Here is a 115343-nt window from a genome sequence, read left to right as displayed (position 1 = left end):
ATCATCTGCAGAGGCTCGGAATGCAGTAGCGCCTACCTTTGACGAAGGAGGACAAGCAGTTGATCTGGGATATAATATTACTGGATATCAACAATCTGGAGCTGGATCGAGCTATTTAAGCTGGCAAGAGGGCAATTGGAACCTAACCGTTCAAGCAATTAATATAAACGGGGAAGATCCGCTACCTTTAGCTCAAAAAGTGGTGGAATACTTAGAAACTGCCTTTTTACCAGTCCCTAAAGATGCTGGTCAGATTACTTTATCAGTAACCGGTGGCGGTTATGAAAGTAATGTGGTGGCCTGGCAAGTTGATACAACTGTCTATAAAACGATGCATACAGACGCATTGAGCAGCCTGCAAATGGCTGTTTCTATGAAAGATTAAGAAAGATGAGGAACTGAAGTGACAAATTATTATAAAGTAGGCAAAATTGTAAATACTCACGGGATTCAAGGGGAGGTGCGTGTAATTTCTCAAACTGATTTCCCCGATGAACGCTATCAAGTTGGAGCGACGTTGTATTTATTTCAAGAGGGCAAGTCACCAGTGAAGCTAACGGTAGCTAGTCATCGTAAGCACAAAAATTTTGATTTGCTAACCTTTGAAGGCTATTACAATATCAATATGGTTGAGCCTTTCCGTGATGGAACCTTGAAAGTATCTGAGTACCAAATGGGTGAGCTGGATGAAGACGAGTATTACTATCATGAAATCATTGGTCTGACTGTGATTGATGAAAATGATCATGTGTTAGGAGAAGTCACAGAAATTCTTGCTACAGGTGCCAATGATGTGTGGGTAGTTAAGCGCAAAGGGAAAAAGGATGCCTTGATTCCTTACATTGAATCCGTGGTCAAAGAAATTAATCTAGAAGAAGACAAAGTATATGTGGAAATTCCGGAAGGGCTGTTAGATGATGCGAATTGATATATTAACACTTTTTCCTCGCATGTTTGAAGGTCCTCTGGGTGAATCGATTATTGGAAAAGCTGTAGAGAAGGATTTGCTGGAAATCAATGTCCATAATTTCCGGGATTATTCAGCGAATAAGCATCAGCAAGTCGACGACTATCCTTATGGTGGTGGAGCAGGTATGCTTTTAAAGGTTCAACCGATTTACGATAATTTGAAAGCCATTGAGGAAGCAACTGGAAATCAAACGAAACGGGTAATTCTATTGGATCCGGCCGGCAAGCCTTTTAACCAAAAAATGGCGGAAGAATTTGCTAACGAAGAACAGTTGGTCTTTATTTGCGGTCACTATGAAGGGTACGATGAGCGAATTCGTTCGATGGTAACCGATGAGGTCTCGTTGGGAGATTATGTTCTAACCGGTGGGGAACTAGGAGCTATGGTAATGATTGATGCGACGGTTCGTTTACTGCCGGAAGTTTTAGGTAACCAGTCTTCGGCAAAAACGGATTCTCATTCAACTGGTTTATTGGAGCATCCACAATATACACGACCAGCAGAGTTTAACGGAATGAAAGTACCGGAAGTTTTGATGAATGGCAATCATCGTTTAATCGAGGAGTGGCAGCTGAAAGAATCCTTGCGGCGTACTTACACGAGACGGCCTGATATGCTGGGAACATTGGAAATGACCGATGAAATGAAGAAGCTGCTAGCTGAGATCAAGTTAGAAGAATAAAAAGGAGATCAAATGACGATAGCTGTAATTAGTCATTTGATCTTTTTTTCTACAAAAAATTACCGCAGAAATTTACCGGTTTATATTACAGCTTCTATCATGGCAGTTCCTGACAAATTAGTTAGCTGGTCCTCTCCGCTAATCACTTCGCCTAAATCATAAAGACTACCAGAGGGGGAAAAGGCGCCATAAAAAATGACTACATCACCCCAAGGTTCATAGTAAGCTAAGCATCCAATCTTATTTTCAGCTCTAGGTGTGTTGGCAGTACTCAGTTTTTCGGGTGGATAGAAGATTTTCTCGTTGTTGCTGAAATTTTCTAATTCTACCGTAAGGGGTAATTGCTGATACAATTCTGTTGCGGCGGTGCTATTATTTAGTTCAAAAATAATTTCGCTTTTTGCTGTTTGAAGTCGGATTTTCCGAAGCGTTTGCGATGGTTGCATAGTGTTGCCCTCCTGTTCTTCTAAAGATCTAGTTTGTTCCTTTTCAGCGAGAGTTGTAGAATTACTGCAGCTAGTAAAAAGAAAAAGTAGCATAAGCAAGAATAAGTATTTTAGGCCAGGCTTCATGACGGCCTCCTTTTCTGATTGGATTATTATCTGTTATCAACTTTATCAGTTAATGTTAAGGTGAAGTCAAGCCTATTTTTTTCTGTTTGAGTTAAAAGGATTGAGTGGAGCACAAGCTAAAATGAAAATAAATTAGGATGACAAGAAAATTGTCTTTACAGATAGATTTTATTTGTGCTACAATGACTTGGTGAGTGTAAAGCTCTCAACTATTACGATGTTCCGCTGGGGCAAGGCCTTAAGAATGTTTGGGAATAAGGAGAATGATAAAAATGAATCCATTGATTCAAGAACTAACACAAGATCAATTACGTCAGGATATTCCTGCATTTCGTCCTGGGGACACTGTACGTGTTCACGCGAAAGTTGTCGAAGGTACTCGCGAACGTATCCAGTTATTCGAAGGCGTAGTAATCAAACGTCGTGGAGCTGGAATCAGCGAAACTTACACAGTACGTAAAATCTCTAACGGTGTCGGTGTGGAACGTACTTTCCCATTACACACACCACGTGTTGCTAAAATCGAAGTAGTTCGTTACGGTAAAGTACGTCGTGCAAAATTGTACTACCTACGTGCATTACACGGAAAAGCAGCTCGTATCAAAGAAATCCGTCGTTAATCCTTTATTATCGAATGGTATCAAAGCCCTTGTTTTCAAGGGCTTTTTCTTTTGTGTTGATTTAATCATCGCTAGCTTCTTCTGGCTGTTTATCAAGCTTCGCATCATCTATAATAAAGACGTTTTTTAAAATACGCAGCACAGGCCGAATGGTTAAAAAGATTGCACCTACCAAATAAAAAATGGTACCATATCGATCCGGGATTGGTGTTAAAGAAGCAATACTGCCAATAATATAGAAGACTCCGGTTAAAAAATCGACAATCAAGGAAATCAGAGTATAGCGATTTTGAAAGTAAAGACGGAAACGATTTCCTCTAATTTCAATGTCCTCTTCCATAGCTTCTTCGACCTTGTGGGACTTACGATTTATTTTAGGCAAACTAAAATCATCCTTTCGTGTGAATCCTATAAGTTTGGTAATCTCATAGACTATCAAATTGAAACTTTTTAAACCAACAATGTGCAAATAAACTTAAGTTTTTGCCAAAATGGTAAGTCGTTGGGATACAGGTAATGGAACGATTCCTGCTATACTAAAATTAAGAAGCAGCAGGAAAGGAAGACCAATAAATGAAAAAAGCGATATTGATTGTAAACCCCAGCTCTGGTAACGAAGAGGCGCAAGAATACGAGAAATTAGCCAAGGAAAAATTAGCCAACATCTTTGACGAAGTAGAAGTGCTTCATACAGAAGAGGGCGGAGATGCTACAACGTTTGCACGCCAAGCAGTTGAAGAAAAGGTAGACAGCGTGTTTGCCATGGGGGGAGACGGTACAGTAAATGAAGTAATCAGTGGATTAGCAGAACAGGAATATCGGCCGAAGTTTGGCTTCTTTCCATTAGGCACGGTCAATGATTTAGCTCGATCTTTAAACATTTCGATGGACCCCGTAGAAGCAATTGCTGAATTGGATTTAGATCGTCGAATGTCTTTGGATATCGGCAAGGTCAATGACGATTATTTCATGAATATTGTTGCTGTAGGTGGTATCCCCGAAGCCATCAGTGATGTGGATGTTGAAGAAAAAACTAAGTTTGGCAAATTGGCTTATTTTACCTCGGGCTTTAAGCAAGTGATAAAGGACGAAAGCTATCATTTTGATCTGGATATCGAAGGAGAGAAGCGAACAGTTGAAAGTAGTGCAGTTGTGGTTGTCTTAACTCAAACCATTGGCGGGTATAGCCATATTGTGCCGGATGCTAAGCCTGATGATGGCAAGATGTATTTGCTGTATTTAAAGAATCAGAATATTGCAGATATGCTTAAAAGCGTACCTGATATTTTAAAGGGCATTGATCATTCGACAGATTATATCGGTTATGAATCATTTACTGAAGGAAGTTTAGAAGTACAGGAAGATGTAGATCTACATCCAAGTGTGGATGGAGATGAGGGACCGGGCTTACCTTTACAATTCAACATTTTGCCTCAACATTTAGAAGTCTACAATGGACCAGAAGATAAATAAGAATAAAAAGTTAAACGCTCTTACATCCCCAAGCTGGGCAATGTAAGAGCTTTTTATTAAGGGATGATATTACCAATTCCATTACTAATAAAACAACCTTTAGACAGTATGATCAGGGAGTATTTTCAGTATCATCCAAGACAAACTCATTTTGACAGAACTCCCAGAAATCACGAACTAATGCAGTATGCAGATGGTTTCGTTTGATTGCCAAGTAGAGATTGCGATCAGGCAATCGGTCTAAAATTTTGATCTTTTTAACTGGATACGAAGAGATAGATGGAATATTCGGCATTAGAGCCAATCCAAAGCCGTTTCCAACAAAACCCAGAACGCTGTGATCTTCATCTAATTCTAAGGCGATTCGCGGATGGATGGCTAAGTCTGCCATAATTTCATCCAAGTATGGACGCAAACCGCTTTGTTTCCGATAATAAACAACTGGATAGCGAATGATTTTTTCTAAATAGATGGCATCCTCCTCAGCTAACGGATGATTCTCGGGCACAACGACAACCATCTCTTCACGAGCCAGAACAGAAAATTGAATTTCAGGCACATTTTTTACCTTCGAACAAATACCTACATCAATCTTATCCTCTTTTAAAAGTTCAACAATCCGATTAGAATTTCCCTGGTGGAAATCAAAGTGGACGTTGCGATGTTCCTTTTTACTAATAAATTGTTGGGTAATTTTTGGAGCAATCACCGATCCCACTGTATAAATAAATCCGAAACGAATTTCGCCGGAAACTGGATTAGCCATATCACTTAAAATTTTCTGCCCCTTGTAAATTTCTTTTAAGGAGGGAGAAATATAACTGTAGAATAATCGTCCATACCTAGTTAAACTAATGTTCCTACCGCTCTTTTTAAATAATGGAACACCTAATTCTTGTTCTAGGGTTGACATGGCGTGACTGACATTTGGTTGGGAAGTTTGGAGCTGTTTGGCTGCTTTAGTCATATGTTCCGTTTCAGCCAGCGCGAGAAAAAATTCAAGTTGACGCAGATTCATTGCTTTCACCTCATCTATAAAATTATTTTATCAATAAGATCAAAAGAATGCATCTTTTTTTTGCATAAATCAGAAAAATCATTCCAACAACTCAATGATTGATAACCCTAAAGTTATGGATAATAGTAAAGAGGGTTATTGAATGTACCTTAGAAAATACCGTAAAATAAGGGACATATAGATTAGAACATTGAATTTACGTGTAAAAAAATAAATGATTACCTAAATTGACTGAATAAGAAGATCCAGATTTTATTCAAATAAAAAATATAGGAGGAAGACAATGGAATACTGCCAGATTAAAGGGTTGGATGCAAAGGTTGCTCGAATTGCTTTAGGAACAGGTTGGTTTGGCCCGGAAAATGAAAAGGTTATCTTTGAATTGTTGGATGCTTATGTAGCCAGCGGAGGAAATGTGATTGACACTGGACGTTTCTATAACGGCGGCAAAGCTGAAATTGTCATTACTAAATGGCTGAAGGAACGAAGCAATCGAGATGATTTGCTGCTTGTAAACAAAGCTTGCCATCATTATGTGGATGAAAACAATGTACAGTATCCAGATAAAAGCCGGGTTGGGGCGGATTACATCACTGAAGATTTAGAATACAGTTTGAAAAATATGGGTGTGGATCATTTTGATATGTACATTATGCACCGAGATAACGAAGAGGTACCGGTTGAGGAATTAATGGATCGTTTCGAACAGCATCGTTTGGAAGGGAAGATTACGACATATGGAGTAAGCAACTGGTCGGTTGAACGGATCAAAGCAGCTAACGATTACTGTATCCAAAAGGACTATCTTGGTATCAGTATTAACAGTCCATCCTTCACCTTAGCGAATGTGAAAAAACCGCGCTGGTATCGAGCGGTTTATGTAGATGCAGATTATGTGAAGAAGAACAATGAAATGGGCATCACTGTGATGAGCTGGGGGGCACAGGGAGCGGGATTCTTCGTGCCGCTGTGGAAAGACATGAATGCAGAGGCACCGGATGACATAAAAGGTGCGTTCTTTACCGAAGAAAACTTTAAGAAGTTGGCCCGAGTAGAAGAAGTAGCAAAAAAACGTGGAGTGGAACCAATTAACGTAGCCTTAGCCTATGTACTGAATGACCGCTTTGATGTGTTTGCTTCTATTGGACCACGAAATAAAACCGAATTGCTTTCAAGTTTGAAAGCACAAGATGTCCACTTAAAGCCAGAAGAGATTGCTTATCTAGAATTAAAATCAGAAAACCTGTAAATCAAAAATGTTGTGGCCGAAGCGTTCACTCCGAGAAACAAGCCTGCTAATCCAAAAAATTACTGAGAGACACAACGAACATAGGAATTGATGTCGAACAATACCTACCTAAAGCTTTTCATATTTTTGTGATTATTCGACTTATTTCCGAAAGAGCAGCTTCAGTCACAAACTCACTATAATCCTAAAAAGAAATTAGAGGGAATAAGTAGTCAGTGCTACTTGTTCCCTCTAATTTTAGTATGTTTAAAATAGTTTCAGCTGTTGTTCTCTCTGCTCGAACTTTTTTAGATAGCCAAAAATATCATCGGTTCGCCACATAATTTGGTGCTTTTGACAAAAGGTAATGAACTGCTTCATGAGTTGACTGTTGTTAGGGCTGTTGCAGACATATTGATTCCCGAAGGCTTGCTGGTATTTTTCTTTCATGCCGGGAAGATGTCGATCCAGCTTTTGATAAAAATATTCGCGATTTCCCTCGCGCAAAGTCATGCCAAAACCGAAGCACATAATTCCTTTTACTCCTGCTTTTAAACAATAGTCCAGTATGCCGGCCAAGTTTTCCTCACTGTCGTTGATGAAAGGCAAAATGGGGGATAGCCAAACGATTGTCGGTATCTGCTCTTGCTGGAAGATTTTTAGTGTTTGGTATCGTTCATAAGTAGTCGAAACATAAGGTTCCAAAATTTTACATAATTCTTCATCATAGGTGGTTAAGGTCATTTGTATGACAGCCTTTGTTTTTTGGTTAATCTGTTTTAAAAGATCCAAGTCTCTCAATATACGATTGGACTTTGTTTGAATAGAAACACCAAACCCGTATTTTTCAATTAAGGCTAGTGAATGACGTGTGATGTTTAAACGTTCTTCTAATTGAATATAGGGATCAGTCATGGCACCAGTAGTAATCATACAAGGCTTCCGTTTTCGCAGCAGCTGCCCCTCTAAAATTTCTAGTGCATTGTCTTTTACCTCAATATCTTCGAAAGGATGATTGATCTGGTAGCACTCACTGCGACTGTCACAATAGATGCAGCCATGTGTACAGCCGCGAAACAGGTTCATATTATTATTAGGTGAAAGAATCGTTTTATAGCTGGCGTAGTGCATACAAATCCTCCTCTTTAGGGAACGTTTGTTCTATTTGATTATCCCACAAAATCCTTCTGACAACAAGGAAAAATACCAGTATAATGAAAAAGATGGAGGGAGGCTGCTATGCTAAAGATTGGAGAATTTTCTCAATTGGGTCATGTGTCTATTCGGATGCTGCGGCATTACGATGACATTGGATTATTGCGACCTAAAAAAATTGATCAGGAATCCGGATATCGATATTATTCCGTCAGACAGCTTGAACAATTGCACACGATTCTATTATTAAAGGAATTAAAATTTTCTTTACAGGAAATTAAAGAGCTGTTGTCAGCTGATTCGAATAGTTTAAAAAAGCAGCTGTTAAATAAAGAGCAAAGAATTATAGAAGAAATTGCCCGCGATCAGTTGCGAATTGAAGCCATTCAACGGAAAGTTCAACAAATAGATAATCCAGTTTCCTACGATATCAGATTATGTGCCATTCCTAGTTTTCCGGCAATTTGTTTGCGAAAGGTCATTCCAAGCTTCTATCATGAGGGCATGCTTTGGCAGCAATTCTATGATGAGATGGCTAAGCAAAATCTTACCGTAGCTTTACAGGATATTGGAAATGCGACGATTTTTTATGATCAGGAATATAAAGAGCAAAATGTTGATATTGAATTAGTTTGGCGAACTAAGAAGCTTGAAACGGTCTCAGCACCGTTAGTAAGCCTCATGATGCCGGAAGTACCTTTAGCTGCTAGTATCATTGTACAGGGAAGTTACCATCAATTACCAACCGTTTACCAGGAGTTTGCTTGTTGGCTCGATCAGCATCCTGAATATCAAATGGTTAAGCTAACTCGCCAGGTTTGTCATATTGGTCCAGATGAAACAGACAATTCTGAGGACTATATTACTGAAATACAAATTCCGCTAATTGCTCTTGACTCTCACATTATGTGAGGGATTATCCTCGTATTACAGGAGGGATGTCAACATGAAATTACAAGCAATTGGCAGGGTAGCACAGCAGGATGGAAAGACAGTACTAGTAGTGGATGAAGGAATGCGGGCTGGTTTAACAGGACTTGGCGAGTTTAGCCACGTAATGGTCCTTTATTGGTTTGATCAGTTAGATATTCCAGAGTTAAGAGAAGAGCGGGTAATGTCAAAACCGTATGTTCATGGTCCAGAAACGTTAGGAATCTTTGCTACAAGAGGGCCTGTTAGACCCAATCCGATCGCGGTCTCAGTTGCGGGGATTACCGCATTTGATCAGGAGAATGGCATCGTGGAATTGGATTTTTTAGATGCAGAGGATGGCAGTCCACTACTAGATATTAAGCCTTACACACCAAGCTCTGAGATTATCAAGAATTATCGCAGCCCTGAGTGGTGTGCTCATTGGCCGCAAAGCTATGAAGAATCCGGTGAATTTGATTGGTCACAGGAATTTAATTTTGAAGAATAGCAATGTAGAAGCTCGAGTGGAGAACGTTTGCCACTCGAGTTTTTTATGTCCAAGGTATTTTTCGATGTGTTATGCGACTTCAAAAAAATGGCTTTATCTGCATCTAATAATGAAATTATTATGATACACATATTCGTAGTGTTTCTTGTTTGATAAGTTTATCTTTTGGTGCTATATTACTATTTGTTGGTAATACAGAATAATAGAAGGTGTATAACAGTGAGTAAAAAAGGCTCAGAAGTTATTGTAGAAAGTTTAATCAATCATCAAGTACCATTTGTTTTTGGAATTCCTGGGGCTAAAATAGATGGTGTATTTGATGCCTTAGAAGATAAAGGACCAGAACTAATTATTGCACGACATGAACAAAATGCGGCGTTTATGGCTCAAGCAATCGGTCGCTTAACTGGCGAACCAGGTGTGGTAATCGCCACCAGTGGTCCAGGTGCAAGCAACCTTGCCACTGGATTGGTAACTGCTACTGCCGAAAGTGATCCTGTGTTAGCAATAGCTGGCCAAGTGAAACGATCTGATTTGTCTAAACTAACCCATCAAAGTATGAAAAATGCGGCTTTGTTTAGTCCTATTACTAAATATAGTACGGAGATTCAAGATCCTGAAACTATTTCGGAAAATATCGCAAATGCGTATCGAATTGCTAAAACTGCTAAAAAGGGTGCAAGCTTTTTGTCAATACCACAAGACGTGACGGATAGTCAGGTAACTGGCGAAGTCATTAAACCGTTATCTGTTCCGAAATTAGGTGGAGCTGCTCGTGAGGATATTCAAGCCTTAGCAAATAAGATTCAACAAGCTAAATTGCCAGTACTTTTGGTTGGGATGAGAGCTTCAGCTGAAGAACCCACTGCAGCGATTCGGGAGTTAATTGAGGTTACTGGCTTGCCGGTTGTAGAAACTTTTCAAGCTGCGGGGATTATTTCACGGAAGTTGGAAAAGCATTTCTTTGGTCGAGTGGGCTTGTTCCGGAATCAACCAGGGGATATGCTGTTGAAACGTAGTGACTTAGTTATTGCTGTGGGTTATGATCCGATTGAATACGAAGCACGCAATTGGAATGCAGAAAAGGATGCTCGGATTACCGTGTTGGATGAAGTTGCAGCAGAAATTGATCCTTATTTACAGCCTGAAGTGGAACTGATTGGCGATATTGCCATGAATATTCGCTCTTTGAAAGAAATGATTGCTGGATATCAGCTTCCAGAAGATGCAGTGAAGTATTTAGAAACGTTACAGGAAAAATTACAAGAATCCAATGATCGGGTAACTGTTGAAGCTAGCGGCCGTATTCATCCGCTAGATGTCATTCATACACTGCAGAAAAAAGTGACTGATGAGATGACAGTAACGGTGGATGTAGGCAGCCATTATATTTGGATGGCCCGCCATTTCAGAAGCTATGAGCCTCGACATTTATTGTTTAGTAATGGCATGCAAACATTAGGGGTCGCACTACCATGGGCAATTGCCTCAGCTTTGGTTCGACCAAATACGCAAATCATTTCCGTTTCAGGGGATGGTGGATTCCTATTCTCAGGACAAGAACTGGAAACTGCAGTTCGGTTGAAACAAAAAATTATTCATTTAATTTGGAATGATGGGACCTATAACATGGTTGGTTTCCAAGAAGAAATGAAATACAATCGTTCAGCAGGTGTGAACTTCGGTCCAGTTGATTTTGTAAAATATGCTGAAGCTTTCGGAGCAAAAGGGCTCCGAGCAACCACTCAAAAAGAATTAGAGGCTGCATTAGCTGAAGGCATGCAAACAGATGGTCCAGTGATTATCGATATTCCAATTGACTATCGTGACAATAAAGAACTAGGTAAGACGGTATTGCCTGATCAATTTTATTAAGAGGTGGAGACAATGAGCTACTTATATCAGCATGGTACTTTAGGCGCCCTCATGAGCGATCTAATGGACGGGACAGAAAAGATTGGGGAATTAGGCAAGTATGGCGATTTTGGAATAGGCACCTTGTCAGGATCAAATGGAGAAGTTATTATTTTGGATCATGTAATGTACCATGTCAATGAAGCTGGAGAAGTTTCCATCTTAACTGGAAAAGAGAGAACACCGTATGCAGCTGTTACGGAATTTAAAGCTGCACAAAAAACAGTTATCGAAAAACCTGCGAATGCAGAAGAAATAACTAATCAGCTATTGTCTAAAATTAGTCCCAATCTTTTTGCAGCCGTGAAAATTTCAGGAACCTTCTCTGCTATGCATGTACGAGTTTCACCAAAACAAGAAAAACCTTATCCCAAATTTGTTGAAGCTGCCCGCAATCAACCAGAGTTTTCTGAAGAAAAGGTTAACGGAACAATTGTTGGCTTTTATACACCAGAGTTGTTCCAAGGAGCAGCAAAAGCTGGTTTCCATTTACATTTCATTAGTAAGGACCGAACCTTTGGTGGCCATGTAATGGACTATACTTTGGGACATGGAACCGTTAAATGGATGGAACTTGAAGAATTCCGTCAACATTTTCCAATTCACGACAAAGAGTTTTTGGAGCACAAAATTGATAGTGAAGAAATTATGAAGGATATCGCTGAAGCAGAATAAAGAAAAAAGCCATCCGTGATTGGATGGCTTTTGGATTATATACCTAGTAATGGAGCTGGATTAACAAATCCAGACCAAACTGCTGTTGATACACCGAAGTGCAAGTGAACGCCAGTTGAGTTACCAGTAGTTCCCATGCCGCCAAGTACTTGGCCTTGGCTTACTTGCTGACCAACACTACAATTTGGAGCAGAGATCATGTGCATGTAGTAAGAATAGTAACCATCAGAATGCTGAATGATTACATAGTTTCCAGCTGACCAGTGGAAGCCAGCTTCAACAACTGTTCCAGCTTTTGCTGCATGAATGGAAGTACCAGCCGCACCAGCAAAGTCAATGCCGTCATGTTGTGTTCCAGATAAACCAGTAGGATCAACCCGTGGACCAAACGGACTAGTGACAACTAAACCGATGGAAAGTGGGGAAGCCCAGCCGCTGCTGTTAGTAGCAGGGCTACTTGTTCCAGTGCTTGGAGCTGAAGGAACTTGAACCGCTTCGGGATTTGTAACTGTTTGAGCTTGTTGAGCCTGTTGTTTTGCTTGCTCTTCTTGTTGTTTTGCTTCTAGAGCTGCGATTTCAGCTTGTGCTTTTTGTTGAGCACTTTCAGCTGCTGCTTGTTCAGCTGCCGCTTCTTCTAAAGCTTTTTGAGCTTGCTCAGCAGCGATTTTCGCTTGTTTTTCAGCTTCAGCTTGAGCTTTTTCACGGGCTTCAGCTTCTTTTTTCTTTTGTTCTTCCAATGCTTTTAACGCTTCTTGACGTTTCTTTTCAGCATCTTCTTTTTGTTGCTGGAATTTATCCTTTTGAGCAGTTTCAGTCGCAATGCTCGCTTGAATTTCATTTACTTTTACTTGTTGATCTAGTTTAGCTTTTACTAATTGCTCTTGTTTCGCTTTTAGCTCTTCAGTTTTATTAGTGATAACTGCTAAACGTTGCTCTGCTTCTTGTTGCAGCTTTTCAAGCTCAGCTTTATCGCGAGTTTGTTGCTGCATAGCTTCTTTATTAGCAGACAGGATAGTGGAGACAGCCATTGTTTTTTCAACAGCTTCACTAATAGATTTAGCTTCCATTACAGTATTCACTAAAGTTACAGCACTGTTGTTGGTTTGAACGTTTCTTGCTTGTTCTTTTAATTGCAATTCACGTTTTTGAATTTTCGTTTGAAGATCTTGAATCTTCGCAGTTAATTCACTTAGTTTTTGTTCTTCCTGTGTTTTTTGCTTCAACACATCATTAACTTCTTTTTCAACGGCAGCAACTTCTTGCTCCAAGGCTGCTTTTTGTGATTCAGCAGATTGAGCTGTTTGCTGCAAGCCTTCGATTTTTTTATCTTGATCGGCGATTTTTTGGTCAAATTCATCAGCACTCGCACTCAATGGTACACCCAGAGTGACAGCACATAAAGCTAGTGCAGTATATTTTTTTAACTTGATCATTTCGGTCCTCACTTATGTGTATAGATTCTAATTTTTATCAACGTTTTGATTATATAAGAAAATGTGAAGAAAAAGTTGAGAAAGGCTAAACTTTTATGTAACCGTATAGTTTGTAAAGGAATTGAAATATAGATTTCTATAAAAAGCTCAAAAAGGCTATTGACTTTGCTGTTTTTTGATGATAGTCACATTAGAAATTGGTGGTATCTGACTGATTGTTAAAAATAGCATTATAGCTATTCTTGCGGTAAAATTTATTCAAGTATAAAGGAGGAATGCATTTATGAGTTGGAATAGTCAAGAGGAAAAAGAAGCTGCCTACCAATTAATGTTGGAGCAGCAAAAAGCATTGCTGGAGGGTGAAACGGATTTAATTGCTAATTTAGCCAATTCATCGGCATTATTGAACCTGACTTTAAAGGATACCGTGTTCGCAGGGTATTACCTTTTTAAAGAAGGAGAGCTGATTTTAGGTCCATTTCAAGGAGGCGTTTCTTGTGTACATATTCCGTTAGGCAAGGGAGTATGCGGCGAAGCAGCTGAAAAAAATCAGACGTTGATTGTTGAAGATGTTACGAAGCATCCGAATTATATCGCCTGTGACTCGAAAGCTAAATCAGAAATTGTTGTACCAATGAAAAAAGGAGATCAGCTGATTGGCGTACTGGATTTAGATAGTTCGGAAATTGGTATGTATGATCAGATTGACCAATTCTATTTGGAACAATATGTTGCATTATTGCTGCAAAACGTTGATTAATGTTCAGGTATAATTGCTTATTCAAGAAAAAAGAGGATTAATGTAGTCTTTTAATCCGATTAATGGTACTATTAATGTGTAGTAAATACGTCCATTGAGGTGATTAAATGAATAAAGAAGCGATTATTGTTGGAGAAAATTATGAGTGCCGTAAGGAAGATTTTGCTCGGCCGATTATAGGTGAGGTTTTACAAAAGACCGATGAAGGCTGTATCGTGAATGTGGAGCGATTCTATGGATTAGATGCGGATAAGATTGACGAAGTCGACGGCAAAGTCTTGATTAAATACAACGAAGTAGCAGGAATTGTTTCCTCTAAGTGCTTTTTCAGTTAAATAAATAATGTAAAACGAGTATTTCTGCTCTGGATTATCAAGCAGAAACACTCGTTTTTTTTAGATCGACAATTCTTTTAAGAGATCTAATGCAGGTTTTTCTTTGATTATTTGATTTTCCCGCTCTTTTGGTTTAGCTTCATCTGGGGTAGTTTTGTAACGATAGTCAGTAACCGTTCCTTTTTCATCGTAATAAACCCAAATACTTTCATTGCCAATTTCCTCTAAGTCGCCTCTTAAATCTAATAGCAAATCACTAATTGAATCATAATAGTTCATGTTTTCCCCTCCTAGTCTATTGTAAAAAAAATTGATGGATTCGGCAAGTTGCTTCAAAAAGAAAAGGCGGGTATGATCGATAAAGGAGGCTTTTATGACGAAATCAGCAAATAGTTTTTTTATTGATGCACCGGGCGCTTATCAGCTGCTTAATCAGGGATACAACATACTGGAGGTTGGCAATCAACCTAAAAAGGAACAGGTTGATCATTTACCTAGGGCTCAATTTTTAAATACCAATGAAATTGAATCGGAAGAAAATAGCTGGAATATATTTTCACCCGAGACTTGCAAACAAGCGTTTATGGCGAAAGGAATTAGCAAGGATAGTAAACTATTAATTTATTCAGTTAGTTTAAGTGCAGCTTGTCGAGCAGCTTTTGTTGCTTATTGGTTAGGGATTTCAGAAATAAAAATCTTAGAGGATGGGCTAACTTCGTGGCGGGCTTTAGACTATCCCTTAGAGAAAACTTGGTCATCTGCCGAAAAAGTGAGTTCCTTTGGTAGACATGTTCCTGGAAGGTCAGCAATATTGATTTCAACATCTGAGGATTTGCTGTCAGCTAAACAAAATAATCCTGAACTTGTTTTAGCCAGCGTACGAAGTTTGGAAGAATATCAAGGAACAACCAGCAATTATATGTATATTCCACAGGCTGGAGAGCCTTTTGGAGCAGTTTGGGCCAAGGCTAGCTGCGGAAAGGATGACGTGGCGGACTTATTGACATTGGAACAAAAAATCAAGCCTTTAGCTGAAATTGAACAAGCCTGGAAAACTAACGGAATTACTGATGGAAAAGAAGTGGTTTTTTATTGTGGAACTGGTTGGCGAGCCTCAGTGGCCTTTTTTATTGCCAAAGAGCTTGGCTGGCAGAAAGTTCGTTTATTTGATGGCGGCTGGTATGATTGGAGCCAAAAGCATGCAGCAAATCCCGAAAAGTTCCCACTGAAAAAGACTCTTTAGGCACACCACACGTTGCCTAAAGAGTCTTTTGGTTTAATTCATTAGTTTAATTAAATCTTGGGCAAAATCACTAGTTGAAACCTCTGGAATATCCAGTGCTTGAGCAAAATCTTTCGTAACAATTTTTTGTTCGATTGCGGCTTCAATGGCGCCAGTAATTTTCTGACTAGCCTCATACCAGCCTAAATGATCCAACAGCATGGTTGCCGACAATAATAGTGAGCAAGGGTTAGCATAGCCTTTGCCAGCAATATCTGGGGCCGTACCATGAGTGGCTTCAAAGATTGCATGACCAGATTGGTAATTGATGTTTGCTCCTGGTGAAATCCCGATTCCACCAACTTGGGCAGCCAGGGCATCTGAGATGTAATCTCCATTTAAATTCGTTGTAGCAATTACTTGGAATTTCTCTGGATATAACAGAATTTGCTGCAATAAATTATCAGCAATCACATCGTCAACAATTACTTTTTTCGCTTCTTTGGCTGCAGCCATTGCCTGATCAGCGGCTTGTGCACCATCTTCAGCCGCAATTTTCTTATATTGATTCATAGTAAAGGCTTGTGGATAATCTTTTTCCAGCAGATCATATCCCCAGGCTTTAAATCCGCCTTCAGTAAATTTCATTATGTTACCTTTGTGTACCAAAGTCAGCCTGGTTAATTGATGCTGCAATGCATAATCCATCGCAGAACGAACGAGGCGTTCACTGCCTTCTTTTGAAATCGGCTTAATACCTAATGCACTGGTTTCAGGAAAGCGGATTTTGTTGACAGACAAAGTATCTCTTAGAAAATCCAATAACTTTTTCGCTTCGTCGGAGTCAGCCGCAAATTCAATACCTGCATAAACATCTTCAGTATTTTCGCGAAAGATAGTCATGTCGGTCTTTTCAGGTTCTTTCAAAGGAGAAGGAACACCTTTAAAGTAGCGAACAGGGCGGACACAAGCGTATAAATCCAGCGTTTGTCTCAATGCTACGTTTAGCGAGCGAATACCGCCGCCAATAGGAGTCGTTAATGGACCCTTAATAGCTAATTTGTGCTCTTGGATCGCCGCAACCGTTGCATCAGGCAGCCACTCACCAGTCTGGTTGAACGCTTTCTCACCGGCTAATACTTCTAGCCATTGAATTTTTTTGTCGTTGCCATAGCAAAGTTTTAAAGAAGCATCAACAACAGTTTGCGTTGCTGCCCAAATTTCTGGTCCAATGCCGTCACCTTCAATGTAAGGTACAATTGGGGTATTTGTCATTTAGTTTGTCTCCTCGCTCATTTTTTTGCGGATAACCAATGGCAAAATGCCTTGGTTTTTCCAATAATCTACATCTGCCTGTGAATCAAAGCGTAATTTCGCCTGGAAGGTAATTGGCGAATCCTTTTCAGCAGTTACCGTTACTAATTGGTTGATAACTGGTTCCTCTGGCATATCAATGGTAAAGGTTTCTGTGCCATCTAAACCTAATGTTTCCGCCGTTTCACCATCAAGATATTCTAGAGGTACAATGCCCATCATTACTAGATTGCTGCGGTGGATTCTTTCATAACTTTCAGCGATAACAGCTTTAACGCCAAGTAGAGAGGTTCCTTTGGCTGCCCAGTCACGAGATGATCCCATACCGTAGTCTTTTCCAGTTAAAATAACTGTGCTGATACCATTTTTTTGGTAACTCATAGCTGCATCATAAATACTCATTTCTTCACCAGTTAAGGCTGAACGAGTGTATCCGCCAGTCACATCTGGTGTTAATTGGTTTTGAATCCGAATGTTGCCAAAGGTTCCCCGCATCATAACTTCGTGATTTCCACGGCGTGAGCCAAAGGAATTATAGTCTTTGTAAGCTAAGCCACGTTCTTTCAAGTATTGCCCAGCTGGAGAATTAAGGGAAATATTTCCAGCAGGAGAGATGTGGTCAGTCGTAACTGAATCACCAAATTTTGCTAAAACCTTTAGTCCAGTCAGTGATGGAGGGGTATCTAAGGTTTTGCCTAGTGTATCAAAGAATGGCGGATTTGCAATGTACGTCGAAGCTTCATCCCATTCGTAAGTTGCCCCTTCAGAAGTTTTAATTTGATTCCAACGTTCGTTGGATTGATAAACGTCTTCGTAAGCAGACTGATAATCTTCAGGATCTAAGTGAGCATCAATGTAGGCGTCAATCTCTTCTTTGCTTGGCCATAGGTCTTCCAAGTAAACTGGACCAGCTTCCGTTTCAGCAATTGGTTCAGAGGTCAAATCTTTGGTTACTGTACCTGCTAAAGCGTATGCTATCACCAATGGCGGTGAAGCCAGATAATTCGCTTTAATCAGCGGATGAATTCGACCTTCGAAGTTACGGTTTCCAGAAAGAACAGCTGAGACAACTAAATCATTTTCTTTCAAGGTTTGTTCCACTTCATCAGAAAGTGGACCCGAGTTTCCTATACAGGTAGTACAGCCGTATCCGACAATATCAAAGCCTAATTCAGCTAGTGGTTCCAATAATTGTCCCTTTTCTAGATAAGCGGTTACGATTTTTGAGCCAGGCGCTAAGGAAGTTTTGATTGTTTCAGGTACTTTTAAGCCTTTTTCGACAGCTTTTTTAGCTAATAAGCCGGCTGCAACCATTACATTAGGGTTACTGGTGTTTGTACAACTGGTAATAGCAGCCAAAGCTAAATCACCGGTTTGTATTTCAGTGTCTTTATTAGCTACTGGAACTTTTTTGTTGATCTCTTCTTCAGGTAAACCGAAGCCTTGAGGACCGCTTGGGTTGGTCAATGAAGCACTAAAGTTATCTGCAACTTGATCTAATGGAATCCGGTCTTGTGGTCGTTTTGGTCCTGCTAATGAAGAGTTGATTTCACTTAAGTCCAGCTGAATCACTCGTGTATAATTAGGTGTCTCTTGTCCATCATAAAATAGGTGATTCTCTTTAGCATAAACTTCTACTAGTTTAATTTGTTCTGGTGTACGTCCAGTCATTCGCAAATAATTCAAGGTTTCTTGATCAATAGGGCAGTAGCCGCAAGTCGCACCATATTCTGGCGCCATATTAGCAATTGTTGCCCGGTCAGATAGACTTAGTTTTTGATAGCCTTCACCGAAGTATTCAACAAATTTACCAACAACTTTTTCGTTCCGTAACAGCTGTGTTAAATGTAAAGCCAAATCAGTCGCAGTAGCTGTTGGTGATAAAGTACCTGTTAATTCAACTCCGATAACTTCTGGTGTTGGGAAGAAAGATGCTTCGCCTAAGATGGCTGCTTCGGCTTCAATACCGCCGACACCCCAGCCTAAAACACCCAGTCCGTTAATCATGGTTGTATGCGAATCGGTTCCTTCTAATGAATCAGGGAATAACCAGTTTTGTTCATCTTTTGTTTGTTTTAAGATGACGTCTGACAGAAATTCCAAATTGACTTGATGAATAATTCCAGTTTCAGGAGGAACAACATCAAAGTTATCAAAGGCCTGTTGTGCCCATTTCAAAAACTGGTAGCGTTCATGGTTTCGTTCGAATTCTTTCTCCGTGTTGTAAGCAAGGCTGTCTTGCGTTCCGGCACAGTCTACCTGTACGGAATGATCGACAACTAAAGTTACCGGAATCTCAGGATTGATATACTCAGCTTTTCCGCCCAGTTTCACCACAGCGTCACGCATAGCGGCCAAGTCAACAACTGCTGGAACACCAGTGAAATCCTGGAGTATAACTCGTGACGGTCGGAAAGGAATAACCCCCTCAGGATTTTGTGCATCATACTCAATCAGTTCTTCCAGTGCCTCTTGTTCCTTGTGCCGAGCTAAACTCTCCAGCAAAACGCGAATGCTGAAGGGGTAACTTGCCAGCTCCTTATTATAGGAGGAAGCGACCGATAAAAGATCAAGATAGGTGTATTGTTCGTTGTTAATGGTTAGTTGCTTTGTCCAATTCATATTGATAATCCTTCCCTTCTGTTATTGATACATGTCTGTTGGTATATTATACGAAGAAAGAAAAAGAAAGTAAATGTCTTTATTAAAACTATTTCATTTTAAAATAATGGTGTTATAATGTTTCTTGAATGCAAAACACAGAAAACGGGAAGTTAGGAGGACATCAACATGTTAGATTTAGAATTAATGGCGGAGGTATGCCGCCAAAAGGATTATTTAGATGCTTCCTTATTCACGAAACATAATGTGAAAAAGGGATTGCGTGACTTAGATGGCAAGGGAGTATTGGCTGGTTTGACCAATATATCCACGATACATCCACAAAAAATGGTCGGTGATGAAGTAATTTCTAATCGTGGAGAACTACGCTATCGCGGAATTGACGTGAATGACTTGGTGAAGGGTTTTGTTTCTGAAGCACGTTTAGGGTTTGAGGAAGTTAGTTACTTGTTATTATTTGGCGAACTGCCAACTAAGAAACAATTAGATGACTTTACTGAGACAATCGCTAAAAGACGAACACTCCCAACAAACTTTGTTCGGGATGTTATTATGAAAGCTCCGTCTCACAATATTATGAATATGATGTCCCGCAGTATTCTTACATTGGGATGTTATGACAAAAAAACCGATGATATCAGTATCGAAAATGTTTTGGACCAAAGCTTGTCCTTGATCAGTATATTCCCGATGATTGCAGTGTACTCGTATCATGCATACAATCACTATGCAAAAGGGGAAAGTATGTACATTCACCGCCCAGATGCTTCGTTGAGTACAGCTGAAGCTATTTTAACAATGCTTCGTCCAGATAAGAAGTATACCTTCCAAGAAGCGCAGACTTTAGATATGGCGCTTGTTCTACATATGGAACACGGTGGCGGTAACAATTCAACCTTTACGACACGAGTGGTCACCTCAAGTGGAACGGATACATATTCAACCATTGCAGCTGCTTTAGGTTCATTAAAAGGGCCTAAACATGGTGGGGCGAATATTAAAGTAACGCAAATGATGGATGATTTGAAGAATAACCTTAAAGATCCAGAGGATGATGAGGAAATTGCAGCTTACTTAGAAAAGATTTTAAGTAAGGAAGTATTCGACAAACAGGGATTGATTTATGGTATGGGACATGCAATTTATGCCGAATCTGATCCTCGAGCAGAGGTATTCAAGCGTTACGTTGAGAAGCTAGCAAGTGAAAAAGGAGCTTGTGCCGAGGCAGATTTCAATCTTTATCGCAGGGTAGAGCGTATTGCTCCAGAGGTTATCTCTAAACGACGTAAGGTTTATAAAGGTGTTAGTGCTAATATCGATTTCTTCAGTGGATTTGTGTACCACATGTTAGATTTACCACAAGAACTCTATACACCGATGTTTGCGATTGCCAGAATTGTCGGGTGGTCTGCTCACCGAATCGAGGAGCTGGTAAATGCCCAAAAAATTATTCGTCCAGCTTATATGGAAGTTTCATCAGAATTAGATTATACGCCAATTAGCGATCGATAAAGGGTTATGATAGGTTAAAATAATAAAAAAGAGCGGTCCGTTCGTTTTTGAACAGATCGCTCTTTTGTTTACTTTACTAATTATTCAGCGCTTAATGCTGCCATAGTAATGTAGTTGTAAGGTTGATTGAAGTGAGGCAGGAAGAAAATATCTAGTAATTTCATCTTATCAATCGTTACGCCTTCTTCAATTGCCAATGAGAACATATGGATACCCATAGCAATTTCAGCAGTAGTAGAGGCTAATTGCGCACCAACTACACGACGAGAGTCCTCTTCATAAACAATTCGAATCTTAACGTCGTCATTTTCTTTCATGAAACCAGGTTTTTGAGAATCTTGGAAATCAGTATATTTCACCTTCATGCCATTTTTCTCAGCAGCTTCCACTGAGACCCCAGTTGAAACCATGTTGTAGCCAAAGATTGAAATACCGTTTGAACCTTGAACACCAGTAGATTCTAAAGGAGTGCCACCGATATTGTGAGCTGCTACAATTCCAGAACGAACAGCATTCGTTGCTAAAGCAATATACGTTGTTTTCTTTAATGCATTAGAGTAAATAGTTGCACAATCACCCACAGCGTAAACAGAATCATCGCTAGTTTTTTGATGAAGATCAACTAAATAAGCGCCATTGGCAAATAATTCCAAATGGTCTTTACCAAGTTCGTTGTTTGGCAGGAATCCGATAGCGTTGATTACTAAGTCAACTGGGTATTCACCTTTGTCAGTGACAATCGCTTCAACCTTATCTGTACCTTTATATTCACGAGCAAGCTCATTAAAGTGTAATTCAATCCCGTGATCAGCCAATACTTTATCCATATCATCAGTAAACCATTTATCGTAGTAGTTTGGCAGGGAACGTCCAGCAGCATCGAATAATAGTACGTTTTTACCGCGACGTTTTGCAGCTTCAGCAATTTCTACACCAATGTAGCCAGCGCCAATTACGGCAACTGTTTCAATCTCATCTTTAGAAAGAATTTCGTCTACAGCTTGTCCATCTTGGAATCGTTTCAGGAAGTGAATATTGTTCAAGTCACGACCTGGTACGTTTGGTGAAATTGGAACAGAACCAGTAGCAAGAATTAGTTTGTCGTAAGATTCAACATAGCTTTCGCCATCTTTTTTTACAGCGTGAACTTCTTTTTTAGCAAAATCAATGTGGTCAACGGTTGTTTCCATGGAAATCTTAGCACCTTTTGCTTCGAAATCCTCTTTCTTAGTGTAGAATAACCCTTCGTAAGAATCGATTTGACGCCCTACCCAAAGTGCGGTTCCACAACCTAGGTAGCTTAAGTTAGTGTTGCGATCGATCATTACAACTTCTTGATCTTTGTAGGTATCCAACAATGTGTTTGCTGCAGCGATTCCTGCATGGTTAGCTCCAATAATTACTGTTTTAGACATCAAAAAACCTCTCCTTCAAATAATAGATAAAATTTTTGCTCGTTTCTTCACAATAGTAGTGATAAGAAACAAATGCAGCTGTTTAAAACTGCGTAATACCTTTTTTCTGAGCACGATGAACTCTTATCAACCTTCCTTCTTTCAAATCAGTGGATAAATGTGACCGTTCTCAAGAAGATTATACCAGAAAACTCAGTCCTAATTAAGAATAATTATCAAAAAATCTGATTTTTTTTGATTTCTTCGAAAAAGGGTGGAGAAAACCTGCTTTGTGATCGCTTTTCAAGCCTTATTTTTTCTATTGAGAGCAAATAGGTAATACCGGAAATTTCTGTATAGGTTGAGAAAGAATCGGTTTCTAATGAGAATAGAAAGCTATAAATTCATTTTTATTAGAAAAAACAAACACTTTTACAGCTGAAATTTGAACCTTATTTGATAAAAACATTAGTACGTGATTAAGCGCACGTAAATAAGCGCAACAATAGTTAATTTATTGTTGCGATTATCACTAAACAGATTCACGAATAATCAGTTCAGTTTTCAATTCAGGTTTTTCAACAGAAGACAGCACTCTTTTTTCTATCTTAGCGATTAAAAGCTTAGTTGTGTATTCCCCCATTTTTTTAATAGGCTGGCGAATGGTAGTGATTTCTGGTGAAGTCAACAGTGCCATTGGTTGATCGTCAAATCCTAAAACTGCTAAATCTTCAGGAACCTTAACTTGATATTTTCGAGCCTCGCTAATAATTCCAGCTGCAACTTCATCTCCGTTAGAGAAAACAGCAGTTATTTTGGCTTTTGGGTGTTCCACCAGCCATCTCAGAAATTTTTTTCCGCCTTCAATGCCTAAAATATCATCGAAGAACCAGCTTTCATCAAATGTTACGTTGTTGTCTCGCAATGCTTGCAGATATCCTTTGAAGCGATGATCATGTGGGTTCATCACATTACCAGTACAAAAAGCAATTTTACTGTGACCTTGTTTAATTAAATAATCCGTTCCTTTGTAGCTTGCTTCTGCTTCATCAATGTGAATAACGGGTAATTTTTCGTCGCCGATGTAACGATTGCACAGGACAATTTTCCCTTCTTCAATTAAAGCAGTTACCTCTTTAGTAGCAGTTTCTAGATTAGTCATAATTATGCCATCTAACTGCTTTTTTTGGACCATTTCGATATAGAACTTTTCCATGGCAGGATTGCCTCGAGTTTGCATGACCACTAAATGATAGCCTAACTCTAAAGCAGTTGTTTCGATCGCATCGACCAGATAAGCAAAAAAAGGATTCGTGATGTAGGAGATAATCACACCAATCATTTTAGAACCTTTTCCTCTTAACTGTTGAGCAACGTTATTTGGATAGTAGTTTAACTCTTCCATAGCCTTGTAAATTTTCTTTTTAGTTTTTTCTGACACATAGGGATGATCGTTGAGAGCCCGGGAAACAGTAGTAACTGAAACTCTGGCTTTTTTAGCTACATCTTCGATACTTGCCATCTAATGTACTCCTTATTTTTTATGGATTCTTAACCTCATTATAGACTAAAATGCTTATATAGCAACAAAAAAATATTATGAAAACGATTGACATATGAAAACGATTGACATATACTCGATTTATAAAGAAAACGCCTTCTGATATTTAGTGTTAAAAGTTGAGGTATCGTTTTCATGTTTTATCAAAATCAAAGGAGAATAGCCATGAAGAAAAAAGTAGGTTTAAGTATTGTTACAGTTTTTGCTGCGTTACTGTTGGCAGGTTGCGGTGGAGGAAATGACAGCTCTAGCAGCCAAACAGATTCTGGCGATGTGAACTTGAAGGTTTGGGTTGATCCTGGTACGGGTGACTTTTATAAGGATGTTGTAAAAGAATATAGAGAAAGTAACGGGATTGATTATCCCATTGAAGTAGTAGAATCTGATACTGGAAAAGCTCAGGAGTTTGTCAAAAAAGATCCAGATGCAGCTGCAGATGTTTTCAGCATGCCTCACGATCAGCTTGGACAGTTAGTAGAAGCTGGAGTTGTCTATGAGAATACGAAATACGCAGAAGAGGTAAAAGAAAACAATACCGAACAAGCTGTCAATGGTGCCACTTACCAAGATAAATTATATGGCTATCCTTACGGTGTAGAGAGCATGATGCTTTATTACGATAAATCTAAATTAACCGAAGAAGATGTTAAAACCTATGAAGGAATTGTCGCTAAAGAAAAAATTGGATTAAATTTTGAAGAGGCGGGTGCGGATTACTTCGCAGTTCCATTTTTTGTATCAAACGGTTCGAAATTGTACGGTGAAGACGGAGAAGATGCTTCGGGAACCACTTTCAATGATGCGAAAGGTGTAAACACCTTAAAATGGATTGCTGCTCAAGGCAAAAATCCGAATGTTGTTCAAGCTAATGCGGACTTGATGAGTCAACTGGAAAACGGCTCAATTGCTGCTTTAGTGAGTGGGCCATGGGGACGTGAAAATATCGAAGAAATTTTAGGGGATAACATGGGAATTGCACCTTATCCAACAAATGATTTCGGAGATGGAACGGTCCAGATGAAGGCTTTCTTGGGAGTGAAACTTTATAGTGTGAATGCGAATACGAAGCATCCACTAGAAGCAATGGAGTTGGCAAGTTATCTATCCAGTAAAGCTGCACAGGAGCAAGCCTTCGAAAAAATGAATACAATTCCTTCCAATAAAGAATTGCAGCAGTCTGAAAAAGTTGCCAATGATCCTTTAGCAAGTACGGTTGTAAAAATGGCTCAACCAGGATTTACTGAATTGATGCCTAAAATTCCTGAAATGGTCAGCTTTTGGCCAGGTGCTTTATCAGTTATAAGTGACAGCTACAAAGGTAAAATTCCCGAGGATCAAATGGAAAAGAAATTGACACAATTAGTCGATGACACATCAGCAACTAAAGATTAAGCACTTCGCAGGATGCTTTTGTGGGTATCCTGCGATCATTAAAACGAGGTGGAAAAATGGAAGAAAATAAAGGAGTGCAGCAAACCTCTTATAAGCAAATTCTTTCTAATGGCAATCTGGGAGAGAAGGCTGCCTTTGTGGTTATGGGGGCTGGAAATCTTGCTAATAAACAAATTATTAAAGGATTGCTGTTTTTAATTAGTGAGATCGGCTTTCTGGTCTGGTTTTTTATGAGGGGGATTAATAATCTTCGCGGCTTGGTTACTTTGGGGACAAATCAGCAAGGCTGGGTATTTGATGAAACGCTTGGTATCAATGTACAAGTGACTGGTGACAATTCAATGCTGCTGTTGATTTATGGAATTGCTACTATTATTGCACTTATCATTTTTATCCTACTGTATAAAACCAATTTGAAAAGTACGAAACAGCTTTACTACTTAAGAAGTCATGATTTAGCAATTCCTACATTTATGCAGGATGTTCGTTCGTTGCTGGATGAACGTTTCCATCTTACATTAATGTCTATCCCAATGGTAGGCGTAATTGTTTTTACCGTATTGCCATTGATGTATATGATTTCGTTAGCTTTCACCAGCTATGATCACAATCATTTGCCGCCCAAAAGCTTATTTGACTGGGTTGGCTTAGCAAATTTTGGTAATGTCCTAAGTGGTCGTATTTCTGGGACGTTCTTCCCACTTCTGGGATGGACATTAATTTGGGCCTTGTGCGCCACAGCAACTAGTTTCTTTTTTGGAGTGCTGTTGGCTTTGCTGATAAATTCAAAAGGAATTAAAGGGAAAAAAGTTTTTCGAACCCTGTTTGTGCTAACAATGGCAGTGCCACAGTTTATTTCGCTATTGATCATGCAGAATATGCTGCATGCTTCAGGTCCGATTAACGCTTTTTTACAAGAGCTTCAGTTGATTAATGCTCCGATTCCTTTTCTAACTAACGGATTAATGGCAAAAATCTCAGTCATTGTAGTAAATATGTGGATTGGTATTCCGGTATCCATGCTTGTAACTACTGGTATCATCATGAATTTGCCAGAGGATCAAATTGAGGCAGCTCGCATGGATGGGGCAAATAAACTTCAGGTTTTTCGTTATATAACCTTTCCGCAAATTTTATTTGTTATGGCACCAAGTCTAATTCAACAGTTTATCGGCAACATTAATAATTTCAATGTGATTTATCTGCTGACAGGTGGCGGTCCATTAAACAGTGATTTCTATAATGCTGGAGAAACTGATTTATTGGTTACTTGGTTATACAAGCTGACAGTTGAGGTGGCGGACTACAACATTGCTTCTGTTATCGGAATTATCACGTTTGTGCTTAGTGCAGTCTTTTCACTATTTGCGTATACTCGGTCAGGATCATACAAAAAAGAAGGGGCGTTATAAATGGAAAAAAATCGCAAAAGCTCAAAGATAGTGATTTATGCAGCGCTGATTTTTTTGGCAGCGATCTGGGTCTTCCCGATTCTCTGGATCTTTTTGACCTCGTTTCGAGCAGAGGGTGGTCAATTTGTTTCGTATATTATTCCAAAGCAATTCCAGAAACAAATAAATCAGTAGTTTTATTCCAGTGTCTTACGAAAGATGCTGGTTTTTTGTTATCTTAATTTTTTTTTGGAGAATATTAAGCTTTTAGTATCAGGTAAAAAAGCGCAAAATTCGGGAACTTTTGGTTAGGAATAAAGGAAGAAATCCTGGGATAGTTTCACTATACTATAGATAAATAAAGAGTATGGAGGGACTTATGAAGCTAAAAATTGGAATTATTGGGTGTGGCGGAATTGCTAAAGGGAAGCATCTTCCGGCTTTAGAGCAGATTAAGGAAGTCGAGTTAGTAGCTTTCTGCGATGTTATTTTGGAACGTGCAGTTAATGCACAGGTAATCTTTGGAACCGAGGATGCTAAGGTATTTACTAATTACAAGGAAATGCTGGCAGAAATGTCATTGGATGTAGTACATGTATGCACCCCTAACTCTTCTCATGCAGAATTAACGATTGCCGCTTTAGAGGCAGATTGTCATGTAATGTGCGAGAAACCCATGGCAAAAACCTCGGCTGAGGCGAAGCAGATGATCGAAGCAGCCGAAAGAACCGGCAAAAAATTGACTATTGGCTACCAAAACCGTTTCCGGACAGATTCACGATATTTGCAAGAGGTTTGTCAAGAAGGCGCATTAGGAGATATCTATTTTGGTAAAGCGCATGCGATTCGTCGTCGAGCAGTTCCTACATGGGGTGTTTTCCTTGATGAAGAAGCGCAGGGCGGTGGGCCGCTAATTGATATTGGTACACATGCCTTGGATTTGACTTTGTGGATGATGAATAATTATCAGCCAAAATATGTAGTCGGTAAAGCGTACCATAAGCTAGCTGATACGGAGAATGCGGCTAATGCCTGGGGATCATGGAACCCAGAAAAGTTCAAGGTGGAGGATTCAGCTTTTGGTTTTATTGTGATGGAGAATGGAGCCAGTATCTTCTTAGAATCTAGCTGGGCTTTAAACAGCTTAGATGTAAAGGAAGCTAAGACGACACTTTGTGGAACTAAAGGTGGAGCAGATATGAATGCCGGATTGACCTTAAATGGTGAAGATCACAGTTTATTGTTTGAAAAGAAAATCGAATTAGAAACAGGCGGCGTGGATTTTTACGATGGTGAAGGAGACGACCCGGCGTTGACAGAGGCTCAGTCTTGGATTACTGCAATTTTAGAAGATCAAGAGCCGGTAGTGAAGCCGAAGCAGGCGCTAGTCGTAACAGAAATATTAGAGGCCATTTACGAATCATCAACCACTGGTCAGCCAGTCTTTTTATAGGAGGAACAAGCGATGAAATTAGGTGTATTTACCCCACTATTTAACAATTTAAGCTTTGAGGAAATGATTGATGCGGTAGCAAAACAAGGTTTACAGACTGTTGAGATTGGAACAGGCGGATCGCCAGGAAATGCTCATTTGGATATTGACAAGCTGTTAAACAGCAAGGAAGCGCGTCAGGAATATTTGGCAAAATTAGCTGATAAAGGATTGAGTATTTCTGCTTTGAGCTGTCACCATAATCCGATATCACCGGTTAAAGAAACTGCTCAGGAGGCCGATGAACTGTTACAGAAAACGATTAAGCTAGCAAGCTTAATGAATGTTTCTGTAGTCAATGGTTTCTCAGGTGTTTCCGGCGGCAATCCATCTGACACGCAGGTAAACTGGCCGGTATTGCCGTGGCCGACTGCTTATGATGACAATTATAATTATCAATGGGAACAAAAGCTAATTCCTTACTGGCAAGAAATCAATACGATTGCTGAAGCTGCAGGTGTAAAAATAGGGATCGAATTGCATGGTGGTTTCTTATGTCATACGCCTTATACGATGTTGAAGCTGCGGGAAGCAACGGGAAAAGCAATCGGTTGTAATTTAGATCCAAGTCACTTGTGGTGGCAGGGGATTGATCCAGTAGCCGCGGTCAAAATTCTGGGTAAAGAAGGCGCCATCCATCATTTCCATGCCAAAGATACCTACTTGGATCAAGACAATATCAATATGTACGGTTTAACAGATATGCAGCCATATAACAATGTACAAACTAGAGCATGGACTTTCCGGACCGTTGGCTGTGGCCACGACTTGAAGGTTTGGTCAGATATTATTTCGGCATTGCGTTTGTATGGCTACGATTATGTATTAAGTATCGAGCATGAAGACCCAATTATGTCGATCGACGAAGGTCTAACGCGAGCAGTTACAAACTTAAAAAGCATTATAATCAAGGATCAGCCGGCCGATATGTGGTGGGCATAAGGAGGAAATAAATGAAACCAATCAATTTTGCGGTTATCGGGTATGGCGGTATGGGCAGCTATCATGTGCATACTATCATGCCAAAAGATCAAGAACGCGTTCAAGTGATCGGAACCTATGATGTGTCTGAGGAACGCCAAGCTGTTTCCGCAGAAAATGGACATATACTTTATCCTAGTTATGAAGCGGTATTATTAGATAGGCAAGTTGAAGCGGTACTAATTGCCACTCCTAACGATGTGCACAAAGAATTAGCAATTCAGGCTTTACAAGCTGGGAAACATGTGGTTTGTGAAAAACCGGTGACGTTGACAACAGAAGAATTTGATGAAATACTGGCGGTTGCTCAAGAGACCGATTGCATCTTTATGGTGCATCAAAATCGTCGCTGGGACCCGGATTTTCTCATTATTCGTGAACTGTACAAAAATCGGAAAATGGGTGACATCTTTCAAATTGAATCGCGGGTACAGGGGGCCAATGGAATTCCTGGTGATTGGCGTCACTTGAAGGCTCATGGCGGTGGAATGGTGTTGGACTGGGGGGTTCATCTTTTTGACCAATTATTATTTTTAGTAGATCATCCAATCCAAAAAGTATCCGCTGATTTGAGCTATATTTTAGGTGATGAAGTGGATGATGGCTTTAGCTGTGTCCTTACTTTTGAAAATGGGTTACGGGCTGTAGTGGAGGTAGGCACTACTAACTACACGAAATTACCGCGTTGGTATGTGAAAGGAACTGAAGGCACGGCCAAAATTGAGGATTGGGATTTGTCTGGCGAAATGGTCGTTGCTTCAAAAAATGAGAACTTGTCCGCACCGCAGCCGATCCAAGCTGGTGTCGGGTTAACGAAGACCATGGCACCACCTTCTGAGGATTCAACTGTTAAGCTACCGTTTACAAAGCCTAAAGCTGAATATGTGTCCTTCTATCGTAATTTTTATGAAGTAGTTCGTCATCAAGCAGAGCCGATTGTGAAAAATCATGAGGTACACAGGGTGATGGAGCTGATTGATTGTATTTTGCTGGCGGAGACCAAGGCGGCAAAAGAATTACAGGTAGTCTAATGCAACAGAAACAGGGAGATAAGCCAACTGGTTTATCTCCCTGTAATGATTATTCTGGTATTTCGCTGTAGGTAGAAGATAATACAAAATCGCCGTTTCCTTTTTGATTTTGTAAAGCATCTAAGGCATCAAGATCGTTGAAATGCCACCATTCCGAAGCCAATGGCGTTAATCCGCCGATAGTGATTAGGTAGTGCTGGAGTAAGGCAACATTGCCGCTGTTATTAGGATTTACAACGGCACTTTGCCATGCGGTACGATCATTGGAGGCCACTGGCTGAGTGTAAATCGCTGATTGCGCACTCAATTCGTGCATAGCTGTGTGCATCGGATACTCAGTGGAGGTTTCTACCTCCGTGATTAAATACTTGCCAACTTTTTTCTGCTTGGACGTGTCAATTTTGGCAACCGTTACATCAATTGCATAGCCTACTTGGTGGTTAGAAACTTTAGTAGAAATGAACCAATCAATTTGCCAGGGCTGTGAAGCGATGCCTGCCATGACTTCTGGTGTCGCTTGAGCCAGTTGCATCAGCTGATTGGCAACATTTAATTGTACCGGTAATGGGCGGAAACCTTCATAAATGACTAAGGTGTTGCCCTCCGACAAGGCCGCTGTTTGAGCTTGCATAATTTTTCCAGCCATATTGTATAAGACGGGTACAATGTATTCTTCCTTACCCAACCGGTCATTTAAATCTCGGCTTTCATACAACATCTGTCCAGTAACATTAGGGATAGTGTGTCCAGAGGAAGTGAATAATGACTTAGTATTATTCGTGATATTGTATTGGATCGAAGGAATCAAATCCGGCAAATTCACCATACAATAATTACTATCCAGCCACCCCGTTTGGCCCTCAACTTTTACCTGCAGCCAGCCGTTATCTTCCTTTAAAATGGTAAAACCAGTTCCTGGCTCTAAACGTCTCAGCTCAGTGCCTTGAATAGTATTGGCTTCTCTCAACGGCAGGGTGATAGAGACATAACCAGTTGCCCCCTGCAGTGGCAATTCGTATTGTCCCTGGTAAACTTCACCCGTAAGCTCTGGAGTTTCCTCGGTTGAAGCAGAGGAGGAAGCAGTCTCCTGACTAATCGAAGATGACTCTTTAGAGGGAACAGCTGTTTCAGTTGTTGGACTACTACCGGATTCAGAAGTTTCGTTGTTTTGCTGACAACCGGCCATTGTCAATAATAGAACGCCAGTAGTAACTAGTAATGCAATTGATTTCATGTTGCCTCCTATCTGATCATTATTTTTAGCAGCTCAAGCAGGAGTAAATGTCCTGGGTAAAATAAGTAAAAGCCCCATTTCATCCATTTGCCGCCGCGTCCTTTTCTTCCATGATACAAGGCCAACACCGGAATAGCCAGCACGATTCCGATTTGATATAAATCAGCTGTTCCGTAATCCCGCAACAGTGGATATAAATGAAAGACGAGTCCTATCAGCAGAAAACTAAGCATTTGTTTTTTGAAGCGGCCGCGAAATAGTCCAAAACCAAGAATCCAAAGTACAGAAACGAAATTCCAATCTGCCCAAATAGCTAGCAAGCAGCATAATCCTACAAAAGCAATCTTTATCCCGAGATTAGCAGGGGAGTGTTTGACGAAAATTAAGGCCATTAATCCAAGCGCTAGTCCCCATAGGACGCTAGTGGCGCCAAACAGCGGTAGATTAAAATAAATGACATAGGGAAAATGTGCCAGCAAAGCAAAAAGGACTAAGCGTTGTAAATATTTTTTTCGATTCGAGGTAAAAAACTCACCTTCAGCCACGAAGTAACACATAATCGGCGCACATAAACGACCGAAAAGCCGCAGAACGAACCAAATTGGTTGGTCGCTAGGAATAAAGACACTGGCGAAATGATCTAAAAACATTGCAGCGATTGCCAAATACTTAAGAAAGTTGGCGGATAAATCAAATTTATGGGATACAGCATGTTCCATCGGTCAATACTCCTTCATTAGTTATTGGCACCTCTGAATCTTGAGCATTTGGCCACTCAAAAAATAGTATTTGTCATAGTAGCGGCCAAATGTTTTGAAAACAATAGAACAATTACCGTATTTTGCTTAAACAATGATTAAAGGAAATGATATAGAATGCGCCAAAAAAAAGAAAGAATCCTGCTTTAAAGCACTGATTCTTTCTTTTTTTCTAATGTTTTGATGTTATTTAGTAAGATTTCTTCGTTCATAAGCCAGTTGAAACTCCTGCAAGGTTTTAACCCGCTGCAGCAAGTAATTTGCAGCCATACCAATAAAAATGCCAGATAAAACACCTAAAAACGAGAGGACTGGCAGGTAGAGCATGACTGACCAGGATTGTGCAATCATAGCCGCAACAATCAGCTGTCCAATATTGTGCAAAAAGCCGCCGGCAGCGCTAATCCCAATAATGCTGACTCGTTGAGGCCCTAGCTTTTTCACTCCTAGCATTCCGGCGTAGCTGAGCATGGCTCCGCTGGCACTGTAAAGAAACGTTGAAACGGTTCCCCCCAGCAAGGTGGTCAGCAGCAGCCGCAGCCAAACCAAGAAAAAGCTGTCTCGGTTGCGCATGGTGAATAAGGAGATGACTGTGATCAGATTGGCTAATCCCAGCTTAGCTCCCGGTGCAAAAGCAAAGGGATACGGAAGCATATTTTCCAGCAGCCCTAAAACAACTCCTTGGGCTACCAGTAATGAAATAAAGAGCGTTTTTTTAGTTTTTGCCATGCTGAGCTCCTTTCTGCTAGACAATTTCAATCACTAGTTTATGGGGCAGGCAGACAATTGTGTCTCCCTTTTTTTCAATCCATCCGCGGCGGACACAGACTTGATCGCGGCAGCTGGCCTCCCTTACCCGGATTTTCTGGTCGGTTATTTCAATGATATTGTAATCACCATCTGTGTCCTCGTATCGATAGGTAAACGTCTTTTGATCCACAACCAGATTAAAGCGGCGAATCTCTTCACCATCAATGCGCAGAACAGCTTCCAGACTGTTGGCTGCGGTTTGTTTTTGATAAATAGAAAAAAACAATAAAGGAAGCAAAGAACCGACTAGCAGCAGTCCGATGATAATGCCATCCCAGGGCCGCCATAAACTTTTATCAAAAAAATGGTTTCGCTTGATGGCTGTCGCCTCCTTTTCTAAGTAAAAAGCTGCTTTTTCTTCTCAGAGTAAGTTATACTTTTACTGTATCATAAGTAAAACGAGAATAGAAAACAAAAGGTGAAGGAAATGAAAAGAAGGAGCAGTTTGCTCAGCCTATTGCTATGCATGTTTTTTTTAGCTGGCTGCAGTCGACAGGACGGTTTACGGGAAGAGCCTTATTCAAAGGAAAGTTTTTCGCTAGGCACGTATATTCGGATTCGGGTTTATGATGAAGGCAAAGAGGGCGCACTGAAGCCAGCCTTTCGACGGATTAATCAATTAGAAAAGAAGCTGACTACTGACTCAGAAGAGCATACCTCAGAAATAGAACACATCAATGAGCTGGCTGGAATTCATCCGGTCAAGGTCTCCTCAGAGGTCTATCAACTGATTAAAAAGGCTGCTGATTATAGTGAAGAATCGGTGGGAGGTTTCAATTATACGATTGGTGCTATTACCCAATTGTGGCGTATTGGCCGTGAAGATGCCCGCAAGCCAGAGCAGTCAGAAATTGATGCTGCTGTAAAGAAAGTCGATTATCGCAAGGTCATCTTTTCAGATGAAGCACGGACTATCTTTTTTAAGGAAGCCGGTATGCAAATTGATTTAGGAGCAATTGCCAAAGGGTATATTACTGATGAGGTGGTGAAAACCTTAAAGCAAGAAGGCGTGACCTCGGCTATCCTGGATTTAGGTGGCAATATTTATGTGCTGGGGAAGAATCCTAATCAGGAGGATGGACTTTGGTCAGTGGGGGTTCAGGACCCTAATTTGGCACGGGGCGTAACAATTGGAACCCTTCGTACCACTGATCAAACTATTGTGACATCAGGGATTTATGAACGCAAGCTGGAGGTAGACGATCAAGTATATCACCATATTTTTGATTCCACTACCGGCTATCCCTACGATAATGACCTAGCCAGTGTATCGATTATCACCAACCAATCGATTGATGGAGATGCTCTGTCAACCTTAGTTTATAGCAAAGGTATCAAGGCGGGACTGAACTATGTCGAAAAAGAAACCGATGAGAATACGGATGCCATTTTTGTTAGCAAGGACAATCAGGTTTATGTAACAAAGGGGCTGGAAGGAAACTTTCAGCTGGCAAAGGATGTTGATTATACAATGGGGGATCGACAAAAACTGGAATAGAGGAGGAAGTGTCGCAAGGCACCTCTTCCTCTATTTTGGTTGGTTTTCTAAGGATGAAAAGCTCCTGTCGAAAAAGCTTTTTCTATTAACTTTACTTTAAGGCTAAGTGGAAAGATGATAAGACAAGTAAATAAATTGATCTTGCTGTTCAGCGGATGCAGAAATATGTAGGAAAACAATCAATAAAATAACGTTGACAGTATGAAAAAAGGGGTAGCCAGATGAACTTTCTTTCAGTGCCGAAACAGCGATGACTAGTCAAGTAATCGAAAATAAGAAACGAACAGCTATAAACCATTTAGTAATTACTGTTGGTAAGCAAATTTTTCGTGTAATGTTAGTTAATATGGAAACTGCGAAAGCATTCAAAACAGTCCTTACCTTAATATTTAATAGGAATGATTTGATTGACTTAGCACAGGCTTTGGAGCAGTGTAACGGGAAATCTCGGTTGAGTTAACAGAATAATAACGAAGAGTTTAAGTAGGGAAAATGCTGATACTAATCATTTAAAAATTTCAAGGATAGTCTAAAGTAAATGGAATAGACTATACTTTTGAAATATTGAAAACAAATTGGAAACACTTGGAAAAATAACGATGTATAATTAGTATGGTGATCCTACAGGTAAAGGCGAAAATACTAGGTATAAGATTAAATGAGAGAAATAGCCTTGTACTTAACAATTTTTGGTATTTTCGTCTTTCAAGGAGTTAAACTCTATCGGAACTTGAAAAAAATATCCTTCTCCAAAAAACTAATCTGGCGCTCTTTTTCACAGGTGGCTTCTTTTTTTGAAAATAACCTATTGACAGCCTTTTCATGTTTCGATACTCTATAGGCGTCGATACATGAAAATCAGAATCCAAAAGATCCAGATGTCATTTTTGACTTTTGCAAGATTCTGATGAATGAAACCGTAATTATAAAGCTAAGTGAAAGAGAGAAAAGAGATATGTTAAGTTTAGTAGCAACTTTTGAAAATAGTGATGGCAGTCGTCAGAACTGGACCTTTAAAAATCCTGATCCCAATAAACCAGCAGCAGAAATCCGGGCTGCTTTAGAAGCGATGGCAAATTTGTATTTATTTGAAAAAGACGGTGTTCGTCTGTTCACTAAAGTTATCAGCGAGAAATTCGTTGAAACCATTGAACGTCCACTGTTTGATTTTAGCAAAGGCAAAGCTGGACTTAAAGCAACGCAAACGAAGCAGTTTGTTTCGTCAAGAACGGCCACCAAATCCCTTGAATCTGCGGAATCTTCAATAGGGGAAGCTGCTCAAAGGGTGATAGCTCCGGTTAAGTCCGCAATGAAAACCATCAAAGAAACAGTTACTACAGCTAAACCAGCAGTAGAGACTGTCCAAACCAATAAAGCAACAATCAAATCGCCGCAATCTGTGATTGATCCGGTTCAAGTACCTAAAAAGTCCTTTGAAGCGATGATTGATCAAGTACAATCCTCTTCTTCGGCAATGACCCCAGCTGATCAAAAGCTAAAAACTGTGGTGAATCCAGTTGTCACAGCTAAATCTGCCATAAAAGTACCAAAGACTGTTGGCAAATCAGCTGTCCAGCAAGCGCCTAACATACTTTTAAATCCGGCAGTCCAAGCGATGCAATTAAGTGAAGTCTTAGCCGCCGCAAAACCTAAAAATAGCCAATCACAAATCACTTTAAAACAGCATACATCTATGAATCGACCCGTGATCACACCACCAAAAAGCGCGCATGACCAAGGGTTGATGGAAATCTTGCTGCCAGAAGAAGCGGTAGCAGCGATGAGCGATCAGGAGCTGAGGGCTTTTGTCACCGCGCAACTGCCAAAGGGAACGGTCTTGACGAATTTAAACATCGAAGATTTGCGTGCGTCTTCTAAGGAAAGCAGTTCTCAACTGGAATGTCTGAAAAGCCAGCAGGGAAATACCGGATCACGCAAGAAAAAACGGAGCAAAAAGAATCGGTAGTTTGCTGCGTCCAAAAAGGGTGCTTTCTTTAAGCTGATGAAGAACAGAACAAAGGCGATGCTCTGAAGCTTAACAGGTTTGCAAAAGTTTCCCTAAACCTAGCAATTCCTGCAGTTAATCGGCTGGAGAAGCTCAGCTAACATGGATCATTTGCTCATGTAAACCACTTTCTCGACATGTTACGGCTTAGAAATATGCTGGGATAGCGATTGATCGATGAAAAATTCTTTTTAGGCGTGTAAGTTGCTGTGTGGGCAATTTTTACTAGCTGAAATCCGTATCCATAGTTTCAACACTTTACAACCGTCTTGCTAAAAAGGCAGAGGGTTGTTTTTGGCGCGCATTAAATAGAAATACCAAGAGCTTTCTGCTAAATGAGTTGTTTGTCTGAAAATGATAAACAGCTTTTTTATTTTCCCTTGACTTAAAGTTAAGGTTAAGGTCTATACTTGATCTGAAATCACGGAGAACAAGGAGGCTTTCTATGGCAACTTTTGATCAGGCAATTGATCGCTTTGATACCCATTCGTATAAGTGGGATATTGCAAAAGATGAACTGCCGATGTGGGTGGCAGACATGGATTTTCAAACAGCACCGGCAATAATTGCTGCGATTAATCAGCGAGCAGCCCATGGTGTATTTGGTTACAACACGGTACCGCCGACGTTTAACCGAGCGATTGCCAATTGGTGGAAGCGGCGGCACGGTGTTACGCTTCAAGAAGACTGGATTATGTATTGTACAGGTGTAGTTCCAGCGATTTCTTCTATTGTACGTAAGTTGACCAAGGTCGGTGATCAGGTACTGATTTTTTCACCAGTGTACAATATTTTTTATCATTCAATTGTGAATAATCACCGTATAGTTTTATCCAGTGATCTCCAATATGAAGCTGGTCGGTATGTTATTGATTTTGCTGACTTGGAGAATAAGCTGGCCCACGAGAATACATCGTTACTGATTTTCTGCAACCCTCATAATCCGATTGGGAAAATTTGGGCACCAGCCGTTTTAGAAAAGGTGGGGCAATTGTGCTTGAAGCATGGAGTGGTGGTTATTAGTGATGAAATCCATTGTGATTTGACCTTTCCAGGAAAACAGTATCATCCCTTTTATGCGGCTTCCACTGAGGTAACAGAAAATGTGATTATGTGCTGTGCTCCCACCAAGGCGTTTAATATCGCGGGGCTGCAGACAGCGGCAATTGTCGTGAAAAATGAAAAATTACGCAAGCTGGTTAATCGAGGAATCAATACAGATGAAGTAGCGGAACCGAACAGCTTTGCGATTCAGGCTGCAATCGCGGCGTTCAATGAAGGGGAGACTTGGCTGACTGAGCTGAATCACTATCTTTATGAAAACCGTCAGTTAGTCGAAGCTTTTGTTACTGAACAGTTGCCAGAAATTAAAGTGATTTCCAGCGAAGCCACGTATCTGGCATGGTTAGATTGTTCACAGTTGACCGAGAATACCGAGGAATTATGTCAGTTTATTCGGGAAAAAACCGGATTATATGTAACGACTGGGGCCGTTTTTGGATCGAATAGTCAGGCCTTTATCCGATTAAATTATGCTACAACTAAAGGAAAAGTGGAGGATGGTCTGAACCGCCTTTTTCAGGGAGTGCAGGGATTTAAAAGTCAGTGAAGCTTTTGAGAAAGTCGTTAGAAGTTAAAATACATGCTATAGTATAAGTAGAAAGAGCTTGAGGTGAAGCAGATGAACATATCAGAAGCTGCAAAATTAATGGGTGTTACAGCGGTCACGTTACGTTACTATGAACGAGTGGGGCTGATTCCTCCGGTCACTAGAAAAAACGGTGGGGTCAGAGATTTTCAGCAGGAAGATTTAAACTGGATTGAATTTATCAAGTGCATGCGCAGCTCAGGACTCTCGGTAGAATCATTAATTGAATATACAACGTTGTATCAGCAGGGGGATGCTACCTTGGAAGAACGCAAACGCCTGCTGCAGGAAGAGCGAAATCAGCTGGTAGCTAAGTACGAAGAAATTGGTGCGACGATTCAACGCCTAAATGGTAAAATTGAAGATTATGAAAATGGTAAGTTCCAGGAAGCAGAAAAACGACTGCCCGATTGGACGACAAAAGAAGCGATGAGCTAAATCAATAAGTAACGAAGATTAGTTTAACAATCATTAAACAGCCGAATGACTAGACCTCTATTGATTAAGAGAGAGGCTCAGTCATTCGGCTTTATTTTGCTACTTGTTATTTAATCGCCTCTAGTACCTTTGCTGCAATTACTTCTGGACTCAACTGATAACGATCCACTAATTCCTCCATCGCTACATTATCTGTAAACTCCTTTAAGGCGCCAAAATTTAAAACCTTCATGGAAGAATCACCATAATAAGCGGCTACTTTTTCTCCAAAACCACCGGTTAAACTGCCATCTTCTAAAGTGATAACAATTGAATGATTTGCTTTTAGCTGCGCCAAACAATCCTGGTCCAGCTCTGTAATCGTCAGCGGATTGATCAAAGTAGGGGAGACTCCCAGGAGCTTTTCTAGTTGTTGGCGTACCGACTCGCCTAAGGAAATGAAATTCCCTAAGGCCAGAATGGCAGCTGCCTGTCCTTGATGACGGACTTCATAGTGAGGCTGCGAATAATCCTGATAGGCTGCTGGTCGAGAAACGACTGGCCCAGCCGGTAAGCGAATAGCTACGGGTCCTTCTGTTTGAAGCAAAGCCCAATCGAGCATCGACAACACTTCTTCTTTACTGCTTGGTGCCAAGTATTTAAGATTAGGTATGCTGTTAATCATGGGAATATCAAAAATACCTTGATGAGTAATGTCACTTTCTGTTAGGTGTCCGTTTCCTACAATAATTACTGCTGGCAGCTGGTTAATCGCTAAGTCATGGGACAGCTGATCGTAAGCCCGCGGCAGGAAATAACTAGAATGGAACAATACGGGTCGAATACCATTTTTCGCTAATCCAGCTGCAAAACTAATTGAATGCCCTTCTGCAATCCCCACATCAAAATAATGCGTTGGCTGTTGTGCTTTAAGAGGTGCCAGATCAAACATCCCTGGAATTGCTGCATTAATTGCGACTAAATCCTTAGTTCCGCTGGCTATTTTTTTCAATAGTTCTTCAACGATTAGTCCACTATAGGTTGGCTGACTGTTAGGAGACAGACTTTCGCCGGTTGTTAAATCGAAGGGAGGACGCCAGTGGAACAGGCCTTTCTCTTCAACAGCTGGTGAATAACCATGTCCTTTTTCTGTATGAACGTGCAGTACAATCGGGTGGTCAATATCTTTAACGGCTTCAAAGGCTTTGATCATCGCAGCTACATTATTACCTTGTTCTACATATTGGTAATCAAAGCCCATACTTTTAAATAAATTATTGGGAGATTTGCCATTGGTTTTCCGCAGCTCAGTTAAATTACAGTACAGTCCGCCGAAATTCTCATCAATCGACATTTCATTATCATTTAACACAACAATGAGGTTAGAGTTCAATTCTGCTCCGTTGTTGAGTCCTTCAAAGGCTAAACCGCCGCTGAGAGAACCATCTCCGATTAAAGCAACCACATTCCCTTTTTCTTGTTTCAAGTCACGCGCCTTGGCTAATCCAACTGCTAAGCTGATGGATGTTGAAGTGTGGCCGATTTTAAAGAAATCATGAGCACTTTCATCCTGCGACGTATACCCAGAGATGTCATCAAACGCATCTTCCTCTAAATAAGCGTTTTTACGCCCAGTGAGAATTTTATGAGGATAGGATTGGTGGGAGACATCCCAAATTATTTTATCTACCGGTGATTGAAAAACGTAATGAAAGGCGATAGTCAGTTCAGTAATGCCGAGGTTGGGACCAACATGGCCACCAACTTTACTGACTCGATTCAAGACGGCTGCGCGAAGCTCGTCAGCTAAAGCTACAAGCTCCTGTGGGTTTAAGTTTTTCAATTCTTGGGGACCATTAATTCGTGACAAAATGTTCATTCGGTTGTTTGCGCTCCTTTATTTTGCATCTATCGGATTGGTGCAGCCAATGCTGGTACTTTTGTACAGGCATCGGTCAGACAAATTCGAGTTTTTTCCGGATCGATTTCACTGGCTTCCATAATTAATTCGCCGATATTTTTGGCTTGGATATGACCGGAAATCGGATTTTTTACACTGTCAATAGTAGTGGAAACCTTAACATCGATTGTCGAATACTCCAATGCTAAATCAGTATTGACGATTTTTCCATGTTCAATCACTAGATTTTTCACGTAGCATAGGCCTTGTTCACTCTCAATATAGCAGTTAATAAAACGCAGGTTAGTGGAATTCCAGCCTAAATATTCGCCAATGATCACGGAATCATAAACAGTCACATCCTGACAATTCCAAAAGGCATCCTTTGAAATTAATTTGGAATGATGGATTTCAAGGTTGGATGCTCCGTCAAAGGCATAGTTTCCACTGAGAGAAAAATCGTGAGCAGTGATGTTTTTGCTGTTCATAGCAAAGTAATTTCCTTCCGCTTGTACCTTGTTTAAGGTAATGTTTTCGCAGTTCCAGAAGGTTTCTTCCGCTTTAGGCAGATGGACATTGGTTAAACGGATGTCCTTACCCCGACGAAAGGTTTTTGGTGCTTGGATTATGCTGTCTTTAATTGCAATATTGTTGGTGTACCAGATTCCTGAGCGAGCCGTTTCTAAAAGGGTGGTGTCTGTAACGTCAACATTTTCACAATACCATAAAGGGTATTTCCAGCGGAAAATGCTGTCGCTAATATCAAGATTACGACTTTCTTTTAACGGTGATTCACCATTTTCAAAGACAGAATTTTTAATGGTCAGGCCATTACTTCCAAATAATGCCCGTTCTCCAGTTAGATGTTGTTGATCAATAGTAGTTTTCATAATTCTCCTCATTTTCTTTTTCTAATTATTGGGATTTTTTCAGCTTCTGCACTAATGCGTATGCAACTGTCGCCACTCTTGATGGATAGAGCCGGGTTGCAATAATACAGCTTGTTGGAATTATTCTTTCTGGGCAAAGTGCTTCAGCTCCAAAATAGACCGAACCATGCCCTTCAGTAGCAAGTGAAATGCTAATCCTCAACAGTGAAATTTTCAGCGATTAGCGGCAAAATACCGATAATTCCCATCTCGGTATTCATAATCCCGAGTACACCAATCGTCAAAATTGAAATTAATAAGCTGCTATTTTTCTTCAAACAGATCGCTCCTTTAAAAGCTGTATCCAAAGCATAGACCTTCACCCTGAGGTCAAGTCAAGACTTAGAAGTAAAAAAGTTTAACGGCTATTTTCAGATACTGTAAAAAGAGTAGCATTTATCGAAGTTACTGTTTTTTAATAAAAAGCTAAAAAAATGCGGAGAGAAGTGAGGAACTAGTGAATACACGTTTCGGAGGGGTGATTTTTGAGCAAACAAAAAAGCAAAACCCAAAAGGATTTTGCTTTTAAAGTGATGGAGACGGCGGGAGTCGATTAAATCGCTCTATATCAATAATATATGAGAATTGAATGCCATCTTGAATGCCATGTGATCAAAAATCTACGAATTTATTGAAGTCCTCAGCAAGTTTTTCTTTTGCTAATTTTGAAACATGAGCGTATATATTCATAGTAGTTTGAATATCCTCATGGCCTAATCTATATTGAACCTCTTTTAATGAAGCTCCCATTTCTAAGAGCAAACTAGCTTGTGTGTGTCTGAAGCCATGAACACTGATACGTGGAAATGAAGTCTCCTTTTTCTTATCCATTTCATCTTGAACACTTAATAACCATTTTCGTGAGGTGTCTAAACTCATAATGTCGTGGGGATTATTCGCCTCAGAATGTCCAAAAATAAGCCAGTCATCAGAGGGAGGATTAATTACTTCTTTCCACTCTATTAGTTTATCTAAGGTTCCTTGATCGATTGAAATGATCCTTCTTGAACCCGCATTCTTTGTATCATCGATTTCAAGTCCAGCCTCAGTACGAGTTACCGCTTTATTGATATTAACTGTCTTTGCTTCAAAGTCAACATCCTTCCATTCTAGCGCTCCTATTTCTTGTTTACGCATACCGGTCATTGCTAGAAGTCGAAAGAAAGCTTGCGCTTTTAAGTTAGGTTGCTTGTATAGAACTTTAAGAAATTCCTTCAACTGATTTTTATCGTAAAATGCTTCTTCGTCTTTAGCTTTTCGTCTATTCTTAGGTTTCCGAATTGACTCAACAGGATTAGTTTCAATCATTCCGAAACGAATAGCATATTTGAAGACTAGTCCAGTGTAGTTCATCATTTTTGATGAGGTAGAATACTTTTTTGACCATTTATCCATTAATTCTTGAAGACGAATAGGGGTGATTTCAGTAATGAAAATATCTCCAAGTTCCTTCAGTACATGGTTCTTGAATATTCTTTTAGTCTTTAAGAGTGTGGAACCTCGTACCGTCTTTTCATATTCAGTTATCCATAAATCATATACATCATGATAAGTTTTTGGTTTATCTTTTTTGTGAAGGTTCTGTTCATATTCAGTTTGTAAGCGTGCCAATGCCAGCTTAGCTTCTCGTTCTGTTTTAAAATTCCTTCGTGTTGTTTTATCTGGTTTTCCGGTCTCAGGATTAATACCTAGATAAGCCTGAAACTTCCATCTTTTCTGACCGTTTTTTAGTTTGTATTGCTCAAATTTAGCCATGATTGAATCAACCTGCCTTCTTTGATACAATAGGCAATGTAATAAGCCTACTGGTTTATGCACAGCACGATCAGACTCTTCCCGGGGTAGGATCGTGTTTATTTATCTTATTTTACTTAATCATTTTTATATCATGGTAAAGTTGCATATCACTATCTATTTTACTTACCGCCTCTTCATACGAAAGCATATGATAATATGAAGAATCTCCTAATGAGTTGGCGAAATCATTTAACCCTGAGGATATAATTTCATCACTCCATTCAACCTCACCATTGGCTTTCCATGTGTTTACCTGATCCCTTTTTCTAGCAATAGCATTTTGTTTTGCCGTTGCAAAATAAGTATCTATATTCTGGATTTTTTGTTCAGACTCGTTGATTGAAGGTTGTTCTGGAGTTTGTTGTTCAACATAGTTTTCCGCTTGCTTCGATGGTTCTGGTGCCGACGGAGAACCGTTTTGATTTCTAGGTGGTGCACTTTCTACTTGTGGTGCGATATCTGATTCACTAGGAACCTCATTTTTCTGAGATACATTATTTCTAGATTGAGTATCTACCTCTAAGGATTCGATGGTATCGGAAGTAGAATATTTTTTACTTTTTGACGCCTTCGTTTCACTTCTTTTCGATTTCTTAGTTTTACTCTCAGTATGGAGTGATTTTTGACTATCTGTGGAATCGGCAATACGTTTGCTTTTCCCAGAAGTACAACCACTAAGCGCTAATAGTACTGTAAAACATAGCAACAAGGTAAAAATTCTTTTCATTTAGATTCCTCTTTTCTAATATGTTAAATTGCGTTCTCATAATCAAAGATTATTTGTTTTTCTTTATTAACATGACTTCCAGTCAAATAGAATCTGAAGCCATTTCTTGAACCTTGATAACGTAATTCTTTAGTAGAGGTTAGAGCGGCTCTTTGAGACATACCACACGAATATATCCCGAAATCAATTAAGCGATTGTGTAAAGCTGAATGACTAATTGAACATTCATCAGAAATAAGGGCAAACGATTTATTAGTATTCAAGTAGTCCAAAATCTTGATGTCAGGCACCATTATTGCTCCAGCACCAGAATCAGCAAGTTTTTCCATTATTATTTCTTCTTCAGAGTAGAATTCTTTCCTGTTTTCAACATTAAAGAAAGTTTGACTAGGCTCAGTTTGGTTCATATCAAAAAGACAGTGAATCAACTCATGACAAGCACTAAAGTTCAAACGTCGTTTATAAACCCGTTTGTTCAAGAAAATAGCAGTGCTGTATCTACTTCTAGCAGTTAAGCCTAGAAAAAAATTCTCATCGATTAAAGGTATATCGAAATCCACCTTGATATTATTCATGACGGTATAACTATCAAAAAAATCACTAAAGATATATTTAGCGGGTTGAATTTCATTTTTTAATAAAAATTGGTTCAGTATTAAATTCGTCAGGGACAATCGAGTGGCTTTAAGGTCATCCATATTATTCTTCTCCGGCTATTTTGGCTTATTTTGTTCGTCTAATTCTCTCATGGTTTTACTAATATAATCGAAAACATCCATAGCTTGTTTTTCGTATAAGTCTTTCTTGTCTTCAGGAACCCCTTGTGAACCACGTCTAAATCTCAAGAGTAGCTGCTGTTCTTCTTGGGTCAGACTTTCACCACTAGGGTTCTCAGTATCAGTTCTTCCAAGTAGATAGTCGGTAGAAACGTTGAAAAAGTCAGCAACGTCTTTAAGTTTATCTATACCAGGAGTACGCTTGTTCCATTGATAAATAGTATTCCTTCCAAAGCCTAAAGCTTCTTCCAATTGATAGACATTCATGTCATGTTGCTTGCAGAGTTTTTTTATGCGATCTAAAATGTTCATTTCAAACCCTTTCTGCTCATCGAATAGTTATTTATAACTTAAGTTAGAAAAACTGTTTGACATTTGGTGTATAAGTTAGTAAACTATTTTCGAGGGCTAGTTATTGAGCTTAAAACAAAACTAAAGAGAACCTAATAAAATATGATAGTTTCAGCGTCGGCAAACATTGAAATTCAATTTATTGGTTTCTAAAGTCTTATTTAGCTATGCTTAGATTTTATGACATCAGTTAGAAAAAGTCAATATATAGCTATAAAAAAAGCTCAATAATTAGTCTGGTTTTGAATAAGAAGGAGGTTTGACACCCTAGATCAGTCTGTAATAAAAAAAAGATGCTTTTCAGTTACGAACTTCATCTTGAAGAGTTGTTTTGGAAGTGCGTCAAATGAAAGGGAGTGGTGTAATTGTTAATTACGGAATTTAGAGAAATGGTTTTGATTCAAATGGATCGTCAAGGAAAAAACTGGAAATATTTAGCAAGTCTTATAGAAAAATCTGATACGTATACCAAGCAAGTTGTTTCTAAAGTTCAAAATGGACCGAAAGCGGAAGAATATAGAAAAATAATTGCTGAAAATCTTGGAATCGTATATGAAAGTGAGGGTCTTTCAAGTGGAAGAATCAATTAGAAGATCAGAGTTGGATTCTTTTTTAATTAATTATGTACCAAGGCGCTTATTAACTCAAAAAGAAGCTGTTCAATATACAGGTACTTCTCCTGGAACAATAAATGAATGGGTCAAACAAGGGATGAAAGTAACTATATTCCATGAGAACAGCAGACCCAAATATGACATTCGAGACCTTGATAAATGGATTGATCTCCACAAGGTGTAATAGGAGGAAGCAGAATGGACCAACTTATAAAAGTCACTACCAACGAAAACGATGAACAGCTAATAAATGGTCGAGAGCTGTATGAATTTTTAGAAGTTAAAGATAATTACACTGATTGGTTCAAACGGATGATCAAGTATGGATTTGAAGAAAATATTGATTTCATGAGTTTCTCGGAAAAATCCGATAAACCTTTTGGCGGCCGACCACAGATCAATCATTACATGAAGTTAAATATGGCAAAAGAAGTATCTATGATTCAGCGTACTCCAAAAGGGAAACAAGCAAGGAAGTATTTTATCCAAGTGGAAGAATCGTGGAATAACCCTGACATGGTAGTTAAACGAGCTATGGAGATTCAACAGAAGAAAATAGAGGTATTGCTGTTAGAAAATGAATCAATGAAACCTAAAGCATTGTTTGCCGATTCTGTAAGTGCAAGCCGCACAAGTATTCTCGTTGGAGAATTAGCAAAGTTGATCAAACAGAATGGAGTGGACGTGGGCGCTAATCGGCTTTTCGTCTGGTTGAGGGATAACGGCTATCTTATTAAACGAAAAGGAACAGATTGGAACATGCCTACACAGCTTTCTATGGAAATGGGTCTCTTTGAAATAAAAGAAACTGTGGTGTCGCATTCTGATGGTCACACATCTATTAGTAAAACACCTAAGGTCACAGGTAAAGGACAAATTTATTTCGTTAACAAATTTTTAAATGATCAAGAAGCACGACTGGAGGAATTAATTTGAGGTACACAACAAGATGTTTTCTATTGATAGTAAGCTTAATCATTCTAATAGGTGGCTTATCAATTCAAGACTTCCAAGTTTTAGTAAGGATTGGGGTGCCGATTTGGTTAGGGTGGGTCATCGGCGAGTTGTTGTTAATTGAACAGCGGCAGGGGTGGCAGTATCGAGTGAGAAAATATAAAGATGATGGAGAAACGAATCATGCTCAAAAAACAATGCTTAACCATAAACGTTGAAAGAAAATTTATGAAGTCATCAATATCAAAAGTAAAAAATATTCTTTGGGATCGATTCGAAACGAATGCAGAAATTGAAGATGATTCCTTCTCTAGTGATGAAGACAGAGAGCTATCCTTTTTCTTCATAGCGACCGATGAACAGTATAAAAAGTTAGTATCGATCATAGAATCAAACTTCAGTTTGATTTTTGATATAAAAAAAGTCTGACCACCGCCAAGTAATCAGACTAACATTAATACCTTTTCAAAGTATACCACGAAAGGAGGAAGGAGAAACAGATGGAAAACATTGATTTGAATTTATCTACGCTAAACGGAGGCGCTTTACAAGAAAAATTTGAATATGAGATGAAAAACGTCATGGAAAACATCTTAGACAAAAACACTGATCCTACCAAGAAGAGATCAGTAACATTGAAAATAGACATGATACCTGACAAGGAAAGAGAGTTAATGGTACTTAGTTGCTCCAGTCAATCAAAAATCGTTCCACGTGAAGAAACTACTACGAAAGTTCTATTTGGAAGGAACGACCATACAGGCTATTTGGAAGCTGCAGAATTAAAGTCAGGTGCCAAGGGACAAATGTTTATTGATCCTGATGATATGACTATCAAAACAGACACTGGACAATCAGTTGAAGAATTAGAGAAGTCCGATAAAACAGAAATTGTTGACTTCAAACAAAGAAAAAGTAATTAGGAGGAAATAATATGTCAGAAAACATTAAAGACGCAATTCAGTATGGAGTCAAGTTAAGCGAAGGTCAGAGGGTTATCTATAAAGAAGATGACCAAACCTTTTATGACCGCAACAAAGCCGATCTTAAAGAACTATTTCCCATACGCTATGCATCTACCTTAGTAGTTACCTCGCTAACAGGTTTGATTCAATATCTAGTATCTAAGTTCGATCAGGAAATAATTGACGAGCCTGATGAATTACTGGTGCATGTAGAAAGTCCGACTAAGGTAAAAGTATACGGACGACTAAATGGTGATCGAAAACGGGAAAGTTTGATTGAAACTTGCGCGGAATTAAATGAGTTTCCTTATGGCCGCTTTTTGGACCAAGAGAGATTCAAAATTAACATGATGTCTTTGTTTGATAGAACTCCTGATGCGGAAGCAATCATGGAATTCGCTAGTGCAATTAGATTAGAGGACAGTTCTGATTTAAGAGATAACGGAGTCTCGCAAGTAGCTACTGTTCGCACAGGAGCAGCAAGTGTTGGAGACGGGAAAGTCCCTAGTCCGGCAGACTTAAGACCTTATCGAACATTCCTAGAAGTGGAACAGCCAATCAGCCAGTTTATCTTCCGTATTAATGAAGATGGCGAATGTGCCTTGTTCGAATCAGACGGAGGCTTGTGGAGATACCATGCTAAAGATTCTATCAAAGAATATCTGGAAGCTGGCTTGAAGGCTCTTATTGATGAAAACAAGCTAACAGTGATTGCTTAAAACTTAATAAAGCAGTGTGTGTTCATGCTGCTTTTTCTTTTGTACATTTTTAGAAAAAAAGAAGCCCATCAAGAAAATGATGAACTCCAAAAGTGATAATTAATCCGATAACTAATTATACCACTTTTGGAGCTAATTTACAAAGTAAACGTTGGTTTATCAACGTTTTGTCGTCCTTGTAAATAGTCCTAACTTAACCCGTATAAAGATTATTAAGAAGAGTGGTAGTTATATGAGTAAAACTTTTGTCAGGGAGAAGCGAGTAGAAGCTGGACCTTATAAGCATGTGTCAATATATATGAGAACTATTAATCAGGAATTGAGGAGTAAGGAGAAAAGAAAGGCCAGAAAGCAACAACTTCCCCGGCCAGCCCAGGTCACATGGAATAATAAAAAAAGTCGAAAGTATGCAGGTTGGCTGATCTATGAGAATTTTGGTAAAGGTGATTATTACCTAACGTTCACCTATTCAAATGAGTACTTGCCAGCAACACCTGCAGATGCAATGAAACATCAAAGGAATACTCTGGATAAATTAAGCAGGCTGTACAAGAAGCATGGTTATGAATTGAAATATATATGGTTCACCTCGTATCAATTTAGTGATGAAACGGGATATATAAAAAGGATTCATCACCATGCCATTATCAGTTCAGGGCCTAGTCGTGATGATGTAGAATCTTGCTGGTCAGTTGGTAGAAAAAGAATTCCACTAGGACGTACTCAAGCAAGGTTAGTTCAGCCCAACTCTAATGGATTGCAAGAGTTAACTAACTATTTGACCAATCAAGAACAATGGGAAAACCGTCAGTGGAAGAAATCTAAGAAAAGATGGTCAGCAAGTAGGAATCTAAAGAAACCAACCCAATCCATTAACGATCATAAATGGTCTATTAGAAAACTAGAAAGAGTTGCTTTATCTAACGATGATGGTGAGGAAGAGCTGTTAGCAAAGTTTCCCCAACACCGTTTGTTATCGCAACCACGTATCAAACATATTAAGGAATCCGGTTGGTATATAGAATTTGAGTTGATGCAATACGAATCGGGATGATGAAGGAGAAATTATGGCATATTCGAGAAATTTTAGAAACAGAATGAGTAATGATCAAGGACAATTATTTGAACGCCTAATTGATCAAGCGTGTTGGTATTACCGAAATAAAGGATTAGCAATGATAGAAAAAACACCAGAACCTTTCCGTGTAAAGAGGATAAATAAAGATAATACTTTCACTGGCTGGTTTACTGGGAATGCTCAACCAGATTACAAAGGAACCGTTCATGGAGGGCGTGCGTTAGTCTTTGAAGCAAAGTTCACATCAAAAGACCGAATTAAGAAATCAGTAGTTACTGGCAATCAAGCCGCCTGCCTAGATATTTATGAGGAGATGGGAGCATTAGTGGGAGTTTGCTGCATGATAGGAAAGACCGCAGCATTTATTCCTTGGGGTGATTGGAAACAGATGAAAGAGCTTTTCGGCCGTCAGTATTTACTAGAATCTGAACTAGTAGAAGAGTATCAAGTTCCAACGCCTGGTTATATTGATTTTCTTCATTTCATAAAACAAGAGGAGCGAAATGTATGAGTAATCCTGTATTAGATTACGCAACTAAGAAGAAAGCTTTTGAACTTCTGTGCGATAGAAAAGGATGGTCCTTCTGCCACTTTACTCATAATAATAAAAATCGAGCACAATGCTTGGGAAGTTGTATTGACGAAGGTGGGGAACAAATTAATGTATTAGTCACTGATCAGGGCCACATTGTGAGGTTGCTTGGAGACAAAAAGTATGAGGAAATTGTCTAAATTTCTTGCTTTATAAATTTTGAGGGTCATCAAGGAAGAAAGTATGGACTGGAGGTAATTGTATGAAAATTGTACTGAATAAATGTTATGGCGGTTTTGGGCTATCTCATGCAGCTATGATGAAGATTTTTGAGTTAAAAGGAATCACTGTTTTTCCTTATGTTTGTAAAATTAACTATGATTCTGATGGTGAGACTATTTATACCTATTCACGAATGAAGGGTGATTTTGAGCCAATTGGATTGATGGAACATGTTAGTTATTTTCAAATAGATCCGGAGGTAGATAGTTACACTGTTACTTCTGAACAATATTATTCAAGTGATGATAAGTATGATGAGAAGGACTTGGACTATAGTTATGACGATAAAAAGAGAACTGAGCCCGAGTTAGTTAAAGCAGTAGAAACGCTTGGAGCTTTGGCGAGTGGAAAATACTCGAACCTAAAAGTAGTGGAAATACCTGATAACTTCGAATATAGAATTGATGATTATGATGGGATTGAAAAAGTATACTTTGGCTTACAAATGGGGTCAGCGTAGTTCCAGTAATGACCGAAAGAAAGGAGTAAACCAATGAAACATGTTTGGGCCTATGATACAACGCCTAATGATGATTTAGCTTATCCAGATTTGTATAGCTCGGAAAAAAAGGCAATGAGCCAATTCAATTCTGATTATGAAGCAGCAAGAGCAAGAGGCCTTGAAGTGACTGTAACCTATGAGAACGGTGCATCTGCTTCTTGGGAAGATAATGGGTGTCAATACTCTATAAGAGTCGAAAAACTACCAGTTAGTTAAACAAGGAAAGTAGGGAAAGAAGGCAGGTGAGATTAACTGTTAGCAAGACCAATTGAACTAAAAGAAGCCAATGCTTTTGTAGAGTCACTACACAGACATCATCCACCTGTGTATAGAGATAAATTTAGATTAGCAGCAGTCAAAGATGGCAAGACCATTGGAGTAGTCCAAGCTGCGCGTCCAAAAGCGAGAGGCATCGATGATGGTGAAACGATTGAGGTTGTGCGCTGCTGCACCGATGGGACCTATAATGCCTGCAGTTTTCTTTATAGCAGAATTGCCCGCATTGCTAAGGAGATGGGCTACAAAAGAGCAATCACTTATATATTGGATGAAGAGACCGGAGCTAGTTTAAAGGCTGCTGGGTGGCAGTATGATGCAGAGGTAAAGGGTAGAAGTTGGAATTGTCCCAGTCGACCTCGACAAGATAAGCACCCGACAACTGATAAACAGAGGTGGGTCCGTTGGCTTTAGATGATTAACTGTCAAAGGAGATAAGCATGAAAAATAAAAAAGTAAAAATTGAGATAATTAAGGACGTTTACTGGGAAGATTGGGGAACCATGCGCAAAGTCTTTAAAAAAGGCTGGATTGGCTGGGTGGACGCTCATTATGAAGGCGATAATTTGGAATCAGTAAGTGGTGAAAGCCCAATTTTTAAAGGCGTTTCTGATGTGATTTGGGATGATTGTTACAAGGTTCTAGGCAACTAACCACCAGTTTAACAGAATGGAGAGGTAAAGATGAAAATCAAAGGATATAAGTTGTATTACGAAGGAATAGTTCCTGGAACGCCAGATGTGACATATCCAATCTATGTTGCTGAAAAACCTGATATTGATGAATTAGTTAAGTACACAGAAGATATGTATGATAGCGATCTGTACGAAACAACTGAAGACATCGATGCTGCTTACGTTTTCGCAGAAGAGGAAATGGAAGAGTATTCAAAGTATGCTCCACTTGACCAGTACCAATACAAAGAAATATTTGAAAGCGAGGAAGCCGAATAAATGGATTACTCAGATTGGATAGATATGAAAGTTACTGGTAATCATTGGGCATTGAAAGGCAAAAAAACAGTTAAAGCTATTTATATAACCGAATTTAATGTTTCTGAGGTGGAAGAGCTTACTCAAGCATTTACTAGATTTGATGTGAGTGGAACAACTCTTCTAACTGGCTTTATGTCATTTCAAAACTTTCCTGTATGGATGATCAACATCAATCCGAGAAGCAAACAAAAGAAGTTCATTTTTGAACATAGCATTCAGAATTATTTAGAAGTAGTTGTTTAACTCAGCATTTGAAGGAAAGGAATGATTGAATGAATAAACAGGGATTACTTAACTGGATTGAATCCAATAGAAAAATGATAAGAAAACTTGATTTTACGGATGTCAGCGATGATGATCGAGCGGATTATCTTCAGACTCTAATGTATAAGTTTTTTGGAGAAGTTGAAAAAATGGTTGGTGATTTGACTGAACCAGGGAAAGTAAAAGTACCGCCTTACATGAAGGAATTCTTGGATTTCTGTAATAAAGAAGAACAAAGTGGCGTGGATGCCTATCATGGATTGTTCCATATTTGTTCATCTTGGCCTAAAGAACAAATTCTAGAATGGTCCTTTGAGAATCCATACCGATTCATTAACGCTTTTCAGTATGGCTATGATGTTGAATCTAAGTACCGAGTGAAAGTAGGCAATGGCTATTTTATTGAATTTCATGGTAGAGGTTGTTTGATATCGCCTCATGAAAAAGATGGAATTATGAAATTTGATGCAAAGAGTGAAGCTGATCGGATAGCAAGTATCACAGGCGGCACAGTCGAACCAGTGGAGGTGGCGGAATGAAACTTTTTATCGTTGTACTAATTTTCATAGTGAGTTTCATTGTTTACACAGCCATTGTTGGCGGCAAGATCGATGATATAAGGAATGAAAGGGAATGAGGCGGAATGAGTGAGGTAAAAGTAGAAATATTGAATGAAGCATCAGCCAAAGAACTTCAGTCAATTATTTCTGAGTATCTGAACAAGGGCTTCAGTATACAAGACAGCCAAGTCCAGTGGTATCAAGGACGGATCGAGGGTGTTTATGTATTTGTAAAATATACTGCTGAAGAGCGACCGAAGGGAAAGCAAGATTGGATATATTGCTAGTCCACTAACCGACGCTTGAAAGGAGAAAAAAGTATGAATCTATTAATAATGCTAATAAATACAATTGTTTTAATAAATTTAGTAAAGACTGAGCGAACCATCAAGAAAAATAAAAAGCGTTCAACCATTACGTTGAACGCTGAGGAGTAAGATATCACTTCAAGAAATCTGAAAGAGCATCACTAGGATTATCTAAATCTCCAGAGGATACAGGAGAATTAAGATTCGGGTAAATATTTTCGTTGTTCAACTCAATAAGTTTCCTTAAGGCATATAAATCTGGAGAATTATCATCAATTCTTTCTTCAAGGTTTTCGTTACCAGATTTGAAGAACAAAAGTGCGATTTCTTCGGCAATTCCATCGGGCATAACCATGGCGCGAAAAGAAGCAAGAAAGAAAATGCCTTGTGAAGCATTTAGGACATAAGACAGTGTTGGCATGAAATGCTGAGAATTTTCAAAAAAGGTATGTTTAAACTCATATTCGTTGTTTAAATAGGGTTGCCACGTGTAGTCTTTTGAAGCAGTTTCGTTTATCAATTTTTCAATAATCATTTTCTTATTCATGATGTCATATCCTTTCAATGTATGCTATCAAGTTTGAGATACCACGTTTTATAGAGTACCAATCATCTTTTTCTAAAGATTCGTACAAGCTCTTGAACACTTTTTTCTTTTTTCTTTTTAAAAATGGGTATGTTTCTTCAAGTTCGATAAGAAAACTTTTAAGTGCATGTTTGTTAATGAGTTCGACATTGTTTTTATCAATATAAATCGAGTATCCTTGCAAGTCTCCAATTATCTTAGGCTTGCGGAAAGTAAGAGTTTGTTCATCTCTAGCATTCTCGACATTGTTCTTAATCCTAATTGAGAAAAACAAGGTAACGCCAGAAATAATGAAGGATACCAAGCCGGTTACAGCGTTAATTTTGTCAAGAATATCAAATATAGGTTCCCAATCCATCGTTTAATCACTCCTCAAAGTGATTATAGCAGATTATTGAAAGATATTTAAAAAAATCAAGGCAAAGAAATTATTGGTATTACACTAACAAACTACGTGTGTTCGTAATGGTTCATTGAAATCCCTAAGAGGACACTAATTAAAATATTCCGAACAGTAGCTTGTAGTAAATAAAGGTTTGGAGGAAAACAAATGAATACAATGATTGAAGCACACAATGCCGTTCATGGCTTTGAAATTATAGATGGAAAGATTCAACCACCTAAATACGATTTACCTGATTTCATTAATGAGAGAGTCGAGTATTTTGGTAAGTATTCAGAAGAAGGCATGTCATTTTACGGCTGCTTAAGTGCCATTCTAGCTTATGACGAGGAAGAGTGTAAAAAACAATTTCAGTTAGGAGCTAGTGGCGATTGGATGCCGATTTCAGCCGAAGTAAGGGAATGGTTTGATCATATGGGTACTCCTGGCGAAATGTTGATTACAGTCAAATTGTTGTACGGTTTAAGGCCTACCGAATGAATGGAGATGAAGCAATGAGAACCGAAATTGAAATACAAAAAGAAAATGTCACCCTAGGAGGTACAGCTATGAGTAAAAAAGAAGGGTTTGTAGCTGATAATGTGCGTTTCGTCAGTAAGCACATTGGCGGCGAAGATGTCTTGTATTTTGAAGCAAAGAAAGAAGTGGTCTGCATTCAGACAGTTAGAGAACCGGAAAATACTCAACACGACATAGTGATGACGAAAGACGAGTGGGAAGTTCTGAAGCGGCTTATTGATATTCAATTAGTCCACTAACGTCGGCTTGTAAGTAGCAATATACTTTTATTGGAGGTAGTAGTTTGGAGATTAACGTGCATGAATTGTCAGATAAACAACTTGATCAGTTGGCATATAAAATAAGAGTAGGCATAAGAAAAGACCGTGAAGCAGAAAAAAAGAAATTTAAGGAACGAGCATTGCATAATACTCGTTTATTACTTAAGCAATATCACAAGCTTAAGGTTCATAGTAAAGTTGTAGAAGAACAAGTAGAAATTAACCAGGGAAGTTTCTGGGAACACAAATGGCTTAACTTAGATATGTTGATGCAAAATAAAGCCAAGACAGTAAAATTAATGAAGCATGTAGATTTAGCTTTAGAAGTTTATAAACAGAGTTGCCAAGTAAGTAACAAAGTAGAGGAACAGAGAAGATGGAGAGTAATTAATAAAAGATATATTGAGTATCCTTTGTTGAGTGAAGAAAAACTCGCTGAACAGATGCACATGGATCGCTCCACAGTAAATAGAACATGCAGAGATGCGGTAGAAGACTTATCAATAATACTATTCGGCATTGACATGATAAATGAATGGTAGCCATGCACAAAACTTGCACACAACACCTACAAACTAAGATATATACTAGTACTATGATAACTGTAGCTAGTCAGCCAACACAACACAAAAAAGCTACTCGGCGCGCGAGAGAAAATGCTAATCATTAACAAAAACGACTGTGCTAGCTATTTTTATAAAGGGGACATCTTTATTATAGATTACTCACATAAACTATAAAAAAAGAATTGTTTCACTGAAACAACCCTCAATCTTATCAAGGCAGCAAAATTCAATTAAGGAGTTGAGACACTCCTTTTATCTAATTTCGACATGTTGCCTTGTCGTGGACCTTTAGCTCAGTAGGTTAGAGCTGGTGGCTCATAACCGCTTGGTCGCAGGTTCGAGTCCTGCAAGGTCCATAGATTCATTAATTAAGGAGGCTATAAATGGAGAATAGAACTAAAGCGTTAGAAGAATTGGTAAATGAAACTATTCGCTCAATAGCTGAAAAAAATTTATCGAATGAAGATTCTGCTGCAGTGTTAACTGTTGTTATGCAGAATTTAATAGCTCAGAAACATAACCAAACTAAGTTGTTGGAACTGGGAATTAATATAGAGAATTTATCCATTGATGCCGTTTGTGAAATTCAAAAGATTTGGACGAAAGAATACTATAAGAAATTGAAAGGAAAAAAATGAATAACGAAACTTTAAATTGGTTGATGAAGCTTATCCGTGAGGATAAGCTTATTTATTTTTATAAAGGTGCTAAGTGGAGAAGGTTGCGGATTCAGGCTCTTGAGCGAGATAACTACGAATGTCAGCGATGCAAACAGTTAGGTAAGTATTCACCTGCAAAGAATGTCCATCATAAGATTGAAGTCAAACATAGGCCTGACTTAGCTTTAGACTTGAATAATACCGAGTCTGTTTGTATTAGATGTCATAACAAAGAACACGACAGATACCAAGGGAAGAATAGATTCAAGCGAAAACCATTTCAAAACTTTAATCCTGAAGAGAGGTGGTAAAGAGTGATTATAGTAGACGGTAGTGATAGCTATGAGACTGAACAGATGATAGATATTGCTGAGACACCTAAAGACCAACGCGATAGTATTCAAAGAGATTTGATCAATTATTTTTCGCGTCTAGCTTATCTAAGATATGTAAACATCAGAACGCTAACCAGTATAAATAAATGTGAGAAGATGACACCAGATGAAGTCAGAGAAAGATTGAATATTGACAGAATAAAGAAGTACTACTCTTATTCTGCTGATGAAATTCATTTCTATATCGATTTCGCAAAAAAATATATTAGAATCGTTTCTTGATAGACCCCCCGGTCGAAAACTTTCAATGATTTCGGAGGGGTACGGTAAACGAGGGGGTGGTGGTCGGAAAATATATTTTCTTCACGCGCATGTGAGAGGGGGGGTATCATGCCAAAAATGAGCCGTGATTCCCGTAAACAAAAGCTAAAGACGGCATTGCTAGAAAAATTGAAACGTGAAAAAAAGACCGATATCTATTGGCATGACTTAGTTTTAGACTATTTAGCTTTTTGGGAAATCAAAGAAAAATTGAAAACTGAAATCGAACGTAAGGGCGCTATGATCACAATAAAAAATGGGAGCCAGGTCTTTAGAAAAAGAAGCGATGCAGTAGTTGAACTTCCTAAAATCCACAAGCGTATGACTGATATATTGGACATTTTAGCAGTAGACGAAGAAGAAGTACCTGACGACGAGGAGGATGATGTTTAATGCCGTGTACGCATCCTTATGTTGAATATTATTTTGATCTCATTGATTCTGGCAGGTTGATCGTTTGTAAAGAGCAGCACTTACTGAAGAAGTTTTTACAAGAAAAAGTATTGTGTCGCGATGATATATACATGGATAAAGAAATGGTAGACAATTCAGTTAAAATTCCAGAACGATATTTTCCCTATAAGCTCTTTCCTTGGGAAAAATTCCTAAACTGTTTTATTTTCGGTTTGCGTTGGAAAGACACAAATGATTTGGTGTTTAACCGTTACTTTATTTTTATGGGACGTGGTGGGGGGAAAAACGGTTTTCTATCATGGAATTCTTTTTTCATGATGACAAAGCAGCACGGTATTGAGCATTACAACATAGAAATTGTTGCCACAAGCGAAGATCAGGCTAAGCAATCGTTCACTGATGTAAAAGACGTTTTAGAATCAGACAAAAATAAAAAGAAACTAAAAAATGCTTTCTATCGCTCTGAAAAACTTATTAAGAGCAATAGCACGAAAAGTAAAATGAGGTACAACACTTCAAATGCTCGGACAAAGGATGGAAAGCGCCCTGGGTGTGTCATTTTCGATGAAGAACACGAATATGATAACTACAAATCAATTAAAGTGTTCACTTCAGCCGGAGGGAAAATTCAGGATTATCGGGAGTTTCATACAAGTACGGATGGAAATGTTCGTGGAGGTCCCTTAGATGATTTGAAAGAACAGTCTAGGATGATACTTAATGGTGAGATACCATTAGAAGATGTCACCTTGTTTCCATTTGTTTGCAAAATAGATTCTCCGGAGGAAGCTGATGAGCCAACAAATTGGCAAAAAGCAAACCCCTCGTTACCATACAATCATACCCTTATGAGAAAAATGAAGCAGGAATACCAACAGGGGAAAGTGAGCGCACCAATTCGAGTTGAGTTCATGACAAAAAGAATGAATTCTCCTGTAGAAGATACTAGATTTGAAGTTGCAAGTTATGAAGACCGCCTGGCAACTAAACAGGATATTCCCGAAGAATTTAACAGTGCTGAGGTAATAGGTGGTGTGGATTTTGCAGACGTTCGAGACTTTTGTTCTGTAGGATGTTTAGGTAAAAATAATGGAAAAACAGTCTGGCTACAGCATACATTTATTCATTATTCGGCTTTGGAATTACAAGATATCAATCCAGACATAATTAATCTAGCGATGGAAAAGGGGAATGCTGAGATCGTCTATGGAAAATCGATTGATCCAGACAAGGTAGTCAAGTGGTTCTTAGAGCAAGCCCAACATTATTATATTAAAAAGATTGCAATGGACACCTATAGAGCAACCATACTGAAACCCAAACTAGAAGAAGCTGGGTTTGAGGTAGAAGTTGTTCGAACTGGGAATTTCACCCATAGCAAGCTATCGCCGCTGGTAGATGATTTGTTTATCAACCAGAATATAGTTTTCGGAGATGATCCATTGATGCGGTGGTATGTCGGCAATGTCTATGTTGAGTTTCTTTCCAATGGCAACAAAGAATATAGAAAAATAGATAAAGAAAAGCGGAAAACAGATGGGTTTTTCGCTTTTTTACATGCGCTTAATTTTTACGACGAGATTGAAGATTCTGGAGAATTTGATTTAGGGGACTTTAACTTCAATCCTATCGTTGTCTAAAAAGACTATAAGGGAGGTGAGAAATTGGGATTTTTTGACTGGATTGGTTCTATTGGAAAAAAGAAGTTCGATGTTCACGATATGGTAATTGTAGAAAAACTTACCGCAGAAATTCTTTACAAAAAATTAGCTATAGAATCGTGTATTGATATTATTGCAAATTCAATTTTACGAGCGGAATTCTTTACGTATGAAAAGGGTAAAAAGAAACGCTCCAAATTGTATTACTTGTTAAATGTTCAACCCAATAAGAATCAAAATCAAAAAGAATTCTTAAAAGGAATTATCCGGCGTTTAATTTATCAGAACGAATGTCTGGTAGTGCAATGGAAGGATCAGTTCTGGATAGCTGATACTTTTGTGAGAGAAGAACGAATGCTTATTGATACCTACTATACAGGGGTAACAGTTGGAGATTTTGTTTTCAATAAGAACTTTGCTGAGCAAGATGTTTTCTATTTCAAATACAACGAAAAGAACATTCGAAAAATCATTGATGGAGTTTACGAGAGTTACGGCAAACTGTTAACAGCTTCTATGAATATCTACAAAAGGTCAAACGCTAAGAGATACGTCTTAGAGGGAGATTTCGTACGAAGTCAATCAAACGAGAGCCAAAAAAGAGTTGATGAAATGATGAACAATCAAATCAAACCGTGGCTGGAGGCGGATAATGCAGGCGCTCTATACAATCTCCAAAAAAATTATGAATTAAAAGGTGATCCAAACACAAATAGCAAATCTGCTGCAGGTTCTTCTTCAGAAGACATACGGAAAATGGTTGATAGCATTTTTTATTTGGTGGGGAGTACATTTCATGTGCCAACAGGTTTGATTAAAGGAGAAACAGTGGAGCTTTCAGGTCAGACGGATTCGATGCTAATGTTTATGTCATTTCCGCTTCTGGAAATTATAGAGGCTGAGATGAATAGAAAATTATATACGGAAACTGAGTATCTTGAACGGACGTATATGAAGGTCGACAAAAATAAAATCAGATCGTTATCTATCAAGGACCTTGCACCAGCTTTAGATAAATTCTTTCAAATTGGTGCTTTTAGTATAGACGATGTGATGGAATTTATCGGAATGGAACCTTTTGAGGAAGAGTGGTCTCAACGAAGATATGTTACGAAGAATTATGCTGATGCGAAAAGTGAATTCTTGAAGGGAGGTGAAGCGAATGGAGAAAGTACGAATTCAACCTAGGGTAGAAATCGCAAACACTAATAATGATGCAACAAAAATGTATCTTTATGGTTCAATCGGGAACGGGTGGTTCTCAGACATTACTTCAAAGGGAGTAAAACACATGCTTTCACAGGTGAAAACTAAAAAGATTGAATTACACCTTCACTCGAATGGTGGTGATGTATTCGAGAGCGTGGCAATCTATAATTTACTAAATAATCATGATGCAGAAATCGAGATTTATATTGATGGGATTGCTGCTAGTGGTGCCTCATTAATAGCAATGGCTGGCAATAAGGTAATTATGCCGCGAAATACAATGATGATGATCCATAAAGCTTGGACTGTTGCAATGGGTAATTCAGACGAACTACGCAAGACAGCAGATGATATGGATAAAATCAACAACAGTGTAACAGAAACCTATCTGCAAAGGTTTAATCAATCGCGAGAAAAATTAGAAGGACTTCTTAGCAATGAAGAATATCTAACTGCGCAGGAATGTGTCGATTATGGATTAGCCGATGAGTTAGCTGATTCTGTAGAAACAAATGAACCAGAAGAACTAGACGAGATCGTTGAAAATCGTATTGAATACAACAACCAAAAGTTAAACAAATTTGTTGCTGCTATAAAGGCAGTGAACTTCAATAATTAGGAGGAAATTAAATGAAAAATCCAGACACAACAAAAACAAACGCTGAGTTGGAGCAAACCTTACTAGACGCCTTTAATTCGGATGATGAAAAAGTATTAGCTCAAGCAATGTCTGCTTTTGCTGATGGAATTCAGCAAAATATCATCAATGAGGCAACAACCAAAGCAAGAAACGAGTTTGGTGATCAAGAAGTCATGGTGAAGCGTGGGTTTAATCCATTAAACACTCAAGAAAAGAAATACTACAATGCAGTTATTGCAAATCAAGGTTTTGCAGGAGTAGAAGAACTGGTTCCAAAAACAGTTTTTGAGCGTGTCTTTGAGGACCTGGTTCAAACTCACCCACTATTAGCGCAAATTGAATTCGTCAACACGACTGCTACAACTGAATGGGTTTATTCTAAAGGGGTGAATCCAGCATGGTGGGGCAAACTTTGCGATGAAATTAAAGAATTACTAGATAATGGCTTTGAAACAGTCACCACAAATCTTTACAAACTGTCTGCTTACTTACCAGTATGCAAAGCTATGCTTGATTTGGGACCAGAGTGGTTAGATAAATATGTACGTACCGTTCTAGCAGAATCAATGTATATTGCATTGGAGCAGGCTATTGTAGCTGGAACAGGTAAAGATCAACCAATCGGCATTATCAAAGATTTGGAAACTGTATCTGGTGGCATTCATGCCGACAAAGTAGCTGTAGAGTTAGAAGACTTGAGTCCCGAAACATTTGGGACAAAGATCATGTCTCCACTGACGACTGTAGTTTACAAAAAGGATTCAAGTGGTGAACCAATTGCTACAGGGGAACGGGTAGTAAATCCTGAGGAAGTATTGATGATTGTCAGCCCTAAAGACTATTGGGGGAAAATTTATCCAGCTACCACATTTCTTAATGGGAATGGGGCTTATGTTCGAGATGTATTGCCGGTACCAGTGAAGGTAGTACAGTCTGTTGCAATGCCTAAAGGAAAAATGGCCGTTGGATTAGGAAAAGATTATTTCATGGGAGTGGGGTCTGCACAAAAGATTGAAGTGTCGGATGAGTATCGTTTCGTAGAAGACGAACGAACTTACTTAGCTAAACAATATGCAAATGGTCGACCAAAGAACAATGAATCGTTCTTATACTTCGATATTTCTAAAGTTCCAGCTGCTTTGGTTTTCCAAGTGAATCAAGTAGCTTCAGCAGGATCAAGCCCTAGTGCCGGGTAAATGGATAAGATAAAAAAACAAGAGTTTCTCGCAAGAGTCAAGAGGAATTTGACGATTACTTGGGATGAAGAAGATACCAACAACTCGTTAAGTGATTACATTGATAGTTCATATACTTACTTAAATGGATTAGCAGGGTACAAATTATCTTTCGAAGCGAGTAGCCAAGAAGCAGAGTTGTTGTGTGAGCGTGTACGCTATAGCTATAACAATGCTCTTGATGATTTTGAAGAGAACTTTAGCAAGCAACTTTCAGCGTTTATCTTAAATAGTGCTTTACAAACTTCAATTCAAAAAGAAGGTGAAGTTGATGGACAGGATTAGAGAAACCTTTAATGATGGCGTGATGTATTACGGACGCAACAAAGATATTTTAAGCGATAAAAAGAAAATAATCGGAAAAGAGTTTGCTAAAGAAGGCAAGCTCTTTTTTCGTGAGTTGAGCATACGTGATCAAGATTATCGTGTCGCTGATGGTATAGGAAAAGTAGTAGATATGAAGATTAAAACAGTGTATCCACCTTCGTTTAAAAAAGTAGCCAAGCATAATTTGGTCGGGAAAATTGACGGAAGCATTTATGAAGTGTTCAAAGTGGATCATGATTCGAACTATTTATATTTTTATCTGACAAAAGTGGGTGAATGTAGTGGGGAATAAAGAACGTCTGAAAAAGATGAACGATTATCTGATTGATAATATCGAAACTCTGACTAGTTTAGAAGTCTTTGAGGATTCTATAGGAGAAAGCACCTTAAAGAGAATAGAAGATGAAACAGATGGGAAAAACTACTTTATCTATGAAACAGGCGGTTTTTCCAGGAGTCCTAATAAAAACGAACTTAGACAAGTAGTTTTGTTGCGGTTTTATTCTGAAAGAAGAGATGATCTTGACGAAATCTCTTTAGATATCATTGATGAGTTAGAGGGGAGCCTTTACGAGTTTCAGTATTCTAACAAGAATTCCATCCAATTGGGTAAAGAAGATAAATACGTAGATGAGATAGAATTTTTTTTCTTAAGGAAGTTGATGCGTAATGGGTGCTGAATTTAATGCTGCTACCAGCTGGAGTGTTGACTTTGTAGAGCTTGATAAATTGATCAAAAACATGCAGCAAATTCCAGACGAATCGGAAACAGTAATAAACAATACATTGAAAAATACCAGCGGGAAGCGAACCGTAAAAACAATAATTCAAGGGATGCCTTTATCTGGTGTCATAAACAGGATCACTACGAAGAGACATGCAGCACAAAGCCAATCGTTGAATATTACACATGAAAACTTAGGGTTCATAATCAGACCTAAAAAGAACTTCGAGTATTTAAAGTATCCGGATCTAGGTATCGGAACGTCAATCAAAAAATCACCACAAGAGTTTATGAGAAAAGGTATGGAACAAGAAGTTCCTGAGATAACTGATGATCTAAATCAAGAATTACTTAAGATGATTAATAAAAAGCTAGGAGGAAAATAGATGCCAACAAAAATTGAAACATTCTATCCTGTAGATATTAATAACGTGGCAGCAAAATTCAAAAATGGCGCGCAAGCTATTGCTTTTGGATGTACAGGTGTTTTATCAGGTGAAACAGAAATGAGAGTTATTGCTGCCAAATGTGGAGGAGTGACGTTAGAGGAAGTAAGCAAGCCAGTTAGGATGACAGTCACTATTACTGCGTATGTAAAAATGGAAGTCTATCGCCGCTTTTTTGGTCTGTCTAATGATGGTCTGAAGCCAGGAGTATATTCATATGGCTTAGGAAGTAAGGGAGAAGAATTCACACTAACCGCTGATGTTATTGATGAATTCAAAGATTTAACCAAGGTGGTCGCATTTCCTAAGACTATTTCAGCAACCGGCTTAACTTTTACCATTGATAAATCACAAGATGAAGTAGCAATGATGGAATTACAGTGTACCGCGATGCCGGATTCAGCTGCTCAATTTTATTATGAAGGGTTTGCTGATGAAATTGACGATGAAGAGATTTTAAAGGATTGGCGAACAAACTTCAATTATGATTTGGTGAAAAAAGAAGAAACTCCCTGATAGCGCCCAGATGGGCAAAGTGGGGTATATCGTTGCAAATTAAGGAGGATAATCATGGCTGCAAAAAAGAAAAATGAAGTTGAAGAAATCGAAGAAACGAAAAGTGATGTCATCGAAGCAGAACCAGCTCAGTTGAAAGAACAATTGCAACTTATCCCATTATGGGAAAAAGGTGATGCTATTACTGCAGAAAAACTGAATGAAACTGTTACTGCTTTAAACAAACTGATTGAAGAGTACAACTCACGAGTGGAAGCTTAGGCTTGCGCTTTTTTTGTATGGAGGGTAAACAATGAGAACAATTACGTTAAATGATGGAGAAGAAGTAACAGTTAATCCTAAAGTAAATGCTTTATTGCTGAAAAACCTTCGCGACAAAGAAGGATTCAAGACAAAATTGTTAATAAACTCCTTTGTAAAGAAAGAGGATATCGACGAGTTTGTTTTAATTGATAGTGTTTTTATTGCCTATAGACAAGCAAATCCCAAGGGTTTGGCTTATGAGGATTTCTTAGAAAAATACGAATTCGATTTTGAAGAAGCGGCAGAAATATTTTCAGCTGTTATAAGCAAAAAGGGGAAGCAAGAATTTGCAAAAGCTTTTAAGGCGAAAACAAATAAAAAAAAGCGTTAGGATTTTCGGCGCCAGATATCAAGATTGAGGACATAGAGGACTTGTATAGTCTCTATGTCTTTATTTTTGAGATTCCTGAACAAGACTTTTGGGAATTGCCCTTAAGTTCTGTACATGAAATAGCACTTAATAAACTGGCGTACGAGGCTTGGAAAATTTCTGAGGAGGAAAGGAGGAATAAACAGAGTGGGTAAGAATCAAAATGAAACTTCAGTTACTTTTAAGGTCTTCAATAAACAGTTTAAAGATGGACTGAAAGAAAATGAAGAAGCCGGAAAAAAACTGAGGCAGGAGTTTAAGCTTGAGCAAGAACAAATGAAGCTAACTGGTTCTCAAAGCCAAAAATATGCAGGTGAGTTATCCAACTTACAAAAACAATATGACTTGGCTAGTCAGAAGACGGAAGCAACAAGAAAAGCCTTGGATGAAGCTAAAGGCTTGTACGGTGAGAATTCTCAAGCTGTTGCAACTATGGAGAAAAGTCTTCGCTCGGCTCAAATTAGCGAGCAACAAATTGCGAATAAGATAGAAATAACCAGTCAGAAGCTTGAAGCCGCAAAGAAGGCAGAATCTGATAGAGCAAAACAATTGGATAGCCTAAAGTCTGAGCAAGACAAGCTTCAGTCCTCCTCAGAAAAGCTCACTAAAGAATATGAACTACAAAAAGCTGAATTAGGAGAGAATGCTAAAGCAACAGATAAAGCGAAATTGCACAATCAGTACCTAGCTGATCAAATGAAAAATAGCGCACAACAGGTTGAAAATCTAGAACAACAACTTGCTTTAGCGAAGAATCAATTTGGCGAAAATTCTTCAGAAGTGGATAAACTTGAGAAAGAACTGCTAGATGCAAAAATTGCTACTACAGAATTCACTAACGAATACAAGAAGGCCACCGATAGTTTTCAAAATTTTAGTGATAAGGCAAAAAATATAGGAAATGGTCTTCAGGATGTCGGTAAAAAATGGACTATGGGAGTTACGGCCCCGATTGTTGCTGGGGCCGGTTTGTCTGTCAAGGCAGCTAGTGACTTTGAAACTGCGTTTGCTGGCGTTAAAAAAACAGTAGATGAACAAGTGGATTCAAACGGCAAAGTGATTGTTTCCTATGCTGATCTTGAGAAAGGCATACGAAATATGGCTAAGGAAATCCCAGCTAGTGCTGCTGAGATTTCTGCAGTAGCTGAATCAGCAGGGCAATTAGGAATCAAGACTCAAAACGTTCTGTCTTTTACTGAAACAATGATAGCAATGGGTGAAGCGACTAACCTTTCTTCTGAGGATGCAGCAGCTGCCCTAGCTCGTTTAGCTAATATCACACAAATGCCACAAGAGAATTTTGACCGCTTAGGTAGTTCTATTGTCGCTTTGGGGAACAACATGGCCACAACCGAAAGTGATATTGTTGAAATGTCCTTGAGGCTTGCTGGTAGTGCGAAACAGGCAAATATGACAGAGGATCAAATTCTTGCTATGGCAGCCGCAATGTCTTCAGTAGGGATAAACGCTGAAGCTGGGGGCGGTTCAATGTCTCGTGTCATGCAGAAAATCCAGACACAAGTCATGTCTAGCGGTGAAGAACTATCGAAATTTGCTCAGATATCTGGCATGTCTTCTGAAGAATTTCAAAAAGCCTGGCGTGATGATGCTTCTGCTGCATTAGTTGAATTTGTCAAAGGTCTTGGCAGGGCAAAAGAATCCGGTGAAGATGTAACCAGTATCTTGAAAGATATGGGTATATCCTCTACTCAAGAGGTCGATACGATGCTACGGTTGAGTGGGGCAGGAGAACTATTAGGTGAAGCTTTAGAAATTTCCGCTGATGGGTGGAAAGAAAATTCTGCACTATCTGAGGAAGCGTCTAAGCGATATGAAACTTTTGAATCTAAAGTACAAATGCTTAAAAATAAGGTCACTGATTTAGGAATAGAATTAGGTGGTCCTCTTCTGGACGCACTTATGGATATGATTGAAGCATTGGACCCAGTATTCAAAATTTTAACCAAAATAGCTGAATCGTTTAGTAATGCGAGTCCAGCAACACAAAAACTAATCATGTCTTTTGTTGCTATTGTTGCTGCGGTTGGTCCCTTGCTTATATTGTTTGGAAAGCTGGCTTTAGCAATAAGTTCGATAGCGGGTTTGTTTGGAGCAGGAGGAGCACTAGCTGGGGCAGGAGCCTTTATTACCGGTACATTAGTTCCAGCACTTGCCGCGTTTGTTTCTGCTATTGTCGGATGGCCTTTAGTGATTGGGGCAGCTGTAACTGCAACAGCAGTTCTGATTTATAAAAACTGGGATAAGATAAAAGTATTCTTTTCAGACCTTGGTACTTGGTTTGGAGAGTTTTTTTCTACTCTTGGATCGACTATAAGTCAAAAATGGTATGAAATCACGACTGGGATATCAAACACAGTATCAAGATGGAAAGATATTGTCTTTGAAAAGGCAAGCGAAGTTTATAGCAGTATTGTTGAAACGTTGACACCCATTAAAGAATGGTTTGTTGAGACATTCAATACTATTAAAGAAATAGTTGCTGAAAAGTTTAATAGCATGGTTTCTGTAGTATCGGAGATTGGTCAATTCTTACTTGATGCGATTATGGTGCCTATCTCGTTTATTCAAACTTTGCTGCAAGCTGCTTGGTTGTTAATACTTGCTGGTGTACAAATCGCTTGGGCAGCATTTCTACAGTTTATTGTTACTCCAGTAAGTGAGGCCTTCACTTTTGTATCTGGCAAATTCCAAGAGCTAGGAGCTTGGCTATCTTCTAAATGGGATGAAATAACTGTTTTTGCTTCAGTCAAATGGAATCTATTCAAAGAGACTGTGATTGCACCTATAGTACAAACCAAAGATGCAGCAATTCAAAAAGTTTCTGAGATGTGGTCAGGGTTAACATCATGGTTTGACAAAACGAAGACAGCAGCAAGCGAAAAATTCAATGAAATAAAGAACTCAGTGTTTGAGAGCATGAGTTCTGCAAAAGATTCAGCAGTAAATACAGCGAGTGAAATTTGGCAAGGAATCAGTGATAAGTTCAGCAATGCTTACTCTGCTACGAAAGAGAAGTTTAACCAGATTAAAGATGCAATTGTAACACCAATCGAAGGTGCACGAGACAGAATAAAGGAAGCCATAGATAATATTGTTTCGTTTTTTAGAAATATCAAGTTTCCCAGATTTAGTTTGAAGACTTCTAGTAAAACCATTATGGGAAAAGAAATCTCTTTTCCTTCTGGAATAGACGTTAAGTGGAATGCCAAGGGGGGTATTTTCAAGAAACCAACAATAATTGGGTCTTATGATGGTGTCTTGCAAGGTGTAGGTGAAGCAGGTGCAGAAGCTGCCGTTCCTCTGAACAATCAGGTTTTAGGCAAGATAGGAGAATCTATTGTTCAGTCGTTATCGCAGTCCCAAATTACAACCCCTTTGCTAGATGGAATTGTAGAGGCGGCACAAACAAAGATGGTAACAAAAAATGAAACAAAAGCTGATCCAATGATGCTGAAGTTTTTAGAAATGATGAATCAATTTATGGATATGATGGCGAGTAGCAAAGATAATTCGCCGCAAATTATCAATCACATTGGGAAGCTTAATACGAATAGCATTTCGGAATATGATCAATTTAATCGAGACATGCAACGTTCTTTTGAGATTGCAGATTCAGGATTTAGGGGGTGATTAATTGAATAGAATAAGTTCTACAGAAGAATGGATGACTATGGAACCGTCATTATACACATTTGATGAAAACATACCTTCATTCACCTATAGAGGAGAGAATTCGTTCAAGAATCACTCATGTTTCATTGATGCCGAACTGGGAGAGGTTCAAGCAGTAAAAGAGGTCGAATCAATTAAACTAGCTGGTAGAAGTGGAAGACTCCACCGAACATTTGGTGATTATGACTCTTTCGAATATCCAATAGAAATCCAGTTAACAGACTTTGACCACTTGGAAGAGGTCAAAAGATGGCTTACTGGATCGGGCAAACTTATTTTATCAATTGATCAAGATAAGTATCGATATGCAACGGTATTAGACAAGGGACAACCGAGGCCTTACTTTAACGAGATGAATAGCTTTTGGAAGTTCACAGTAACTTTTGAATGCGAGCCTTTTAAACGTACATTGAGAAATGAAATAAGAACAATAAACGAGGGCAGTTATTCGATTTATGATCCGGGAATGGTGCCATCATTTCCATATTTCGAATTACAATCTAAAGGGGGCGACATTCGAATTGAGGTGAATGGCCGTTCTTTTGTGTTAAATGGAACTCAAAAAGGAATGGTTATTTTGGATTGCCAAAAGAAAATAGCAATACAAAACAATCAATTTGTCAGAACCGAAGGGATATTTCCATACTCTGAGAATGTGGATACCTATGTTAACCAAACTGGAGTAAACTTGTGGAAATTTTCAGGCATTGAATCATCTTTAATGGAAGCGAGGTGTTTGTGGTTATGAGCTTAAGAGACGTGAGCATTTACGATGAAAATGAGACAGACTTTTCTCATAACGGAATCATACTCCAAGATTTTGAAGATGAGCCGCTTATAAATAGAGTGTTAAATGGTCGATTCATGTTGAGTGGTGTCTATTCAATTGATGGTGACCACGCAAAGCTAATTAAGTCTAAAGCCATTCTAAAAGCTTACTGCCCAGATGGTACTTGGCAACTATTTCGAATTAATCAGATTCCAACCAAGACCCTAACCACTATATCGTTTGTAGCAAACCATATAGGATTTGATGCGAATCGAAACTTTGTAGAGAATATGTTTGTCTCACAAGGAACTGTTGACGAAATCATGAAAAAAATTCAAAGCTCTTTAGTTTTTAAGCAGCGGTTCACATACAGTGGTGTTATGGAAGGCAAGCACCAATTTACTATTAAACAGAACTATCCAGTAGATGCCTTGATCGGATCGAATAATAATGCTCAAAACTTTGCTAGTGTGTCCGGAGGAGAGCTGGATATGGATAATTTTAATTTAGTAATGAGAGAAAGACTTGGAACTGATAAAGGTTACACCATTGATATGGGATTAAATCTAGATTCAATTGAAGAAACCATAAGTGATGCTATTTGTCCGAATTGTCTGTATCTAATAGGTGCTACAGAAGAAGGTGATTACGATGCCGATAGAGATGAAGTTATAGCTGCTTACATTGAGACAACAGAGTATAAGGTGACTGATGAAAATCGAGTTATCGGAAAATATACGAATTCTCAATGCCAAACGAAACAAGAATTAATTGATTGGGCAAAAAATGATTTATTTGGCAAGCAACAGGTCCATATTCCTAAAGTCAGTCATAAAGTGAGTATAGTTGATTTAGCTTCAACCGAGGAGTATTCCATGTATAAGGATTTGTTTACTCTCCAACTAGGTGATTCGCTGCATGGCAAGCTTCAAAAGCAAGATATCACTATTGAAGAACGAATGATCGAATACAATTATTACCCGAGGTTGGGAATGTATAAGGACCTTATCTTAGGGAATGATCCTGGCATGTATACCAGAACAATTAAAGAAGTAGTCCAGGAGACGAGAGATAAAATCGAGGAAACACATAGTGAACTTCATGATGATCTGCTAAATGCTTCAAAAGTTATTACAGGAAATGATGGCGGACACGTTGTCCATTGGCCAAAGAATAGACCTTCAGATATCTTGATTATGGATAACGAAGATGTAGAAAAGGCCAAGCATGTTCTGAGAATGAATAAGTCGGGAATTGGTTTTTCAAAAAGTGGTTGGAAAGGCCCTTTTACAACAGCATGGACAATTGATAGTACATTTTATGCTGATTTTATACGTGCTGGAATCCTTCGTGCGATAGATATTATCGGTGTCAATATAACTGGATCAACTATTAAGGGGACGGACATCTACGGTTCAACGTTCGAGACAATAAATCCGAATGGAACCAAAATTAAGATAGAAAATGGAACAGTTAGATTTCTTTCCGCCGATGACAAGCAGCTTGCTACCATCAATTTATTAACTAACGGTGGCAATCCAATTCTGCATTTCCAATTTAACAATAATGGAACTGCCGAAACGTTTCATATTAACAAAGATAGTATCATGCTAAAGCATAGTAAGAAAATACAGTTAATCGCACCAGACATTGAACTAGATGGCAATGTGAACGTTACTCAGGATTTGAAAATTAAGAATGAGCAGGTATTCCCAGGACAGGGTGGAGGAGGTAGCGGTTCATGGAATGGCGAATTTCCTCCAGAAGTAACAGATGAAAGAGATAAAAGATATTGGATAATCTGGGCGAGCGCGATTGCTGCAGGGTGTACTCAAGAAGCGGCTGCAGCCTTATGCGGAAATGCACAGGGAGAGTCAGATGCACGACCGACTGCTGATGAAAGTGGAGGGACACCGGGCTTCGGATATGGCCTTTTCCAATGGACTTTAAAAGGTACTGTTGGACGAGATTATATGATTTCACTTATGCAAAAAGCAGGAATTACAGATGATCCAGATACCAGTGTGGCTCAAATGAAATTATTATTCTGGCACGGTCCAAACGGACAATGGATAGCAAGCTCTGCTTATCCATATTCTTGGGCTGAATTTCTTAAAATGACAGATATTGCTACGGCAACTACTGCATTTGAAAAGAACTTTGAACGTCCATTGAATTCACATCCAGAAAGAATTGATTACGCTAATCATTGGTATAACAAGTTTAAAAATTTAAAAATCCCTTCTGGTGGTGGAGATGTCCTGGATACAGCTAAAAGCTTGCTGGACTATTTCAATTATTCAATGCCATTAAGAACACAATTTGGCTCAGTAGAGAATCCAGATCGCAATGGATATGCTGACTGCTCTTCTTTTGTATGGTTAGTTTTAACAAAAGCCGGCTATCGTACGCCACCAGGTGTTGGATGGTATACCGGATCAATGACTAGTGATGCAAGAGGTCCTAAAAATTGGCTCACAGAAATAGCACAAAGTGAAGCAAAAGCCGGTGATGTTCTGATAGTGAATCAAGGAGGTGGTGCCGGTGCAAATGGACACACAGCAATACTTGCTGAAGACTGGCATGGGTATACCACTTCCATTATAGAAATGGGTGGTTCTCAAGTTGGCGGTGTTGGTATTGGTCGAGTGGATCAATCATTCGGCTGGCTATTAAATGGAGGCGATGTCTGTCTGGCTAGAGCATTAAAATAGGTGGTGATTATTTGATTGATAAAAAAGGAATAAATCGTATGAAACAGCTTTTAAATCAAACCGTCGGCAATAGACAGTGTTACGCTTTGGCAGCAGAGTACGCTGGAGTAATGATTGGTCCCGATTTAGGAGCTGGAACAAAGTATGAGATAAAAGTACGCAATGGAAATGTCTTTTCCGCGGCTGACATTGGGACTGCATATAATTGGAACTTGTATTTATGGGAAGTTATTGAGAATCCCCTTTATGATCAGTTAAAGGTTGGGGCTATAATTAACTGGCGGCGAGGAGCCAAAGTAAGTGAATTTTTAAGAGCTCATAAGAACTTCGGTCATACTGGAGTGATTAGCGGGTTAGAAAACGGAAAAATACAAACGTACGAACAAAATGGTGAATCCGGTGAAATAGTCTCGCAATATGAGCGTGAATTCTATGGTTCTGAACACATTGCTTCTATTTGTATTCCTCCAGATTTTGAAAAGGATGTGATGCTATAATGGCAAAATGGAACGTTACTTTGAGCACGACTGAGCCTTTTAACCATATTGGAATTATCCAGGTCCGTCAGGGAAACCGAAATAGTGAAATTATGGAAGCGACAATAGTAGAGAACGGGAAGCCTTATGACCTTACTCAATGCGATGCATATATTGAATCAATTATTGGTGGCTATGCTGTACAACGTTCCTGCGAAATCGTTGATGCTGGGAACGGAAAAATTCGCTATACGTTCGATGAATATACAATGCAAAAATTACACAAGCAGACAGCTAACATAATTATTATCAAAGGAGAAGACTTGGTTGCAACTACACAAGACTTCTCCTATTTTGTTGTCAAAGCCGTTTCAAAGACGGAAGCCGAGATGGGCTCGTATTGGCAGACAATTGAGGATTTAATTGCTGATATGACAGCTTTCATTAATGCTGGAAAAGGTGATTTCAATGATTGGATGGCGGCAAGGAAAGAAGAATTCGAATCTTGGCGAAAAAATCAACAAGATACATTCGAGTCTTGGCGTGATGGTCAAGAATCAGAATACTTAGCGTGGTTTGAATCAATCAAATCTGTACTAGCCGAGATCGATCCAGGTGGCACCCTTTTGCTGGAATTGATGGATGCGCGTGTTGACATTCAAGGTGTTCGGCACAATTCCATTGGCGATCGGCTTTTAGCTGATTTTGAGTATTTGTACCAAAGGCTGCAAGCTAGGCTGTTCACCATTGATTATGGTGAAGTAGAATTTCTGAGTATTTTACAAGACGATAACTTTTCTTCAAATCATGAGGTTGAGAAGGTCGGAACTGTGGATAATTTAAACGAAGAGGGTGCTTTAATTATAGCAACGGTGGATGATGCTAAACAAAACACTTTCACCATAGAAAAGGTAGGTGTGATCGATGGTTAAAATCAAACGGATGATGGAAACGGATGATAACGGTGTCCAATGGCAATTTATGCCGATCACACATGTAAGTGCCATTCTAGGTTTAGATAAACTAATTTCTGGTGAAACAAAGGTTCTTTCTGTCAATGGGAAAATTGGAGCTGTTGTTATCACCAAATCGGATTTGGGTTTAGAAAATGCAATAACTGAGTTGCCTTACGCATCTGAGACTACTGACGGTATTTTAACAGCGGAATTGTATCAAAAACTACTGAATTCAGGAGAGTGTGATTATATTTTGCCAATCGCCACGGTAGACAAGCTTGGGGGCATAAGGATTGGCGAACTGTTGACTATTGACGCTACTGGAAAAGTATCAGCTTTAAAACAGACTGATTTCAATTTCACTCAGGAACTAAAAAGTAAATTAGAGTCGCTTAAGAATTTGACGGCAGGCACCAATATTTCAATAAGTGATGAAGGTGTAATTAGTGCCTTGGTCGAAAGTAGTACGGACTATCAATTGCCAACGGCATCTGCTGAGACAAAAGGCGGAGTGAAGGTTGGCCGTGGATTAACGATAACTGATGAAACATTATCCGCAGACCCTCAGCTTAATTACACCGCAGGCGTTGGGATCTCAATTTCAAACACTGGTGTTATAAGTGCTACAGGAGGCGGCAGCAGTGGTGGAGTAAGTGAGGATTATCTAAATGAAAAATTGGTAGAAATCATTGAAGATGCAAGAGAATATACAGATTCAAAAATTTCGAGTGTATCATTTGAGAAAGTAGGGGAAGTGTAAAATGACAGATATTGTAAAAGTAAAACAGGAAGGTATACAGGTCTTTCCACAAACACATTGGGAAGCATTAGAGGGGAAACCCACACTCTTAAAAGGAGATAAGGGTGATGCAGCGACGATAACCGTCGGTACTGTGACCAGTGGTACAACTGCTGCAGTAACCAATGCGGGAACTTCTAGTGCGGCCAGATTCAATTTTATTTTACCTAAAGGAGATAAAGGTGATCCAGGACAAAATGCTACGACTACAACGCCAGCAACTACAACTGCGAATGGTTTAATGGCCGCAGCTGATAAAGTTAAACTGAATGCGATTGAAAGCGGAGCTCAAAAAAATCCATCTGCCGCAACTCAAACCACTGCAGGATTAATGTCAGCAGCCGATAAAAAGAAACTGGATGGATTATCAAATTCAGGTATTACTTTTGAAAAGGTAGGTGAAGTGTAATGGTAGACGTGTATCAACTTAAAGAAAAAGGCGAACCTAAATATATGAAAACTCATGCCGATGCAATTGACGGTATTACTGGGAAACTAGTTAAGGCTACTGGAAATGAAACAGTCAAAGGTGTTAAGAACTTCGAAGATGGAATACAAGTCAAAGGTAAAACCATCAGTGAAAAATCATTAAGAGCGAAAGTTAGCAAACGAATTAGTACAGAAAACAGCGATATTCAATCCGGATCAATGGATTTTTATCGTGAGGGGACTGGTGTTACATTTTCATGTTCATTTCAGCTAAAGAAAGTATGGTATAAAGACACTCGCTTGATTACAAATATTGGTACTGAATATCAACCAGACATAACTATGCGTGTCCTGGTAGTTAGCACCAAAGGAGAAATGATTTATTTTACCCCTGCTGGAGAAATGACGGCAGGTTCTGATTTTCAGGCAGGTACTTGGATCACTGCGTCATGCCATTGGCCAGCCAAAAATGCTTAGGAGGAATAAGAAATGAAAACAATTTATAAGGTACTTTATCCATTAGGCTTTGAAATCCATGAGGTAGCAAATGACTTCCCAACAGTTTTACCGTTTGTTGAAGTTGAACCATTGACCGGACTAGTCAATGACCAATCACAATTTTTCAACTTTGAAGCTGGAAAGTGGGAAGAAGCAGTAACGCAAGATTATTCTAAAAAACTTGCGTTACTTGAGAATCTAGCAGTTGGTTTAGAGGTAGACAATAAACAACTTAAAGAATCAAATGAAGCATTGACAAGTAAGACTGATTCGATGGCGAAATTAAACGGTAAATTGATGCTGAATGACGTGGCTATCAATAAAGAAATCGAAGAGCTTAAAACTCAAATCGGAGGTGCTGCATAATGTTTACCTACACTGATGTAAAGATGATGTTTGATTGGGGCTGCTTTAATGTGAAGCAGGTGAGAGAATTCGTTCCAGAATGTATTACTGAAACACAGTTTGAAAAGATTACCGGAGAGCCATTTTAGGCTCTCTTTTATTTTGGAAAGGAGTTAATGATTTTGGAAAAATATTTGAATAGTATCTCAATTGTTTTCGGGCTAGTAGGAGGATTTGCGGTTAGTTGGTTGGGGGGCATGGATACAATTTTGCACACGTTGATGGTTGTAGTAGTTGTTGACTATATCACTGGATTAATGAAGGGCTGGAAGCTGCAGCAAATCAGCAGCCGAGTAGGATTTAATGGATTATTGAAAAAAATTCTAATTTTTATTGTTGTAGGTGTTGCAGTAGAACTTGAAAAAATATTAGGGAATGCTATTCCACTACGAGAAGTGGTAATTATGTTCTATTTGGCAAATGAAGGAATTTCTTTTTTGGAAAATGTGTCAGTATTTATTCCATTACCAGAAAAACTACGTACAGTATTTTTACAAATTAGAGATAAGGGGGAGGAAAAATAATGGACATGAAAAAGGCCAAAGAGCTTTATGAAAAATCAAATGATAAAAATGTTGGATTACAACCTCAGCCTGAACATCCTGAGAAAAAGGAGGAAAAGTAGATGGCTTTGAATATTGAAGCTGGGTTATCAGCAGTTCAAAAATACGTGAACAATAGTTCATATAGCATGTATGGTTCTCGCTACTATACGGATGGTACCTGTGACTGTTCGGGATCGGTTTATTATACTTTGCGTCAAGCTGGTGGGTTTAACTATGGATACATTCCTAGCACAGAAACCCTACATGATTACTTATTAAAGCTTGGTTTTGAATTGATTGCAGAAAATAGCGATTTTCCAATGCAGCGTGGAGATGTGATTATTTGGGGGCGAAAAGGATACTCAGCCGGAGCAGGAGGCCATACAGGAACCGCCTTAGATAATCAAAACTGGATTGAATGCACTGGATGGAAAAATACGACCATTATTGCTAATCATGATCAAAGGTGGGTAATGGCTGGCTGCCCGTACTTTTACGCTTACCGTTTAAAAGGCGCTCAGCCTAGTAATACTAAACCAACACAAAACAATACAAAAAAAGGAGAGATTGAGATGAAATGTTTCTACAAATTAACTGATAAAGGTGACACAATTTACTACTTTGACGGGCAAGCAATTCGACCACTAAACCATCCTGATGAAAAACACATTTTGAATGAGATTTACAAAGCTAATAATGGGAAAGAAATGCCTTACTTTGAATGGCAAGAGAAAAAAGGCCCTTGGAATGTTCGCTTAGCTGAAGCTATTAAACGTAAACCTATTTAAGATAAGTTAAGCCCTAGCCTTGATCGGCTGGGGCTTTTTTTGCTGCTCTAATAGATGCATTGTCTTTGTAAAAGTTTATGCCTTCTTCACTAATGATATTTTCGCGTCCAATGTGCATTATGGTATCTGGGTGAAACCAATCTGGATGGAGTTTAAACATCTGGTTTAGGTAGTTTGGCTTTTTACCTAGCTTTATACTTGCATCCTTAAACGTATACAGTTCTTTACGAAGTACAGTAAGATTGTATTTCATTAGGTTTTATTCTCCTTTCTATCTATTGTGAGCACATAAAGTGTATTTACGATAATGGAGAACGTCCCCCAACTACTTGATGCCACATCAGTTATTAAAGCAATAACCGTCACAACGTTGAATAGTAAAAGGAAAATCAAAGGTAATTTCTTTTTCATAATAAGCATGATAAAATGTAGATGAAAGGGGAGGTAACCTCCCCTTAAAGGTTAGTCGTTTTTGTCTTTTTCTAAGAGTTTCTTCAATAGGTGAGCGCCTGTTAAAACTCCTACGACAATTTCGACTGCCTTTTTTAAATCATCTAATTTCATCATTTCCACCTCCCTTGCCTTTCTATATTTATATTATATACTCTAGGATATATAAAGTCAATAGGATTTTGCTGTTACATCAAGCTTTTTACAAAAAAAAGCCCTCACTATTGAGGGCAAGCAATTAAAGACTTCGATTATCATTGCGTAAATAATCTACTTTCGCTTGTTCTATTGGGATGACAAAAAAATCATACATTCTTAATGCAAGCTCTTCATCACAACAAGAGATTTCCAATAGTAATTTCTTTTCATTAAATACTTGCACAATTTTTGGTAAGGGCATGACTACGTTCATTACATATCCTCCTTTCAATAAGAAGATACGCAAAAATCAGATAATTATTTTTCTGTTTTCCATTCTAAAGCCATAAATGTTCTGAGATTCAGCTCCGCTTAAATACATTAGTGCTAATTTTTTATTTTTCATCAAGGTCGTAAGAAATTCTTTCATTGTCAGGTTTGGTTTCTTATTTTCACGATACAAAACTAAGTTGTTAGTAGAATCAATGCGAATCCCTGTAAAAGCGAGTAGCTGGGAATTATGCATATAGAAAATTCCTTCCGGATCGTTATCAGATGCGTTTGTTGATAAGGCGGTGAGCATATCAGCTGATTTCATGCAAAAACCTTCTCTCGATTTTGAATAGTTTCTACATCAATCATAAGCTGGGTTTGTCCGTTAATGCAATATCTTTGCACGATGAACTGATTTCTTTTGTTGTAATAGCCTGCAATCGTAACCTTCATTCCTTCTGAGGCATCAGCAAAAAAGTTGAGTGAGTTTCTAGCAATCAAGCAGTTAACATTATCTAACTTAAAGAAAATCAGCGAAGGGGTCATGTTGACTATTTTGATTTTCGTTACAGTTCCTGTTAATGATTTCATATGTGAACAACTCCTCAATATAGTATTTTTTATCGTGATATCCTAGTGCTTTTGATATGTAAAACTTAAAGCAATTTTCACCGATTGTATAAATCGAATTAGGTCCGAAATTCCACAGTTCTTCCTTTAGCTCTTCAAAAGAAATCAATCCGAATTCATACATTCTGACAAAATTCATGACAAATTACTCCACTTTGAAAACGGAACAATTTGTATATTCCTTATTTCATCGTAATTAATCTTATGTCCGGAGATAAATAGACCCAGTTCATCGCCACCTTCAATGATTCCAATTATGTCATCTGGGAATCTACCCTGCAGGTCCCGCTCCTCTTTTTGAATTGAAACAATTTGCTGCCTGATAATAGCTTGATTTATTATTTCTTTGATTTCATGACTTTCCATTGATGGCTTGGATGGATTAAATTTAGCAGCTATAGTCTTTTCTTTGTTAATTAATTCAGTATGATCGGATAAATAAAAACCAAGCCATTTCAGCAAACCTCTGTCTTGATAATCAGGTTCATTCATAATTCATCATACCTCCATTGCCTCCAGCATGGCCTCCAACCAAGGTGGATCTTTTTATACTTCTAGCACCTTCCACAAGTGAAGAAGCACGCACGATAGAAGTAAAGCCATACTTTTCTCTTATTTTATCAATGATCAAATCTAGGTTTTCTTGTTCAATTTGTTTCTCTTGGTCTGTGAACAAATCAAGCTGCAACGCATCAGTGTATACTAGTTTTGAGTAAGAAACGCCAACATGACGAACTTCCTGGCCTTCGTAGTATTTTCTAAATAAATGTAAGCAATAATGCTGTAGAGTTCGTGTATCATTTGAAGCTGGTATCTTCATCTGGTGTGAGAAGCCATTTCTTGTTTCAGCAATTGATGTTCCTATAGAGAGATGTACGCATTCTGTTTTACAGGATTGCTGCCGAATACGAGAGGCGACTTGTTCAGCCATTTCTTTAACAACTATTTCGATTTCTGTGACATCTGTATAATCCTTTGGTAATACTTGAGAGTTCCCGTAAGATTTCTCTTTGGTTTTTGGAGGGGGTTCTGATATATCTGTTCGATCTATTCCATTTGCGTGGTACCAGAGTTGCAGCCCAATTACTCCCATACTTTCCTTAAGCAAATAAGGATTGTAATGAGCCAAGTCACCAATGGTTCTCAGCCCACGTCTTTTGAACTTTTCTGCAGTCTTTCTACCGATGCCCCAAAAATCCGTAAAATTATCGATACTCCAAACTTTAGTTTGAACATCTTTATACGTCCACTCAGCGATGAAATTATAATTGTGCTTTGATTCAATATCTAAAGCTAATTTAGCTAAAAGCGGATTATCCCCGATGCCGATGGTACAAAATAAACCAGTTTCCCTGAATATGCGTTCTTGAATAAGTGAGGCGAATTCATGTCTTCGATCACTCCTGGATTCAGAGGTAGTAAAAAGACTCAGAGACTTCGTGACTTTTAAAATAGATTCATCAATAGAATAGATTAGCAAATCTTCGTCAGCTACAAATTCTTTGAAAATGTTGTTAATCTTGATATTTTCTTTGATGTACAAATTCATGCGTGGTGGCGCAATAATAAGACTATCGGGATACGGATGGGGCAAATCTCTCGGCCTTGAAACATTCGTTATTCCATATTTCTTTTTTGCAGCCGGACTTGAGGCCAGTATTAACCCATGACCAGTATTATCAGCCCTAGACATCACTACCAATTCAGTTGTTAATGGATCAAGGCCTCTAGCCACACATTCCACAGAAGCGTAAAATGATTTCATGTCAATTAGAAAATAGTCATTTAAGGGCTCCTTTGTATAATCAATCATAATGATCAACCTCCCCAGGTTACCATCATTATACAAACATACGTTCCCTTTTGTAAAGAGTGAACTCCCAATTGGTGGTATAAAGTTTATGACGTGATATTTAACTAGCATTCTGAATGCCAAATTGAATGCCATATGATTCGTATTAGCGAAAAGTAGAGAAAATAAAAAAGGAGTAAAAACCCTATATAACAAGGTTTTTGCTCCTTACGAAAACTACCGAAAACTATTAATGGAGACGGCGGGAGTCGAACCCGCGTCCAAACATATTGACTACTCAAAAATCTACGCTCATAGTCATACTATTTAAAATTCGCGTTGCCTTCTGCCGCATGACAGGCCGCAGACATTGCTAGTCTGATGCTCTCTTTTTTAACTTACAGACGGAAAGTTAAAACGTATCCCACTAATTTTGAGACCCTTACCCGAGCACATGGGCGATACCGGGAGGATCTACGCTAACTGTTTTTAGGCAGCTAAAGCGTAAGAGTTGTTATTGTTTTTAGCAGTTATATTTAACTGTAACGTTTTTACGTAGACGTAACCTACGAAGCGCAATTCGGGCTCAAACTATGCCTGTCGAATCCGTAACGTCCCCTTTATTGAATTTTACTGCAAAAATGAGTATACCATTTTTACAGTAAAAAAGCAAAAAGGGATCCTCAAGTTTAGATCAAATCATAATGCTTTAAAGCTTTGACAATCCCACCATTGGTATTTTTGTCAGTAATATAGTCAGCTCGTTCCATGACTTCTGGTAAGGCATTTCCCATTGCAATTTTATGATCACAAGCGTCTAATAAATCCAAATCATTGATACCATCACCAAACGCAAAGGTCGGAATTTCCTGAAGCTGCAAATAATTCTTAATCGATTGGACCCCCGTTCCTTTTGAAATGCCTTTATTCACCACATCAATACAAAACGGTCCATTCCGGTAAAACGTATATTTTGGAAAAGCTTCCTGATAAATTGAATCGTTACCTTCAGATAAGACCAGAATCATATGCGTAATATATTCATGATAAGCAGTCGGATGAATCGGCGGTAAATCTAAATGGAAATAGTCATAGGATTTTCTCACATAGTCATTTACCCCAGAAATAAACAGCTGATCGGTTGAGTGAAAGGCCAGCTCGTCCTTTAATTCACGTGCAAAATCCAACATAGTTTTACAATCGCTAGGATCAATTTCATTGGCTTCGACAATGGCTCCCTCTACCTTAACCAGCATACCATTCATGGTGACACATGAAGAAATATTAGCCGCCTGCTTAATCTTTTGGATTTCTCGCTCGTTGCGGCCAGTGGCGATAATTGGCAAAATATTGTTTTTCTTTAATTGAGTCACCGCTTCACTAATTTCAGGAGTGATTTGCGACTTGCTATCTAATAATGTTCCATCTAAATCAAAAAATGCAATTCCTTTGTACATGAATACTCCCCTTTAACCCTTTTTCTTTATCTTAGCAATAATTGAAGAAAAAACAAATACTTATTGAATATACTGGTAAGGTAATGGTTGAAAAGACCGATTTAGAGTATACTATTTATGAGAAAGACCGATATTGGAGGAAATGACATGAATATACTAATGATTGAAGATAATGAATCTGTATCAGAAATGATGCAAATGTTCTTTTTAAACGAAGGCTGGGAGGCTACATTCAAATACGACGGGAAAGAAGGACTAGATGCTTTTAAAGAAGCGCCAGAAAAATGGGACATGATTACCTTGGACTTGAATTTGCCTAGTATGGATGGTATGGAGGTTGGTAGGGAAATTAGGAAAATTTCCAGTACGGTCCCAATTATTATGCTAACTGCCAGAGATTCGGAAAGTGACCAGGTTATTGGTTTGGAAATGGGGGCCGACGACTATGTGACTAAGCCGTTTTCACCATTAACACTGATTGCTCGAATCAAAGCCTTGCACCGCCGCAGCGAGTTAGCAAATGAGCAACAAAACGGTGGCGCCGCTGAAGGAACCTTTGATATTCAAACACAGCACTTCAAAATGAACTTGAAAACACGGGAAGCTTATTTGGAAAATCAACCAATTGATGGTTTAACTCCTAAAGAGTTCGATTTGCTGTACACAATGGCCAAAAAACCACGCCAAGTCTTTACTCGTGAGCAATTGTTAGAATTGGTTTGGGATTATCAATATTTTGGTGATGAACGAACGGTTGATGCCCATATCAAAAAGTTGCGCCAAAAAATTGAAAAGGTCGGTCCTCAGGTGATTCAAACCGTTTGGGGTGTCGGCTACAAATTTGATGACTCTGGAGTCGACAAATGAAATACCTCTACCAGCAGCTTTTAGCTTTTGGCGGATTGATTTTGTTAATATTGCTGACTTTAGGCGTTACCTTTACCCAATTTACTAGGCATTCGATGGAAGAGAGCAATTATAATCAGTTGATTGGTTATACCCGATCGATTGAAAAAACAGCTAGAGAGTTATCGGATCAATATCCATATGTAAACGAAGATGAAGCCTTTTTAAGAGCGGTTGGTCTGACTGAAAATATGCTAGAGCCTCAGAATGTCCGATTTGTATTTATAAGCAGTGATCAGATCATTCGATATCCTGGCAATACGAAAGTTGCTGAGCAAAGTCTAATTACAAAAAGTCAATGGAAAGAGTTAAGTCAAGGGCAGGAACAAAAAATAACCCGTGCAACAGACATATACGGTAACAAGAGCTCGACTTCCTATGCCATGGCACCTTTTTTTAAAAGTGAAGTTTTCTATGGCGTGTTAATTGTGACACAGCCAGCAGGCAATGTTAGTGATAGTGTGGCTTCGGTAACCAGCGATTTATTCAAAGGCTTCATTGTGGCTTCCGTGGTCGCTATCTTTGTTAGTTACTTTTTTGCAACTCGCCAAGTGAAACGAATCAATCGGATGCGTTCAGCAACGAAAAAAATTGCGAGTGGTGATTTTGATGTAACGATTCCTAATAAAGGCAAGGATGAGTTTGATGATTTAGCCGATGATTTCAACAGCATGACTGTCTCTTTAAAAGAATCGCAAGAGGAAATTGAACGACAGGAAGAGCGGCGACGACAGTTTATGGCAGATGCAGCACATGAGATGCGAACGCCTTTGACCACAATTAATGGATTACTGGAAGGGCTCCAATACAATGCTATTCCAGAAAATCAGCGGAGCAAAGCAATCAGCTTAATGCAAAACGAGACTGCACGACTCATTCGTTTAGTCAACGAAAATCTGGATTATGAAAAAATTCGAACCAATCAGATTAGCATGATCGTTAAGAAGTTTGATGCTACAAAAGCCCTGCGCGGGTTGCTTACTCAACTGGATGCCAAAGCACAAGCTTCTGGAGATCAACTAATTCTGACTACCAATGAATCCATTGATGTTTATGCAGACTATGATCGCTTTATTCAAATTATGGTGAACATCATTCAAAATGCCATTCAATTTACAACTGACGGTACGATTACAATCGGTGTCCATAAAGAAGAGAAGAAGACGATCGTACAAATATCAGATACTGGAATTGGAATGAGTGAGGATCAGGTAAAAAATATTTGGGACCGTTACTATAAGGTCGATCCTTCTCGCAAAAATACGAAATACGGGGAATCAGGTTTGGGCTTGTCGATTGTCCAAGAGCTGGTTCGGCTGCATAAAGGAACCATTCAAGTTGAAAGTGAGCTTGAAAAAGGCACCACCTTTACGATTAGCTTTCCCGATGAAGAAGTAGAAGAACAAACAGAAACGGAGCGCCCATAAGGGTTGCTCCGTTTTTTTCTTATAAGATTGCTAAAATAATAAAGTTCAAAATAAAGAGCAGGTTCACTACCCATAAAACAGGAGAAACTTCGTTGGCCTTGCCTTTGACAACCTTCACAATTGCGTAGAAGATAAACCCAGCTGCGATCCCGTAAGAAATGCTGTAGCACAATCCCATGAAAATACTTGCGAAGAAGGCTGGCACAGCATCCTCTAAATCTAACCAATTGATATCCGCAAAAGAAGCCATCATCATTACCCCAACCAAAATCAAAGCTGGTGCAGTTGCTTGTGCTGGAACAATTGCAATCAGTGGAGAGAATAAACTGCTTAAGGCAAACAAGGCCGCCACAACTACTGAGGTTAAACCTGTCCGTCCACCAGCACCGATGCCAGCAGCCGATTCCACATAAGTTGTGGTATTAGAAGTACCGAAAATGGCACCAATAGAAGTAGCAATCGCATCGGCAAATAATGCGCGATCCATTTTGGTTTTAAAGCCCTTTGTGTTAGCTGCTTCTAAAGCAATTTCATCTTCTTTAGAGAAAATGCCAGTTCGACGACCTGTTCCAATAAACGTACCGATAGTATCAAAAGTGTCCGACAAACTGAAGGCTAAAATCGTCATTAACACCTGTGGTAATTTTGAAGAATCAGAGAATAAAGATCCCATGCCTTCTGAACCAAAGGCTGCACCAAAGGTTGTACCAAGCTCTTGAATGGAGCTGCCTAATGAGTTGCTTTGGAAATCAATAGCGCCCAATTGTACAACACCCATCGGAATACCAATTAAGGTTGTTGCTACGATACCAATCAAAATAGCGCCCCGGACATTTTTTACTACTAAAATGGTTGTTAATACCAAGCCAATCACCGCTAATAAAATCGGTGCATTGTTAAAGTTAGCCAAAGCAGGGACCACACCGCTATTCATAGCTACGCTTGTTGCTTTTCCATTTTCCACTACACTACTAGTAATTGTTGCCGAATCTGCTGAGAAAGCCAGTAAATTAGCATTTTTAATTCCTACATAAGCCACAAAAATCCCAATTCCGCCGCCAATAGCGTGTTGCATACTCTCAGGAATCGCATGAATAATCAGCTTACGAATTTTGGTTACAGTAATTAGAATATTTATAATCCCACAAAGGAAAACCATAGCTAACGCCTGCTGCCAAGAATAGCCCAAACCAAATACTACTGTATAAGTAAAGAAGGCATTTAGTCCCATCCCAGGTGCTTGTGCATAAGGAACGTTGGCGAACAAACCCATTACTAAAGTACCAATTACCGAAGCAATAATTGTCGCCAAAAAGACCGCTTGAAACGGCATGCCCGCAGCAGACAAGATTGTCGGGTTAACAAATAAAATGTAACTCATGGCAAAGAAGGTAGTAACTCCTGCCATTATTTCAGTTGAAACAGTTGTTCCTTGTTCCTTCAACTTGAAAAACTTTTCCATCAGAATAAACGCTCCTTAAATAAATTAGTAATAATGAATACTTTCCGATTATATGTAATCTGGCTCAGTATTTCAACCAAAAGTAGAATGAAATGAACAAAAAAAATAAGAATGTTCGTGTTTTAGTCACGAACACTCCTAAGTTGGCGTTTTTTGATCAATAATCGGAAGAAAAGACTGACAGGGAGCACTAAGATGGTTAGCAGACCCGCTGCTTTTACTAAAGAACTCATAAACAGCTGAAAAAAGGTTCTGGAAGAAATATCCAATGAAAGAGGCCATCTAACAGAAAAGGCAAAGCCGCTGTCGCCGTTGCTTAAGACAAAATTCGGCAAGTCATTAAATTTATCCAAGCTGTATTGATAAAAGCGCTGTAAAATTTGTTGGTAGCTAGATTCAAAGATTACGAACAAGGCCATTAAAAAGACAAAGGCCAACAATAAAATAAACAATACACGAAGAGTAAATACAAGGGGATTTAACGTCAAATAACTGATCACATTCCCACGCTTGATAAAAAGGAACACAAAACTGAAAAACAAAACAATTAATATTCCAAGACAACTATACATAAACCAGTTCACGTAAAAGGATTGAATTTCCTGCACTTCGCCGGAAGTAAACAACTGGATATCATAGGTTATCAAACTAGAATGCAATTGTGAAATCATTGAATATAGTAAAAGTAATGTTGTTAATGCAAATAAAGCGATGCTGGCAAAAGCAAAAGATAAATAGAAAACAAGTTTGCTTTTTGAAAGACCACTCAAAGCTGTTTGTATGGAACTCATGCATCTCACCTCACACTACTAGTATAAAAAGTGAATTTGAAAGAAGTATGAAGTCTCTAAGAAAATGCGACACTTTTTTTGTTTGCAAAAGACATAATAAGTTCTAGATAAAAAAACCATCTAGTGAAATCACTAGATGGTTTGGAATTACTCTTGTACCGGTGTTGCTGATTCCTCTGTACTATGATACTGCTTGTATGTTTGAGTATTGTACAGATTTTCAGTTGAGGTTCCCAGCTTGCTGTAAACACTGGTTGATTTATCCCCCAGTTTACTTTCAGTTTTCTGAAGCTGCTGCAACCCATTTTTGTAGTCATAATCACTTGGATCGATGGTTTCCATGCCGCTTCCGGTATAGAATCGCAAAAGATCACCATTGTTTATATCATCTGAGGTACTCAATTGATCACTTACTGCTTGCTTCCAACCGTCAGCTTTAGCTTGCAGGTTTTCATCTGGTGCAGTCACCATAAAGCCAGTGTGGTTATCATAAAGACTACCGCCGTAGTAAGTGTAATCAGGTGTTACATAATCACCGCTGCGGAAAGCAACGAGCTGATCATTTTCTGGTGACAACAAATCTTGTCCTAATTGAATATATTTACTTGAATCAATTCCCAGTAAATGCAATAGCGTAGGCAGGGCATCGACTTCACCACCATACGTATGGTTAATACCGCCGTTTTCTTGACCTGGAATATGAATCATGTAAGGAACTCGCTGCATTTGAGCATTGTCAAAATTCGTCCAAGACTCTTTGGTTTTTCCAAGCAATGGTGCCAATTCAGAATTTCGAGAAGTAGAGATACCATAGTGGTCACCATACATTACGATCACTGAGTTTTCGTACAAGCCGCTTGCTTTTAAGTAGTTAAAGAATTCTTCAACCGCTTTGTCTAAATAGTTGGCAGTAGCAAAATAACCGTTAATGGTTTCATCATCAGTGTTAGCCATTGGGAAACCAGCTTCATCATTTTGAAACTCACTATATGGATAGTGGTTTGACACTGCAATAAACTTAGAGTAGAAAGGCTGCTGCAAACGTTCCAGATACTTCACAGATTGCTGGAAGAAAGGTTTGTCATGCAGACCATATTGGAATGAGTTATCTTCATTGACATCATAATAAGAAGAATCAAAGAAGTAGTCATAACCAAAACGTTTGTAAGTTTCAGTACGGTTCCAGAAGTTACCAGAGTTTCCGTGGAAGGCAGCACTAGTATAACCAGCTTCCTGTTTCAAAATATCAGGAGCTGCCTGGAAGGTGTTCTTGCCACCTAGTTGGGTGAACAAGGAACCTTGGTTCAATCCAAACAATGAGTTCTCCAGCAAAGTTTCAGCATCGGAGGTCTTGCCAGCTTTTACCTGATGGAAAAAGTTGTCGAAACTGAAGGTGCTGTTTTGATGGAAGATACTATTAATAAATGGTGTTACTTCATGTTCTTGACCATTTTCGTCAGTCAACTTGTAATCAATTAAGAATTGTTGGAAGCTTTCCAAGTGAATGTAGATAACATTTTTATCCTTGGCAATACCATAAAGCTCATCGTTAGGCGCAGCATAATGATTCTTCACGTAAGATTCTACTTCCGTTAAATCATTAGGACTAGCTTCTGCACGAACCTGATTGGTTTTATACGTTTGAATTCCATCGTAGGCTGTAAAGGCGTTAACCCCTAAGTACTTAATCAAGTAATCCCGTGAGAAAGTCCGAGTTAACAATTCGGGACGATCTGCTTCTGCTAAAAATAGGTTAGCTGAGAAAACCATCACAGACAAGGCTGTCATAGCAAAGGCCATCCGAGCTCGAACCGGACGTTCCTCCCGCTTGATCACTTTTTTCCAAAGTAAAATCGGAAGAACCACTAAGTCTAAGACAAACAGCAGGTCATATGGACGGAACAAACGAATTGCGCTTTCTCCCAAACCGCTGGCAACTTTTCCAGCACCTAATAAGGTATTAACGGTGATGAAGTCAGTAAATTCTCGGTAGTATACTACGTTAGAGAACAACAGAATAGTTGCTAAAGCATAGATGAACAGCATGGTTCGATAGGCTGCTTTAGGTCTTCTTACATATAACGCAATCGACAATAAGAACATTGTCGTAGCAATTGGGTTCAGAAATAAAATGAAGTATTGACGAAGACTTTCAATCCCTAAGTTAAATTCGAATAAGTAAGCAAAGATGCTTTTCGCCCACAGTAGAAATGTTAATAAAGCGTAAAAGCCTAAACGCTTATTTAAAAAAGTGGGTGATTTTAAGTTTTTCAATGAATGACTTCCTTTCTATAGAAGAAGTGTCAGAATGTGAATTATGTTCACTCCTTGTCATTCTACCTGCTCAGAGGGGGTACGTCAATCTTTCCTAAAGCTGAAGAAATGATATTTAAAAAAACTTTATAAGCACAATAAGAGCGATTTCTTTGCTATACTATTAAGTAAGAAAGCAGGGATTAAATGTGCGTGTAGAAATAAAAGATCAAGCAGCGAAGAAAATTCGTCGCGGAATTCCATTAATTCAAAAAGAAGACTTAAAGAAAAACGATAAAGACTTACCAAAAGAATGGGTCGAATTTGTCGATAAACAAGGGAAATATATAGCAACTGGCTACTTAGGCAAACAAAACAAAGGCATTGGTTGGGTGGTTGATTATTCACAAGCAGCAATGGAGCCGGCCTTTTTTGAGCAGCTATTCCAACAAGCGGTTGATCGTCGTCAATTTTTCTTTTCCGATGAAACGACCACTGCTTTCCGCCTGTTTAATGGCGAAGGAGATGGCTTAGGCGGAATAACGGTTGATTATTACGATGGTTATTTAGTTGTTTCCTGGTATAACGAGACAATTTATCATTTTCGCCGAATGCTGACAGACTGTTTGCAGAAGATTCTTCATCCCAAGGGAATGGTGGAAAAGATTCGCTTTTCTAGTGAACGGCCTGAAAGTCATTGGGTATCAGGTGAAAAACCTCACGAGCCATTATTGGTTTTGGAAAATGGAGTTAAATATGCTACCTATTTAGATGAAGGCTATATGACGGGGATTTTCTTGGACCAAAAAGAGGTTAGAGGACGCTTGGTCGAGGGAGAGGCTATAGGCAAAAGGGTTTTGAACATGTTTAGTTATACTGGCGCATTTTCAGTAGCTGCAGCTTACGGTGGTGCTGTAGAAACAACTAGTGTTGATTTAGCGCAACGCAGCTTTCCGAAAACTAAAGAACAATTTGAAGTTAATGGACTCTCACTGGATCAAAACAGAATTGTTGTGATGGATACCTTTGAGTATTTCCGTTATGCTGCCAGAAAAGAATTGCAGTACGATCTGATTGTTTTAGATCCGCCCAGCTTTGCCAGAAATAAAAAGAAAACTTTTTCCGTTTTAAAGGATTACGGACGACTAATTGAAGGCAGTTTAGATATTTTAGCTTCAAAAGGCACAATTATTGCTTCTACAAATGCTTCAAATTATGCCATTGAAAAATTTCAATTGGCCATTGAACAAGTGTTTAAGGAACGAAAAGTCAGTTATCATTTAAAGGAAAGCTATCGCTTGCCGGCGGATTTTCCAGTAATTGAACAATTGGCTGAAAGCAATTATTTAAAAGTCTTATTATATGAAATTCAAAAACGGTGATGGAGACGATGACGATGATGGATGTACAAGTGAGAAATGTCCGCTTTGATGCGGGAAAACCGAAAATATGTGTCCCGTTAATTGGCACTACCTTTGATGAGATTATTGAGCAGGCTAGTCAGGCCAAAAAGCATGCTGATGTGATTGAGTGGCGGGCTGATTATTACAAGGATATTTTAGATGATGAAGAATTATTGATCACTTTACTGGCTTTACGAGATGAGCTGCGGGAAATTCCGTTAATTTTTAATCTCCGTACCAAACCAGAAGGCGGTCAAGTTGAGTTGACTTTGCGGGAATATCGTCGTATTAACGAGTTTGCAGTTTCTTCTAGGGCGATTGATATTGCTGATATTGAATTAAGCCACGTAGATAAGTTAGGTTCGACTTTCATAAAATGGATGCAGGCATTGGATACTAAAGTAATTTTAAGTGATCACAATTATCAAGGAACGCCAGAAAACGCTGTGCTGCTTTTCCGCCTAAACATGATGGAGCATTGGGGCGCAGATATAGCAAAAATTGTGGTTGTCCCTGATAATGAGGGGGATGTTATTCGCTTAATGGAAATGACTATGAAGGCGCAAACCTTTGTTACACTTCCGACGATTACCGTATCGATTGGTAAACTGGGCAAGCTTTCCCGAGTTGCTGGGTATTTAGACGGCTCTTGCATGACTTATGGCTGTCTGCCGGGGCATTCTTCTGCTGAGGGTCAGATTGAAGTAGAAAAGCTGGCTGCTATCTTGGCAGAATTCAGCTGAAGTTAAGGAACGTTTTGACGATAAGTGCAAGACGTTCTTTTTTGAATTGTCTAACCTGCAGTTCTTTGATATGCTTTTAAGGAGGTGGGAGAAATGGCAAAGAAAAAAATCACGAAGACCAATGCAATCCGCTTAGTGGAACAAAGAAAGTTTGACTACATTGAACACGAATATCAATGGAGTGAAGATGATTTAGGTGCTGGGCATGTGGCGGAACAGGTAGGCATGGAGCCAGCACGCATTTTTAAAACGCTGGTGGCGGTGGGAAATAAAACAGGTCCAGTTGTGGCGGTGATTCCCAGCAATCATGAGCTGGATTTGAAAAAGATTGCCAAGGTAAGCGGCAATAAAAAGGTTGAGATGCTGCATTTGCGAGATTTAGAAGAGACAACCGGCTATATTCGTGGTGGTTGCTCACCGGTAGGAATGAAAAAGCTGTTTCCAACCTTTTTAGATGAATCAGCTGATAAGTTTGAAAAGATCGCGGTTTCTGCTGGTCGTCGCGGATTGCAGATGGAGCTGGCCCCTTCAGCCATTTTAACATTGACCAAAGGGCAGCTTGTTCCGCTGGTAAAAGATTAGGCAAAAGCCTGATAAGCTGCATGGGTTCCGGCAACATAGCCAGTACAAAAGGCGCTAGTAATATTGAACCCGCCAGTGTATCCATTAATATCCAGTAATTCACCGGCAAAAAACAGGCCGGTGATTTTTTTGCTTTCCATTGTTTTTGGAGAAATTTCCTTCAACTCAATTCCACCTCCTGTAACAAAGGACTTCTCCAAGCCAAAGGTTCCTTTAGCAGTTAATCTCCAGTTCTTGCATAAATCCGCTAAAGCTTCTATTTTTGTTTTTACTAATTGGTTAGCTGGCAATTCACTAATACCCAACTCTTTTAAGAAGTAGTTCAACAGCCGCTCTGGCAAAATTCCGTTAAGCGCATTTTTGACTTGCTTTGTTGAATGCAGCAGCTGATTCTCCAACTGCTGAATCAATTCTTCTTTACTAGCGTTTGGTAAGCAATCTAGCATTAAGGTAACTTTTTTCTGATGCTTTAGCAGTTGATTAATAAAACTAGAACAACGCAACGCCGCTGGTCCAGATACGCCGAAATGGGTAAACAATAAATCCATTTCATGAGCAGTAACTACTTTTCCTTCTTCATTTAAAACACTCAAACGAACATCCCGTAAGGAAAGACCTTGTAATTCTTTGTCTTGAATGAAATCCTCATCTAGCAAAACCGGCGATTCTGTAGGGTATAAAGGAGTTACATGATGCCCAACTTGTTTAGCTAAGCGATACCCATCCCCAGTCGCTCCAGTTGAAGGGTAAGTTAATCCGCCAGTGGCTAAAACAACGCTTTTGGCTGAGTAGTCGCCTTCAGAAGTTCGAACACCAGTGACTTTTTTCTGGTCGTGAATGATTTTATCAACGGTTGTCTGGTATGCAATCGTCACATTCAGCTGCTCCAACTCATTTCTAAGACCATCCACGATTGTTTTCGATTTATTAGTCGTGGGAAAAATTCGTCCATGATCTTCTTCCTTTAGAGCAATACCTCGTTCAGCAAAAAAACGCATAATATCTTCATTATTAAATTGCGAAAAGGTGCTATAAAGAAAACGCCCATTGCCAGGTATATGTTGAATTAAATCCTCGACAGGTCGGTTATTGGTCACATTGCAGCGTCCTCCCCCAGTCATAAGTAATTTTTTTCCCAAACGTTTATTTTTATCAAATAGTATGACTCTTGAGCCGTTGGATGCTGCTGCTATAGCTGCCATCATGCCTGCATTTCCTCCGCCTACCACGATCACATCTGCTTGTTTTTCCATTTTTTTCACCTCGTTGCAAAGTTTATCATGAATTTTCCAACACTTCTATGAGAAAATGATGTAAAATATGAGTATTAAATGTGAGGAGGAGTTTTATGGAAGCAAAGCAATACGTCGAACAGATCCAACAGTACTTAGAGGAAAAAGACCCCAATCAACCCGAATTTCTACAGGCTGTAGAAGAATTTTTACCCACCATCGTCCCATTTTTAGAAGAGCATCCCGAATACATTAAACACAACATCTTAGGAATCATCACAGAACCAGAGCGAATGATTCAATTTCGTGTCCCTTGGCAGGATGATCAAGGAAACTGGCGTGTTAACCGTGGTTACCGCGTACAATTCAATTCTGCTATTGGACCATATAAAGGCGGCTTACGTTTCCACCCAAGCGTAAATTTAAGTATCTTGAAGTTTTTAGGCTTCGAGCAAATTTTCAAAAATAGCTTAACTGGTTTGCCTATCGGCGGCGGTAAAGGCGGTTCGGACTTTGATCCAAAAGAAAAATCAGATGCTGAAATTATGCGCTTTTGTCAAAGCTTCATGACTGAATTATCTAAGCATATCGGACCTAATTTGGACGTTCCTGCTGGCGACATTGGTGTAGGTGGTCGTGAAATTGGCTACTTGTTTGGCCAATACAAACGGTTACGTGAATATGACGCAGGTGTGTTAACCGGGAAACCACTAGGGTTTAACGGCAGCTTGGGACGTACTGAGGCAACTGGATACGGCGCTGTTTACTTTGTTAAGCATTTGCTGGAAGACAGAAACGATTCCTTTGAAGATAAAACAGTGTTAGTTTCCGGCAGCGGAAATGTTGCGATTTATGCAATTGAAAAGGTTCATGAGCTTGGAGGCAAAGCAATTACTTGTTCAGACTCAAATGGTTACGTTTATGACAAAGATGGCATTGATTTAGATCTGTTAAAAGACATCAAGGAAGTTCGTCGTGCGCGCTTAACTGAATATGTGAAAGAACGCAGCAATGCTGAATACTATGAAGGTTCTGTCTGGGACTTTGAGCAAGCAGCAGACATTGCTTTACCATGTGCAACACAAAATGAAATCGATGAAGCTAAAGCTGAACGCTTAGCTGCCAATGGAGTTAAAGTGGTTGCTGAGGGTGCTAACATGCCAAGTACTATGGGGGCTGTGAAGGTTTACCATGGAAAAGGTGTTCTTTACGGACCGGGTAAAGCAGCTAATGCTGGCGGTGTAGCGGTCTCTGCTTTAGAAATGAGCCAAAACTCACAACGCTTAGCGTGGACAAAAGAAGAAGTAGATCAAAAATTAGACGAAATCATGAAAAACATCTACGAAACTTGTCGTGATACAGCTGAAAAATACGCTGAAAAAGATAATTACGCTGCAGGTGCAAATATTGCCGGCTTTGCCAAAGTAGCAGATGCAATGATTGCTCAAGGTTTGGTCTAGTCCTAAAATATTTAAAGGTTCAGACTTGAAAAAAAACCAAAAGAAACGTAAAGTATTACCTGTACGAAGTGATTTTCAAGGAGGAAAAAAAGCATGTCACACATTCGTTTCGATTATTCGAAAGTCGCTCCATTTGTCAATGAACACGAAATGGAGTACATCAAAGGTCAAGTTGCCTTGGCCCACAAAGAATTACGTGAAGGAACTGGTGCTGGTAACGACTACCTAGGTTGGATCGATTTGCCAGTTAACTACGATAAAGATGAATTTGCTCGCATCAAAAAAGCAGCAGAAAAAATTCAATCTGATTCTGAAGTATTAGTAGTTATTGGTATTGGCGGATCATACTTAGGAGCTCGTGCCGCGATTGAATTCTTGCATCAAACATTTTTCAATGTATTGGACAAAGAAGATCGCAAAGCACCGCAAGTATTTTTCGCAGGAAACTCAATCAGCTCAACCTACATTGCTGATTTAATTGAAGTGATTGGTGACCGTGATTTCTCAGTCAATGTCATTTCTAAATCTGGTACTACAACCGAGCCAGCAATTGCTTTCCGTGTCTTTAAAGAATTGTTAGTGAAGAAATACGGTGAAGAAGAAGCAAACAAACGTATCTATGCTACAACTGATAAAGCGCGTGGGGCTGTAAAAACCGAAGCAGACGCAGCTGGTTGGGAAACATTTGTTATTCCTGATGATGTTGGCGGACGTTTCTCTGTTTTAACAGCTGTTGGATTATTACCAATCGCTGCTAGCGGAGCAGACATTGATGCCTTAATGCAAGGTGCAGCAGATGCTCGTGATGCTTACTCAAGTGACAACTTGGATGAAAATGAAGCTTACCAATATGCAGCAATGCGTAATTTGCTATATCGTAAAGGCAAAGTAACTGAAATTTTAGTAAACTACGAACCAGGTATGCAATACTTCAATGAATGGTGGAAACAATTATACGGCGAATCTGAAGGAAAAGACTTGAAAGGCATTTATCCTTCAAGTGCTAACTTCTCAACTGACTTGCACTCATTTGGTCAGTACATTCAAGAAGGCCGCCGCAATATTTTCGAAACCATCGTGAAGGTTGAAAAACCTCGCAAATCAGTTTCAATCCCTAGTCAAGAATCTGATCTTGATGGATTAGGCTACTTAGAAGGAAAAGACGTTGATTTCGTTAACACGAAAGCATACGAAGGAACGCTTCTAGCACATACAGATGGCGGAGTTCCAAACCTAGTATTAAACATCCCAACAATGGATGAATATACTTTAGGCTATGCAATGTACTTTTTTGAAATCGCTGTGGGGATTTCTGGCTACTTATTGGGTGTTAACCCATTTGATCAACCAGGTGTAGAAGCCTACAAAAAGAATATGTTTGCGCTACTTGGCAAACCGGGCTTTGAAGATTTAGCTAAAGAATTGAACGAACGTCTGTAATTAACATTAAGTAAAGTACATTGAGTTATCTGGTTTTTACCAGATGACTCAATGTACTTTTTTTATAATGAGAAATTATCTGATAATAAATAGAATGATATAAATGGAAGTTATTGATTAAATATTTCATACATAAATGGCAACCAAGATATCGATGAAATATAGCGTTTAGACGAAATATAACGAGTGTAATCGAATTTTTAGTTTGTTATATATCAAGTGTTCTTTATCTATCATCGATATTTTTAGAAAAAAACCACTTAAAAACCGTTTTCATTAGAAAGTTCTTATGTTATTATAAAAACATGAGAAAGAAGGAGGATGGAAATGGAAAATATTGAGATTGGTGGTACTTATTTATGCAAAGCTATTGGCTTGGAAAAAGAAGTAGTAGGAGTAGTAGAACAGCTATATACCAATACTGCTTTAATTAATGTACTTACTTATGATCCAATTGATCGTACAAAAGTGATTGAATTGCAAAATAGACTATTAGTAAAGTATGAGGACATTTCTAATCAAATGGAGCTGGAGTATCCAGCGTAAAAGAACAAATAGATGTACTTGTGCTTGATACTTAAAGGAGAAAGGAAGCGTCATTTTGCTTCCTTTTTTCTTTTGGATAGAAAAACACTTTTTTGAAACTGTAAAAACTATTTGATAACAGGTTAATCTTGTTGGGTGGTTTGTTAATATTTATTATTTTCCGAGGCAATAAAAAAGACTCACCAATCTAGTGAGTCAACAATCCTGTAAGCCAGCTTCCACCGTGAAGCAAGGCCAAACTATATAAGAAAATAGATGCTGGTTTAGCGAGTAAAATAATCGCTGTATATTTTTTCAAAGACATATTCGTTACACTAGCCATGAGACACAGAGCGTCATCAGGTGCTACTGGTAAAAAGATCGCCAAAGCAAATAGTTTTTCAAAGCGCTGATCATTTTCCAGCCAATGACTATACTTTTGGTAAACCTTATCACTTACTAAATGACTGATTAAGGGTCTGCCGTAATGTCTACCTAACAGGAAAAGTACAATTGAACCAGCACAGATCCCAATATAATTATATACAAAGCCCCAAAACGGACCGAAAATCAATACACCTGCAGCTAAGCTAATTCCACCTGGCAAGATTGGAATAATTACTTGAATCATCTGAATTAAGATGAAAAGGAGCGGTCCGACGACTACCGATTGACCAACTAAGCTTTGCAAGGAATCCATATCCTTGAAAATACCCAAGTGGTAAAAATAGATAGCTAAACCAACAGAAAAGGCCAATCCTGCAAAAGAAATTGCATTAAGCAATCTTCGTGACTGTGCAATACTCATTTTCTCATCTCCTTGATTTGTAATCATCTTACATGGAGTATATGATAGATTTCCGCTTTCTGCATAGGTCTTGCGTCGGATTTTTGACAAAAAGATAGAAACTTTAAAATATTTTACACTTTTTTTATTATAGGCTATCCTAATTGATAAGAACGACTATCGTAATGGAAATGAGGAATTCTTTGTGAGCAAGGAAAAGAGTCTGATTCATGAAACAGATGGAGTAAGCCTTGAAGAAATAAATGGTACAGTAAAGATTCCTAAAGGAGCAAGCTTCTGGAAAAAAATGGCTTTATACAGTGGTCCAGGAGCATTGGTTGCGGTTGGTTATATGGATCCGGGAAACTGGATTACCTCAATTGCTGGGGGAGCAGAATACAAATATAGTTTGTTAACAGTTGTTTTGCTGTCCAGTTTAATTGCGATGCTCTTGCAAAGTATGGCGGCTAAGCTAGGAATTGTAACCGGAAAAGATTTAGCCCAGATGACTCGTTCAAAAACTAGTAAAGGGTTGGGCTTTTTATTGTGGGTAGTCAACGAAATGGCAATTATGGCTACCGACATTGCTGAAGTAATCGGAGGAGCAGTGGCCTTGCAGCTTTTGTTTGGATTGCCTTTGCTGGTTGGTGTTTTGATCACTACTTTTGATGTGTTGCTGTTGCTTTTGCTAACGAAATTAGGCTTTCGTAAAATCGAGGCGATAGTTGCAGTACTGATCACGGTAATCTTTTGTGTTTTTGGTTACGAGGTTGCTTTGGCTGATCCTCACTGGGGAGAGGTTATTCGCGGTTTTGTTCCCACGGTGGAGATTGCTACTGATCGTTCGATGCTTTTATTAGCATTAGGGATTGTCGGAGCAACAGTCATGCCCCACAATTTGTACCTACATTCATCAATTGCCCAATCTAGAGATTTTGATCGCGGCAATGAGAAAGAAATAGCTGAAGCAGTTCGCTTCACTACTTGGGATTCTAATATTCAATTAAGTGTCGCATTTATTGTTAACTGTCTGCTGCTGATTTTAGGCGGAGCCTTATTTTACGGATCCAATAGCGATTTAGGCAAATTTGTTGATCTTTATGATGCATTACAAAACCCGTCGATTGTCGGAAATATTGCAAGTCCGATACTGAGTACACTTTTTGCGGTTGCTTTACTGGCCTCAGGACAAAATTCGACGATTACTGGAACACTTTCTGGACAGATAGTTATGGAAGGATTTATTCGCTTAAAAATGCCTTTGTGGATGCGCCGTGTAATCACTCGTCTATTAGCAATTGTACCAGTGATTATTTGTGTCATCTTATATGGCGGAAATGAAAATGCCGTCGAGGATTTGCTGCTATACACGCAGGTATTTCTTAGTATAGCATTGCCGATTTCCATTATTCCATTAACTCTATTTACCAGTGATAAACAATTGATGGGAAAATTTGTCAATCCGCGCTGGGAAAAGTATTTAGCTTGGTTGATTACAATTATATTGACTATTTTAAATATATTTTTGATCTATAGTACATTAACAGGTGCCAATTAAGGAGGTAACTAAATGGACTTCCAAAAAATTTTAGTTGCTGTCGATGATTCTCCATCGTCGGTTGCTGCTTTCAATTACGCAGTTGAGTTTGCTCAGTTAGTGAATGCTCAATTAGCAGTGGCAACAATTTTTGAAATTGATCAGCTAAATGTCTATGAATACTTGAGTCCAGACGTATTAAGAAAGCAAAAGGACAAAACTATCAATCTTGCCGAAGAATATGTTAGGAAAGCGAAAGAAAAAGGCTTGCCAGCACCAGAAGCCTTCGTTTATGAAGGAGGACCTGCAGAGGTGATTATTAAGCAGATTCTTCCCGCTTATCAACCTGATCTATTAATTTGCGGCTCGTCTGTCAGAAAAAAGCATAAAAATTTATTGGGTGAACAAGCGGACTACATGGTTCGTAATGCGATCTGCTCAGTGTTCATCGTAAAAAATGATCCATCAGTAAAACCCTAAAAGCTGAAAACTGCCATTTTTCAGCTTTTAGGGTTTTTATACTACTATTGTTTTCTTTCACGTTTTAATGTAGCTTTTGTCCGTTTTAAAAAGCGTTCAATTACATTTGTAAACATAAAACCTAATGCAATAGCTCCAGAGGTAATTAATACGATTGCGATATACTGCATTGAGGCATCAAAATTTTGATCCATCATTTCTCTTACCGCTAGATAGGCTGGTCCTCCTGGAACAAGAGGGACCAGACTTGGTACGTTAAAAACAATTACCGGCATCAATTTTCTACGAGAAAAAAAGATACTCATCAAACCAATTACCAAGGCTGCTAAGAAATTAGAAAAACCAATATTCTGATCAAGGTATGTTTGACAAATCCAAAAGGTCATCCAGCCCATAGCACCAGTCAATCCGCAAGAAAGAAATGCTTTGCGAGGAATATTAGTTATGATTCCAAAGGTAATTGTACTTAACATGCTAAAGACAAAGTTAATTATAAAGACCAAATCATGTTCCTCCCTAAAAGAAATTAAACGCAACAATTATCCCACCGCCGATTGCTCCAGCAACAAACAGAGCCTCTGTAGCGCGAGCGACTCCGCTAATAAGATGACCAGCCATAATATCCCGAAAAGAATTAGTAATAGCTAATCCGGGGACAAGGGGCATAATGGAACCGATAATGATATTATTGATTTCTTTTGCTAGGGATAAACGAACCGATATGATTGCTAAGCCGCCAATCAATAAAGCCGCCAAAAAATCGTTAAGAAACTTCATCTCAAGTTTTTTTCCGAAAAAGGTGTGAACTGAAAAGCCCAGCATACCAATAATAAAAGTAGCAATAAAATCTTGCCAATCACCCCGCAGGATGATCATTAAGGTGCTGCTCACGACACCAGAAGCTAAAATTTTCCAAGTATAAGGGAAGTCTGGTGTAACATGATCGATCTCATTTAAATGATTGTAAAAGTCTGGAAGTGGCAATTGACCTTCTGCAAAAAGGCGAGAGGCACGGTTTACGGCCGCAACCTTTTCTAAATTGATGGATTGCTGTGTAATTTGAATAACCTGACTATTTTCTTCCGAGGGCGAACCGACAATTAAACCTGTGGCTGTCACATAAGTTTGGATATCCTCTAAACCAGCATTCACTGCGATACGCTTCATCGTATCTTCAACCCGATAGACCTCAGAACCAGACTCCATCATTATTTTCCCAGCTTTCAAGCAAGTATTTAGAACTAGCTGTGCATAACTTTGTTGAGTCAAATAATCACCACCTTTTTGTATTAACTCTCTTATCTTAGAAAAAAGAAATCAAATAGGCAAGAAAAAGCTAGGGTTTCCTGCTATAATATGAGATAAAGTAACAGATTAACAAAAAAATCATTTCTTTAAAAAAAATTCTCTTGCATTTTTTTTCTTTTAAGTATAACGTATTTTTGTGTTAGAAGAACAAGTGTTATCAAAACATGGAATACTAAAACGATTTCAGATGTTAGTATATGGAATTGCGGTATAAAGACACAATTTTTTCAAGAATTTCTACTTTAATTTAGATAACGTAACATATTAGGGTTGCAAAACGGCTCACTTTTTGATTAAAATGAATTAACAAGAAAAATAATAACATCTTGGGAGGAAAAAAGTATGAGAAGAAAAGTGTACACGAAGGATCAAATTCTAAAGGCTGCTTATGAAGTTGTGGAAAATGAGGGATTTTCCGGTTTCACTGCTCGGAACATTGCCAAAAAGATGGGAATCAGTACACAACCAATTTATTTAGAATTCAAAAATATGCAAGATTTGAAGGATACATTGTTGGATGAAATTTGTAATCACTTGTATTATGATATTTTCCCGGAAGTACGCACTGGAGATACAATTATCGATTTAGGGTTAAATTACGTCTATTTCGCTAAAGAAAGAAGCAACCTTTACAATGCCTTATATGTGCAAGAATATGGCGGCGGGAAAAAAATGCACGATTTCTCTTACAAGTACTTCTATGAATTAATCAAAAAACATCCAAAGTATGAGAACTTAGGAGATGATCATATCAATGCATTGCACGTAGGTACATGGATTACAGTAACTGGGATTGCTACCCTGATGTCTTCAGGAATCATCGCGCCTACTGAAGAGGATATTGTACATTTGATTAATCGTGCAATCGATAGCATCTTAAGCACTGATGATACAGCAGTCTTAGATAAATTATAAAAAAACTTGACTTTTAAATGGAAAAAGGTAAGATAAATTTTGTGGAAGGTTGGCAGAGTGGTAATGCACCGGACTCGAAATCCGGCGAGCCGCAGTAATGTGGTGCACGGGTTCAAATCCCGTACCTTCCTTATATCTTATCTTCTGAAGAGCTGGAAACACGTATACAGACCAAGTCTTAATACGCGTTTTTAGCTGTTTTTTTGCTATAAATGATTAAAAAACAGTTTTCGAAAGAAATAGTTGCATAAAAATGTCATGACACTTATAATAATTGACGAGCACTGTAGCTCCTGTTGACTAAAAAGGATGAATGTAAACAAGTACTTGGGGAAGTGTCTTGTTGTTGATGCATTAATTCTTGATAAAACAAATTGGTGAAGGAAGGACGCACAATTTCTGTTAGGGAGATTGTACGTCCTTCTTTTCTAAATACGAAAAAACTGATGGGATTTCCCATCAGCTTATAAGTCCAAATATTTTTCTAAATAAGCAGCTAGTCCATCTTCAGAATTTGGTTTTGAAGTAATATCATTAGCGACTTCTTTCACCTGGTCCGTTCCGTTTGCCATTGCGACACCCCAACCAGCATACGCCAACATATCAACGTCGTTGTGTTCGTCACCAAAAGCGATAATATCTTCTTTATTCATGTCAAAAACTTTAACAATATGAGCTAATCCATGCGCCTTTTGAATACCTTTGGCAACAATCTCTAAGATCGAATTTGGTCCGCCCCAAGTATTTACTTCAACAGATGATCCATATTGCTGTTTCAGCTCTTCGGCAACGCTTTTTAAGTTTTGTGGCTGGCTGCGTACAATCACTGAAGTAGGATCTTTTGTTAATGAATCAGTGGTCAATAAATTATCAATCGTTGCCTCACTAGCAAACATGTGCTTATCGAAGAAATTTAGATCGTCAATAAAGAACGTATCACGATCTTCGGCAGCGATGAAATCTAGCTTTAAGTTTTTCTTTTCTTGCATAATATCAAAGACGATATTTCGGTTAAAAGAAGTTTCAAGCTCATTTTCCCAATGTTTTTCAGGTAAGTGAACTAAGGCTCCGTTGAAATTAACCATAGGTGTAGTTAACTGCAGCTGGCGATAAAATTCACTGCTCATTCGGTAGGGTCTGCCAGTGGCAATAACCACAGAATGTCCGTCCTCCATTGCGCGTTTCAAAGTGTGTGCTGTTCGCTCAGATATTCTTGATTCTTCGTTTAATGTTGTTCCATCTAAATCGATGGCAATCATCTTTTTCATAATAATCATCCTTGTCTCAATTTGTTTCAGTCTAGCATATCCTATAAAAAACGCAACCAACTAGCAATAAATTTAGTAAATGATAAAATTGTTTATGCATACAAAGCTTGACAATCTTTGTTATAGTAGTAGTTGAATAAAAATGTAAAAAGAGAGCTGAAAAAAATGAAAATCAATTGGCGAAGAAACCTGTTCATTTCGTGGATTGGCTGTTTCTTCACAGGAGCAAGTTTTAGTTTGGTTATGCCTTTTCTACCCGTTTATATTGAGCAAATGGGAACACCTCAATCTCAAGTAGAAATGTTTGCCGGATTAGCAATTTCTGTTACAGCCTTTGCTGCGGCAATCGTCTCACCTATTTGGGGAAATTTAGCTGACCGCAAAGGAAGAAAATTAATGATGGTTCGTGCTGCTGCAGGGATGACCATCACAATGGGGTCTTTAGCGTTTGTTCCAAATGTCTATTGGCTGTTAGGTATGCGATTTATGACAGGTGTTCTTTCTGGATATATTCCCAATGCTACGGCAATGATTGCTTCTCAGGCGCCGCGTGAGAAAAGCGGCTGGGCACTGGGGACTTTATCCACTGGAGCAGTTGCTGGTAATCTAATCGGGCCTTCTATTGGTGGAATGCTTGCCCAGTGGTTCGGCTTAGAAAATGTATTTATTATTACGGGCATCATTTTGCTGATTTGCACAATTTTAACTATCTTTATGGTCAAGGAGAATTTTCAGCCTATCGAAAAACAAGATATGATTAGCATGCGTGGGCTTACTAAGAAAATAGATCATTTATCCATCCTGGTAGGATTGTTTGTAAGTACGCTGATTTTACAGTTGGGGGCCACTAGTATTAGTCCAATTTTAACTTTATATATTCGTCAATTAAGTGGAAACAGCAGTAATGCGTTGCTAATTAGTGGATTCATTATTTCAGCAGCAGGTGTTTCGGCAGTCATGTCTTCTCCTACACTAGGAAAAATTGGGGATAAAATTGGAAATCATAAAATTCTTTTGTTTGGTCTGTTTTTATCCTTTATCTGTTTTATTCCGATGGCATTTGTTAAAACGCCCTTTCAATTAGGTGTTTTGCGGTTTTTCCTAGGTTTTTCAACCGGAGCATTAATGCCTTCCATTAATACTTTAATTGGTAAAATTAGTCCACCAGAAGGGGTTAGCAGGATATATAGCTATAACCAAATGTTCAATAACTTTGGGCAAGTCTTAGGCCCAATGGTGGGGTCTACCGTGGCGCATTCATTAGGTTATTCAGCGGTCTTTTTAGTGACAAGTGCGTGTGTGTTTGGAAATATTTTGTTGAGCTTATTTAATTTTAAAGACCTACTGTTGAATAAAACGAAAATATAATTTGAGGGAAGTTTTTATTCCCATTGCTTCACAGATAGAAAAAACCAGTTACAATAAAGTAACTGGTCTGTTTTCTAATGATTAGTGGATTGACGAGCCGGTTTCATTGCAACAGAAAGCAATACTGTAATAACACCGACAATTAACGAAACGATTGTTGAAAGCTGGAAGTTATAAGTGGCGCTTTGTAAAGCTCCGCCTAGGTAACAAACGGCCTGCCCGATGGCGAAAGCCCAGAAGAAAGTAACGAGATATTTCATTAATAACACCTCTTTTCTTGTCGATTTCTAGCACTAGTTTAGCATTTTTTCAGAAAAAGTAAAGAAAAGTCTTTATGAAAAGATTTTAAATAGGAGGACCTATGAATTTTCCACAATTATATACTAAAACTTCCTATTCGCTGCTGCAAAGTACCTTGACGATTAACGCCTACGTTAAAAAGGCAAAAGAGAAGGGCTATAGAACACTTGCCTTGACTGATGAGCATGTACTTTATGGAGCCGTTGAATTCTATCGAGCTTGCAAACAGCAGCAAATAAAACCGATTATCGGGATGGAACTAGATGTTTTAACGCAAACTGACGAAGCATTCACTTTACTTTTGTATGCGAAAAATTTAGCCGGTTATCAAGAATTAATGCGAATTTCTTCTCTCAGAATGATTGAAGAGAAAGCTTTGCATTTAACTGAATATGAAGTCGACCATCAAAACTTAATGCTAGTCTTACCTCTAAACAAACTATTTTCAGAAGAAAACGTTGCGGAAATGTTGGGGGAAGTAACGGAGCATTTTGTGAATCAAGTCTATTTAGGGTGTTCTCTGACTAGTACAGCTATAGCTGATTCGATAAGTCAATCTTATCAGATGCCTTTACTAGCTTTACATGAAGTAAAGTATCTAGAGCCGGAAGAAGCGTTTGCAATTGATGTTATGCAGAATATCCAATCAGGAACCCAAATAAGCAAGGATGCTCTTATAGAAAAAAAAGGCGGTAACTACTTGTTGTCGGAGGAGCAAATCCGGCAGTATTTTGAAAGGGAGCGGCAAGAGGAAGCCATTCAAAATGCTATCTTTCTGGCTGAAAGCTGTCAAGTAGACCTGCCTTTACATCAGAAGCTGCTACCTCACTATCCATTGCCTGCTGAACAGACTGCAAAAAATTATTTGGAAAAGCTTTGTTGGGAACGGCTTTCATCGCGAGTAAAGGAAGTTTCAAAAGTTTACGAGGATCGTTTAATAAAAGAGCTATCTATTATTCATACGATGGGATTTGATGACTATTTTTTAATTGTCTGGGATGTAATGGATTATGCCCATCGAAATAAAATTGTGACAGGCGCAGGACGAGGGTCTGCTGCAGGTTCCTTAGTAGCCTATGTTCTTTCAATTACTGATGTAGATCCTATTCAATATGATTTACTCTTTGAGCGTTTTTTAAATCCTGAACGAAACAGCATGCCGGACATCGATTTGGACATTCCTGATAATCGGCGAAATGAAATTTTGCACTATGTAAAAGAAAAGTACGGACGTTTTCACGTAGCGCAAATTGCTACTTTTGGAACGATGGCAGCCAAAATGGTTTTACGAGATGTTGGCCGAGTATTCGGTTTATCTCAAAGTGAAGCCAATCGCTGGTCGAAAGCCATCCCAAATCAATTGAAGATCACATTAAAAGAGGCTTACAATCAATCGGAAACCTTAAAACGTTTAGTAAATACCAACCCCAGAAGCCAATTAATGTTTCAAACAGCTCTTAGTCTTGAGGGATTACCTAGACATGTATCCACTCATGCGGCTGGAGTAGTCATTAGCGACCAAGAATTAATCTCGATTGTTCCCTTACAAAATGGTTCAGAAGATATCTTACTAACCCAATTTACTATGAGTGATGTGGAAACCATTGGACTTTTAAAGATGGACTTTTTAGGTTTGCGTAACTTATCAATTATTGATACAGCTCTAAGAAATATCAAGAAGATTTATCAACAAGAGATTAATCTTAAGCAGATTCCGTTGAATGATCCCAAAACATTAGAACTTTTTCAGAGAGGAGAAACTAGCGGTGTTTTCCAATTTGAGTCAGCGGGTATTCGCAATGTTTTGCGCCGATTAGGTCCTACATCTATAGAAGATATTGCTGCCGTTAACGCGTTATATCGACCAGGTCCAATGCAAAATATCGATCATTTTATTGCTCGAAAAAAAGGCAAAGAAACAATCCGATATCCGGAAGAATCCTTGAAGCCTATTTTAGAAAATACTTATGGCATCATCGTCTATCAAGAACAAATCATGCAGGTAGCTGCAAAAATGGCCGGTTTCAGTTTGGGTCAAGCGGATATCCTGCGTAGGGCTGTCAGCAAAAAGAAAAAAGATCTGTTGGATGAAGAAAGACGGCACTTTGTAGCTGGAGCAATCCAACAAGGGTATACGGAAAAAAGTGCCGAAGAAGTATATGACTACATCGAGCGTTTTGCTAATTATGGCTTTAATCGTTCCCATGCCTTTGCTTATTCTTTTGTCGGTTACCAAATGGCTTACTTGAAAGTTCATTATCCAGGTCCCTTTTATACCGCGCTGCTTCAATCAGTTCGTAACGACTCGAAAAAAATGCGAGAATATATTGCAGAAGCAAATCATGCAGGGATCAGACTACTGGCACCAGACATCAATAAAAGTTTGTACAGCTTTACTTTAGTTGAAAAAAATACAATCCGTTTTGGTCTTGACGCAATTAAAGGAATTCGACGGGATTATGTAGCCAATATTATTGCTGAGCGTAAAGAGCGGGGCGCCTATAAGTCGCTAGACAATTTTTTATTGAGAGTAGAAGAACGTTGGCTGAAAGAAGAATACGTTGAGCCATTGATTGTTGTAGGAGCATTTGATGAATTGCATGAAAACCGCCGTCAATTACAGGTAGAGCTGGAAGGCAAAATCCAGAATGTTTTGTACAGCGGAGGCAGCGATATGCTATTAGATGTTATGAGCCTCAAGGAACAGGAGGTTCCAGAATATACTCTGGCAGAAAAGCTTGACTATGAAGAAAAATATTTAGGACTTTACGTTTCTGGACATCCGACTGAAAATTATCCGAAGATCAAACGTCAGAGAAATATTCGCTTAGCTAGCGATATTTTACCAGGTCAAAATGCAACAATGCTGATTTACTTAAAAGAGTTACGAGAAATCAGGACAAAAAAAGGTGAGCAGATGGCCTTTCTTAATGGAAATGACCAAAGTGGAGAAGTTTCCCTAACTGTTTTTCCAATCCTTTATCGCAAAATTCGGAATGAAGTCCAACTAGATCAAGTCTATCTTGTATATGGAAAAATTGAAAAAAGTCGTTATGATCAATCTCTACAAATGCTAGTAGAAGAATTTGAATCAGCAGATGCAGTAGAAAATAATTTGGCAGAAGAAATTCTCTACCTACGTGTGCCCAAAGATCAAGACAGTCACAGGCTTCATAAGGAAATTGCAGCAAAGTTGCAAACAGCTCCCGGTAATATTCCGGTAATCCTTTACTTTGAAAAGGATCAAAGAAAGATTGTGTTAGGAAAGGAATATTGGATAGGACATAATGGGGACTTATTGACTGATTTACGTGACATATTAGGTGATAAAAACGTCGTATTAAGGTGATTTCTTGTAACTTTCAAAACTTTTTTCAGGTATATCGAACTTTCCTAGTAACTTTCCAAGACTTTTAGTGGCTTTGATGGTAGAATGTACCATGAATTAAGAACAATGCTTGATGAATAATTTTTTGAGGTGAGAAAATGAAACGCATTGGAATTTTAACAAGTGGAGGAGACGCTCCAGGAATGAACGCAGCTGTCCGTTCTGTTGTTCGTAAAGGGATCTATGAAGGTCTTGAAGTTTACGGAATCAACTACGGTTTTGCCGGACTAGTTGCAGGTGATATTCGTCGTTTGGATGTTGCTGATGTTGGAGATAAGATTCAACGTGGAGGAACCTTTTTATATTCTGCTCGCTACCCTGAATTTGCGACTGAAGAAGGTCAGCTAAAAGGGATCGAACAATTGAAAAAATTCGGAATTGAAGGACTCGTTGTTATAGGTGGAGATGGCTCGTACCATGGCGCGATGGCTTTGACTAAGCATGGCTTCCCAGCCGTGGGGATTCCAGGAACAATTGATAATGATATTCCAGGAACAGATTTCACTATTGGTTTTGATACGGCTATTAATACAGTGTTGGAATCAATTGATAGAATTCGTGATACAGCGACTTCTCATGTCCGTACGTTTGTTATCGAGGTAATGGGACGTGGCGCTGGCGACATTGCTTTATGGTCTGGTGTTGCTGGTGGAGCAGACGAAATCGTCATCCCAGAACATGAGTTTAATATGGCAGAAATTGCTGAGAAAATTAAAGCTGGGCGCGACCGGGGCAAAAAACATTGCCTGATTGTCCTTGCTGAAGGTGTAATGGGCGGAAATGAATTTGCAGAAAAATTATCTGAATACGGTGATTTCCATACTCGTGTCAGCGTTCTAGGTCACGTAGTTCGTGGAGGCTCTCCAAGTGCTCGCGACCGTGTTTTGGCAAGTAAATTTGGTTCATACGCAGTAGAGTTATTGCAACAAGGAAAAGGCGGATTATGTATTGGTATGTTAGAAAACAAAGTTGTGGCTGCTGACATTATTGATACTTTGGAAAATAATAAACATAAACCTGACCTATCCCTTTATGAATTGAATCAAACAATCTCATTTTAATCCCGTTAACTAGGTAGCCTAAAGCTATTTAATTATAAAAGTAAGACAACAAGAATAGGAGCGTTTATATAATGAAAAAAACAAAAATCGTTAGTACATTAGGCCCAGCAAGTAATACACTTGAAATTATCTCGCAATTGATCGAAGCTGGTGCAAATGTCTTTCGTTTCAACTTTTCTCACGGTGACCACGAAGAACAGTTAAGTCGTATGACACTTGTTCGTGAAGCTGTTAAAAAGACTGGAAAAGACGTCGGTATTCTTTTAGATACAAAAGGTGCAGAAATTCGTACAACTGTTCAAGACACTACAGAAGCAGATTATGGTCGTGCTGGCTATATTCAATTCGAAGTTGGAGATAAAACTCGTATTTCAATGAATCCTGAACACAAAGGAACAAAAGAAAAAATCGCTGTCACTTACCCAGGATTGTTCGATGACGTTCATGTTGGTGGACACATTTTGTTCGATGATGGCTTAATTGACATGGAAATTCTTGAAAAAGATGAAGCAAACCGCGAATTGGTTGTTGTTGTTAAAAACGCTGGTATGTTAGGCTCACGTAAGGGTGTTAACGCTCCTGGTGTTTCAATCAGCCTACCTGGTATCACTGAAAAAGACGCAGAAGATATTCGCTTCGGTCTAGATAATGACATTGATTTTATCGCTGCCAGCTTTGTTCGTAAAGCACAAGACGTTCTAGAAATTCGTGAAATTTTAGAAGAAAAAGACATGATGCATGTTCAAATTTTCTCTAAAATCGAATCTCAAGAGGGAATTGATAATATCGACGAAATCATTAAAGTTTCTGATGGTATTATGGTAGCCCGTGGAGATATGGGTGTTGAAATTCCAGCGGAAGAAGTTCCAATGGTTCAAAAATCAATCATTAAAAAATGTAATGCTGCTGGTAAATCAGTTATTACAGCTACACAAATGCTGGAATCTATGCAAAGTAATCCACGTCCTACACGTGCTGAAGCTTCTGACGTTGCCAATGCAGTGTTTGATGGAACAGATGCTACGATGCTTTCAGGTGAATCAGCAAATGGTGATTACCCAGTAGAAGCTGTTGCAACAATGGCTCGTATTGATCAAGAAGCAGAAAAAGCTCTTGAAGAAATGGGCACTTTCCAAATCAATGAATTTGATAAAACAGATGTAACTGAAACTGTCAGCTTGTCTGTAGCACGTGCTGCACACAATTTAGGCGTTAAAACAATTGTCGCTGCAACAGAATCAGGTTATACAGCTAAAATGATTTCTAAATATCGTCCAGATGCAGATATTTTGGCTGTAACTTTCGACGAACGCACAAAACGTGGTTTGATGTTAAACTGGGGTGTTTATCCAACTGTTGCTGAAAAGCCAACAACAACTGACGAAATGTTTGAATTGGCTACTAAAAAAGCAGTTGATTTAGGTTTTGCAAAAGAAGGCGACCTAATCTTGATTACTGCGGGTGTTCCAGTCGGTGAACGTGGAACAACAAACGTTATGAAAATTCAATTAATCGGCTCTAAACTATTAGAAGCTCAAGGTGTTGGTGAAAAAGCGGTTGTCGCGAACGTAGTCGTTGCTTCTTCTGCTGAGGAAGCTGTAAAAAATGCAAAAGAAGGTATGGTATTAGTTGTACCAACAACCGATAAAGAATATATGCCTGCAATTGAAAAAGCAGCTGCTTTGATTGTTGAAGATGGTGGTTTAACTTCTCATGCTGCAGTTGTCGGTATTGCACAAGATATTCCTGTAATTGTCGGTGCAAAAGATGCAACTTCAATTATTATTGATGGGGAATTGGTTACTGTAGATCCTCGTCGTGGAATTGTTTACCGTGGAGAAACAACTGCGATTTAAAGTTGTCTTTCTAAGGGTGAGCCAATTAAGTTTGGTTCGCCCTTTTCTCTTGTTTTTATAAAATAACTGTTTACAAGCGCTGTAATATCAGTTTTTTTTAAGGTGTCAAGAAAATTTCATTGACAAAGAATTTTTCCACCTGTATAATATCGATTGTTGCTTAGAGGTGATGAATAATGAAATGGTCCATAATAGAATTGCGACGTTACCAAGAAGAACCACTAAATTTTTCAGAAACAATGAATGTTAGCGACTCTTTAAAACAACGTGATTCAGAAATTTTGGCAGTAGCACCTGTAAAGGTTACAGGAATCTTGTCTGTTGGGAAAAAAGAATACATTTTACATTATCGGTTAACGACGACTGTAACTGTTCCGTCTTCCCGTTCGCTTGAGCCAGTAGACTTGCCGCTTGATCTTTCTGTGGATGAAATTTTCATGACAAAAGAGCAATGGTCGGCGCAGGAGGATGACCGTGAGGAAGAAATCATTGTATTAGAAAGTGATACAATTGATTTAACGGATTCTGTCGAAGACAACATACTGCTAGCAATCCCGTTGCAAGTATTATCTGATGAAGAAAAAAATGCTAAGGAATTACCTAAGGGAAATGACTGGCAGGTAGTTTCTGAAGAAGAGTACTTTGCACAAAAGGAGCAAGCAGAAGCAATTGATCCTCGTCTTGCAAAATTATCTGAACTTTTTAGTGAAGAAGATAATGAGTAAGATTGGAATAATATGTATCTAATTAAGATACTTCATTTTACAAGGAGGTGTTACACCAATGGCAGTACCAGCTAGAAGAACTTCAAAAGCGAAAAAAGCAAAACGTCGTACTCATTACAAATTAACCATCAAAGGTTTGAACGAATGTCCAAACTGCGGTGAAATGAAGAAGAGTCATCACGTATGCGCCAACTGCGGCTACTACGATGGAAAAGATGTTATGTCTAAAGAAGCATAATAGCTTTTTTAATGATAGAAAAGCAAAAACCTCAAGACTAACCATGGAGTCTTGAGGTTTTTTATTTATATCGCACAATTCCTTTTTCATTTTTTACACCTTAGGCTATAATGTAAAGGATAGCGGAATAATTAGGAGGTATATTATGTCAAAAGCACAATTTGGTGTCGTCGGAATGGCAGTTATGGGAAAAAATTTAGCCTTAAATATTGAAAGTCGAGGATATACTGTAGCATTGTATAACCGTACAGGCTCAAAAACACAAGTAGTTGTAGATGAACATCCAGATCGCAACTTTGAAGCAACATTTTCTATTGAAGAATTCGTTCAAGCGATTGAGAAACCTCGTCGCATTATGCTTATGGTCAAAGCCGGATCGGCAACTGATGCAACTATTCAAGAATTATTGCCTCATTTAGATAAAGGTGATGTGCTTATCGATGGAGGGAATACATTCTTTAAAGATACTATGCGTAGAAATGAAGAATTAGCTAACTCAGGAATTAACTTTATCGGTACTGGAGTTTCTGGTGGAGAAAAAGGCGCTTTAGAAGGACCTTCTATGATGCCTGGTGGTCAAAAGGAAGCTTATGATCTTGTGGCGCCTATTTTCGAACAAATCGCCGCTAAGGCTGAAGATGGGGAACCATGTGTTACTTACATTGGCGCAAACGGTGCTGGACATTACGTTAAGATGGTTCACAATGGTATTGAGTACGGAGATATGCAGCTGATTGCTGAATCTTATGACTTGATGAAACAATTGCTAGGCTTATCTGTTGATGAAATGGCTGAAGTATTTGCTGAATGGAACAAAGGTGAATTGGACAGCTACCTAATTGAGATTACAGCAGACATTTTAACAAGAAAAGATGATGAAGGTACTGAGAAGCCAGTAGTTGATGTAATCTTAGATGCTGCCGGAAATAAGGGAACAGGGAAATGGACATCACAAAGTGCTTTAGATTTAGGTGTGCCGCTTCCATTAATTACTGAGTCTGTTTTTGCTCGTTTTATTTCTGCTTATAAAGAAGAACGGGTTATTGCAAGTGAAGTACTAGCTGGCCCAGAGGCATATAAATATGATGGTGACAAAAAAGAATTAATTGAAAAAATCCGAGAAGCACTTTATTTCAGTAAACTAATGAGTTATGCGCAAGGGTTTGCACAGCTACGTGCTGCTTCAAAGGAATACGATTGGGAATTGCCATTTGGTGATATTGCTAAAATTTGGCGTGCTGGTTGTATCATCCGCGCTCGCTTCTTGCAAAAGATTACTGATGCCTATGAGAAGGATGCTGATTTAGCTAATTTAATGTTAGACAGCTATTTCCAAGAGATTGCAAGTAAATATCAAGCAGCTGTTCGTGAAGTAGTGGCCATTGCTGTTCAAGCAGGCATTCCGGTGCCAACATTCTCTTCCGCTATTTCCTATTATGATTCTTATCGCGCTGAACGTTTGCCAGCAAACTTAATTCAAGCACAACGTGATTATTTTGGGGCACATACCTACGAACGTACTGACAAAGAAGGTATATATCATTATAGTTGGTATGATGAAGAATAATTAGACTAAAACTAGGGATTTTTAACTGTTTAATGGTCCCTAGTTTTTTTATTAGGAATTTCATGATAAAATGGCAATAGCTTTTAAAGGGCTTATTCCGTTGAAATAGAGGGATTAAGCAAGAACGATTTGGAAAGGAATAATGAGAATGAGTAATATTTTAATCATTGAAGATGAAAAAAACTTAGCTCGTTTTGTAGAATTAGAGCTGAAACATGAAGGCTATGATACAGATGTTCACTATAATGGACGTACCGGACTTGAAGCAGCACTAGAAAACGATTGGGATGCTATTTTATTGGACTTAATGCTTCCTGAATTAAACGGGTTAGAAGTATGCCGACGGGTAAGACAAGTTAAAAACACACCAATAATTATGATGACTGCGAGAGATTCAGTCATTGACCGAGTTTCTGGCTTGGACCATGGTGCGGACGATTATATTGTTAAGCCATTTGCGATTGAAGAATTGTTGGCTCGCTTAAGAGCATTGCTTCGCCGTATCGATATCGAAGGTGACAAAAATGTGGCTAAACAAACTACTATTACCTATCGTGATTTGACGATTGAAAAAGAAAATCGTGTAGTTCGACGCGGAAATGACATTATTGAGTTGACAAAGCGTGAGTACGAACTTTTATTGACCCTTATGGAAAATGTCAATGTTGTTTTGGCACGTGATGTTTTACTGAATAAGGTTTGGGGCTATGAAACCGAAGTGGAAACAAATGTAGTGGACGTTTACATCCGTTATTTGCGCAATAAAATTGATGTTAATGGAGAAGACAGCTACATTCAAACTGTTCGCGGAACAGGATATGTAATGCGATCATGAGAAAGCTTTTCAAAAAGCATGGAGAACTGAAGGGGCCTTCACTTACTATCAAGTGGGCCTTTACAAGTTCTTTCTTTATATTCGTTGTCTTTACGATCTTTGCTGTGATTACGTATAAATCCTCGGTTAATTTGATTGTTGCTAAAGAAAGAAACAATGTTGAGAAGACCATCTCAGATGTGTCGTCACGTTTAGCAAATTCGGATGAAGAATTAACTTTAGTAAATACATACCGTACGTTAACCGAGTCCTCTAATCTTGACAATGCACTTTATGATCGAAATATGACGTTGGAAGGAAACATGCTGCGTATTGACAGCTTCGTAGCTGAACTAGGTCAGCCTCAACTTTCACTAGATATTTATAATCTAGATAAGAAACTAATTTTTAAGACGCAAGAGGTCTATCATCCGCTAGTGCAAACGGAGCATAAAAGTCCGACCATTGTTACTTTGGATGACAAGAATGGTTTTTTATCCATTGAACCAATTTATTCAAAAGAAACACGCGAACGTATCGGTTATGCACAAATTTTTTATGAACTTTCTGATTTCTATGAGATGCGTAGTAAGTTGTTGTTGACGTTGATTGTATTAGAAATTGTTTCTTTAGTATTGAGCAGCTTTTTAGGTTTTTTACTTTCCTCATACTTCTTGAAGCCTGTTAAGATATTGAGAGATACAATGGAAATTATCCGTCAAGATCCGCAAGCAGATGTTCACGTACCAGAGATAACCACAAATGATGAATTGGCAGATCTAGCAATGATTTTTAATGATGTAATTGATCGAATACGTATGTATATTAAGCAACAGGAGCAATTTGTTGAGGATGTTTCCCATGAATTACGGACACCTGTAGCAGTGATTGAAGGTCACCTCAGCCTACTTAATCGATGGGGAAAAGATGATCCTGAAATTCTTGAAGAATCTATTCAAGCGAGTCTTCAAGAAATTGAACGAATGAAGAGTTTAGTTCAAGAAATGTTGGACCTGTCTCGTGCCGAGCAAGTAGATGTTTATTATGGCAATGAAACCTCTAATGCAAAGGAAGTAACTTATCAGGTATTTAACAATTTCAAGTTGCTTTATCCTGAATTTACATTTACTTTAGATGATGATTTAGAGAATGAGCGACAGTTAAAAATCTATCGAAACCATTTAGAACAAATTATGATTATTATTATGGATAACGCCGTTAAATATTCTACAGAGCGAAAAGAAGTTCATATCTCAATTTCTTCGACTTTGAATGAATTTGAAATTGCAATCCAAGATTTCGGTGAGGGAATACCGAATGAAGATATTGACAAAGTATTTAATCGTTTTTATCGTGTGGACAAAGCGCGTGCTCGAACTAAGGGTGGAAATGGTTTAGGTTTATCGATTGCTCATAAACTAATCGAAAGCTATAAGGGGCATATCAGTGTAGAAAGTTCTCTCGGTCAAGGAACAATTTTTAGAATTTTTATACCGATGGTAGAAGAAGAATCAGCCGAACAATAATCGGCTGATTTTTTTTATGCAAAACTATTAGTTAATATGCTTTGTTCTGCTGTTATTTTTGCTTTAAAATCGAACGTTAATTTGATACAAGGACATTTTGTTCGCGTTAGAAAAAAAGTCAGAAAAAATTGCATTTTGTAGTTGCATTAAGCGGCGAAGATTGCTATATTATTATTTGTTCCAACGAGATGAAATCTCCCGAAAAAAATCTTAAAAAGTTATTGACGGATGATTTCACTTATGGTATTTTTATAAAGTCGCTGATAACGAGATGCAACTGATGTGTTTTTTTAAAACAAAAAAACAAAAAAATGTTGACATCCTGGCGGCGAAGTGGTAAGATTTAAGAGTTGCTGATGCAACACGAAACACACGTTTTTATCAAGTAGACCTTTGAAAACTGAACGAATAAAACAAACCAAATGTGTAGGGCGCTTCTATATAATAGAAGCAAACAACATAGCAAGCAATTGCTAGCGAATCAATTTTTAAATTGAGCTGAACAGTCGCAAGACTGTTTCAAACACTTTTTATGAGAGTTTGATCCTGGCTCAGGACGAACGCTGGCGGCGTGCCTAATACATGCAAGTCGAACGCTTTTTCTTTCAT

At 38.7% G+C, this 115343-nt stretch carries 129 protein-coding genes, 2 tRNA genes, 1 rRNA gene, 1 other RNA gene and 1 pseudogene (1 of these 134 running past the window's edge); 94 read left to right on the top strand and 40 right to left on the bottom strand.

Going from position 1 to position 115343, the window contains the following annotated elements; translation table 11 throughout:
• The 3 genes in view from I588_RS24010 to trmD are tightly spaced (at most 18 nt apart) and all read left to right on the top strand, a layout consistent with a single transcriptional unit that may run on beyond the window.
• Nucleotides 1-385, top strand: the end of a protein-coding gene (locus I588_RS24010; RefSeq protein ID WP_010756013.1) for a hypothetical protein. It extends 416 nt beyond the left edge of the window; the window shows 385 of its 801 coding nt (coding positions 417-801); the start codon falls outside the window, past its left edge; it ends in the stop codon at nt 383-385.
• Between the two features lie 18 nt (nt 386-403).
• Nucleotides 404-928: a ribosome maturation factor RimM gene (gene rimM, locus I588_RS24005; RefSeq protein ID WP_010756014.1), complete on the top strand. Its 525-nt coding sequence runs from the start codon at nt 404-406 to the stop codon at nt 926-928.
• Nucleotides 918-1652, top strand: coding sequence for a tRNA (guanosine(37)-N1)-methyltransferase TrmD (gene trmD, locus I588_RS24000; RefSeq protein WP_169409213.1), 735 nt, complete (start codon nt 918-920; stop codon nt 1650-1652). The genes rimM and trmD overlap by 11 nt, the downstream gene beginning before the upstream one ends.
• 80 nt (nt 1653-1732) lie before the next feature.
• On the opposite strand, the gene I588_RS23995 is transcribed toward trmD, so the two are convergent.
• On the bottom strand, nt 1733-2098 hold the full coding sequence (locus I588_RS23995) for a cyclophilin-like fold protein (RefSeq protein WP_211219417.1): 366 nt from the start codon (nt 2096-2098) through the stop codon (nt 1733-1735).
• 398 nt (nt 2099-2496) lie between these two features.
• Here I588_RS23995 and rplS point away from each other — a divergent pair, with 398 nt between their 5' ends.
• The gene (gene rplS, locus I588_RS23990; RefSeq protein WP_010756017.1) at nt 2497-2844 is read left to right on the top strand and encodes a 50S ribosomal protein L19; all 348 of its coding nucleotides are present in this window, start codon (nt 2497-2499) and stop codon (nt 2842-2844) included.
• Nucleotides 2845-2905: 61 nt separating this feature from the next.
• Here rplS and I588_RS23985 read toward each other — a convergent pair whose 3' ends face one another.
• Nucleotides 2906-3226, bottom strand: coding sequence for a YrhK family protein (locus tag I588_RS23985; RefSeq protein ID WP_010756018.1), 321 nt, complete (start codon nt 3224-3226; stop codon nt 2906-2908).
• 191 nt (nt 3227-3417) lie between these two features.
• Between I588_RS23985 and I588_RS23980 the strand changes: the two genes are divergently transcribed.
• Nucleotides 3418-4317: a diacylglycerol/lipid kinase family protein gene (locus tag I588_RS23980; protein ID WP_010756019.1), complete on the top strand. Its 900-nt coding sequence runs from the start codon at nt 3418-3420 to the stop codon at nt 4315-4317.
• 112 nt (nt 4318-4429) lie between these two features.
• Here I588_RS23980 and I588_RS23975 read toward each other — a convergent pair whose 3' ends face one another.
• Complete coding sequence (locus tag I588_RS23975; RefSeq protein WP_010756020.1) at nt 4430-5335, bottom strand: LysR family transcriptional regulator; 906 nt, start codon at nt 5333-5335, stop codon at nt 4430-4432.
• A 283-nt stretch (nt 5336-5618) separates the two neighbouring features.
• Here I588_RS23975 and I588_RS23970 point away from each other — a divergent pair, with 283 nt between their 5' ends.
• Nucleotides 5619-6584, top strand: coding sequence for an aldo/keto reductase (locus I588_RS23970; protein ID WP_010756021.1), 966 nt, complete (start codon nt 5619-5621; stop codon nt 6582-6584).
• A 246-nt stretch (nt 6585-6830) separates the two neighbouring features.
• Here I588_RS23970 and I588_RS23965 read toward each other — a convergent pair whose 3' ends face one another.
• Nucleotides 6831-7694 (bottom strand): SPL family radical SAM protein, encoded by an 864-nt coding sequence (locus I588_RS23965; protein WP_010756022.1) that lies wholly within the window; start codon nt 7692-7694, stop codon nt 6831-6833.
• Between the two features lie 108 nt (nt 7695-7802).
• Here I588_RS23965 and I588_RS23960 point away from each other — a divergent pair, with 108 nt between their 5' ends.
• The 4 genes from I588_RS23960 (at nt 7803) to budA (ending at nt 11727) form a co-directional block, all read left to right on the top strand.
• Nucleotides 7803-8630 carry a MerR family transcriptional regulator gene (locus I588_RS23960; RefSeq protein ID WP_010756023.1) on the top strand — a complete coding sequence of 276 codons (828 nt, stop codon included), beginning with the start codon at nt 7803-7805 and terminating at the stop codon, nt 8628-8630.
• Nucleotides 8631-8664: 34 nt separating this feature from the next.
• The gene (locus I588_RS23955; protein WP_010756024.1) at nt 8665-9138 is read left to right on the top strand and encodes a TrmO family methyltransferase domain-containing protein; all 474 of its coding nucleotides are present in this window, start codon (nt 8665-8667) and stop codon (nt 9136-9138) included.
• A gap of 219 nt (nt 9139-9357) precedes the next feature.
• Nucleotides 9358-11013 carry an acetolactate synthase AlsS gene (gene alsS / locus I588_RS23950; RefSeq protein WP_010756025.1) on the top strand — a complete coding sequence of 552 codons (1656 nt, stop codon included), beginning with the start codon at nt 9358-9360 and terminating at the stop codon, nt 11011-11013.
• 12 nt (nt 11014-11025) lie between these two features.
• Nucleotides 11026-11727 carry an acetolactate decarboxylase gene (gene budA / locus I588_RS23945; RefSeq protein WP_010756026.1) on the top strand — a complete coding sequence of 234 codons (702 nt, stop codon included), beginning with the start codon at nt 11026-11028 and terminating at the stop codon, nt 11725-11727.
• 35 nt (nt 11728-11762) lie between these two features.
• Here the strand turns inward: budA and I588_RS23940 are convergent, their stop codons facing one another.
• The gene (locus I588_RS23940) at nt 11763-13160 is read right to left on the bottom strand and encodes a peptidoglycan DD-metalloendopeptidase family protein (RefSeq protein WP_010756027.1); all 1398 of its coding nucleotides are present in this window, start codon (nt 13158-13160) and stop codon (nt 11763-11765) included.
• A 283-nt stretch (nt 13161-13443) separates the two neighbouring features.
• Between I588_RS23940 and I588_RS23935 the strand changes: the two genes are divergently transcribed.
• Together I588_RS23935 and I588_RS23930 are read left to right on the top strand one after the other, a co-directional pair.
• A complete protein-coding gene (locus I588_RS23935; protein WP_010756028.1) occupies nt 13444-13920 on the top strand; it encodes a GAF domain-containing protein in 477 nt (158 codons plus the stop codon).
• Between the two features lie 107 nt (nt 13921-14027).
• Complete coding sequence (locus I588_RS23930; RefSeq protein WP_010756029.1) at nt 14028-14255, top strand: hypothetical protein; 228 nt, start codon at nt 14028-14030, stop codon at nt 14253-14255.
• A gap of 60 nt (nt 14256-14315) precedes the next feature.
• Here the strand turns inward: I588_RS23930 and I588_RS23925 are convergent, their stop codons facing one another.
• Entirely contained in the window at nt 14316-14534 is a 219-nt protein-coding gene (locus tag I588_RS23925) for a hypothetical protein (RefSeq protein ID WP_010756030.1), read from the bottom strand.
• 94 nt (nt 14535-14628) lie between these two features.
• Between I588_RS23925 and I588_RS23920 the strand changes: the two genes are divergently transcribed.
• Entirely contained in the window at nt 14629-15498 is an 870-nt protein-coding gene (locus tag I588_RS23920; protein ID WP_010756031.1) for a sulfurtransferase, read from the top strand.
• A gap of 33 nt (nt 15499-15531) precedes the next feature.
• Here I588_RS23920 and icd read toward each other — a convergent pair whose 3' ends face one another.
• Nucleotides 15532-16752, bottom strand: coding sequence for an NADP-dependent isocitrate dehydrogenase (icd, locus tag I588_RS23915; RefSeq protein ID WP_010756032.1), 1221 nt, complete (start codon nt 16750-16752; stop codon nt 15532-15534).
• Nucleotides 16753-19413 (bottom strand): aconitate hydratase AcnA, encoded by a 2661-nt coding sequence (acnA, locus tag I588_RS23910; RefSeq protein ID WP_010756033.1) that lies wholly within the window; start codon nt 19411-19413, stop codon nt 16753-16755.
• A gap of 186 nt (nt 19414-19599) precedes the next feature.
• On the opposite strand from acnA, the gene I588_RS23905 reads away from it, so the two are divergent.
• A complete protein-coding gene (locus tag I588_RS23905; RefSeq protein WP_425387101.1) occupies nt 19600-20925 on the top strand; it encodes a citrate/2-methylcitrate synthase in 1326 nt (441 codons plus the stop codon).
• An 80-nt stretch (nt 20926-21005) separates the two neighbouring features.
• Here I588_RS23905 and nox read toward each other — a convergent pair whose 3' ends face one another.
• Both nox and I588_RS23895 read right to left on the bottom strand, forming a co-directional pair.
• Complete coding sequence (gene nox, locus I588_RS23900; RefSeq protein ID WP_010756035.1) at nt 21006-22340, bottom strand: H2O-forming NADH oxidase; 1335 nt, start codon at nt 22338-22340, stop codon at nt 21006-21008.
• Nucleotides 22341-22851: 511 nt separating this feature from the next.
• Nucleotides 22852-23841 (bottom strand): LacI family DNA-binding transcriptional regulator, encoded by a 990-nt coding sequence (locus I588_RS23895; RefSeq protein WP_010756036.1) that lies wholly within the window; start codon nt 23839-23841, stop codon nt 22852-22854.
• Between the two features lie 204 nt (nt 23842-24045).
• On the opposite strand from I588_RS23895, the gene I588_RS23890 reads away from it, so the two are divergent.
• From I588_RS23890 to I588_RS23870, 6 genes are all read left to right on the top strand, one after another.
• Nucleotides 24046-25272, top strand: a complete 1227-nt coding sequence (locus I588_RS23890; RefSeq protein ID WP_010756037.1) for an extracellular solute-binding protein — start codon at nt 24046-24048, stop codon at nt 25270-25272.
• 56 nt (nt 25273-25328) lie between these two features.
• Complete coding sequence (locus I588_RS23885; RefSeq protein ID WP_010756038.1) at nt 25329-26684, top strand: carbohydrate ABC transporter permease; 1356 nt, start codon at nt 25329-25331, stop codon at nt 26682-26684.
• On the top strand, nt 26685-26858 hold the full coding sequence (locus I588_RS27955) for a hypothetical protein (protein WP_010756039.1): 174 nt from the start codon (nt 26685-26687) through the stop codon (nt 26856-26858).
• A gap of 184 nt (nt 26859-27042) precedes the next feature.
• Entirely contained in the window at nt 27043-28116 is a 1074-nt protein-coding gene (locus tag I588_RS23880; protein WP_010756040.1) for a Gfo/Idh/MocA family protein, read from the top strand.
• 12 nt (nt 28117-28128) lie between these two features.
• On the top strand, nt 28129-29097 hold the full coding sequence (locus I588_RS23875) for a sugar phosphate isomerase/epimerase family protein (RefSeq protein ID WP_010756041.1): 969 nt from the start codon (nt 28129-28131) through the stop codon (nt 29095-29097).
• Nucleotides 29098-29108: 11 nt separating this feature from the next.
• Complete coding sequence (locus I588_RS23870; protein WP_010756042.1) at nt 29109-30167, top strand: Gfo/Idh/MocA family protein; 1059 nt, start codon at nt 29109-29111, stop codon at nt 30165-30167.
• Nucleotides 30168-30216: 49 nt separating this feature from the next.
• Here the strand turns inward: I588_RS23870 and I588_RS23865 are convergent, their stop codons facing one another.
• The 4 genes from I588_RS23865 to I588_RS23850 form a co-directional block, all read right to left on the bottom strand.
• Nucleotides 30217-31401, bottom strand: coding sequence for a M15 family metallopeptidase (locus I588_RS23865; RefSeq protein WP_010756043.1), 1185 nt, complete (start codon nt 31399-31401; stop codon nt 30217-30219).
• An 8-nt stretch (nt 31402-31409) separates the two neighbouring features.
• Nucleotides 31410-32120 (bottom strand): TraX family protein, encoded by a 711-nt coding sequence (locus I588_RS23860; RefSeq protein ID WP_010756044.1) that lies wholly within the window; start codon nt 32118-32120, stop codon nt 31410-31412.
• 225 nt (nt 32121-32345) lie between these two features.
• Complete coding sequence (locus I588_RS23855) at nt 32346-32888, bottom strand: Gx transporter family protein (RefSeq protein ID WP_010756045.1); 543 nt, start codon at nt 32886-32888, stop codon at nt 32346-32348.
• A 16-nt stretch (nt 32889-32904) separates the two neighbouring features.
• Complete coding sequence (locus I588_RS23850) at nt 32905-33288, bottom strand: NusG domain II-containing protein (RefSeq protein ID WP_051130051.1); 384 nt, start codon at nt 33286-33288, stop codon at nt 32905-32907.
• A 108-nt stretch (nt 33289-33396) separates the two neighbouring features.
• Here I588_RS23850 and I588_RS23845 point away from each other — a divergent pair, with 108 nt between their 5' ends.
• The 4 genes from I588_RS23845 to I588_RS23830 all read left to right on the top strand — a co-directional run bounded on the left by I588_RS23845 (nt 33397) and on the right by I588_RS23830 (nt 38558).
• A complete protein-coding gene (locus I588_RS23845; RefSeq protein ID WP_034692434.1) occupies nt 33397-34467 on the top strand; it encodes an FAD:protein FMN transferase in 1071 nt (356 codons plus the stop codon).
• A 955-nt stretch (nt 34468-35422) separates the two neighbouring features.
• Complete coding sequence (locus tag I588_RS26625; protein ID WP_010756047.1) at nt 35423-36433, top strand: DUF2922 family protein; 1011 nt, start codon at nt 35423-35425, stop codon at nt 36431-36433.
• A gap of 484 nt (nt 36434-36917) precedes the next feature.
• Entirely contained in the window at nt 36918-38081 is a 1164-nt protein-coding gene (locus I588_RS23835; RefSeq protein WP_010756048.1) for a MalY/PatB family protein, read from the top strand.
• Between the two features lie 72 nt (nt 38082-38153).
• A complete protein-coding gene (locus tag I588_RS23830) occupies nt 38154-38558 on the top strand; it encodes a MerR family transcriptional regulator (protein ID WP_010756049.1) in 405 nt (134 codons plus the stop codon).
• A 106-nt stretch (nt 38559-38664) separates the two neighbouring features.
• Here the strand turns inward: I588_RS23830 and I588_RS23825 are convergent, their stop codons facing one another.
• The 7 genes from I588_RS23825 to I588_RS27085 form a co-directional block, all read right to left on the bottom strand.
• On the bottom strand, nt 38665-40416 hold the full coding sequence (locus I588_RS23825) for a 1-deoxy-D-xylulose-5-phosphate synthase (protein ID WP_010756050.1): 1752 nt from the start codon (nt 40414-40416) through the stop codon (nt 38665-38667).
• 29 nt (nt 40417-40445) lie between these two features.
• Entirely contained in the window at nt 40446-41327 is an 882-nt protein-coding gene (locus tag I588_RS23820) for a DUF3737 family protein (RefSeq protein WP_010756051.1), read from the bottom strand.
• A gap of 191 nt (nt 41328-41518) precedes the next feature.
• On the bottom strand, nt 41519-41644 hold the full coding sequence (locus I588_RS28120) for a hypothetical protein (protein ID WP_281169965.1): 126 nt from the start codon (nt 41642-41644) through the stop codon (nt 41519-41521).
• Nucleotides 41645-41978: 334 nt separating this feature from the next.
• A complete protein-coding gene (locus I588_RS23815; protein ID WP_010756052.1) occupies nt 41979-43121 on the bottom strand; it encodes a tyrosine-type recombinase/integrase in 1143 nt (380 codons plus the stop codon).
• A 112-nt stretch (nt 43122-43233) separates the two neighbouring features.
• Nucleotides 43234-43890, bottom strand: coding sequence for a hypothetical protein (locus I588_RS23810; protein WP_010756053.1), 657 nt, complete (start codon nt 43888-43890; stop codon nt 43234-43236).
• A 23-nt stretch (nt 43891-43913) separates the two neighbouring features.
• Nucleotides 43914-44588 carry an ImmA/IrrE family metallo-endopeptidase gene (locus tag I588_RS23805; RefSeq protein ID WP_010756054.1) on the bottom strand — a complete coding sequence of 225 codons (675 nt, stop codon included), beginning with the start codon at nt 44586-44588 and terminating at the stop codon, nt 43914-43916.
• A 15-nt stretch (nt 44589-44603) separates the two neighbouring features.
• The gene (locus tag I588_RS27085) at nt 44604-44978 is read right to left on the bottom strand and encodes a helix-turn-helix domain-containing protein (RefSeq protein WP_010756055.1); all 375 of its coding nucleotides are present in this window, start codon (nt 44976-44978) and stop codon (nt 44604-44606) included.
• Between the two features lie 404 nt (nt 44979-45382).
• Here I588_RS27085 and I588_RS23795 point away from each other — a divergent pair, with 404 nt between their 5' ends.
• From I588_RS23795 to I588_RS23710, 17 genes are all read left to right on the top strand, one after another.
• Complete coding sequence (locus tag I588_RS23795) at nt 45383-45607, top strand: hypothetical protein (protein WP_010756056.1); 225 nt, start codon at nt 45383-45385, stop codon at nt 45605-45607.
• A complete protein-coding gene (locus I588_RS23790; protein ID WP_010756057.1) occupies nt 45570-45815 on the top strand; it encodes a MerR family transcriptional regulator in 246 nt (81 codons plus the stop codon). Before I588_RS23795 ends, I588_RS23790 begins: the two co-directional genes overlap by 38 nt.
• A gap of 14 nt (nt 45816-45829) precedes the next feature.
• Nucleotides 45830-46567 carry a phage antirepressor KilAC domain-containing protein gene (locus I588_RS23785; RefSeq protein WP_010756058.1) on the top strand — a complete coding sequence of 246 codons (738 nt, stop codon included), beginning with the start codon at nt 45830-45832 and terminating at the stop codon, nt 46565-46567.
• 23 nt (nt 46568-46590) lie between these two features.
• Nucleotides 46591-46803 (top strand): hypothetical protein, encoded by a 213-nt coding sequence (locus I588_RS23780; protein WP_139243983.1) that lies wholly within the window; start codon nt 46591-46593, stop codon nt 46801-46803.
• 282 nt (nt 46804-47085) lie between these two features.
• Nucleotides 47086-47508, top strand: a complete 423-nt coding sequence (locus I588_RS23770) for a hypothetical protein (RefSeq protein WP_010756061.1) — start codon at nt 47086-47088, stop codon at nt 47506-47508.
• 11 nt (nt 47509-47519) lie between these two features.
• Nucleotides 47520-48269 (top strand): hypothetical protein, encoded by a 750-nt coding sequence (locus I588_RS23765; RefSeq protein WP_010756062.1) that lies wholly within the window; start codon nt 47520-47522, stop codon nt 48267-48269.
• A 232-nt stretch (nt 48270-48501) separates the two neighbouring features.
• The gene (locus tag I588_RS23760; RefSeq protein WP_010756063.1) at nt 48502-49323 is read left to right on the top strand and encodes a rolling circle replication-associated protein; all 822 of its coding nucleotides are present in this window, start codon (nt 48502-48504) and stop codon (nt 49321-49323) included.
• A 13-nt stretch (nt 49324-49336) separates the two neighbouring features.
• Nucleotides 49337-49858 (top strand): Holliday junction resolvase RecU, encoded by a 522-nt coding sequence (locus I588_RS23755; RefSeq protein ID WP_010756064.1) that lies wholly within the window; start codon nt 49337-49339, stop codon nt 49856-49858.
• Nucleotides 49855-50079, top strand: coding sequence for a hypothetical protein (locus tag I588_RS23750; RefSeq protein WP_010756065.1), 225 nt, complete (start codon nt 49855-49857; stop codon nt 50077-50079). Before I588_RS23755 ends, I588_RS23750 begins: the two co-directional genes overlap by 4 nt.
• Nucleotides 50080-50141: 62 nt before the next feature.
• Nucleotides 50142-50621 (top strand): hypothetical protein, encoded by a 480-nt coding sequence (locus I588_RS23745; protein ID WP_010756066.1) that lies wholly within the window; start codon nt 50142-50144, stop codon nt 50619-50621.
• A gap of 33 nt (nt 50622-50654) precedes the next feature.
• Nucleotides 50655-50879 carry a hypothetical protein gene (locus I588_RS23740; RefSeq protein ID WP_010756067.1) on the top strand — a complete coding sequence of 75 codons (225 nt, stop codon included), beginning with the start codon at nt 50655-50657 and terminating at the stop codon, nt 50877-50879.
• A 36-nt stretch (nt 50880-50915) separates the two neighbouring features.
• A complete protein-coding gene (locus I588_RS23735; protein ID WP_034692438.1) occupies nt 50916-51353 on the top strand; it encodes an XF1762 family protein in 438 nt (145 codons plus the stop codon).
• A 26-nt stretch (nt 51354-51379) separates the two neighbouring features.
• Complete coding sequence (locus I588_RS23730) at nt 51380-51592, top strand: hypothetical protein (RefSeq protein ID WP_010756068.1); 213 nt, start codon at nt 51380-51382, stop codon at nt 51590-51592.
• A 30-nt stretch (nt 51593-51622) separates the two neighbouring features.
• On the top strand, nt 51623-51892 hold the full coding sequence (locus tag I588_RS23725) for a hypothetical protein (RefSeq protein WP_010756069.1): 270 nt from the start codon (nt 51623-51625) through the stop codon (nt 51890-51892).
• Nucleotides 51893-52177 (top strand): hypothetical protein, encoded by a 285-nt coding sequence (locus I588_RS23720; RefSeq protein ID WP_010756070.1) that lies wholly within the window; start codon nt 51893-51895, stop codon nt 52175-52177. It abuts the gene before it with no gap.
• Nucleotides 52178-52206: 29 nt separating this feature from the next.
• A complete protein-coding gene (locus I588_RS26615; RefSeq protein WP_010756071.1) occupies nt 52207-52737 on the top strand; it encodes a hypothetical protein in 531 nt (176 codons plus the stop codon).
• Nucleotides 52738-52841: 104 nt separating this feature from the next.
• Nucleotides 52842-53045 carry a hypothetical protein gene (locus tag I588_RS23710; protein ID WP_010756073.1) on the top strand — a complete coding sequence of 68 codons (204 nt, stop codon included), beginning with the start codon at nt 52842-52844 and terminating at the stop codon, nt 53043-53045.
• 154 nt (nt 53046-53199) lie between these two features.
• On the opposite strand, the gene I588_RS23705 is transcribed toward I588_RS23710, so the two are convergent.
• Together I588_RS23705 and I588_RS23700 are read right to left on the bottom strand one after the other, a co-directional pair.
• A complete protein-coding gene (locus tag I588_RS23705; protein ID WP_010756074.1) occupies nt 53200-53613 on the bottom strand; it encodes a hypothetical protein in 414 nt (137 codons plus the stop codon).
• A gap of 4 nt (nt 53614-53617) precedes the next feature.
• Nucleotides 53618-54010, bottom strand: coding sequence for a hypothetical protein (locus I588_RS23700; protein WP_010756075.1), 393 nt, complete (start codon nt 54008-54010; stop codon nt 53618-53620).
• A 192-nt stretch (nt 54011-54202) separates the two neighbouring features.
• Between I588_RS23700 and I588_RS23695 the strand changes: the two genes are divergently transcribed.
• The 31 genes and pseudogenes from I588_RS23695 to I588_RS27945 all read left to right on the top strand — a co-directional run bounded on the left by I588_RS23695 (nt 54203) and on the right by I588_RS27945 (nt 76632).
• A complete protein-coding gene (locus I588_RS23695) occupies nt 54203-54535 on the top strand; it encodes a hypothetical protein (RefSeq protein WP_010756076.1) in 333 nt (110 codons plus the stop codon).
• Between the two features lie 14 nt (nt 54536-54549).
• Nucleotides 54550-54813 carry a hypothetical protein gene (locus I588_RS23690; RefSeq protein WP_034706231.1) on the top strand — a complete coding sequence of 88 codons (264 nt, stop codon included), beginning with the start codon at nt 54550-54552 and terminating at the stop codon, nt 54811-54813.
• A 44-nt stretch (nt 54814-54857) separates the two neighbouring features.
• Nucleotides 54858-55376, top strand: a complete 519-nt coding sequence (locus I588_RS23685; protein ID WP_010756078.1) for a hypothetical protein — start codon at nt 54858-54860, stop codon at nt 55374-55376.
• Nucleotides 55377-55682: 306 nt separating this feature from the next.
• A tRNA-Ile gene (locus tag I588_RS23680) sits at nt 55683-55756 on the top strand.
• 27 nt (nt 55757-55783) lie between these two features.
• On the top strand, nt 55784-56038 hold the full coding sequence (locus I588_RS23675; protein ID WP_010756079.1) for a hypothetical protein: 255 nt from the start codon (nt 55784-55786) through the stop codon (nt 56036-56038).
• Nucleotides 56035-56370 (top strand): HNH endonuclease signature motif containing protein, encoded by a 336-nt coding sequence (locus I588_RS23670; protein WP_010756080.1) that lies wholly within the window; start codon nt 56035-56037, stop codon nt 56368-56370. The genes I588_RS23675 and I588_RS23670 overlap by 4 nt, the downstream gene beginning before the upstream one ends.
• A 3-nt stretch (nt 56371-56373) precedes the next feature.
• Nucleotides 56374-56676, top strand: coding sequence for a hypothetical protein (locus I588_RS23665; RefSeq protein ID WP_010756081.1), 303 nt, complete (start codon nt 56374-56376; stop codon nt 56674-56676).
• A 108-nt stretch (nt 56677-56784) separates the two neighbouring features.
• Nucleotides 56785-57108, top strand: coding sequence for a hypothetical protein (locus tag I588_RS23660; RefSeq protein WP_010756082.1), 324 nt, complete (start codon nt 56785-56787; stop codon nt 57106-57108).
• Entirely contained in the window at nt 57108-58769 is a 1662-nt protein-coding gene (locus tag I588_RS23655) for a terminase TerL endonuclease subunit (protein WP_010756083.1), read from the top strand. Before I588_RS23660 ends, I588_RS23655 begins: the two co-directional genes overlap by 1 nt.
• Before the next feature lie 24 nt (nt 58770-58793).
• On the top strand, nt 58794-59978 hold the full coding sequence (locus tag I588_RS23650) for a phage portal protein (protein ID WP_010756084.1): 1185 nt from the start codon (nt 58794-58796) through the stop codon (nt 59976-59978).
• Complete coding sequence (locus tag I588_RS23645; protein ID WP_010756085.1) at nt 59953-60618, top strand: head maturation protease, ClpP-related; 666 nt, start codon at nt 59953-59955, stop codon at nt 60616-60618. Before I588_RS23650 ends, I588_RS23645 begins: the two co-directional genes overlap by 26 nt.
• An 11-nt stretch (nt 60619-60629) precedes the next feature.
• Nucleotides 60630-61835, top strand: coding sequence for a phage major capsid protein (locus tag I588_RS23640; protein ID WP_010756086.1), 1206 nt, complete (start codon nt 60630-60632; stop codon nt 61833-61835).
• Nucleotides 61836-62159, top strand: coding sequence for a hypothetical protein (locus I588_RS23635; protein WP_010756087.1), 324 nt, complete (start codon nt 61836-61838; stop codon nt 62157-62159).
• Nucleotides 62146-62493 carry a phage head closure protein gene (locus tag I588_RS23630; protein ID WP_010756088.1) on the top strand — a complete coding sequence of 116 codons (348 nt, stop codon included), beginning with the start codon at nt 62146-62148 and terminating at the stop codon, nt 62491-62493. Before I588_RS23635 ends, I588_RS23630 begins: the two co-directional genes overlap by 14 nt.
• The gene (locus I588_RS23625) at nt 62483-62881 is read left to right on the top strand and encodes a hypothetical protein (RefSeq protein ID WP_051130052.1); all 399 of its coding nucleotides are present in this window, start codon (nt 62483-62485) and stop codon (nt 62879-62881) included. Before I588_RS23630 ends, I588_RS23625 begins: the two co-directional genes overlap by 11 nt.
• Nucleotides 62871-63311: an HK97-gp10 family putative phage morphogenesis protein gene (locus I588_RS23620; protein ID WP_010756090.1), complete on the top strand. Its 441-nt coding sequence runs from the start codon at nt 62871-62873 to the stop codon at nt 63309-63311. Before I588_RS23625 ends, I588_RS23620 begins: the two co-directional genes overlap by 11 nt.
• Nucleotides 63312-63887, top strand: a complete 576-nt coding sequence (locus tag I588_RS23615) for a hypothetical protein (RefSeq protein WP_010756091.1) — start codon at nt 63312-63314, stop codon at nt 63885-63887. It abuts the gene before it with no gap.
• A 54-nt stretch (nt 63888-63941) separates the two neighbouring features.
• On the top strand, nt 63942-64148 hold the full coding sequence (locus I588_RS23610) for a hypothetical protein (protein ID WP_010756092.1): 207 nt from the start codon (nt 63942-63944) through the stop codon (nt 64146-64148).
• A gap of 31 nt (nt 64149-64179) precedes the next feature.
• Entirely contained in the window at nt 64180-64521 is a 342-nt protein-coding gene (locus I588_RS23605) for a hypothetical protein (RefSeq protein ID WP_010756093.1), read from the top strand.
• Nucleotides 64522-64707: 186 nt separating this feature from the next.
• Nucleotides 64708-68211 carry a phage tail tape measure protein gene (locus tag I588_RS26610; protein WP_010756094.1) on the top strand — a complete coding sequence of 1168 codons (3504 nt, stop codon included), beginning with the start codon at nt 64708-64710 and terminating at the stop codon, nt 68209-68211.
• 4 nt (nt 68212-68215) lie between these two features.
• Nucleotides 68216-69001 (top strand): hypothetical protein, encoded by a 786-nt coding sequence (locus I588_RS23595; RefSeq protein WP_034692444.1) that lies wholly within the window; start codon nt 68216-68218, stop codon nt 68999-69001.
• On the top strand, nt 68998-71736 hold the full coding sequence (locus I588_RS23590; protein ID WP_010756096.1) for a phage tail tip lysozyme: 2739 nt from the start codon (nt 68998-69000) through the stop codon (nt 71734-71736). The genes I588_RS23595 and I588_RS23590 overlap by 4 nt, the downstream gene beginning before the upstream one ends.
• Before the next feature lie 38 nt (nt 71737-71774).
• Nucleotides 71775-72233 carry a CHAP domain-containing protein gene (locus I588_RS23585; protein WP_010756097.1) on the top strand — a complete coding sequence of 153 codons (459 nt, stop codon included), beginning with the start codon at nt 71775-71777 and terminating at the stop codon, nt 72231-72233.
• Nucleotides 72233-73144, top strand: coding sequence for a phage baseplate upper protein (locus tag I588_RS23580; RefSeq protein ID WP_010756098.1), 912 nt, complete (start codon nt 72233-72235; stop codon nt 73142-73144). Before I588_RS23585 ends, I588_RS23580 begins: the two co-directional genes overlap by 1 nt.
• A pseudogene (locus I588_RS28150) lies at nt 73137-73619 on the top strand (hypothetical protein); the annotation flags it as partial. The gene I588_RS23580 and the pseudogene I588_RS28150, both read left to right, overlap by 8 nt.
• A 310-nt stretch (nt 73620-73929) precedes the next feature.
• On the top strand, nt 73930-74376 hold the full coding sequence (locus tag I588_RS23570; protein ID WP_010756100.1) for a hypothetical protein: 447 nt from the start codon (nt 73930-73932) through the stop codon (nt 74374-74376).
• Nucleotides 74376-74873: a hypothetical protein gene (locus I588_RS27950; RefSeq protein WP_010756101.1), complete on the top strand. Its 498-nt coding sequence runs from the start codon at nt 74376-74378 to the stop codon at nt 74871-74873. Before I588_RS23570 ends, I588_RS27950 begins: the two co-directional genes overlap by 1 nt.
• A gap of 12 nt (nt 74874-74885) precedes the next feature.
• Nucleotides 74886-75260: a hypothetical protein gene (locus I588_RS23560; RefSeq protein ID WP_010756102.1), complete on the top strand. Its 375-nt coding sequence runs from the start codon at nt 74886-74888 to the stop codon at nt 75258-75260.
• Nucleotides 75260-75388 carry an XkdX family protein gene (locus I588_RS27075; RefSeq protein ID WP_010756103.1) on the top strand — a complete coding sequence of 43 codons (129 nt, stop codon included), beginning with the start codon at nt 75260-75262 and terminating at the stop codon, nt 75386-75388. The genes I588_RS23560 and I588_RS27075 overlap by 1 nt, the downstream gene beginning before the upstream one ends.
• 33 nt (nt 75389-75421) lie before the next feature.
• Nucleotides 75422-75823 (top strand): phage holin family protein, encoded by a 402-nt coding sequence (locus I588_RS23555; RefSeq protein ID WP_010756104.1) that lies wholly within the window; start codon nt 75422-75424, stop codon nt 75821-75823.
• A 101-nt stretch (nt 75824-75924) separates the two neighbouring features.
• Entirely contained in the window at nt 75925-76632 is a 708-nt protein-coding gene (locus tag I588_RS27945) for a peptidoglycan amidohydrolase family protein (RefSeq protein ID WP_010756106.1), read from the top strand.
• Between the two features lie 13 nt (nt 76633-76645).
• On the opposite strand, the gene I588_RS23545 is transcribed toward I588_RS27945, so the two are convergent.
• The 8 genes from I588_RS23545 to I588_RS23520 form a co-directional block, all read right to left on the bottom strand.
• Complete coding sequence (locus I588_RS23545; RefSeq protein ID WP_010756107.1) at nt 76646-76885, bottom strand: hypothetical protein; 240 nt, start codon at nt 76883-76885, stop codon at nt 76646-76648.
• Between the two features lie 435 nt (nt 76886-77320).
• Nucleotides 77321-77494, bottom strand: coding sequence for a hypothetical protein (locus I588_RS27435; RefSeq protein WP_010756109.1), 174 nt, complete (start codon nt 77492-77494; stop codon nt 77321-77323).
• 36 nt (nt 77495-77530) lie between these two features.
• Nucleotides 77531-77818: a hypothetical protein gene (locus I588_RS23540; protein ID WP_010756110.1), complete on the bottom strand. Its 288-nt coding sequence runs from the start codon at nt 77816-77818 to the stop codon at nt 77531-77533.
• Nucleotides 77815-78084: a hypothetical protein gene (locus I588_RS23535; RefSeq protein ID WP_010756111.1), complete on the bottom strand. Its 270-nt coding sequence runs from the start codon at nt 78082-78084 to the stop codon at nt 77815-77817. The genes I588_RS23540 and I588_RS23535 overlap by 4 nt, the downstream gene beginning before the upstream one ends.
• A 174-nt stretch (nt 78085-78258) precedes the next feature.
• Entirely contained in the window at nt 78259-78615 is a 357-nt protein-coding gene (locus tag I588_RS23530; protein ID WP_010756112.1) for a hypothetical protein, read from the bottom strand.
• Entirely contained in the window at nt 78608-79936 is a 1329-nt protein-coding gene (locus tag I588_RS23525; protein ID WP_010756113.1) for a Y-family DNA polymerase, read from the bottom strand. The genes I588_RS23530 and I588_RS23525 overlap by 8 nt, the downstream gene beginning before the upstream one ends.
• 230 nt (nt 79937-80166) lie before the next feature.
• Nucleotides 80167-80534, bottom strand: a transfer-messenger RNA (tmRNA) gene (ssrA, locus tag I588_RS27065).
• 70 nt (nt 80535-80604) lie between these two features.
• Nucleotides 80605-81372 (bottom strand): Cof-type HAD-IIB family hydrolase, encoded by a 768-nt coding sequence (locus tag I588_RS23520; protein ID WP_010756114.1) that lies wholly within the window; start codon nt 81370-81372, stop codon nt 80605-80607.
• A 147-nt stretch (nt 81373-81519) separates the two neighbouring features.
• Here I588_RS23520 and I588_RS23515 point away from each other — a divergent pair, with 147 nt between their 5' ends.
• Entirely contained in the window at nt 81520-82239 is a 720-nt protein-coding gene (locus tag I588_RS23515; protein ID WP_010756115.1) for a response regulator transcription factor, read from the top strand.
• The gene (locus I588_RS23510) at nt 82236-83705 is read left to right on the top strand and encodes a sensor histidine kinase (RefSeq protein WP_010756116.1); all 1470 of its coding nucleotides are present in this window, start codon (nt 82236-82238) and stop codon (nt 83703-83705) included. Before I588_RS23515 ends, I588_RS23510 begins: the two co-directional genes overlap by 4 nt.
• Before the next feature lie 19 nt (nt 83706-83724).
• Here I588_RS23510 and I588_RS23505 read toward each other — a convergent pair whose 3' ends face one another.
• From I588_RS23505 to I588_RS23495, 3 genes are all read right to left on the bottom strand, one after another.
• Nucleotides 83725-85167, bottom strand: coding sequence for an NCS2 family permease (locus tag I588_RS23505; protein ID WP_010756117.1), 1443 nt, complete (start codon nt 85165-85167; stop codon nt 83725-83727).
• 122 nt (nt 85168-85289) lie between these two features.
• Nucleotides 85290-85958: a hypothetical protein gene (locus I588_RS23500; protein ID WP_010756118.1), complete on the bottom strand. Its 669-nt coding sequence runs from the start codon at nt 85956-85958 to the stop codon at nt 85290-85292.
• Between the two features lie 147 nt (nt 85959-86105).
• Nucleotides 86106-88232 carry an LTA synthase family protein gene (locus I588_RS23495; protein WP_010756119.1) on the bottom strand — a complete coding sequence of 709 codons (2127 nt, stop codon included), beginning with the start codon at nt 88230-88232 and terminating at the stop codon, nt 86106-86108.
• Nucleotides 88233-88420: 188 nt separating this feature from the next.
• Between I588_RS23495 and I588_RS23490 the strand changes: the two genes are divergently transcribed.
• The 3 genes from I588_RS23490 (at nt 88421) to ybaK (ending at nt 90939) form a co-directional block, all read left to right on the top strand.
• Nucleotides 88421-89593, top strand: coding sequence for a class I SAM-dependent rRNA methyltransferase (locus I588_RS23490; RefSeq protein ID WP_010756120.1), 1173 nt, complete (start codon nt 88421-88423; stop codon nt 89591-89593).
• 14 nt (nt 89594-89607) lie between these two features.
• The gene (aroD, locus tag I588_RS23485; protein ID WP_010756121.1) at nt 89608-90357 is read left to right on the top strand and encodes a type I 3-dehydroquinate dehydratase; all 750 of its coding nucleotides are present in this window, start codon (nt 89608-89610) and stop codon (nt 90355-90357) included.
• A gap of 93 nt (nt 90358-90450) precedes the next feature.
• Entirely contained in the window at nt 90451-90939 is a 489-nt protein-coding gene (gene ybaK / locus I588_RS23480) for a Cys-tRNA(Pro) deacylase (RefSeq protein WP_010756122.1), read from the top strand.
• Here the strand turns inward: ybaK and I588_RS23475 are convergent.
• Nucleotides 90936-92192 carry a BaiN/RdsA family NAD(P)/FAD-dependent oxidoreductase gene (locus I588_RS23475; RefSeq protein ID WP_010756123.1) on the bottom strand — a complete coding sequence of 419 codons (1257 nt, stop codon included), beginning with the start codon at nt 92190-92192 and terminating at the stop codon, nt 90936-90938. The genes ybaK and I588_RS23475 overlap by 4 nt on opposite strands.
• Nucleotides 92193-92287: 95 nt before the next feature.
• Between I588_RS23475 and gdhA the strand changes: the two genes are divergently transcribed.
• The 3 genes from gdhA to I588_RS23460 all read left to right on the top strand — a co-directional run bounded on the left by gdhA (nt 92288) and on the right by I588_RS23460 (nt 95617).
• Nucleotides 92288-93631, top strand: coding sequence for an NADP-specific glutamate dehydrogenase (gene gdhA / locus I588_RS23470; protein WP_010756124.1), 1344 nt, complete (start codon nt 92288-92290; stop codon nt 93629-93631).
• A 93-nt stretch (nt 93632-93724) separates the two neighbouring features.
• Nucleotides 93725-95071 carry a glucose-6-phosphate isomerase gene (locus tag I588_RS23465; protein ID WP_010756125.1) on the top strand — a complete coding sequence of 449 codons (1347 nt, stop codon included), beginning with the start codon at nt 93725-93727 and terminating at the stop codon, nt 95069-95071.
• Nucleotides 95072-95398: 327 nt separating this feature from the next.
• The gene (locus I588_RS23460) at nt 95399-95617 is read left to right on the top strand and encodes a hypothetical protein (protein ID WP_010756126.1); all 219 of its coding nucleotides are present in this window, start codon (nt 95399-95401) and stop codon (nt 95615-95617) included.
• Nucleotides 95618-95804: 187 nt separating this feature from the next.
• Here I588_RS23460 and I588_RS23455 read toward each other — a convergent pair whose 3' ends face one another.
• A complete protein-coding gene (locus I588_RS23455) occupies nt 95805-96404 on the bottom strand; it encodes a TVP38/TMEM64 family protein (protein WP_010756127.1) in 600 nt (199 codons plus the stop codon).
• Nucleotides 96405-96588: 184 nt separating this feature from the next.
• On the opposite strand from I588_RS23455, the gene I588_RS23450 reads away from it, so the two are divergent.
• Nucleotides 96589-97941: an Nramp family divalent metal transporter gene (locus I588_RS23450; RefSeq protein WP_010756128.1), complete on the top strand. Its 1353-nt coding sequence runs from the start codon at nt 96589-96591 to the stop codon at nt 97939-97941.
• A gap of 12 nt (nt 97942-97953) precedes the next feature.
• On the top strand, nt 97954-98400 hold the full coding sequence (locus tag I588_RS23445; RefSeq protein WP_010756129.1) for a universal stress protein: 447 nt from the start codon (nt 97954-97956) through the stop codon (nt 98398-98400).
• A gap of 44 nt (nt 98401-98444) precedes the next feature.
• On the opposite strand, the gene I588_RS23440 is transcribed toward I588_RS23445, so the two are convergent.
• Together I588_RS23440 and I588_RS23435 are read right to left on the bottom strand one after the other, a co-directional pair.
• A complete protein-coding gene (locus I588_RS23440; protein ID WP_010756130.1) occupies nt 98445-98903 on the bottom strand; it encodes a threonine/serine exporter family protein in 459 nt (152 codons plus the stop codon).
• Nucleotides 98904-98916: 13 nt separating this feature from the next.
• Nucleotides 98917-99669: a threonine/serine exporter family protein gene (locus I588_RS23435; RefSeq protein WP_010756131.1), complete on the bottom strand. Its 753-nt coding sequence runs from the start codon at nt 99667-99669 to the stop codon at nt 98917-98919.
• A gap of 381 nt (nt 99670-100050) precedes the next feature.
• Here I588_RS23435 and I588_RS23430 point away from each other — a divergent pair, with 381 nt between their 5' ends.
• A complete protein-coding gene (locus tag I588_RS23430) occupies nt 100051-100623 on the top strand; it encodes a TetR/AcrR family transcriptional regulator (protein WP_010756132.1) in 573 nt (190 codons plus the stop codon).
• A 43-nt stretch (nt 100624-100666) separates the two neighbouring features.
• A tRNA-Ser gene (locus I588_RS23425) sits at nt 100667-100754 on the top strand.
• 333 nt (nt 100755-101087) lie between these two features.
• Here I588_RS23425 and I588_RS23420 read toward each other — a convergent pair.
• Nucleotides 101088-101891, bottom strand: a complete 804-nt coding sequence (locus I588_RS23420) for a Cof-type HAD-IIB family hydrolase (protein WP_010756133.1) — start codon at nt 101889-101891, stop codon at nt 101088-101090.
• A 165-nt stretch (nt 101892-102056) separates the two neighbouring features.
• On the opposite strand from I588_RS23420, the gene I588_RS23415 reads away from it, so the two are divergent.
• Nucleotides 102057-103259, top strand: a complete 1203-nt coding sequence (locus tag I588_RS23415; protein WP_010756134.1) for a multidrug efflux MFS transporter — start codon at nt 102057-102059, stop codon at nt 103257-103259.
• 74 nt (nt 103260-103333) lie between these two features.
• Here the strand turns inward: I588_RS23415 and I588_RS23410 are convergent, their stop codons facing one another.
• The gene (locus tag I588_RS23410) at nt 103334-103519 is read right to left on the bottom strand and encodes a YjzD family protein (protein WP_010756135.1); all 186 of its coding nucleotides are present in this window, start codon (nt 103517-103519) and stop codon (nt 103334-103336) included.
• 101 nt (nt 103520-103620) lie between these two features.
• Here I588_RS23410 and dnaE point away from each other — a divergent pair, with 101 nt between their 5' ends.
• From dnaE to I588_RS27430, 9 genes are all read left to right on the top strand, one after another.
• Nucleotides 103621-106908: a DNA polymerase III subunit alpha gene (gene dnaE / locus I588_RS23405; RefSeq protein ID WP_010756136.1), complete on the top strand. Its 3288-nt coding sequence runs from the start codon at nt 103621-103623 to the stop codon at nt 106906-106908.
• 137 nt (nt 106909-107045) lie between these two features.
• The gene (pfkA, locus tag I588_RS23400) at nt 107046-108008 is read left to right on the top strand and encodes a 6-phosphofructokinase (protein ID WP_010756137.1); all 963 of its coding nucleotides are present in this window, start codon (nt 107046-107048) and stop codon (nt 108006-108008) included.
• A 71-nt stretch (nt 108009-108079) separates the two neighbouring features.
• Complete coding sequence (gene pyk / locus I588_RS23395; RefSeq protein WP_010756138.1) at nt 108080-109864, top strand: pyruvate kinase; 1785 nt, start codon at nt 108080-108082, stop codon at nt 109862-109864.
• 176 nt (nt 109865-110040) lie between these two features.
• A complete protein-coding gene (locus I588_RS23390; RefSeq protein ID WP_010756139.1) occupies nt 110041-110589 on the top strand; it encodes a YceD family protein in 549 nt (182 codons plus the stop codon).
• Between the two features lie 58 nt (nt 110590-110647).
• Complete coding sequence (gene rpmF, locus I588_RS23385) at nt 110648-110827, top strand: 50S ribosomal protein L32 (RefSeq protein ID WP_002290970.1); 180 nt, start codon at nt 110648-110650, stop codon at nt 110825-110827.
• 145 nt (nt 110828-110972) lie between these two features.
• Nucleotides 110973-112394, top strand: coding sequence for an NADP-dependent phosphogluconate dehydrogenase (gene gndA, locus I588_RS23380; RefSeq protein ID WP_010756140.1), 1422 nt, complete (start codon nt 110973-110975; stop codon nt 112392-112394).
• Between the two features lie 148 nt (nt 112395-112542).
• Nucleotides 112543-113229, top strand: coding sequence for a response regulator transcription factor (locus tag I588_RS23375; RefSeq protein ID WP_010756141.1), 687 nt, complete (start codon nt 112543-112545; stop codon nt 113227-113229).
• Complete coding sequence (locus I588_RS23370; protein WP_010756142.1) at nt 113226-114734, top strand: HAMP domain-containing sensor histidine kinase; 1509 nt, start codon at nt 113226-113228, stop codon at nt 114732-114734. Before I588_RS23375 ends, I588_RS23370 begins: the two co-directional genes overlap by 4 nt.
• Before the next feature lie 528 nt (nt 114735-115262).
• A 16S ribosomal RNA gene (locus tag I588_RS27430) occupies nt 115263-115343 on the top strand; the annotation flags it as partial.

This window comes from Enterococcus pallens ATCC BAA-351 (genome assembly GCF_000407485.1).
GTDB classification, from domain to species: domain Bacteria; phylum Bacillota; class Bacilli; order Lactobacillales; family Enterococcaceae; genus Enterococcus_A; species Enterococcus_A pallens.
Note: the sequence above shows the minus strand (reverse complement) of the source record. Positions and strands in the feature narration are given on the sequence as shown.

Excerpts from the sequence above, each read along its gene's own strand:
- I588_RS23500 (WP_010756118.1), bottom strand. The coding sequence starts at position 85,958 with ATGAGTTCCATACAAACAGCTTTGAGTGGTCTTTCAAAAAGCAAACTT.
- I588_RS26625 (WP_010756047.1), top strand. The coding sequence starts at position 35,423 with ATGTTAAGTTTAGTAGCAACTTTTGAAAATAGTGATGGCAGTCGTCAG.
- I588_RS23860 (WP_010756044.1), bottom strand. The coding sequence starts at position 32,120 with ATGGAACATGCTGTATCCCATAAATTTGATTTATCCGCCAACTTTCTT.
- I588_RS23980 (WP_010756019.1), top strand. The coding sequence starts at position 3,418 with ATGAAAAAAGCGATATTGATTGTAAACCCCAGCTCTGGTAACGAAGAG.
- I588_RS23830 (WP_010756049.1), top strand. The coding sequence starts at position 38,154 with ATGAACATATCAGAAGCTGCAAAATTAATGGGTGTTACAGCGGTCACG.
- I588_RS23745 (WP_010756066.1), top strand. The coding sequence starts at position 50,142 with ATGAAAATTGTACTGAATAAATGTTATGGCGGTTTTGGGCTATCTCAT.
- pfkA (WP_010756137.1), top strand. The coding sequence starts at position 107,046 with ATGAAACGCATTGGAATTTTAACAAGTGGAGGAGACGCTCCAGGAATG.
- I588_RS23845 (WP_034692434.1), top strand. The coding sequence starts at position 33,397 with ATGAAAAGAAGGAGCAGTTTGCTCAGCCTATTGCTATGCATGTTTTTT.
- I588_RS23545 (WP_010756107.1), bottom strand. The coding sequence starts at position 76,885 with ATGAAATACAATCTTACTGTACTTCGTAAAGAACTGTATACGTTTAAG.
- I588_RS23570 (WP_010756100.1), top strand. The coding sequence starts at position 73,930 with ATGACAGATATTGTAAAAGTAAAACAGGAAGGTATACAGGTCTTTCCA.
- ybaK (WP_010756122.1), top strand. The coding sequence starts at position 90,451 with ATGGCAAAGAAAAAAATCACGAAGACCAATGCAATCCGCTTAGTGGAA.
- I588_RS26615 (WP_010756071.1), top strand. The coding sequence starts at position 52,207 with ATGAATAAACAGGGATTACTTAACTGGATTGAATCCAATAGAAAAATG.
- I588_RS23640 (WP_010756086.1), top strand. The coding sequence starts at position 60,630 with ATGAAAAATCCAGACACAACAAAAACAAACGCTGAGTTGGAGCAAACC.
- I588_RS23580 (WP_010756098.1), top strand. The coding sequence starts at position 72,233 with ATGGCAAAATGGAACGTTACTTTGAGCACGACTGAGCCTTTTAACCAT.
- pyk (WP_010756138.1), top strand. The coding sequence starts at position 108,080 with ATGAAAAAAACAAAAATCGTTAGTACATTAGGCCCAGCAAGTAATACA.
- gdhA (WP_010756124.1), top strand. The coding sequence starts at position 92,288 with ATGGAAGCAAAGCAATACGTCGAACAGATCCAACAGTACTTAGAGGAA.
- I588_RS23820 (WP_010756051.1), bottom strand. The coding sequence starts at position 41,327 with ATGAAAACTACTATTGATCAACAACATCTAACTGGAGAACGGGCATTA.
- I588_RS23540 (WP_010756110.1), bottom strand. The coding sequence starts at position 77,818 with ATGAAATCAGCTGATATGCTCACCGCCTTATCAACAAACGCATCTGAT.
- I588_RS23930 (WP_010756029.1), top strand. The coding sequence starts at position 14,028 with ATGAATAAAGAAGCGATTATTGTTGGAGAAAATTATGAGTGCCGTAAG.
- trmD (WP_169409213.1), top strand. The coding sequence starts at position 918 with ATGCGAATTGATATATTAACACTTTTTCCTCGCATGTTTGAAGGTCCT.
- I588_RS23935 (WP_010756028.1), top strand. The coding sequence starts at position 13,444 with ATGAGTTGGAATAGTCAAGAGGAAAAAGAAGCTGCCTACCAATTAATG.
- I588_RS23620 (WP_010756090.1), top strand. The coding sequence starts at position 62,871 with ATGGGTGCTGAATTTAATGCTGCTACCAGCTGGAGTGTTGACTTTGTA.
- I588_RS23705 (WP_010756074.1), bottom strand. The coding sequence starts at position 53,613 with ATGAATAAGAAAATGATTATTGAAAAATTGATAAACGAAACTGCTTCA.
- I588_RS23710 (WP_010756073.1), top strand. The coding sequence starts at position 52,842 with ATGAGTGAGGTAAAAGTAGAAATATTGAATGAAGCATCAGCCAAAGAA.
- I588_RS23940 (WP_010756027.1), bottom strand. The coding sequence starts at position 13,160 with ATGATCAAGTTAAAAAAATATACTGCACTAGCTTTATGTGCTGTCACT.
- I588_RS27950 (WP_010756101.1), top strand. The coding sequence starts at position 74,376 with ATGGTAGACGTGTATCAACTTAAAGAAAAAGGCGAACCTAAATATATG.
- I588_RS23890 (WP_010756037.1), top strand. The coding sequence starts at position 24,046 with ATGAAGAAAAAAGTAGGTTTAAGTATTGTTACAGTTTTTGCTGCGTTA.
- I588_RS23895 (WP_010756036.1), bottom strand. The coding sequence starts at position 23,841 with ATGGCAAGTATCGAAGATGTAGCTAAAAAAGCCAGAGTTTCAGTTACT.
- I588_RS23455 (WP_010756127.1), bottom strand. The coding sequence starts at position 96,404 with ATGAGTATTGCACAGTCACGAAGATTGCTTAATGCAATTTCTTTTGCA.
- I588_RS23615 (WP_010756091.1), top strand. The coding sequence starts at position 63,312 with ATGCCAACAAAAATTGAAACATTCTATCCTGTAGATATTAATAACGTG.
- I588_RS27085 (WP_010756055.1), bottom strand. The coding sequence starts at position 44,978 with ATGAACATTTTAGATCGCATAAAAAAACTCTGCAAGCAACATGACATG.
- I588_RS23515 (WP_010756115.1), top strand. The coding sequence starts at position 81,520 with ATGAATATACTAATGATTGAAGATAATGAATCTGTATCAGAAATGATG.
- I588_RS23415 (WP_010756134.1), top strand. The coding sequence starts at position 102,057 with ATGAAAATCAATTGGCGAAGAAACCTGTTCATTTCGTGGATTGGCTGT.
- I588_RS23465 (WP_010756125.1), top strand. The coding sequence starts at position 93,725 with ATGTCACACATTCGTTTCGATTATTCGAAAGTCGCTCCATTTGTCAAT.
- I588_RS23730 (WP_010756068.1), top strand. The coding sequence starts at position 51,380 with ATGAAAAATAAAAAAGTAAAAATTGAGATAATTAAGGACGTTTACTGG.
- I588_RS23420 (WP_010756133.1), bottom strand. The coding sequence starts at position 101,891 with ATGAAAAAGATGATTGCCATCGATTTAGATGGAACAACATTAAACGAA.
- I588_RS23995 (WP_211219417.1), bottom strand. The coding sequence starts at position 2,098 with ATGCAACCATCGCAAACGCTTCGGAAAATCCGACTTCAAACAGCAAAA.
- I588_RS23885 (WP_010756038.1), top strand. The coding sequence starts at position 25,329 with ATGGAAGAAAATAAAGGAGTGCAGCAAACCTCTTATAAGCAAATTCTT.
- I588_RS23675 (WP_010756079.1), top strand. The coding sequence starts at position 55,784 with ATGGAGAATAGAACTAAAGCGTTAGAAGAATTGGTAAATGAAACTATT.
- I588_RS23970 (WP_010756021.1), top strand. The coding sequence starts at position 5,619 with ATGGAATACTGCCAGATTAAAGGGTTGGATGCAAAGGTTGCTCGAATT.
- I588_RS23855 (WP_010756045.1), bottom strand. The coding sequence starts at position 32,888 with ATGGCAAAAACTAAAAAAACGCTCTTTATTTCATTACTGGTAGCCCAA.
- I588_RS23670 (WP_010756080.1), top strand. The coding sequence starts at position 56,035 with ATGAATAACGAAACTTTAAATTGGTTGATGAAGCTTATCCGTGAGGAT.
- acnA (WP_010756033.1), bottom strand. The coding sequence starts at position 19,413 with ATGAATTGGACAAAGCAACTAACCATTAACAACGAACAATACACCTAT.
- I588_RS27435 (WP_010756109.1), bottom strand. The coding sequence starts at position 77,494 with ATGAACGTAGTCATGCCCTTACCAAAAATTGTGCAAGTATTTAATGAA.
- I588_RS23865 (WP_010756043.1), bottom strand. The coding sequence starts at position 31,401 with ATGAAATCAATTGCATTACTAGTTACTACTGGCGTTCTATTATTGACA.
- I588_RS23630 (WP_010756088.1), top strand. The coding sequence starts at position 62,146 with ATGGACAGGATTAGAGAAACCTTTAATGATGGCGTGATGTATTACGGA.
- I588_RS23695 (WP_010756076.1), top strand. The coding sequence starts at position 54,203 with ATGAATACAATGATTGAAGCACACAATGCCGTTCATGGCTTTGAAATT.
- I588_RS23560 (WP_010756102.1), top strand. The coding sequence starts at position 74,886 with ATGAAAACAATTTATAAGGTACTTTATCCATTAGGCTTTGAAATCCAT.
- I588_RS23870 (WP_010756042.1), top strand. The coding sequence starts at position 29,109 with ATGAAACCAATCAATTTTGCGGTTATCGGGTATGGCGGTATGGGCAGC.
- I588_RS23660 (WP_010756082.1), top strand. The coding sequence starts at position 56,785 with ATGCCAAAAATGAGCCGTGATTCCCGTAAACAAAAGCTAAAGACGGCA.
- I588_RS27075 (WP_010756103.1), top strand. The coding sequence starts at position 75,260 with ATGTTTACCTACACTGATGTAAAGATGATGTTTGATTGGGGCTGCTTT.
- I588_RS23475 (WP_010756123.1), bottom strand. The coding sequence starts at position 92,192 with ATGGAAAAACAAGCAGATGTGATCGTGGTAGGCGGAGGAAATGCAGGC.
- I588_RS23655 (WP_010756083.1), top strand. The coding sequence starts at position 57,108 with ATGCCGTGTACGCATCCTTATGTTGAATATTATTTTGATCTCATTGAT.
- I588_RS23955 (WP_010756024.1), top strand. The coding sequence starts at position 8,665 with ATGAAATTACAAGCAATTGGCAGGGTAGCACAGCAGGATGGAAAGACA.
- I588_RS23410 (WP_010756135.1), bottom strand. The coding sequence starts at position 103,519 with ATGAAATATCTCGTTACTTTCTTCTGGGCTTTCGCCATCGGGCAGGCC.
- I588_RS23505 (WP_010756117.1), bottom strand. The coding sequence starts at position 85,167 with ATGGAAAAGTTTTTCAAGTTGAAGGAACAAGGAACAACTGTTTCAACT.
- I588_RS23965 (WP_010756022.1), bottom strand. The coding sequence starts at position 7,694 with ATGCACTACGCCAGCTATAAAACGATTCTTTCACCTAATAATAATATG.
- I588_RS23370 (WP_010756142.1), top strand. The coding sequence starts at position 113,226 with ATGAGAAAGCTTTTCAAAAAGCATGGAGAACTGAAGGGGCCTTCACTT.
- I588_RS23390 (WP_010756139.1), top strand. The coding sequence starts at position 110,041 with ATGAAATGGTCCATAATAGAATTGCGACGTTACCAAGAAGAACCACTA.
- I588_RS23975 (WP_010756020.1), bottom strand. The coding sequence starts at position 5,335 with ATGAATCTGCGTCAACTTGAATTTTTTCTCGCGCTGGCTGAAACGGAA.
- I588_RS23525 (WP_010756113.1), bottom strand. The coding sequence starts at position 79,936 with ATGATTGATTATACAAAGGAGCCCTTAAATGACTATTTTCTAATTGAC.
- I588_RS23805 (WP_010756054.1), bottom strand. The coding sequence starts at position 44,588 with ATGGATGACCTTAAAGCCACTCGATTGTCCCTGACGAATTTAATACTG.
- I588_RS23530 (WP_010756112.1), bottom strand. The coding sequence starts at position 78,615 with ATGAATGAACCTGATTATCAAGACAGAGGTTTGCTGAAATGGCTTGGT.
- I588_RS27955 (WP_010756039.1), top strand. The coding sequence starts at position 26,685 with ATGGAAAAAAATCGCAAAAGCTCAAAGATAGTGATTTATGCAGCGCTG.
- I588_RS23460 (WP_010756126.1), top strand. The coding sequence starts at position 95,399 with ATGGAAAATATTGAGATTGGTGGTACTTATTTATGCAAAGCTATTGGC.
- I588_RS23905 (WP_425387101.1), top strand. The coding sequence starts at position 19,600 with ATGGCGGAGGTATGCCGCCAAAAGGATTATTTAGATGCTTCCTTATTC.
- I588_RS23765 (WP_010756062.1), top strand. The coding sequence starts at position 47,520 with ATGTCAGAAAACATTAAAGACGCAATTCAGTATGGAGTCAAGTTAAGC.
- aroD (WP_010756121.1), top strand. The coding sequence starts at position 89,608 with ATGATGGATGTACAAGTGAGAAATGTCCGCTTTGATGCGGGAAAACCG.
- I588_RS23585 (WP_010756097.1), top strand. The coding sequence starts at position 71,775 with ATGAAACAGCTTTTAAATCAAACCGTCGGCAATAGACAGTGTTACGCT.
- I588_RS23720 (WP_010756070.1), top strand. The coding sequence starts at position 51,893 with ATGGATTACTCAGATTGGATAGATATGAAAGTTACTGGTAATCATTGG.
- I588_RS23375 (WP_010756141.1), top strand. The coding sequence starts at position 112,543 with ATGAGTAATATTTTAATCATTGAAGATGAAAAAAACTTAGCTCGTTTT.
- I588_RS23740 (WP_010756067.1), top strand. The coding sequence starts at position 50,655 with ATGAAACATGTTTGGGCCTATGATACAACGCCTAATGATGATTTAGCT.
- I588_RS23635 (WP_010756087.1), top strand. The coding sequence starts at position 61,836 with ATGGATAAGATAAAAAAACAAGAGTTTCTCGCAAGAGTCAAGAGGAAT.
- rpmF (WP_002290970.1), top strand. The coding sequence starts at position 110,648 with ATGGCAGTACCAGCTAGAAGAACTTCAAAAGCGAAAAAAGCAAAACGT.
- I588_RS23430 (WP_010756132.1), top strand. The coding sequence starts at position 100,051 with ATGAGAAGAAAAGTGTACACGAAGGATCAAATTCTAAAGGCTGCTTAT.
- I588_RS27945 (WP_010756106.1), top strand. The coding sequence starts at position 75,925 with ATGGCTTTGAATATTGAAGCTGGGTTATCAGCAGTTCAAAAATACGTG.
- gndA (WP_010756140.1), top strand. The coding sequence starts at position 110,973 with ATGTCAAAAGCACAATTTGGTGTCGTCGGAATGGCAGTTATGGGAAAA.
- I588_RS23645 (WP_010756085.1), top strand. The coding sequence starts at position 59,953 with ATGGAGAAAGTACGAATTCAACCTAGGGTAGAAATCGCAAACACTAAT.
- I588_RS23510 (WP_010756116.1), top strand. The coding sequence starts at position 82,236 with ATGAAATACCTCTACCAGCAGCTTTTAGCTTTTGGCGGATTGATTTTG.
- I588_RS23445 (WP_010756129.1), top strand. The coding sequence starts at position 97,954 with ATGGACTTCCAAAAAATTTTAGTTGCTGTCGATGATTCTCCATCGTCG.
- I588_RS23825 (WP_010756050.1), bottom strand. The coding sequence starts at position 40,416 with ATGAACATTTTGTCACGAATTAATGGTCCCCAAGAATTGAAAAACTTA.
- icd (WP_010756032.1), bottom strand. The coding sequence starts at position 16,752 with ATGACAAATACCCCAATTGTACCTTACATTGAAGGTGACGGCATTGGA.
- I588_RS23880 (WP_010756040.1), top strand. The coding sequence starts at position 27,043 with ATGAAGCTAAAAATTGGAATTATTGGGTGTGGCGGAATTGCTAAAGGG.
- I588_RS23960 (WP_010756023.1), top strand. The coding sequence starts at position 7,803 with ATGCTAAAGATTGGAGAATTTTCTCAATTGGGTCATGTGTCTATTCGG.
- I588_RS23590 (WP_010756096.1), top strand. The coding sequence starts at position 68,998 with ATGAGCTTAAGAGACGTGAGCATTTACGATGAAAATGAGACAGACTTT.
- I588_RS23725 (WP_010756069.1), top strand. The coding sequence starts at position 51,623 with ATGAAAATCAAAGGATATAAGTTGTATTACGAAGGAATAGTTCCTGGA.
- I588_RS23605 (WP_010756093.1), top strand. The coding sequence starts at position 64,180 with ATGAGAACAATTACGTTAAATGATGGAGAAGAAGTAACAGTTAATCCT.
- I588_RS23610 (WP_010756092.1), top strand. The coding sequence starts at position 63,942 with ATGGCTGCAAAAAAGAAAAATGAAGTTGAAGAAATCGAAGAAACGAAA.
- I588_RS23815 (WP_010756052.1), bottom strand. The coding sequence starts at position 43,121 with ATGGCTAAATTTGAGCAATACAAACTAAAAAACGGTCAGAAAAGATGG.
- I588_RS23690 (WP_034706231.1), top strand. The coding sequence starts at position 54,550 with ATGAGAACCGAAATTGAAATACAAAAAGAAAATGTCACCCTAGGAGGT.
- I588_RS23810 (WP_010756053.1), bottom strand. The coding sequence starts at position 43,890 with ATGAAAAGAATTTTTACCTTGTTGCTATGTTTTACAGTACTATTAGCG.
- I588_RS23700 (WP_010756075.1), bottom strand. The coding sequence starts at position 54,010 with ATGGATTGGGAACCTATATTTGATATTCTTGACAAAATTAACGCTGTA.
- I588_RS23770 (WP_010756061.1), top strand. The coding sequence starts at position 47,086 with ATGGAAAACATTGATTTGAATTTATCTACGCTAAACGGAGGCGCTTTA.
- nox (WP_010756035.1), bottom strand. The coding sequence starts at position 22,340 with ATGTCTAAAACAGTAATTATTGGAGCTAACCATGCAGGAATCGCTGCA.
- rplS (WP_010756017.1), top strand. The coding sequence starts at position 2,497 with ATGAATCCATTGATTCAAGAACTAACACAAGATCAATTACGTCAGGAT.
- I588_RS23750 (WP_010756065.1), top strand. The coding sequence starts at position 49,855 with ATGAGTAATCCTGTATTAGATTACGCAACTAAGAAGAAAGCTTTTGAA.
- I588_RS23875 (WP_010756041.1), top strand. The coding sequence starts at position 28,129 with ATGAAATTAGGTGTATTTACCCCACTATTTAACAATTTAAGCTTTGAG.
- I588_RS23790 (WP_010756057.1), top strand. The coding sequence starts at position 45,570 with ATGAAAGTGAGGGTCTTTCAAGTGGAAGAATCAATTAGAAGATCAGAG.
- I588_RS23755 (WP_010756064.1), top strand. The coding sequence starts at position 49,337 with ATGGCATATTCGAGAAATTTTAGAAACAGAATGAGTAATGATCAAGGA.
- I588_RS23760 (WP_010756063.1), top strand. The coding sequence starts at position 48,502 with ATGAGTAAAACTTTTGTCAGGGAGAAGCGAGTAGAAGCTGGACCTTAT.
- I588_RS23835 (WP_010756048.1), top strand. The coding sequence starts at position 36,918 with ATGGCAACTTTTGATCAGGCAATTGATCGCTTTGATACCCATTCGTAT.
- dnaE (WP_010756136.1), top strand. The coding sequence starts at position 103,621 with ATGAATTTTCCACAATTATATACTAAAACTTCCTATTCGCTGCTGCAA.
- I588_RS23785 (WP_010756058.1), top strand. The coding sequence starts at position 45,830 with ATGGACCAACTTATAAAAGTCACTACCAACGAAAACGATGAACAGCTA.
- I588_RS23520 (WP_010756114.1), bottom strand. The coding sequence starts at position 81,372 with ATGTACAAAGGAATTGCATTTTTTGATTTAGATGGAACATTATTAGAT.
- budA (WP_010756026.1), top strand. The coding sequence starts at position 11,026 with ATGAGCTACTTATATCAGCATGGTACTTTAGGCGCCCTCATGAGCGAT.
- I588_RS23535 (WP_010756111.1), bottom strand. The coding sequence starts at position 78,084 with ATGAAATCATTAACAGGAACTGTAACGAAAATCAAAATAGTCAACATG.
- I588_RS23920 (WP_010756031.1), top strand. The coding sequence starts at position 14,629 with ATGACGAAATCAGCAAATAGTTTTTTTATTGATGCACCGGGCGCTTAT.
- I588_RS23925 (WP_010756030.1), bottom strand. The coding sequence starts at position 14,534 with ATGAACTATTATGATTCAATTAGTGATTTGCTATTAGATTTAAGAGGC.